Source organism: Pumilibacter muris (genome assembly GCF_943193045.1).
GTDB classification, from domain to species: Bacteria; Bacillota; Clostridia; order Christensenellales; family Pumilibacteraceae; genus Pumilibacter; species Pumilibacter muris.
On record NZ_CALPCN010000003.1, the window covers coordinates 56,861 to 172,203 of the forward strand.

General features: G+C 45.8%; 115 protein-coding genes and 1 tRNA gene (2 of these 116 running past the window's edge). 104 read left to right on the forward strand and 12 right to left on the reverse strand.

Features of this window, described 5'->3' with window-relative positions; translation table 11 throughout:
• The 10 genes from NFR62_RS04765 to NFR62_RS04810 all read left to right on the forward strand — a co-directional run.
• On the forward strand, positions 1-417 hold the final stretch of the coding sequence (locus NFR62_RS04765) for an AAA family ATPase (RefSeq protein ID WP_251615058.1). 1,548 nt of this gene lie to the left of the window's left edge; only the last 417 of its 1,965 coding nucleotides appear in the window; its start codon lies off the left edge, out of view; it ends in the stop codon at positions 415-417.
• A gap of 157 nt (positions 418-574) precedes the next feature.
• On the forward strand, positions 575-862 hold the full coding sequence (locus NFR62_RS04770) for a VRR-NUC domain-containing protein (protein WP_251615061.1): 288 nt from the start codon (positions 575-577) through the stop codon (positions 860-862).
• A gap of 3 nt (positions 863-865) precedes the next feature.
• Entirely contained in the window at positions 866-1,585 is a 720-nt protein-coding gene (locus NFR62_RS04775; protein ID WP_251615064.1) for a hypothetical protein, read from the forward strand.
• Between the two features lie 82 nt (positions 1,586-1,667).
• On the forward strand, positions 1,668-2,033 hold the full coding sequence (locus tag NFR62_RS04780; protein ID WP_251547622.1) for an HNH endonuclease: 366 nt from the start codon (positions 1,668-1,670) through the stop codon (positions 2,031-2,033).
• Between the two features lie 105 nt (positions 2,034-2,138).
• Positions 2,139-2,471: a hypothetical protein gene (locus NFR62_RS04785; protein ID WP_251615067.1), complete on the forward strand. Its 333-nt coding sequence runs from the start codon at positions 2,139-2,141 to the stop codon at positions 2,469-2,471.
• Positions 2,472-2,677: 206 nt separating this feature from the next.
• Positions 2,678-3,175 carry a P27 family phage terminase small subunit gene (locus NFR62_RS04790; RefSeq protein ID WP_251615070.1) on the forward strand — a complete coding sequence of 166 codons (498 nt, stop codon included), beginning with the start codon at positions 2,678-2,680 and terminating at the stop codon, positions 3,173-3,175.
• A complete protein-coding gene (gene dcm, locus NFR62_RS04795) occupies positions 3,175-5,139 on the forward strand; it encodes a DNA (cytosine-5-)-methyltransferase (RefSeq protein ID WP_251615073.1) in 1,965 nt (654 codons plus the stop codon). Before NFR62_RS04790 ends, dcm begins: the two co-directional genes overlap by 1 nt.
• Positions 5,136-6,581, forward strand: a complete 1,446-nt coding sequence (locus NFR62_RS04800) for a DNA methyltransferase (protein ID WP_251615076.1) — start codon at positions 5,136-5,138, stop codon at positions 6,579-6,581. The genes dcm and NFR62_RS04800 overlap by 4 nt, the downstream gene beginning before the upstream one ends.
• Complete coding sequence (gene metK / locus NFR62_RS04805; RefSeq protein ID WP_251615095.1) at positions 6,578-7,699, forward strand: methionine adenosyltransferase; 1,122 nt, start codon at positions 6,578-6,580, stop codon at positions 7,697-7,699. The genes NFR62_RS04800 and metK overlap by 4 nt, the downstream gene beginning before the upstream one ends.
• Entirely contained in the window at positions 7,677-8,201 is a 525-nt protein-coding gene (locus tag NFR62_RS04810; RefSeq protein ID WP_251615109.1) for a sigma-70 family RNA polymerase sigma factor, read from the forward strand. Before metK ends, NFR62_RS04810 begins: the two co-directional genes overlap by 23 nt.
• Here the strand turns inward: NFR62_RS04810 and NFR62_RS04815 are convergent.
• Positions 8,198-8,641, reverse strand: a complete 444-nt coding sequence (locus NFR62_RS04815; protein ID WP_251615132.1) for a helix-turn-helix domain-containing protein — start codon at positions 8,639-8,641, stop codon at positions 8,198-8,200. The two genes, NFR62_RS04810 and NFR62_RS04815, sit on opposite strands and share 4 nt — an antisense overlap.
• 133 nt (positions 8,642-8,774) lie before the next feature.
• On the opposite strand from NFR62_RS04815, the gene NFR62_RS04820 reads away from it, so the two are divergent.
• The 36 genes from NFR62_RS04820 to NFR62_RS04995 all read left to right on the forward strand — a co-directional run bounded on the left by NFR62_RS04820 (position 8,775) and on the right by NFR62_RS04995 (position 35,397).
• Positions 8,775-8,978 (forward strand): hypothetical protein, encoded by a 204-nt coding sequence (locus tag NFR62_RS04820; RefSeq protein ID WP_251615135.1) that lies wholly within the window; start codon positions 8,775-8,777, stop codon positions 8,976-8,978.
• 195 nt (positions 8,979-9,173) lie between these two features.
• On the forward strand, positions 9,174-9,608 hold the full coding sequence (locus NFR62_RS04825; protein WP_251615138.1) for a hypothetical protein: 435 nt from the start codon (positions 9,174-9,176) through the stop codon (positions 9,606-9,608).
• A gap of 121 nt (positions 9,609-9,729) precedes the next feature.
• Positions 9,730-9,924, forward strand: a complete 195-nt coding sequence (locus tag NFR62_RS04830; RefSeq protein WP_251615142.1) for a hypothetical protein — start codon at positions 9,730-9,732, stop codon at positions 9,922-9,924.
• On the forward strand, positions 9,924-10,142 hold the full coding sequence (locus NFR62_RS04835; protein WP_251615144.1) for a gamma-glutamylcyclotransferase: 219 nt from the start codon (positions 9,924-9,926) through the stop codon (positions 10,140-10,142). The genes NFR62_RS04830 and NFR62_RS04835 overlap by 1 nt, the downstream gene beginning before the upstream one ends.
• 133 nt (positions 10,143-10,275) lie before the next feature.
• The gene (locus tag NFR62_RS04840; RefSeq protein WP_251615146.1) at positions 10,276-11,175 is read left to right on the forward strand and encodes an amidoligase family protein; all 900 of its coding nucleotides are present in this window, start codon (positions 10,276-10,278) and stop codon (positions 11,173-11,175) included.
• A gap of 45 nt (positions 11,176-11,220) precedes the next feature.
• A complete protein-coding gene (locus NFR62_RS04845) occupies positions 11,221-11,655 on the forward strand; it encodes a gamma-glutamylcyclotransferase family protein (protein WP_251615148.1) in 435 nt (144 codons plus the stop codon).
• 69 nt (positions 11,656-11,724) lie between these two features.
• Positions 11,725-13,275, forward strand: coding sequence for a terminase large subunit (locus NFR62_RS04850; RefSeq protein ID WP_251615150.1), 1,551 nt, complete (start codon positions 11,725-11,727; stop codon positions 13,273-13,275).
• 119 nt (positions 13,276-13,394) lie between these two features.
• Positions 13,395-13,877, forward strand: coding sequence for a hypothetical protein (locus NFR62_RS04855; RefSeq protein ID WP_251615152.1), 483 nt, complete (start codon positions 13,395-13,397; stop codon positions 13,875-13,877).
• 58 nt (positions 13,878-13,935) lie between these two features.
• The gene (locus NFR62_RS04860; protein WP_251615153.1) at positions 13,936-15,273 is read left to right on the forward strand and encodes a site-specific DNA-methyltransferase; all 1,338 of its coding nucleotides are present in this window, start codon (positions 13,936-13,938) and stop codon (positions 15,271-15,273) included.
• A 143-nt stretch (positions 15,274-15,416) separates the two neighbouring features.
• Positions 15,417-15,623 carry a DUF6900 domain-containing protein gene (locus tag NFR62_RS04865; protein ID WP_251615155.1) on the forward strand — a complete coding sequence of 69 codons (207 nt, stop codon included), beginning with the start codon at positions 15,417-15,419 and terminating at the stop codon, positions 15,621-15,623.
• A gap of 1 nt (position 15,624) precedes the next feature.
• The gene (locus tag NFR62_RS04870; RefSeq protein ID WP_251615159.1) at positions 15,625-15,942 is read left to right on the forward strand and encodes a hypothetical protein; all 318 of its coding nucleotides are present in this window, start codon (positions 15,625-15,627) and stop codon (positions 15,940-15,942) included.
• A gap of 139 nt (positions 15,943-16,081) precedes the next feature.
• Positions 16,082-17,263, forward strand: a complete 1,182-nt coding sequence (locus NFR62_RS04875; protein ID WP_251547770.1) for a phage portal protein — start codon at positions 16,082-16,084, stop codon at positions 17,261-17,263.
• Positions 17,256-17,897: an HK97 family phage prohead protease gene (locus NFR62_RS04880; protein ID WP_251547682.1), complete on the forward strand. Its 642-nt coding sequence runs from the start codon at positions 17,256-17,258 to the stop codon at positions 17,895-17,897. The genes NFR62_RS04875 and NFR62_RS04880 overlap by 8 nt, the downstream gene beginning before the upstream one ends.
• A gap of 18 nt (positions 17,898-17,915) precedes the next feature.
• Entirely contained in the window at positions 17,916-19,205 is a 1,290-nt protein-coding gene (locus NFR62_RS04885; RefSeq protein WP_251615162.1) for a phage major capsid protein, read from the forward strand.
• 18 nt (positions 19,206-19,223) lie between these two features.
• A complete protein-coding gene (locus NFR62_RS04890; RefSeq protein ID WP_251547686.1) occupies positions 19,224-19,514 on the forward strand; it encodes a head-tail connector protein in 291 nt (96 codons plus the stop codon).
• The gene (locus tag NFR62_RS04895; RefSeq protein ID WP_251615167.1) at positions 19,514-19,963 is read left to right on the forward strand and encodes a phage head closure protein; all 450 of its coding nucleotides are present in this window, start codon (positions 19,514-19,516) and stop codon (positions 19,961-19,963) included. Before NFR62_RS04890 ends, NFR62_RS04895 begins: the two co-directional genes overlap by 1 nt.
• The gene (locus NFR62_RS04900; protein WP_251615170.1) at positions 19,911-20,234 is read left to right on the forward strand and encodes an HK97-gp10 family putative phage morphogenesis protein; all 324 of its coding nucleotides are present in this window, start codon (positions 19,911-19,913) and stop codon (positions 20,232-20,234) included. Before NFR62_RS04895 ends, NFR62_RS04900 begins: the two co-directional genes overlap by 53 nt.
• Positions 20,231-20,641, forward strand: coding sequence for a DUF3168 domain-containing protein (locus NFR62_RS04905; RefSeq protein ID WP_251547691.1), 411 nt, complete (start codon positions 20,231-20,233; stop codon positions 20,639-20,641). The genes NFR62_RS04900 and NFR62_RS04905 overlap by 4 nt, the downstream gene beginning before the upstream one ends.
• Positions 20,642-20,651: 10 nt before the next feature.
• Positions 20,652-21,053: a phage tail tube protein gene (locus tag NFR62_RS04910; RefSeq protein ID WP_251615173.1), complete on the forward strand. Its 402-nt coding sequence runs from the start codon at positions 20,652-20,654 to the stop codon at positions 21,051-21,053.
• Between the two features lie 8 nt (positions 21,054-21,061).
• On the forward strand, positions 21,062-21,376 hold the full coding sequence (locus NFR62_RS04915; protein WP_251615176.1) for a hypothetical protein: 315 nt from the start codon (positions 21,062-21,064) through the stop codon (positions 21,374-21,376).
• 26 nt (positions 21,377-21,402) lie between these two features.
• Positions 21,403-21,684, forward strand: a complete 282-nt coding sequence (locus NFR62_RS04920) for a hypothetical protein (RefSeq protein ID WP_251615179.1) — start codon at positions 21,403-21,405, stop codon at positions 21,682-21,684.
• 73 nt (positions 21,685-21,757) lie between these two features.
• Positions 21,758-22,804: a Fic family protein gene (locus NFR62_RS04925; RefSeq protein ID WP_251615198.1), complete on the forward strand. Its 1,047-nt coding sequence runs from the start codon at positions 21,758-21,760 to the stop codon at positions 22,802-22,804.
• An 85-nt stretch (positions 22,805-22,889) separates the two neighbouring features.
• Positions 22,890-25,583 carry a phage tail tape measure protein gene (locus NFR62_RS04930; protein WP_251547702.1) on the forward strand — a complete coding sequence of 898 codons (2,694 nt, stop codon included), beginning with the start codon at positions 22,890-22,892 and terminating at the stop codon, positions 25,581-25,583.
• A 1-nt stretch (position 25,584) separates the two neighbouring features.
• Positions 25,585-25,941 carry a hypothetical protein gene (locus NFR62_RS04935; protein WP_251547705.1) on the forward strand — a complete coding sequence of 119 codons (357 nt, stop codon included), beginning with the start codon at positions 25,585-25,587 and terminating at the stop codon, positions 25,939-25,941.
• Positions 25,942-25,944: 3 nt separating this feature from the next.
• Complete coding sequence (locus NFR62_RS04940; protein ID WP_251547707.1) at positions 25,945-27,720, forward strand: hypothetical protein; 1,776 nt, start codon at positions 25,945-25,947, stop codon at positions 27,718-27,720.
• A gap of 9 nt (positions 27,721-27,729) precedes the next feature.
• Positions 27,730-28,575, forward strand: coding sequence for a hypothetical protein (locus NFR62_RS04945; RefSeq protein ID WP_251615201.1), 846 nt, complete (start codon positions 27,730-27,732; stop codon positions 28,573-28,575).
• A 1-nt stretch (position 28,576) separates the two neighbouring features.
• The gene (locus NFR62_RS04950; protein ID WP_251615204.1) at positions 28,577-28,909 is read left to right on the forward strand and encodes a hypothetical protein; all 333 of its coding nucleotides are present in this window, start codon (positions 28,577-28,579) and stop codon (positions 28,907-28,909) included.
• On the forward strand, positions 28,906-29,226 hold the full coding sequence (locus tag NFR62_RS04955) for a hypothetical protein (protein WP_251615206.1): 321 nt from the start codon (positions 28,906-28,908) through the stop codon (positions 29,224-29,226). Before NFR62_RS04950 ends, NFR62_RS04955 begins: the two co-directional genes overlap by 4 nt.
• The gene (locus tag NFR62_RS04960; RefSeq protein ID WP_251615209.1) at positions 29,219-30,283 is read left to right on the forward strand and encodes a hyaluronate lyase N-terminal domain-containing protein; all 1,065 of its coding nucleotides are present in this window, start codon (positions 29,219-29,221) and stop codon (positions 30,281-30,283) included. The genes NFR62_RS04955 and NFR62_RS04960 overlap by 8 nt, the downstream gene beginning before the upstream one ends.
• 10 nt (positions 30,284-30,293) lie before the next feature.
• Positions 30,294-30,623 carry a hyaluronate lyase N-terminal domain-containing protein gene (locus NFR62_RS04965; protein WP_251547719.1) on the forward strand — a complete coding sequence of 110 codons (330 nt, stop codon included), beginning with the start codon at positions 30,294-30,296 and terminating at the stop codon, positions 30,621-30,623.
• An 8-nt stretch (positions 30,624-30,631) separates the two neighbouring features.
• Positions 30,632-30,928: a hypothetical protein gene (locus NFR62_RS04970; protein ID WP_251615212.1), complete on the forward strand. Its 297-nt coding sequence runs from the start codon at positions 30,632-30,634 to the stop codon at positions 30,926-30,928.
• Between the two features lie 12 nt (positions 30,929-30,940).
• Positions 30,941-31,249 carry a phage holin family protein gene (locus tag NFR62_RS04975; protein WP_251615215.1) on the forward strand — a complete coding sequence of 103 codons (309 nt, stop codon included), beginning with the start codon at positions 30,941-30,943 and terminating at the stop codon, positions 31,247-31,249.
• Positions 31,230-31,367: a hypothetical protein gene (locus NFR62_RS04980; protein WP_251615218.1), complete on the forward strand. Its 138-nt coding sequence runs from the start codon at positions 31,230-31,232 to the stop codon at positions 31,365-31,367. Before NFR62_RS04975 ends, NFR62_RS04980 begins: the two co-directional genes overlap by 20 nt.
• 119 nt (positions 31,368-31,486) lie before the next feature.
• Positions 31,487-32,971, forward strand: coding sequence for a recombinase family protein (locus tag NFR62_RS04985; RefSeq protein ID WP_251615221.1), 1,485 nt, complete (start codon positions 31,487-31,489; stop codon positions 32,969-32,971).
• Positions 32,972-32,973: 2 nt separating this feature from the next.
• Positions 32,974-34,560: a recombinase family protein gene (locus NFR62_RS04990; protein WP_251615224.1), complete on the forward strand. Its 1,587-nt coding sequence runs from the start codon at positions 32,974-32,976 to the stop codon at positions 34,558-34,560.
• 150 nt (positions 34,561-34,710) lie between these two features.
• Positions 34,711-35,397 (forward strand): hypothetical protein, encoded by a 687-nt coding sequence (locus NFR62_RS04995; protein WP_251615227.1) that lies wholly within the window; start codon positions 34,711-34,713, stop codon positions 35,395-35,397.
• Positions 35,398-35,700: 303 nt separating this feature from the next.
• On the opposite strand, the gene NFR62_RS05000 is transcribed toward NFR62_RS04995, so the two are convergent.
• A complete protein-coding gene (locus tag NFR62_RS05000) occupies positions 35,701-36,027 on the reverse strand; it encodes a hypothetical protein (protein WP_251615229.1) in 327 nt (108 codons plus the stop codon).
• A 225-nt stretch (positions 36,028-36,252) separates the two neighbouring features.
• Here NFR62_RS05000 and NFR62_RS05005 point away from each other — a divergent pair, with 225 nt between their 5' ends.
• The 33 genes from NFR62_RS05005 (at position 36,253) to NFR62_RS05165 (ending at position 70,368) form a co-directional block, all read left to right on the forward strand.
• The gene (locus NFR62_RS05005) at positions 36,253-37,263 is read left to right on the forward strand and encodes an AAA family ATPase (RefSeq protein WP_251615231.1); all 1,011 of its coding nucleotides are present in this window, start codon (positions 36,253-36,255) and stop codon (positions 37,261-37,263) included.
• A complete protein-coding gene (locus tag NFR62_RS05010) occupies positions 37,263-37,547 on the forward strand; it encodes a hypothetical protein (protein ID WP_251615233.1) in 285 nt (94 codons plus the stop codon). The genes NFR62_RS05005 and NFR62_RS05010 overlap by 1 nt, the downstream gene beginning before the upstream one ends.
• A 142-nt stretch (positions 37,548-37,689) precedes the next feature.
• Positions 37,690-37,983 (forward strand): type II toxin-antitoxin system RelB/DinJ family antitoxin, encoded by a 294-nt coding sequence (locus tag NFR62_RS05015; protein WP_251615235.1) that lies wholly within the window; start codon positions 37,690-37,692, stop codon positions 37,981-37,983.
• The gene (locus NFR62_RS05020) at positions 37,970-38,305 is read left to right on the forward strand and encodes a type II toxin-antitoxin system RelE/ParE family toxin (RefSeq protein ID WP_251546329.1); all 336 of its coding nucleotides are present in this window, start codon (positions 37,970-37,972) and stop codon (positions 38,303-38,305) included. Before NFR62_RS05015 ends, NFR62_RS05020 begins: the two co-directional genes overlap by 14 nt.
• A gap of 184 nt (positions 38,306-38,489) precedes the next feature.
• Positions 38,490-39,443 carry a tyrosine-type recombinase/integrase gene (locus tag NFR62_RS05025; protein ID WP_251546327.1) on the forward strand — a complete coding sequence of 318 codons (954 nt, stop codon included), beginning with the start codon at positions 38,490-38,492 and terminating at the stop codon, positions 39,441-39,443.
• Between the two features lie 193 nt (positions 39,444-39,636).
• A complete protein-coding gene (locus NFR62_RS05030) occupies positions 39,637-42,753 on the forward strand; it encodes a Helicase associated domain protein (RefSeq protein WP_251615237.1) in 3,117 nt (1,038 codons plus the stop codon).
• Entirely contained in the window at positions 42,750-43,025 is a 276-nt protein-coding gene (locus NFR62_RS05035; protein ID WP_251546323.1) for a hypothetical protein, read from the forward strand. Before NFR62_RS05030 ends, NFR62_RS05035 begins: the two co-directional genes overlap by 4 nt.
• Before the next feature lies 1 nt (position 43,026).
• Positions 43,027-44,238 carry a DegT/DnrJ/EryC1/StrS family aminotransferase gene (locus NFR62_RS05040; protein WP_251546320.1) on the forward strand — a complete coding sequence of 404 codons (1,212 nt, stop codon included), beginning with the start codon at positions 43,027-43,029 and terminating at the stop codon, positions 44,236-44,238.
• On the forward strand, positions 44,228-44,914 hold the full coding sequence (locus NFR62_RS05045) for a sugar transferase (RefSeq protein WP_476748510.1): 687 nt from the start codon (positions 44,228-44,230) through the stop codon (positions 44,912-44,914). Before NFR62_RS05040 ends, NFR62_RS05045 begins: the two co-directional genes overlap by 11 nt.
• Before the next feature lie 3 nt (positions 44,915-44,917).
• Positions 44,918-45,700, forward strand: coding sequence for a glycosyltransferase family 2 protein (locus tag NFR62_RS05050; RefSeq protein WP_251546318.1), 783 nt, complete (start codon positions 44,918-44,920; stop codon positions 45,698-45,700).
• Positions 45,700-46,902 (forward strand): nucleotide sugar dehydrogenase, encoded by a 1,203-nt coding sequence (locus NFR62_RS05055; protein ID WP_251546483.1) that lies wholly within the window; start codon positions 45,700-45,702, stop codon positions 46,900-46,902. The genes NFR62_RS05050 and NFR62_RS05055 overlap by 1 nt, the downstream gene beginning before the upstream one ends.
• Before the next feature lie 94 nt (positions 46,903-46,996).
• The gene (locus tag NFR62_RS05060; RefSeq protein WP_251546316.1) at positions 46,997-48,079 is read left to right on the forward strand and encodes a glycosyltransferase family 4 protein; all 1,083 of its coding nucleotides are present in this window, start codon (positions 46,997-46,999) and stop codon (positions 48,077-48,079) included.
• Positions 48,076-49,173, forward strand: coding sequence for a non-hydrolyzing UDP-N-acetylglucosamine 2-epimerase (wecB, locus tag NFR62_RS05065; RefSeq protein ID WP_251546314.1), 1,098 nt, complete (start codon positions 48,076-48,078; stop codon positions 49,171-49,173). Before NFR62_RS05060 ends, wecB begins: the two co-directional genes overlap by 4 nt.
• A 72-nt stretch (positions 49,174-49,245) precedes the next feature.
• Positions 49,246-50,331 carry an EpsG family protein gene (locus NFR62_RS05070; RefSeq protein WP_251615239.1) on the forward strand — a complete coding sequence of 362 codons (1,086 nt, stop codon included), beginning with the start codon at positions 49,246-49,248 and terminating at the stop codon, positions 50,329-50,331.
• Positions 50,328-51,311, forward strand: a complete 984-nt coding sequence (locus NFR62_RS05075) for a glycosyltransferase family 2 protein (RefSeq protein WP_251546310.1) — start codon at positions 50,328-50,330, stop codon at positions 51,309-51,311. Before NFR62_RS05070 ends, NFR62_RS05075 begins: the two co-directional genes overlap by 4 nt.
• Positions 51,292-53,109, forward strand: coding sequence for an HAD hydrolase-like protein (locus tag NFR62_RS05080; protein ID WP_251546308.1), 1,818 nt, complete (start codon positions 51,292-51,294; stop codon positions 53,107-53,109). Before NFR62_RS05075 ends, NFR62_RS05080 begins: the two co-directional genes overlap by 20 nt.
• A gap of 2 nt (positions 53,110-53,111) precedes the next feature.
• A complete protein-coding gene (locus NFR62_RS05085; RefSeq protein ID WP_251546306.1) occupies positions 53,112-54,299 on the forward strand; it encodes a glycosyltransferase in 1,188 nt (395 codons plus the stop codon).
• Positions 54,300-54,374: 75 nt separating this feature from the next.
• A complete protein-coding gene (locus NFR62_RS05090; protein WP_251615241.1) occupies positions 54,375-56,009 on the forward strand; it encodes a lipopolysaccharide biosynthesis protein in 1,635 nt (544 codons plus the stop codon).
• A gap of 130 nt (positions 56,010-56,139) precedes the next feature.
• Positions 56,140-58,692 (forward strand): hypothetical protein, encoded by a 2,553-nt coding sequence (locus NFR62_RS05095; protein WP_251546302.1) that lies wholly within the window; start codon positions 56,140-56,142, stop codon positions 58,690-58,692.
• A gap of 470 nt (positions 58,693-59,162) precedes the next feature.
• Entirely contained in the window at positions 59,163-59,477 is a 315-nt protein-coding gene (locus NFR62_RS05100) for a plasmid mobilization protein (RefSeq protein WP_275556883.1), read from the forward strand.
• Positions 59,477-60,625 (forward strand): relaxase/mobilization nuclease domain-containing protein, encoded by a 1,149-nt coding sequence (locus tag NFR62_RS05105; protein ID WP_251546301.1) that lies wholly within the window; start codon positions 59,477-59,479, stop codon positions 60,623-60,625. Before NFR62_RS05100 ends, NFR62_RS05105 begins: the two co-directional genes overlap by 1 nt.
• Positions 60,626-60,662: 37 nt before the next feature.
• Complete coding sequence (locus NFR62_RS05110) at positions 60,663-60,857, forward strand: hypothetical protein (RefSeq protein WP_251546299.1); 195 nt, start codon at positions 60,663-60,665, stop codon at positions 60,855-60,857.
• Between the two features lie 557 nt (positions 60,858-61,414).
• Complete coding sequence (locus tag NFR62_RS05115; protein WP_251546297.1) at positions 61,415-63,037, forward strand: recombinase family protein; 1,623 nt, start codon at positions 61,415-61,417, stop codon at positions 63,035-63,037.
• Positions 63,024-64,655, forward strand: a complete 1,632-nt coding sequence (locus tag NFR62_RS05120; RefSeq protein ID WP_275556884.1) for a recombinase family protein — start codon at positions 63,024-63,026, stop codon at positions 64,653-64,655. Before NFR62_RS05115 ends, NFR62_RS05120 begins: the two co-directional genes overlap by 14 nt.
• Positions 64,648-65,250, forward strand: a complete 603-nt coding sequence (locus NFR62_RS05125) for an integrase (protein ID WP_251615245.1) — start codon at positions 64,648-64,650, stop codon at positions 65,248-65,250. Before NFR62_RS05120 ends, NFR62_RS05125 begins: the two co-directional genes overlap by 8 nt.
• Entirely contained in the window at positions 65,243-65,668 is a 426-nt protein-coding gene (locus tag NFR62_RS05130; protein ID WP_251615248.1) for a hypothetical protein, read from the forward strand. The genes NFR62_RS05125 and NFR62_RS05130 overlap by 8 nt, the downstream gene beginning before the upstream one ends.
• A 1-nt stretch (position 65,669) precedes the next feature.
• Complete coding sequence (locus NFR62_RS05135) at positions 65,670-66,050, forward strand: hypothetical protein (protein WP_251615251.1); 381 nt, start codon at positions 65,670-65,672, stop codon at positions 66,048-66,050.
• A gap of 23 nt (positions 66,051-66,073) precedes the next feature.
• Positions 66,074-66,373: a hypothetical protein gene (locus NFR62_RS05140; RefSeq protein ID WP_251615254.1), complete on the forward strand. Its 300-nt coding sequence runs from the start codon at positions 66,074-66,076 to the stop codon at positions 66,371-66,373.
• A 180-nt stretch (positions 66,374-66,553) separates the two neighbouring features.
• Entirely contained in the window at positions 66,554-67,828 is a 1,275-nt protein-coding gene (locus NFR62_RS05145; protein WP_251615257.1) for a hypothetical protein, read from the forward strand.
• Between the two features lie 3 nt (positions 67,829-67,831).
• Entirely contained in the window at positions 67,832-68,125 is a 294-nt protein-coding gene (locus NFR62_RS05150) for a hypothetical protein (protein WP_251615259.1), read from the forward strand.
• A gap of 52 nt (positions 68,126-68,177) precedes the next feature.
• Positions 68,178-68,987 (forward strand): metallophosphoesterase, encoded by an 810-nt coding sequence (locus tag NFR62_RS05155; protein ID WP_251615263.1) that lies wholly within the window; start codon positions 68,178-68,180, stop codon positions 68,985-68,987.
• A gap of 437 nt (positions 68,988-69,424) precedes the next feature.
• A complete protein-coding gene (locus NFR62_RS05160; protein ID WP_251615267.1) occupies positions 69,425-69,628 on the forward strand; it encodes a helix-turn-helix domain-containing protein in 204 nt (67 codons plus the stop codon).
• 11 nt (positions 69,629-69,639) lie between these two features.
• Positions 69,640-70,368: a type II restriction endonuclease gene (locus NFR62_RS05165; RefSeq protein ID WP_251615270.1), complete on the forward strand. Its 729-nt coding sequence runs from the start codon at positions 69,640-69,642 to the stop codon at positions 70,366-70,368.
• Here the strand turns inward: NFR62_RS05165 and NFR62_RS05170 are convergent.
• Both NFR62_RS05170 and NFR62_RS05175 read right to left on the reverse strand, forming a co-directional pair.
• On the reverse strand, positions 70,355-71,200 hold the full coding sequence (locus NFR62_RS05170; protein WP_251615273.1) for a DNA adenine methylase: 846 nt from the start codon (positions 71,198-71,200) through the stop codon (positions 70,355-70,357). The genes NFR62_RS05165 and NFR62_RS05170 overlap by 14 nt on opposite strands.
• Positions 71,201-71,614: 414 nt before the next feature.
• A complete protein-coding gene (locus NFR62_RS05175) occupies positions 71,615-72,061 on the reverse strand; it encodes a hypothetical protein (protein WP_251615275.1) in 447 nt (148 codons plus the stop codon).
• 251 nt (positions 72,062-72,312) lie between these two features.
• Here NFR62_RS05175 and dnaX point away from each other — a divergent pair, with 251 nt between their 5' ends.
• The 3 genes from dnaX to recR are packed head-to-tail and all read left to right on the forward strand — an operon-like array spanning position 72,313 to position 74,805.
• The gene (gene dnaX, locus NFR62_RS05180) at positions 72,313-73,863 is read left to right on the forward strand and encodes a DNA polymerase III subunit gamma/tau (RefSeq protein WP_251615278.1); all 1,551 of its coding nucleotides are present in this window, start codon (positions 72,313-72,315) and stop codon (positions 73,861-73,863) included.
• 19 nt (positions 73,864-73,882) lie between these two features.
• A complete protein-coding gene (locus NFR62_RS05185; RefSeq protein WP_251615288.1) occupies positions 73,883-74,218 on the forward strand; it encodes a YbaB/EbfC family nucleoid-associated protein in 336 nt (111 codons plus the stop codon).
• A gap of 2 nt (positions 74,219-74,220) precedes the next feature.
• On the forward strand, positions 74,221-74,805 hold the full coding sequence (gene recR / locus NFR62_RS05190; RefSeq protein ID WP_251615291.1) for a recombination mediator RecR: 585 nt from the start codon (positions 74,221-74,223) through the stop codon (positions 74,803-74,805).
• 50 nt (positions 74,806-74,855) lie between these two features.
• On the opposite strand, the gene NFR62_RS05195 is transcribed toward recR, so the two are convergent.
• Entirely contained in the window at positions 74,856-75,275 is a 420-nt protein-coding gene (locus NFR62_RS05195) for a pyridoxamine 5'-phosphate oxidase family protein (protein ID WP_251615294.1), read from the reverse strand.
• 29 nt (positions 75,276-75,304) lie between these two features.
• Positions 75,305-75,997: a hypothetical protein gene (locus NFR62_RS05200; RefSeq protein ID WP_251615296.1), complete on the reverse strand. Its 693-nt coding sequence runs from the start codon at positions 75,995-75,997 to the stop codon at positions 75,305-75,307.
• 226 nt (positions 75,998-76,223) lie between these two features.
• Here NFR62_RS05200 and NFR62_RS05205 point away from each other — a divergent pair, with 226 nt between their 5' ends.
• Together NFR62_RS05205 and NFR62_RS05210 are read left to right on the forward strand one after the other, a co-directional pair.
• Complete coding sequence (locus tag NFR62_RS05205) at positions 76,224-77,798, forward strand: alpha-L-rhamnosidase-related protein (RefSeq protein ID WP_251615300.1); 1,575 nt, start codon at positions 76,224-76,226, stop codon at positions 77,796-77,798.
• A gap of 106 nt (positions 77,799-77,904) precedes the next feature.
• A tRNA-Gly gene (locus tag NFR62_RS05210) sits at positions 77,905-77,979 on the forward strand.
• Between the two features lie 246 nt (positions 77,980-78,225).
• On the opposite strand, the gene queF is transcribed toward NFR62_RS05210, so the two are convergent.
• The 5 genes from queF to queD are packed head-to-tail and all read right to left on the reverse strand — an operon-like array spanning position 78,226 to position 81,069.
• The gene (gene queF / locus NFR62_RS05215; protein ID WP_251615302.1) at positions 78,226-78,717 is read right to left on the reverse strand and encodes a preQ(1) synthase; all 492 of its coding nucleotides are present in this window, start codon (positions 78,715-78,717) and stop codon (positions 78,226-78,228) included.
• 1 nt (position 78,718) lies between these two features.
• Entirely contained in the window at positions 78,719-79,405 is a 687-nt protein-coding gene (gene queC / locus NFR62_RS05220) for a 7-cyano-7-deazaguanine synthase QueC (RefSeq protein WP_251615306.1), read from the reverse strand.
• The gene (folE, locus tag NFR62_RS05225; protein ID WP_251615308.1) at positions 79,402-79,974 is read right to left on the reverse strand and encodes a GTP cyclohydrolase I; all 573 of its coding nucleotides are present in this window, start codon (positions 79,972-79,974) and stop codon (positions 79,402-79,404) included. Before folE ends, queC begins: the two co-directional genes overlap by 4 nt.
• Positions 79,975-79,982: 8 nt before the next feature.
• Positions 79,983-80,648, reverse strand: a complete 666-nt coding sequence (queE, locus tag NFR62_RS05230) for a putative 7-carboxy-7-deazaguanine synthase QueE (protein WP_251615311.1) — start codon at positions 80,646-80,648, stop codon at positions 79,983-79,985.
• A 1-nt stretch (position 80,649) separates the two neighbouring features.
• On the reverse strand, positions 80,650-81,069 hold the full coding sequence (gene queD / locus NFR62_RS05235; RefSeq protein WP_251615314.1) for a 6-carboxytetrahydropterin synthase QueD: 420 nt from the start codon (positions 81,067-81,069) through the stop codon (positions 80,650-80,652).
• 663 nt (positions 81,070-81,732) lie between these two features.
• On the opposite strand from queD, the gene NFR62_RS05240 reads away from it, so the two are divergent.
• The 19 genes from NFR62_RS05240 (at position 81,733) to NFR62_RS05330 (ending at position 114,096) form a co-directional block, all read left to right on the forward strand.
• Positions 81,733-83,205, forward strand: coding sequence for a hypothetical protein (locus NFR62_RS05240; RefSeq protein WP_251615317.1), 1,473 nt, complete (start codon positions 81,733-81,735; stop codon positions 83,203-83,205).
• Between the two features lie 82 nt (positions 83,206-83,287).
• Complete coding sequence (locus NFR62_RS05245; RefSeq protein ID WP_251615320.1) at positions 83,288-84,733, forward strand: ABC transporter substrate-binding protein; 1,446 nt, start codon at positions 83,288-83,290, stop codon at positions 84,731-84,733.
• 304 nt (positions 84,734-85,037) lie between these two features.
• Entirely contained in the window at positions 85,038-85,985 is a 948-nt protein-coding gene (locus tag NFR62_RS05250; protein WP_251615323.1) for a carbohydrate ABC transporter permease, read from the forward strand.
• 317 nt (positions 85,986-86,302) lie between these two features.
• The gene (locus tag NFR62_RS05255; RefSeq protein ID WP_251615326.1) at positions 86,303-89,170 is read left to right on the forward strand and encodes a hypothetical protein; all 2,868 of its coding nucleotides are present in this window, start codon (positions 86,303-86,305) and stop codon (positions 89,168-89,170) included.
• A gap of 110 nt (positions 89,171-89,280) precedes the next feature.
• The gene (locus NFR62_RS05260; RefSeq protein WP_251615328.1) at positions 89,281-90,141 is read left to right on the forward strand and encodes a carbohydrate ABC transporter permease; all 861 of its coding nucleotides are present in this window, start codon (positions 89,281-89,283) and stop codon (positions 90,139-90,141) included.
• 288 nt (positions 90,142-90,429) lie between these two features.
• Complete coding sequence (locus NFR62_RS05265) at positions 90,430-91,881, forward strand: hypothetical protein (protein WP_251615330.1); 1,452 nt, start codon at positions 90,430-90,432, stop codon at positions 91,879-91,881.
• A gap of 97 nt (positions 91,882-91,978) precedes the next feature.
• Positions 91,979-93,214, forward strand: a complete 1,236-nt coding sequence (locus NFR62_RS05270; protein ID WP_251615333.1) for a hypothetical protein — start codon at positions 91,979-91,981, stop codon at positions 93,212-93,214.
• The gene (locus NFR62_RS05275) at positions 93,211-94,344 is read left to right on the forward strand and encodes a metallophosphoesterase (RefSeq protein WP_251615336.1); all 1,134 of its coding nucleotides are present in this window, start codon (positions 93,211-93,213) and stop codon (positions 94,342-94,344) included. The genes NFR62_RS05270 and NFR62_RS05275 overlap by 4 nt, the downstream gene beginning before the upstream one ends.
• A 220-nt stretch (positions 94,345-94,564) precedes the next feature.
• On the forward strand, positions 94,565-95,752 hold the full coding sequence (locus tag NFR62_RS05280) for an ROK family transcriptional regulator (RefSeq protein ID WP_251615338.1): 1,188 nt from the start codon (positions 94,565-94,567) through the stop codon (positions 95,750-95,752).
• A 28-nt stretch (positions 95,753-95,780) separates the two neighbouring features.
• Positions 95,781-97,580: a DUF4838 domain-containing protein gene (locus NFR62_RS05285; RefSeq protein ID WP_251615342.1), complete on the forward strand. Its 1,800-nt coding sequence runs from the start codon at positions 95,781-95,783 to the stop codon at positions 97,578-97,580.
• A gap of 35 nt (positions 97,581-97,615) precedes the next feature.
• Entirely contained in the window at positions 97,616-99,664 is a 2,049-nt protein-coding gene (locus tag NFR62_RS05290; protein ID WP_251615345.1) for an alpha-L-rhamnosidase-related protein, read from the forward strand.
• Positions 99,665-99,679: 15 nt separating this feature from the next.
• The gene (locus NFR62_RS05295; RefSeq protein ID WP_251615347.1) at positions 99,680-101,737 is read left to right on the forward strand and encodes a sialate O-acetylesterase; all 2,058 of its coding nucleotides are present in this window, start codon (positions 99,680-99,682) and stop codon (positions 101,735-101,737) included.
• Positions 101,738-101,979: 242 nt separating this feature from the next.
• Complete coding sequence (gene pulA, locus NFR62_RS05300; RefSeq protein WP_251615350.1) at positions 101,980-104,634, forward strand: type I pullulanase; 2,655 nt, start codon at positions 101,980-101,982, stop codon at positions 104,632-104,634.
• Positions 104,635-104,925: 291 nt separating this feature from the next.
• Complete coding sequence (locus NFR62_RS05305; protein ID WP_251615352.1) at positions 104,926-106,479, forward strand: InlB B-repeat-containing protein; 1,554 nt, start codon at positions 104,926-104,928, stop codon at positions 106,477-106,479.
• A gap of 79 nt (positions 106,480-106,558) precedes the next feature.
• Entirely contained in the window at positions 106,559-107,815 is a 1,257-nt protein-coding gene (locus NFR62_RS05310) for an extracellular solute-binding protein (RefSeq protein ID WP_251615355.1), read from the forward strand.
• 84 nt (positions 107,816-107,899) lie between these two features.
• Positions 107,900-109,303 (forward strand): carbohydrate ABC transporter permease, encoded by a 1,404-nt coding sequence (locus tag NFR62_RS05315; protein ID WP_251615358.1) that lies wholly within the window; start codon positions 107,900-107,902, stop codon positions 109,301-109,303.
• Positions 109,303-110,193: a sugar ABC transporter permease gene (locus NFR62_RS05320; RefSeq protein ID WP_251615361.1), complete on the forward strand. Its 891-nt coding sequence runs from the start codon at positions 109,303-109,305 to the stop codon at positions 110,191-110,193. The genes NFR62_RS05315 and NFR62_RS05320 overlap by 1 nt, the downstream gene beginning before the upstream one ends.
• A gap of 39 nt (positions 110,194-110,232) precedes the next feature.
• Positions 110,233-111,828, forward strand: a complete 1,596-nt coding sequence (locus NFR62_RS05325) for an alpha-amylase family glycosyl hydrolase (RefSeq protein WP_251615364.1) — start codon at positions 110,233-110,235, stop codon at positions 111,826-111,828.
• Positions 111,829-111,858: 30 nt separating this feature from the next.
• The gene (locus NFR62_RS05330) at positions 111,859-114,096 is read left to right on the forward strand and encodes a glycogen/starch/alpha-glucan phosphorylase (protein ID WP_251615367.1); all 2,238 of its coding nucleotides are present in this window, start codon (positions 111,859-111,861) and stop codon (positions 114,094-114,096) included.
• Positions 114,097-114,142: 46 nt separating this feature from the next.
• Here the strand turns inward: NFR62_RS05330 and NFR62_RS05335 are convergent, their stop codons facing one another.
• A complete protein-coding gene (locus NFR62_RS05335; RefSeq protein ID WP_251615383.1) occupies positions 114,143-114,991 on the reverse strand; it encodes a LacI family DNA-binding transcriptional regulator in 849 nt (282 codons plus the stop codon).
• 66 nt (positions 114,992-115,057) lie between these two features.
• Here NFR62_RS05335 and NFR62_RS05340 point away from each other — a divergent pair, with 66 nt between their 5' ends.
• Positions 115,058-115,343, forward strand: partial view of a glycoside hydrolase family 13 protein gene (locus tag NFR62_RS05340; RefSeq protein ID WP_251615385.1) — the beginning only. Its footprint extends 1,409 nt past the window's final position; only the first 286 of its 1,695 coding nucleotides appear in the window; the start codon lies at positions 115,058-115,060; its stop codon lies beyond the right edge, outside the window.

The window sequence follows — 115,343 nt, forward strand, 5'->3', positions numbered from 1 at the left end:
ATGACCGGGCGCGACATCGAGCAATCGTCTATCGTGGTGCAATTCAATAAGTACGACTACCTATGGGAAGTGCGCGGCACGGCGGAAGAAGTCGAAGCAAAGAAAGAACGCCAAGAGTACGAGAACAGTCCCATTGTCATCACGATAAAAGAACTCATCAAACGGAATCCTATGGGCGGATGGAAAGGATCGGCGGCGGAATTGATGAAAGCGGTGTACGATGTTACAGGCAAAAAACTTGCCGAGTCCGCGACGGGAGTAGGCAAACTCATCAGCAAGTACGAATACCGATTGCATTGCGACGATATAGAACACACCGTGACACGGAGCGCAACGCGAACGCACACGTTCAAGCGAATCGTAAGGAATATGCCGTATGGCTATCAACGGACGATATACGACGGAGAGAACGACTGAAAAAGCGTCGCTTATAAAGAAGTATGTGTCGTAAGCGTCGCAAGTGTCGAAGAAAAAACAGATAAATCCACAAGAGTGAGTTAGTGTCGGTGTGTTTAAGTGTCATATCTCGACACATACGACACTTGTGACACTTGGTTTAGTAAACGAGGTAAAAATGAAAGAAAGCGATTTGATACGCAAAATATCCGAATACTTAAAGACCGTGCCGAGCCTCTTTTTTTGGAAAGAGCACGGCGGTATGTACGGCACAGCGGGAATACCCGACATAGTGGTGTGCTATCGCGGACGGTTTATAGCATTCGAGTGTAAAGTCGGGAAGAACAAACCGACCGTACTGCAAGCGCAAACGATACGGCAAATAATAGCCGCAGGCGGATACGCGATGGTGGTGCGGTCTGTGGATGAAGTACGGCAAACGATAAAGGCATTCGAAAAGGAGTAAGCAATGGCGGCGGAAATAATAATCAATAAAGTAGTCGTAACGGACGAGGCGAAGTTCGATTACGAGTGTTTATTCAATCGCCCGATACCGAAAGCGGATATAAAGCGGGAAACCGAGGAATACATAGACGGTCGGCAGGGTCGGATAAACGGTTTTTATTTCCGCACGAAATACTTGGACGAAAACGCCGACGAAATGCTGATGCTGTTCTTTTACAAGGGCAAACGCTTCGGTAAAATGCAACTGTGGGAACTGTCGGGTGTGTGCCGAGCGGACGAATGGACGCGAGAGGCGGAAGACGACGGACAAATACGGAATTGGCTGAATACATCACTCGACAGTAAAGAAAGTACCGATTGGGTGTGGGATTTGCGTATAAGGGAAGCCGAGCAAAAGCGGCTGCTCGAAGAAGAATACGGCAAAGAAGGAGATGACATTATGGCGGCGATAAAAGAGCTGTTGAAAAACTATAAACTCAATAAAGCAAAGGCGGCGGTCGGCGGCACGGTGGAATCCAAGCGGCTTAAAGAGGATATGGACTTTTTGGACGTATGTATTGCCGCACTCGACGACGAAGCGAGAGAGATCATCAGCGGCTTATACATAAACGGTCAGTCGATGAGTAAACTCGGAAATCGCCTCGGCTATTGCAAAGCAGCCATTTACAAAAAGAGAAATCGAGCCGTGGAAATGCTCGAAATCCTATTTGCCGCTCGTGTTTGAAAAGAGTAGACGAAAGTAAACGAAAGTAAACGGAAAAGGCGGTAAACGCCCGTATAATGGAATTGACGGAGGGAAAAACCGAATGCCGAGAAAACCGAAACGACCGTGCAGCTATCCCGGTTGTCCGAGACTCGTGGAAGGGCAATACTGTGAAGAACACAAACGCCTGACGGATAAGCAGTACAACAGATACGGGCGAGATGACTTTACGAAGAATTTTTACAAAACGCCCGAATGGAGAGCGGCACGAAAACGGCAACTGAACAGCCAACCGTTTTGCGAGGAATGTCTGAAAGCGGGCAAGCGCACGAAAGCGACTATGGTCGACCACATTGTGCCGATAAAGCAAGGCGGAGATAAATTCGCGCCGAGCAACTTGCAAAGCCTGTGTTTTAGTTGCCACAGTCGAAAGTCGGTGGAAGAAGGCAGTCGCTTCGGGAAAAAATAAAGTTTGAAAAAGTTTGCGGTTTGGCAAGCGTTTCGCTGGGCTCTTTCGGAAAAAGACGGTATGATGTGTCTACAACTATAAAGGCATAAGCCGAAAGGAGTAGACATGAGCGAAGAAAAAAATAAAGCCGCCGAAAAATATACGTTCGAGTCGGTAACAAAAGAAACGACCGCCGCCGATGTAACCATATACGCGAACGGAATGGTGCGCTTCGGTAAGCGGGCGATTGAAAAGTATGACATACGCAACACCGACCTATTATGGGGAACGGATAACGAAAGCGGAATGCTTGCGCTCCGAAAGGTGCGGAGCGGTAGGTGTTTGCGCAGCAAGAATAAGGATACGACGAGTTGTCCGTTACGGCTTGCGCAAGAGCGCGTGGGCAAGTACGCGCTTGCGGTCGATGGCGAGGTGCTCGTGCTGATACCCATAGGCTGACACGCGCGAGGGGCAGGGGGAGTCAAATCTCTACGGAAACAACACCAAAGAGCGGGGCCGCAACTTCGCGCGAATTTTCGCAAAATCAAAAATCAAACGGGAAAATCAAAAAATCAAATGTTTAACTACGTTAAAGGACGGCAACAGCCGCCCTTTTGATTTTGCCCGAAAAATCAAAATAATCAAAAATCAAAAACGGAGGGAATATGGCAAGCGGTGGACGAAGACCGGGCGCAGGCAGACCTAAAAAAGCCGCCGCCCAAAAGATACTCGAAGGCAATCCCGGCAGGCGCGATATCGAAATCGTGTCGTTCAATGCCGAAGGCGTGGAGCTGCCGAGCGAGCCGCCTTCTTATTTGTCGGCGAAGGCAAAAGAGATATACCGAACGGTGTATGCGTGGCTCAAAGGCATTGGCTGTACGACGGGCATACTCCCGTATAACCTCGAAGAGTATGCATTTTGCAAAGCGCGGTGGTTAGAGTGCGAGGAGATGAACACCAAGCACGGCTTGCTTGTGAAAGATCCGTCAAACGGGAAAGCGATGCCGTCGCCGTTCGTGGCAATGGCACAGCAATACTTAAAACAAACAAACGACGTGTGGAGCAAGATATACCTTGTCGTGCGCGAATCGAAGCTGTCGAAGTGGGATGAGAAAAATCCGAACGACGATATAATGGAAAAATTATTGGGAGGCGGAAACTGATGGAATACACGGAGCAAAATCCGTTGCGGCTGATTGAACTGTTCGCAGGCATCGGCAGTCAAACGCAAGCTCTCAAAAACATAGGTGTGCCGCATAAGGTAGTAGCCATATCGGAAATCGACAAATACGCCATAAAGAGCTACGAGGCGATGCACGGGGCAACCAACAATCTCGGCGATATACGGCACATCAAGCACTTGCCCGATGCGGACCTATGGACGTACTCGTTCCCGTGTCAGGATATATCGGTCGCGGGACGCGGCGCGGGAATAAAAGAGGGAACGCGCAGCGGCTTGCTGTTCGAGGTCGAACGGCTACTGAATACCGCCGCCCAAGACGGCACACTCCCGAAATACTTGTTACTCGAAAACGTGAAAAACCTTGTGGGTAAACGCTTCAAAGCCGACTTTGACAGTTGGCTTTCTTTTTTGAGCGGACTCGGATACTCCAACTATTGGAAGGTGCTGAACGCCAAGGATTACGGCATTCCGCAAAACCGAGAGCGCGTGTTTTGCGTGTCCATTTGCGGCGAACACGCTCCCTTTTTCTTTCCGCAAAAGCGCGAACTCAAACTGCGCTTGCGAGATATGTTGGACGCTGTTGTAGACGAACGCTACTACTTAAAAGAAAGCACGATACGCAGCATACTGACATCGCATTTCAATTCAAGGCGAAACAGCGTCAAGCAAGAAGGGGATGTGGCAAATACAATCCTTGCGCGAGATTGGAAAGGTCCGCAGTGCGTAAAGGTCGGCGACGTTGTCGGAGATAAATGGGAACGTATGCACGAAACAAGTCGTCGCGTGTTCGATCCGAACGGACTGTCTCCGACCGTGCATTGCGCGGGCGGCGGCAATACCGAACTGAAAATCGTGGTCGAAGGGAACTACTCGCCGAGCGAACACAATGCGGCGCGAGTGGTCAATCCAGACGGACTAGCGCCGACTGTTATGGAAAACCACGGCACGGTAACGGCTATAACGGAAAAAGCGGCGGAGCGATTCTACAAGCAGGCTGTGGAAACGGTCTTGGAAAACGACTGCGAAGTGGGCGATACTGTTGATGCATTCAACCGCAAGATAAACAAAAGCGGACTATGCCCTACAATAACCACGCGACCCGAAGGTTTCAAAACCGCAATACTGCCGATAGTAAAGGGCGAGTCCGATACAGTCGTAGTGGCGGGGCAGTTCCAACCCGTGGATCGAGATTATAAGTGCAAAGGCAAACAGCGCGAAGAACACTTTGAGTGTCGCAACGACGAGATAAGCAACGCCGTACTCACGGGAGATAGAAAGAACTGTGTGTGCATTGCGGCGATGCGCGGGCGCAATCCAGACAATCCGTCCGACCGTTCGGCAGGACAGCATTTGGAGCAACGGCTCGAACTCGGCGAGGAAGACTTGAGCAATACGCTTACCTCCGTACAAAAAGACAACCTTGTGGTCGAGAGCGATTTTGTGGCGCGTAAGTACGACGAATTCATTGAACAGAACGGATATATTCCCGAAATGTTTCAGCCGTTCAATAAGCAGGAAGTTGGGGATGTTGCTCCGACGCTGACCGGGCGGTGTTCGGTATCGGGCGGAATGTCTGCCGTGCTCAAACTCGAAGAGCCGCTTAAAGTAAAAGTGGCAACCAAGCAAGGGTACGAAGAAGCCGAGCGCGGCGATTATGTGAACATTACATATCCCGGCAGCAAGACTAAGCGCGGCAGAGTGGGTAAGGGTATAGCGCACACGCTGACTTGCGGCGACGGGAACGCCGTCGTCACCGAAAACGTGCGTATCCGTAAGCTCACGCCGCGAGAGTGCTTGCGGCTGATGGGGTGGATAGACGCGCAGATAGACAAGATAGCCGCCGCCCGTGTCAGCTCGACACAGCAGTATAAGCAAGCGGGCAACGGAATAGTAGTGCAAGTCTTGGAGGCGATATTCAAGGCTTTATTTTTCGGCGAAGTATGAAGCTGTACAACGCCGACTGTTTCGATGTGCTGAACGAAGTGCCTGACGGCTCGGTAGATATGATACTTACCGACTTGCCATACGGTACGACGCGAAACAAATGGGATAATCCGTTACCGCTCGATAGGCTGTGGAAATGTTTTCTACGGATCATAAAAGCTAACGGCGCAATCGTGCTGTTCGCTCAAACGCCATTTGACAAGCTACTCGGCGCAAGCAATGAAAAACTCTTGCGTTACGAATGGATATGGGTAAAGCGGCAAGGGAGCGGACACCTTAACGCAAAGAAGATGCCGCTCAAACGCCACGAAAACATATTGGTGTTTTACAAGAAGCCGCCGAAGTACAATCCGCAAATGACAAAGGGCAAACCTTACTCGGCAAAGAGCGGCAGACCGAGCGCGAACTACGATAAGCAAAAAACGGTGTTCACGGTCAACGCAGGGGAGCGGTATCCGACAAGCGTGTTGGAGTTCAATTCGGAGAAAGGCTATCATCCGACGCAAAAACCCGTTGCGCTTTGCGAATACCTTATACGAACATACACGGACGAGGGCGAAACCGTCCTCGACTGCTGTATGGGTAGCGGTACGACAGGCGTGGCTTGCCGCCACACAAACCGAGAATTCATCGGTATAGAAAAAGACGCCGAAATATTCGAGATAGCCAAGAAACGAATCGAGGGGGGAACAATGCAATACATAGCAAGTATCAGTTACGGCAAAGACAGCCTCGCAATGCTCGAAGTCATCCGCCGCCACGGTCTTCCGCTCGACCGAATAGTACACGTCGAGATATTGGCAACAAAGGGAATTCCTGCGGATCTTCCGCCGATGATGGAATTCAAGCGTAAAGCGGACGAGAGCATCAAAGAGAAGTACGGAATAACGGTCGAACATATTTCAGCACCGCGCACATACGAAGATTACTTTTACAGTGTGTGCAAAGGCGAAAAGAGCCGCAATCGCGGCAAGATATACGGATTCCCACTGCAAAAAGGGAATTGGTGTAACGCTCGGCTGAAGGTCGGCGTTCTCGACAAGCTCCAACGCAATGCTATAACGTATATCGGAATTGCGGCCGACGAGCCGAAACGCTTTCATAACTTAACCGACACAAAGCGCAGTCCGCTCGTGGAGTACGGATGGACAGAGGCGATGTGCCGAAAGTGGTGTGAAGACAACGACTTGCTGAGTCCGATTTATACGACCGCCGCCCGTGGAGGCTGTTGGTTTTGTCACAATCAAAGCGTGGCGCAGCTCCGACTGTTGCGCAAGAACTATCCCGAATATTGGGCGATATTGCTCAAATGGGACGCGGATAGTCCCGTTACTTTCAAGGCGAACGGACACACAGTCCGCGATTTCGATAAACGCTTTTCTATGGAAGAACAAGGGATTATACCCGAAAACACAAAATTCAAATGGAGAATGATACAATGACGAAACGCATCTATACCGCCGAGTCCGTTACGAGCGGACATCCCGACAAACTTGCCGACCTTATAGCCGACAGCATTCTCGACGAGTGCTTGGAGCAGGACGAAAACAGCCGCGTCGCTTGTGAAGTTATGCTTGCGCACAACAAGTGTTTTATAAGCGGCGAGATAACGACCGCCGCCCAAGTGGACTACGAGTACATAGCGCGTTCGGTAATAGCGCAAATCGGCTATAACCCGAAAGACATCGAAGTGGAAGTGCGCATCCACGAACAAAGCGCAGACATAGCCGCCGCCGTGGACGGAACGGAATTGGGCGCAGGCGATCAGGGCATCGTGTACGGTTATGCAACAAACGAAACCAAAAACTATATGCCGCTGCCCATAGAACTCGCGCACCGACTGACCGAACGGTTGGAGCAGTGCAGGCGCGAAGGCATTATCAAAGGATTGCAGCCCGACGGCAAAAGCCAAGTGTCCGTGCAGTATGCCGGGGATAAGTTCGACAAGACAACGTCGGTCATCGTATCGGCACAGCACACCGAAGGGAAAGACCTCGGAGTGCTGACCGCCGAGATACGGCACAATGTCATCGGCTATGTGTTCGCGGATTATGACTTGTCAGATGCGGAGATACTCATCAATCCGTCGGGACGGTTTGTGGTCGGGGGATTCGAAGCCGACACGGGATTGACCGGGCGCAAACTTATGGTAGACACATACGGCGGTATGGCGCACCACGGCGGCGGCGCGATGTGCGGCAAGGACGCAAGTAAGGTGGACCGCAGCGGCGCATACCTTGCACGGTACATTGCGAAGAACATTGTCGCGGCACGGCTTGCCGAGAAATGCGAAGTCACGCTGTCCTACGCGATAGGTGTGCCGCATCCGACCGCAATAGACATCAACACTTTCTATACGGGCGCAGTGAACGAAAAGTTCATAGCCGAGGCGGTGGCGAAGGTGTTTGACCTGTCGGTCGCAGGCACGATAAACAAACTCGACCTCCGTCGCCCGGTCTTCGGACAAACTGCTGTCGGCGGGCATTTCGGCAAAGACTACTTTGCGTGGGAAATCACCGACAAAACGGAGGCGCTCGATGACGCGATCCGACCGAGATAAGCTCGTTACCGACAACCTGCGGCTTGTTTATTATCTTTATGAGAAACTGACCAAGAACAAACTGACAAGGCAATACAAGGATGACATTATATCCGAAGGTATGGTCGGACTCGTAAAGGCGGCAAAGACTTTCGATGACAAGCGGAAAATTAAGTTCGGCACATATGCATCACGATGCATAACCAACGAAATGCTTATGTTCATTCGGCGGATGAACAAACAGTTGCCACACGAAGTATCGTTGTACGATCCTATAGGCAGAGATGAGGACGGACACTTGATTTTTTATATGGACATTTTAAGCACCGATGAAGAGAGTGTGCGAGAACAAGATCGAATAATCGATGCCGTAAGAAATTTGCCGAAACGAGATCGAGAAATAATCGATGCCGTGATGTCGGGGTTTAAGCAAAAAGAAATCGCCGCAATGATGGGTGTTAAGCAGTCCACCATATCGCGGCGAATAAGTCGCATCAAGAAAGAGCTAAAAAGGAATATTTAATTTTTTACTCTACCGAGTATGTAATCAACGGTCACGTCGAATCCATCGGCAAGAGCGATAATTCCATTCAAAGTAGGCTCGCGGCTGCCACTCTTCCATTCATAAAAGCGCGATGCCGATATTTGCGCATGTTTATAGAAATGACACCACGGACAATTAAAGCGCTCTTTCAAACGAACAAGCTGCTCTGCAAACGGTGGACAGGGCAGGAAAGCGGAAGGATAGTTTTCGGGCTCTCTACCAAGTAGGTAATCGGTGGTGCAATTAAAGAAATCGGCAAGTTTCAACAAAGTGTTCACCGATGGCGTATATTGAGCGTGAAGCGCGCGGGAAATAGTGGCTAAATCCAAACCGATAGCGGCGGCAAGTTGTGTGGCCGTTATTTTTTGCTCGAACATAAGTGAGTCGAGCGTTTCGGCAAATTTTGACAAATTATCCATTTATAAGTCCTCTTTCTACAATATATTCTCTCCCATTCGTGCAATAAAGTGTTGCTACTTGCACCGATGGGAGAGTATAATATAGGTACACTCGACGCGCGAACGGTGAATAACAAATAGGGAGTTGACTTTTATGGAGAAGCAACACAAAAATCCCACAAAAGAAAAGAAAACCGAGAATAGAAACAGCTATAATAACTCCTACGATATAGCGGCAGAAATAATGCTGCTGCTCGACGATTACTTTTGCGGCAACTTTACCCACGATTGTGACTGCATACTTATGAAATTGGTCGATGGCAAAGTATTTCGGCTTTCTGTATCGGAGGTGGTGTAGAATCGTGTGGTACAATAAAAAAGCCGACACAAAAAAACGGTCGGCGGTGAGTAGAGAGGAGCATATTAATTATATCAAAACTGCGATAGCGCAAAAAGGAAAATGCTGTCCCTTACTGACATTAAATGGCGAATGCCGGGGTGGTGAGATATGCTCTTTATAAAGAAAAATAAATTGGTTTCCGCGAATGTATGTATGTCAATGCCCGATGGGTTTGGGATTGTTATGCAAGACAAGCTTTTGTATGAAAATTATCTTCGATTTGCTTCAAGGGCAGGGCTTGTTAAATTCGGATCGGTTATAATCGAGCTGTCAATGCGCAAAGCAAAAGAATCGGCAATCAAAGACTTACAATGTTTTAACGCATACGGCACACGGTTACGTAGCGAAATACAACCTATAACACGAGGGAAAGGCGAAGGCTACGGAGCTTTCTACAAAGGTATTCCCGGCTATATGGATTTATATGCCGAGAAATACGACTTTCCGTCCAATAAACAAGGCGAAAATCGCTTCGAGTTTTGTGTTTATCTTTGCGCAGGCAAGGGAAAAAAGATTGTGCAGACAGCCGAATTCGCCCTTACCGTACCGATAGTCAAGCAGTTTCTCGACAGCATAGAGTACAAATAAGACAGATAAGAAAGAGTCGACAAAAAAGGTCGGCTCTTTTGAATTTGTTACGCTTTTTCGCTGGACTATTTGCATCGAGCACGGTATTGTTTGTGGTACAACAAAAAGGAGGTGCGGTACAATGCCGACAGTTAGATTTCGCAGTAGAGGCGAAAGCGGAAATATCTTCTTCCTTATGTCGTTGGTCGCCGAAGCGTTAAACGACGAGGAGCGGACGGGACAACTTTGGAAAGAGATAAAGCAAGGCTCATATGACGAGGCGATAGAGAAAATTCGCCGACACGTAAACCTGATCGATTTGGACGGATTATATTGATGGATACCTTTTTCTCGCAAACAAAGTGCGACCGTTGCGGCAAGGAATTGACGGACGGTCGCACGATGTCTATGTTTAATACCGAGTGCATTTGCTTGGAATGCAAGCGCAAAGAAAAGCAAATGGACGAATATACCGCCGCCTGCGACGCCGAAAATGCCGCAGTAAAACGGGGCGAAAGGAACTTTCTCGGTATTGGTCTGCCTTACAAAAAATAAACCGAAAATAATCAAAAATTCTTTGAAAAAGTTTCGGTTTTGGACGCGTTTTCGCTGGGCTCTTTCGATTGTTTACGGTATTCTTTGGTTACAAAATTAAACCAAGGGCAACCGCCCGAAAGGAGAACACGCAATGAAAACACAAACCTTCGGAATCGAAATCGAACTCACAGGCATCACCAGATGCCAAGCCGCAAACATCATAGCAAGCTACTATGGTACAAGCAAGACGCACGTCGGCGGCTCATACGACACTTACGAAGCTACCGACCGACAAGGACGCAGATGGAAAGCGATGCGCGATGCGAGCATACACACGGAAAAGAAAGACGGCACATACGCAGGGGATGCCTACAGCTGCGAAATCGTAACGCCCGTATGCCGCTACGAAGACATCGCCGACATACAAGAGATAGTAAGGCAACTGCGGCACAAAGGCGCGATAGCCAACGACAGCTGCGGAATACACGTCCACGTCGGCGCGGAGCAACATACGGCAAAAAGCCTGCGCAACCTCGTCAATATAATGACGAGCAAAGAAGACCTACTCTTCAAGGCACTCGGCGTAACCGAATCGAGAGCATCGAGATGGTGTAAGAAGAACGAAGAGAGATTCGTACAAAGGATAAACGCAAGCAAGCCGCAAACGACCGCCGCCATCGAAAGATTATGGTACGACGGACCGAGCCGCAGCTACTCGCACTACGATGGGAGCCGCTACCGCGCACTCAACCTACACAGCCTATGGCAAGGCAAGGGCATCGAGTTCCGATGCTTCAACGGCACGACGCACGCAGGGCAAATTAAAACCTACATACAATTATGCCTCGCAATATGCCATCAAGCACTCACGCAAAACGGTGCAAGCGCAAGGCGGACGGCAAGCACAAACGAAAAGTACACCTTCCGCACATGGCTACTGCGACTCGGAATGATAGGCGACGAGTTCGAAACGGCGAGAATGTTCCTGCTCAAAAACTTCGAGGGCGATACGGGATACAGGAACGGCAGACCGATGACGGTGGCGGCATAAGCCGCCGCCACCATACCTAAAAAAATCGAAATAGGAGAAACGATTATGGCAAACAAATTATATATAGCATACGGCAGCAACTTAAACCTCGCGCAAATGGCGCACAGGTGTCCGAACGCCAAGGTGGTCGGCAAGGGAATACTGAAAGACTATCAACTGACGTTCCGACACGTCGCAACAATAGAGCCCGAAAAGGGTGCGGAAACACCTGTCGGCGTGTGGGAAATAACGCCCGCTTGTGAGAGAGCCTTGGACATCTACGAGGGATATCCGCGAATGTACCGCAAGGAAACCGTCGATGTCGAAATGATGGACGGTACGACAAAGCAAGCAATGGTGTACATTATGAACGACGGGGAGCCGTCGCTGCCGAACGAATACTACTACGGCACGATCCGAAGAGGGTATGCGGATGTCGGGCTCGACGAAAAGTACCTTTATACCGCACTCGCCGATACCGTTCAGCGAATGCAAAAATAAATCAAATCAATATGCGTGTTCGGGAAAGAGCGTTTCGGCGCTCTTTTTCATTTCTTAACGGAGGTGGCAATGGCATACAACAAACAACTCGCCGACCGTGCCGTTGCGTTTATAAACTCCTTAAAGCACACGAAAGGCACTTGGCACGGCGTACCGTTCAAACTGTTGCCGTGGCAGAATAAAATTATTTGCGACGTGTTCGGCACGGTAAAGGATAACGGATACAGACAATACAATACCGCTTATATCGAAATTCCGAAAAAGCAGGGCAAGAGCGAGATCGCGGCGGCGGTCGCTCTTTATCTTTTGGCGGGCGACGGAGAGTGGGGTGCGGAAGTGTACGGATGCGCCGCCGACCGACAGCAGGCAAGCATCGTGTTCGATGTGGCTTGCAATATGGTCGAGCAATGCCCGGCACTCAAAAAGCGCATCAAACCCGTTATGAGCCAAAAACGGCTCGTGTACCAACCGCTCAACGCATTCTATCAGGTGCTGTCGGCAGAGTCGTACACCAAGCACGGACTCAACGTCCACGGCGTGGTGTTCGACGAACTACACGCGCAGCCGAGTCGCGCACTCTACGATGTTATGACGCACGGATCGGGCGATGCGCGGAAACAGCCGCTGTTCTTCCTTATAACAACAGCGGGAACGGATCGCAACTCGATATGTTGGGAAATACACCAAAAAGCAAAGGACATACTCGAAGGGCGCAAGCACGACCGTTCGTTTTATCCCGTTATATTCGGGGCGGCGGATGATGACGATTGGGGCGATGAGAAGGTATGGTACAAAGCCAATCCGTCGCTCGGCATCACCGTGGACGTGGAAAAACTCCGCATCGCATATGAATCGGCGAAAGAAAATCCCGCCGAGGAAAACCTATTTCGACAACTGCGACTCAACCAATGGGTAAAGCAATCGGTGCGATGGATGCCGATGGACGCTTGGGATAAGTGTGCCGCCGCCGTGGATGCCGACGCACTTGCCGGGCGAGATTGTTACGGCGGACTCGACCTATCGAGCAGCACCGACGTGACGGCATTCGTGCTTGTGTTTCCGCCGCTCAATGACGAAGACAAATACGCCGTACTGCCGTTTTTTTGGATACCCGAAGACACGATAGAACTGCGTGTTCGGCGCGACCACGTTCCGTATGACGTGTGGAAAGCCAAAGGGCAAGTGATAACCACCGAAGGCAACGTGATTCACTACGGCTACATCGAAAACTTTATAGAGGAACTCGGCAAAAAGTACCACATAAAAGAGATAGCGTTCGATAGGTGGGGTGCAGTTCAAATGACGCAAAACCTCGAGGGCATGGGTTTTACGGTAGTGCCGTTCGGTCAGGGCTTTAAGGATATGAGTCCACCGACAAAAGAATTGATGAAATTCGTACTCGAACAGAAGATTGCGCACGGCGGAAACATACCGCTACGGTGGATGATGGACAACGTGTTCGTGCGAACCGATCCTGCCGGGAATATCAAGATGGATAAAGAAAAGTCTACTGAAAGGATAGATGGAGCGGTCGCGCTTGTCATGGCTTTGGACCGTGCAATAAGGCATCAGGGGGCGGTGGAAAGCGTATACGATGACCGAGGAATAATTGTTATTTAGCAAAAAATTCTTTGAAAAAGTTTCGTGTTTTGAGCGTTTTTCGCTGGGCTCTTTCGTTGTTTTACGGTATTGTTTGGTTACAAAATCAAGCAAGGGTAAGCCTGCCCGAAGGAGTAAAAATGGCTACGGAAAATAAAGTACAAGCAACCCTGAAAAGCGCAATCGGATTCTATATCGGCGATGTATGCTATGCAATGTCCGACGATGACTACGACGGCGAATGGCACAATGAAGACTATACCGACTTCGAAGGCGCACACGAACTGCGCGGACACAAATTCGCGATCGGCGGAACGGCATACGGAGACGGCGAGTACGAAGACCAATTCGGACATCGCTACGGTGCCGATTCGGGAACGATAGGCATCCTACCGTATGAGCTTTGCGAAAACAAAAATCCATACGAGCTCGACAAGCTCGGACGATTCGTAAGAGCGACAAGCGCAACATTCACCGCCGAAGACGGCGAGTTCGATATAGAAGTCGGCTCCGAATGCTACCACATAAGTACGAACGATGATGAGTGTGATGATGAGGAGGACTACTACGACGATGAGTATGATGGCGATGAAGACGAAGAGGACGATGAAGACTACGATTAAAGGGTAAAACCGCGACCGCTCCGAATGGGGCGGTTTAAATTTTGAAAAGGAGAGCGTAATGCAAATCGAAAAGAAAAAAGTTGACGACCTAAAAGCCGCCGCCTATAATCCGCGCAAAGACCTGCAACCGGGCGACGCAGAATACGAAAAACTCAAGCGGAGCATTTTGGAGTTCGGCTATGTCGAGCCCGTCATTTGGAATAAGCGCACAGGCATAGTGGTGGGTGGACACCAACGGCTCAAAGTGATGAAAGACCTCGGCTACACCGAAGTCGACTGTGTTATTGTAGACCTCGACGAGAGCAAAGAAAAGGCGCTCAATATCGCGCTCAATAAAATCAGCGGCGAATGGAACAATGACCTCCTTGCCGACCTTTTGCGCGACTTGGACGGGAGCGGCTATGACATAACGCTGACAGGTTTCGACCTTGCCGAAGCGCAAGAATTGTTCGGTAGCGGTAGTATGGAAAACGTCCACGAAGATGACTTTGATGCAGAGTCGGCTCTCGCGGAAACAAGCGATTGTAAGACCGTTTCGGGCGATTTGTGGCACTTGGGCGAACATAGGCTACTGTGCGGCGATTGTACGCAAATCGAGGACGTGCGGCGCGTTTTGGACGGCAAGGCGGCGGACGTGATGGTTACCGATCCGCCGTATAACGTCGATTACGGCTCGGCAATAGTAGGAAAAAATCAGTCGAAGTCGAGAGGAAACAGCAACATCGCCAACGACAATCTTTCGGATGACGAGTTTTATCAGTTCTTGTTGGCATTTTACAAGGCCGCGGAAAGCGGACTGAAAAAGGGTGCGCCCGTTTATGTGTTCCACAGCACAAAGGAAACGGTCAACTTTACGAAAGCGATGGTCGATGCGGGCTTCAAATATGCGCAAACGCTCGTGTGGTATAAAAACCACTTTACGCTCGGAAGGCAAGACTATCAGTGGATACATGAGCCTATACTCTACGGATGGAAGGAAGGCGCGGGGCATTACTTTCTGGACGACCGAACGCAACCGACCGTGTACGAAGACTTGCGGCTTGCCGTGAAAAAGATGGGCAAAGCCGAACTCGTCGAACTATTGGAGAAAATACTCGAAAAGCCGACGACCGTTGTTAAAGACAATAAGCCGAGCAAGTCCCCCGATCATCCGACGATGAAGCCGATAACGCTATGTGCGAAACTCATCTTCAACAGCAGCCACGAAGGGGATACTGTGTTCGAGCCGTTTTGCGGCAGTGGAAGTACACTCATTGCCGCCGCCCAGCTCGACCGCAAATGTTGCGCCATAGAATTGGAGCCGCGCTATTGCGACGTGGTCGTTCGGCGATACAAAGAACAGTATCCCGACGCCGAGATAAAACATATCCGCGACAGTGTGGAAATCTTCGATTAAACCCCTCGAATTCGAGTACATTAGACGTAAAATTCTTTGAAAAAGTTTCGTTTTTTAGGCGTGTTTCGCTGGGCTCTTTCGCGTGAGCACGGTATACTTTGGTTACAAAATTAAGCAAGGGCAACCGCCCGAAGGAGTCAAAAATGGAAACCAAAATAACCAAAGCAACGGAGAGAAAACTCGTCAAGATCGCGCAACAGGAAATCCCCGCACTCGAAAGCCGAGCCGGCCTCGAACAGCAAATGAGCGACAGCCTCGACTTTATCGATGGCATCGCGGTATGGGAAATCAAGGCGGCGCTCATAGCCGCATACAATCTGGGACGGGCGGCGGCCAAAGAGGGGAAATAAAATGGAAAAGCAAGAACGCACGGCAATCGAGAAAAGGCTGTTCCGCACTCTTAAGAATTATATGCACGGCTATCACAGCAATGCGACCGAGAAAGAAAAAGAAGCCTACGATGCAAAGGTTGAGCAACTCAAAGCAAGGATACTCGATGATGTGGAACACGCTCCCGAAATCATCGCCGAAGAGTTCGCGGCGCATCAAGCCAAGATGTATCGAGCGCAAATGAGCGGAGAGTACGCAACGCTCAAATGTAACGCCGAATGGAAAGCAATAGACAACGTGTATATGGCACTCATTGACAGCAAGCCATTCAAAGAATAAAAAGCATAGCAAAATATCGAAAAACCGAAACCGTCCGACCGGGCGGTTTTATCATTTCAAAAACGGAGGGAGTATGGGATTATTCGGTCGAAGTCGGGATGCGCCAAAAAAGGAAAAGCGCAACGCACCGAGCAAAGAAATGCAGGAATTTATTCGCGGCGTGGACGTGGATATGGGCGGCGGCTCGGCGAGCGGTGTGCGCGTGGACGAACTCCGCGCTATGCAAACAAGTGCGGTGTACGCTTGCGTAAAGATACTTGCAGAAACGGTGGCGAGTCTGCCGTTGCACTTATATAAAAAAGGAAAAAACGGCAAAAACGAAACGGCGGAGCAACATCCGCTTTTTTCGTGTTTGTACGAATCGCCGAATGAAGAGATGACGAGCTTCGAGTTCCGCGAAACGATGATGACATCGCTGTTATTGTGGGGCAACGCTTATGCGCGAAAGATACGCAAGAACGGACACGTCACCGAACTGTGGTACTTAAAGCCGAATCTAATGACGGTCGAGCGTGACAGCCAAACGGGAAGGATAAAGTACACATACTCCGACGATATAAAGAATCAAACATTCGTATATTCGCCCGATCAGGTGTTCCACGTCAAAGGTTTGTCTATCGACGGGGTACTCGGACTGAGCCCTATTGCGCAAGCACGTGAGGCTGTCGGACTGTCGCTCGCCACCGAGCAGTACGGCGCAAAGTTCTTTGGTAACGGAGCGCGACCGGGCGGTGTTCTCGAACATCCCGGCATTCTGAAAGACCCAGAGAAACTGCGAGAGTCGTGGAACAAGGTGTATCAGGGGACGCGGAACAGCCATAAGGTGGCGGTACTCGAAGAAGGGATGAAATACCACACGATAGGCATTGCGCCCGAAGACGCACAGTTTCTCGAAACGCGCAAGTACCAAGTCAACGAAATATGCCGCATCTTCCGTGTTCCGCCGCACCTTGTCGGCGATTTGGACAGAGCGACGTTCAGCAACATAGAACATCAATCCATAGAGTTCGTTCAGCACACGGTACGTCCGTGGCTTGTACGGTGGGAACAAAGCATAAGCCGCCAACTCCTCGACGAGAAAGAGCGGCTTTTGTATTTTGCAAAGTTCAATGTGGACGGACTGTTGCGCGGCGATTACAAGTCGAGAATGGAAGGTTATGCGGTAGGGCGGCAAAACGGATGGCTGTCCATAAACGACATACGACGCTTGGAAGATATGCCGCTCGTGCCTGCCGAAAAAGGCGGCGATGAGTACCTTGTCAACGGCAACATGATAACTGCCAATCAACCGAAACAAAAAGAAGGAGGTAACGATGAATAGCAAAAAGGAATTGCGAATGCTCCCGATGAAGGAATTGCGCATCGCGGATGTCGACGGCGGCGGTCTGGTCATAGAAGGACACGCCGCTGTGTTCGACTCGTGGTCGGAAACGCTCGGAGGGATATTCCCGTTTAAGGAAGTGGTGCGAAAAGGCGCGTTCAACGAAAGCATCGGCAAAGACGATATCCGCGCTCTTTTCAATCACGATCCGAACTATGTGCTTGGGCGTAACCGCGCGGGTACGCTCGAACTCGTGGAAGACGAAATCGGCTTGCGCGTTCGCATAACGCCGCCCGATACGAGCTGGGCAAAGGACGTTGTTACGAGCATTCGGCGCGGCGATATAACGCAAATGTCCATCGGCTTTGTCGTGTTAAACGATAAGTGGTCCACCGATGACGGAATGGATGTGCGCGAAATTCGCAAGGTGCAACTGTTCGATGTGAGTCCCGTCACGTTCCCGGCATACACGGAAACCGACGTCGGTGTTCGCGCTATGCAGGAATACGACGGGTACAAAGCCGAACAGCGCAGCAAAGCGGAAGAAACGGAAAAGGCGGCGGAACTCGCCGCCAAAAGAGCCAAAGAACAAGCAAAGCTCGAAAATCTGAAAACCAAATTCAAAAATATTTAATCGGAGGTTAATCAATAAATGAACATCAAGAAAATTCTTGAAATGAAGGCAAAGCGCGAGGATGCGCGGCTCAAAGCAATGGCGGTACTCAACAAAGCGGACGCCGAAGACCGCTTTTTGACCGACGACGAACAAAAGGAAATCGACAAATACGAATCGGAAATCCGCGCGTGGGACGAGAGCATCGCAAGAGTGGAAAAAATGCTTGCCATCGAGCCCGAAGACAGGGCGGCGGAAAAACCCGAAGTCAAGCCGACGCCGAATAAGAGCGGAGAAGAAAAACGGTTTGCCACGTTCGGCGAACAACTTCTTGCGGCGTACCGCGCGGCGATGCCGGGCGGTGTGACCGATGAGCGTCTTTCCACCAGAGCGGCAAGCGGACTCAACGAAACCACGCCCTCGGACGGCGGATTCCTCGTTCAGCAGGACTTTGTGACCGAACTGCTCAAGCGCACCTACGAGACGGGCATTCTCGCAAGCAAGGCGAAGAAAATCCCCATTTCGACCAATGCGAACGGACTCAAAATCAACGCCGTGGACGAAGACAGTCGCGGAAACGGCAGTCGTTGGGGCGGCGTTCAAGCGTTCTGGGAGTCCGAAGCGGACGAGCATACGGGCAGCAAGCCGAAGTTCCGTCAACTCGATTTGTCGCTGAAAAAGCTCACGGGGCTGTGTTACGCGACCGATGAACTGTTGCAGGATGCGGCGGCACTCGAATCGGTCATTCGCCAAGCATTTGCCGAAGAGTTCGGATTCAAGATCGACGACGCCATTCTGGACGGCAGCGGCGAAGGACAGCCGCTCGGCATTCTCAAAAGCGGTGCGCTTGTAAAAGTCGAAAAAGAGAAAGACCAGTCCGCCGTCGTGACGGTAGAAAATATCGTCAAGATGTGGAATCGGCTGTGGTCGAAATCGCGGTCGAGCGCGGTGTGGTATATCAACCAAGAGATCGAGCCGTACCTGTACACGCTCAAACTCGGAGATAAACCCGTGTACATCCCGGCAGGCGGCATTTCCGAAAAGCCTTACGCCACGATATTCGGCAGACCCGTCGTGCCGCTCGAACAGTGCAATGCGCCGGGCGAAGTCGGAGATATCGTGCTCGCGGACATCGGACAGTACCTTCTCATCGACAAGGGCGGCGTGAAAGCGGCAAGTTCCATACACGTCCGCTTCCTGTACGACGAGAACGTGTTCCGCTTTATTTATCGCGTGGACGGCAAGCCTATTTGGAACAAACCGCTTGCGCCATACAAAGGCAAAGCCACGGTTTCGCCGTTTGTTACGCTCGACAAACGCGGTGCATAGCGTAAAGGCGGTGGGCGCGTGATAAGTTTACAGGAAACAAAGGAATTCCTCCGTGTGGACGACGATACCGAAGACGCGCTCATTTCCTCGCTTATCGTAACGGCAAAGGTATTGGTCGAAGACGTATTGCGAAGACCGCTTGCGGACTTCGACCGAATACCAGAGCCGATACACCAAGCAATGCTCATCGTAACCGCGACGCTGTACGAAGAGCGGCAAGTATCGAAGGATAAATCGGGTGTGTCCGTTACGGACACGCTCGATATGATCCGACGAATGTTGTTTGCGTACCGCAAGGGAGCGTTCTGATGAGAATAGGAAAACTCAACCGCCGAGTGGAAATTCTCGAATTCATAACACGCCGCGACGAATACGGCGGCGAAGTTGGCGAGTGGAAGGACGTTAAAACGGTTTGGGCGAACATTGTGACCGTAAGCGGCACGGAGCAACTTGTTTCGCAACAAGTGACTGCGGAGGCGGTAGCGAAAATAACAATGCGGTTTTTGCCGTGGTTGACAGTATTGCACCGCATTCGTTACGGCAAAAAACTGTACGAAATAGTAGGTGCGATTGACGCGGATACGGCGCACACGGAAACTATAATCAACTGCAAGGAGAGGGTAAACGATGGGCTACAGTGCAAAACAGCGAAAAGTCAAGACGACGGTGGAGGGTGCGGATGCGCTTGTAAAAGATCTGAAAGCAATGGAGGAAGCGGCGGCGGATGCGCTGATGGCGGCGGCGAAAGCGGGCGGTAAAATCGCACTCGAAGATGCCAAGCGTAACTGTCCCGTGGATACGGGCGCACTCAAACAAAGCCTGCATTTGACCGAAGGCAAAGCGACGGCGGTAAAAGCGACCGTGCAAGTCGACTACGATAAATCGCTCAAATACGGTACGCACGTCGAACTTGGCAGCCGAAACCGTCCCGCCAATCCGTTTATGCGTAACGCCGTTGACGATAACCAAAACAAAATCAACGACGCTATCACGGCGGAACTGTCGAAAGCGGTAGGTCGCAAGATATGAAAGATATTTGCCAAGCGGTTTATGAGTATCTGTGTTCGAGAAAAGAAATTACGGCTCGCGTCAAGGACAGGATATATCCCATAATCTTGCCGCAGTCCGCTCCGCTCCCGGCAATCGTGTATGCGCCAGTGCTTGCCAACTACGACAGCGCATTGCAAGGCGATACAGGCTATGTGCGGCAAACGGTGCAGTTTGTCAGCCACGATACGACATACAAGAAAACGCGCGAACTCTCGCGGCTCATAAAGAAAGCATTGCAAGATTACAAAGGGGATATGTGCGGACTGAACATTCAAGCCGTGTTCATCAAATCCGACTACGAGTATAACGGAAACACGGCACTCAAATTCGATACCGAGGAATACATGTCGAGCATCGAATTCGAGATACATTTCAACGAAAAATAAGGAGGTAAATATGGCGGTAGCAGGCAAAAACGGCAAAGTCGTCATAGGCACGGAAAGCGACCAAAAGGTGGTCGGCATCAAGAATTGGTCGCTCGAACTTTCGCTCGACACGCTCGAAACGACCTCGCTCGGCGACGATTGGAAGAACTATATCACGGGTCTCAAAGAGTGGTCGGCATCGAGCGAAGGCGATTACGAAGTGCCTTTGGACGGGCAAGGGCAAGCGGCTTTGCAATACGCATATCTGCACGGCACGACGGTCACTTTGAAACTGTTCGTGGACGAAAAGAACTACTACATGGGCGAGGCGTACATCAACAGTCTTTCCATAGAAGACCCGGTCGATGACGTTGTGTCCATCAGCATCGAATGCACGGGGACGGGCGCACTGTCGTTCGAACTCGGCGAATAGGAGGCGATATGAAAAAGGGAATCACCATAACACTGGATAAACCGCGCACGTTGCGGTACGGAATGAATGCGCTCGCCAAGATCGAAGACATCACGGGCAAAACGCTGATGTCGCTCGACCTCGGCAACGTCGGCATCAAAGATCTGCTCGCCATCGTATACGCAGGACTTTGTCACGAAGACAAGTCGCTGACTATCGAAAAAGTCGGCGATTTAATCGACGAGTACACCGACCTCAATACGATAGCCGAAAAGATAGGCGATGCGCTGACCGAGGCATTCGGTACGACAAAGGCGGAGGGCGGCGGCACGGGGGAAACCTAACCGCCGCTTTTGACCTATCGGCAATATTGGACCGTGCAGTCGTGCAATTCGGGCTCGATCCGCTTTTCGTAGGCGAGTATACGCCGTATGAACTGACGCTGCTTGTCAAGCAGAAACAAAAGCGCGACCAAGACGAATATGAGAATATGCTGTGTCTGTCTTGGCACGTCGAGGCGTTCGCGCGACAAAAGCGATTGCCGACGCTTGCCAAGGTTTTGCGCGATGCACGGAAAAAGCCGAAAAAGAAAGTCAGCAAAAGCGACGCCATACTCAAGGCAATGGCGGCGGAAAAAGGTATTATAATTTAAATAATGCGCCTAAACACTTGACTATTCGCCTAAAATACGCTATAATTAGGCGAATAAATAAGGAGATAGGCAAATGCGTACATTCGATTATACTAAACTTGCCGAAATGCAATGGGATAGCGAAACACTCGGACTTATTGCCCAAGTACATGAGTATAAGGGGCGGCAGGAGTTATACCTAAAACGTAAGCCTGTTGAACTCGACCGACTCGTGGAGATTGCAAAGATTCAAAGCACGGAGTCGTCAAATAAAATCGAGGGCATTGTGACAACCAATGCTCGGATAAAACAACTGTGCTTGGAAAAAACTACGCCGCGAACACGCGACGAAAAAGAGATACTCGGATACCGTGATGTGCTGAATACCATTCACGAAAATTTTGAGTATATTCCGATTCGCGCTTCGTACATTTTACAACTGCATAGAGATTTATACAGTTATTCCGAAAAGGCGATAGGCGGACGGTTTAAGAATACGCAGAACTATATATCCGAACAAAGAGAGGATGGTAGTTCGTTTGTACGGTTTACGCCGCTCGCTCCATTCGAAACTCCCGAAGCCGTGGATAGCATTTGCGAGAGCTATAATCGCGCAATCGACAGCTCTGCAATAGATCCGCTATTGCTTATTCCCGTGTTCATAACCGATTTCTTATGCATCCATCCGTTTAACGACGGAAACGGACGCATGAGTCGGTTGCTCACCACATTGTTGCTGTATAAAAGCGGTTATGTTGTGGGCAAATATATAAGCATCGAGAGCAAGATAGAAAAGAACAAATCTTTGTATTACGATGCATTACAAGACAGCAGTACAGGTTGGCACGAAAACAATAACAATCCAATACCGTTCATAAAGTATCTGCTTGGGATTGTGTTGTCGGCTTACAGAGAATTCGAGAAGCGCATAGATATTGTAAGCGAAAAGAAGAGCAATACCGAAATCGTGAAAATAGCCATAGGACAAATTATCGGCAAATTTACCAAGAGAGATTTAATGGAATTGTGTCCGACCTTAAGCAAAGCGACGATAGAAAACATACTGAAACAACTGACTGAAAGCGGTGAAATAGAACGCCATGAGAAAGGCAGAAATACCTTTTATACCATTAAAAATTAAATAGTAACGAAAATCATTCGTAAAAAGCAAGTATCGAAAGGTGCTTGCTTTTTTCGTGCGCGAAAACTAATAAGGAGGTGGGGAATTGGCAGTTATAAGAAACCTTGTGGTCAAGATAGCGGCGGACATTTCCTCGCTTTCCAAAGGTTTGCAGTCGGCGCAAAAATCAATTCAAAAAGTGTCGGTGGGATTCACGAAAGCAGGCACGAAACTGACCGCGAGCATAACCGCTCCGCTCGTGGCACTCGGCACGGCGGCGGTTAACGTCTCGCAAAAGTTCGAGCAATCTATGGCGAATGCCGCATCGGTAGCAGGCGCGACGGGCGAAGAACTTGCGCGTATGACCGCACTTGCGAGAGAGATGGGCAGTAAAACCGTATTCTCGGCAAGCGATGCGGCGGACGCACTCTATTATATGGCATCCGCAGGATACAAAGTCGACCAAATGGCGGACTCCATACAAGCGACGCTAAACCTTGCCTCGGCAACGCAGAGCGATCTCGCATTTACGACCGATACGGTTATAGCCACACTCAATCAGTTCGGACTTGAAGCCAATCAAGCCGAGCGCGTGACCAACGTGTTCGCGTCGGCAATCGGCAACTCGATGGCGAATATGGAAAAACTCTCGAACTCAATGGGGTACGTCGGGCCTGTGGCAAACAGCCTCGGTTATTCCATAGAGGAAACGACGGGCGCATTATCGGTATTGTACAACGCAGGCTATGACGGCTCGACGGCAGGCACGGCACTGCGGCAATCGCTTGTCTCGCTTATGAATCCGTCAACTGCCGCACTCGGCGTGTTCGAGGAATTGGGGTTGTCGTTTGAAGATGTCAATCCCGCGACAAACGATCTTGCGACGATTATTGACCGCTTGGGTAAAGCGGGGATGAATACATCGCAGGCAATGAAGGTGTTCGGGGCGAGAGCAGGTCCCGGTATGCTTGCGCTCTTGTCGGCGGGCGGCGATGCCGTTCGAGATATGACTGCGTCCATCACGGGAACGAACAAAGCGACCGAAATGGCGGATGTTCAGCTCAATACGTTGCAAGGGCAAATGAAAATCCTAAAATCGGAAGTAGAGGAAATAGCCATTTCGTTCGGCGATGTGCTTATACCCATTATTCGAAACTTCATACAAAAGTATATCTCGCCGCTGACCGCAAAAATGATGGGATTGTCGATGGGAACGAAAAAGAACATCGTGACTATCGCATTATTGGCGGCGGCAATCGGTCCGCTCCTTCTCGTGGTCGGCAAACTCATCGGCAGCGTGGGGACGATTATAAAAGTCGGATCGATGCTGTTCAGCAAGGTCGGGCTCGTCATAGGCATAATCGCGGCGGTTGTCGGCGTTATAACATACTTATGGAAAACCAACGAAGGATTCCGTAACGCCGTGACAAAGATTTGGGAGCGGATAAAGTCGGTTATTCTTTCGGCGGTCGAGAGCATAAAGGCGTGGTGGGAAAAGAACGGCGAAAAGGTTATATCCGCCGTTGTGAAAGCCTTACAAGCGATTTGGACGGTCGTGAGTACGGTGTTCAAGAAAGTATGGAGTATCGCCAAAAAGGTATGGGGCGTCGTTAAAGACATAGTCATAGATGCGGTCAAATCCATACAAAGATTTTGGGAGAAAAACGGCGAAAAGATTTGGGCGACGGTCAAGAAAATATTCACGGCGATTTGGACGTGCATAAAGGCGGCGTATACGAACATAGGGAACGCGCTTGCGAAATTCTTCGGGTACGTTAAACCTATATGGGAAAAACTCAAAACGCTTTTTGCCTCGCTTTGGGATACCATCGTCCAATTATACGAAACCTTAAAGCCCGTGTTTGAACTCATCGGCGGAATCGTGATGACGTTGTATGGCGTGGTGTCGAGCGTTCTCGCAGGCATTATCGACGCACTCGGACCGTTTCTCGAAGCGGTTATCGACGTTGTCAACGCCATTCTCGACATTATAAAGATCGTATGCGCGGTACTGCGCGGCGATTGGTCATCGGCGTGGGAATATATGCAAAGTTTTGCAAGCAATATTTGGTCGGGAATAAAGAACATCTTCCTCGGTATTTGGGAGTTTATCAAGGGATTCGGGGAAGGATTGGTCAGTTTCTTCGGCAGTTGCGGCGATACAATCGGCAGCATTTTCAAGAAAGTATGGGAAGGCATAAGCGGCTTTTTCACGAACATTTGGGACGGCATTTGCTCGGTTTGCGGATGGATATGGGATAAGATTACGGGGCTGTTTTCAAGCATCGGCGATTTTTTCAAAAACCTATTCAAGGACGCATTCAATTGGGGGAAGAACTTAATAAGCAATATTGCCGACGGCATAGAGAGTGCGTGGAATTGGGTGGTGGACGGCGTCAAAGATGTAGGTCACGCAATCGCGGACTTCCTCGGATTCGGCTCGCCGACAAAGAAAGGACCGGGCCATACCGCCGACGAGTGGATACCCAACCTAATGGATATGATGGCGCAAGGCATGTATGCGGATCTTCCGATGATACAACGTGCGGCAATGCAGGTAGCGCAGACGCTCAATCTCGCAACATCGCCCAATCAAGCGGCAGTCGGAACGGGGAGCAGTCCTAACGGCGATCTGTTGAACGGCTTACTGCAAGGAATGGCGGCAATGAACGGAATGACGGGCGGCGGCGAAAGCGGCGATGTCGTGTTGCAAATCGACGGTCAAACTTTTGCTCGGCTCATAATGCCGAAGCTCACAAAGGAATATAAGCGCAACGGTGTAACATTACAGGAGGGATAACTTGGATTTTCTTTTAATCAACGGCAAGGCGATAAAGCCACCGAAAGAAATAACCGTATCGCCCGAAGTGTTGGATAAATCGGAGCGCACGGCGGACGGAACACTCGTCGTGGACATAATCGGCACAAAAAGAAAAGTGGACGCGAATTGGGAGTATCTGTCCGCCGAGGATATGATGACATTGCAAAAGGAAACAGGCGGCGGCGCATTCACCGAATTAACCTTTCACGATAACGCCACAGGCGAACTTGTCACAATAGCGGCTCGCTCGGACGGCATAACGTATATGCCGCATTACGATTGGGCGCGCGGCAGGATAATGTGGAAAAGCGTGTCGGTGTCTTTCCAAGAGAGGTAGCCTATGGGGTACTCGGATAATCCGCGCAAGGTGTTCGGTAAGGTGGAAATTATCTATGCCGACGAAGAACTGAGCCGCGATATAACGACCGAGGAGAGCGGCAATTCGGAAATAAGCCATCCGAAAGAAGTGTACCACTTACCGAGTGAGCCGACCGTCAAGGCTTGCACTATGGATGGAAACGCGACAATGGACGGTACGTTCCAAATGATGGACGACTCGGTGCTGTGCGGTTGGTGGAGCGGAAAACTCTCTGATGCGGACGGTGTGTTCGCCGACAAGCCGTTCATCGAACTAAAATTTACTAACCGACCTATCATCTATTGGAAAGTCATAGGGGATAGCAAACTAAACCAATATCCCGTGGACTTTGCTGTGGAGTACAAGCGAAACGGCAAAGTCGTAAGAACGGAAACGATAGAAGGCAATACGGAAATGGAGCGCGTATTAGAGCCGAGAATCGACGACATAACGTCGGTGCGGCTCACAATAGCCAAGTGGAGCGTTCCGAACGCCTGTGCCAAAATCTTGCGCTTTTACGAGCGATTGTACGAGATATACGAGGGCAATGCTTTGCAGTCGTTTGAGGTCGGCGAAGAACTGTGCTCGACCGAAGGAAACTACAATATCAACTCGGACACAATGACGGTCAGCGTGTACAACGAAGGCCGTAAGTTCGATAAAGGCTATCTTCGGACGCTGATGTTGCTCGACCGAAAACTGTTGCCGAGCATAGGGGTGGAGAATAACGGCAAAGTGGAATACACGCCGCTCGGCACTTTCTATTCCGATGAGTGGCAAATAGACCAAGACAGCCAGTGGGTAAAGTGTAGCGCGACGGATAGACTGATGCGCTTGCAAACCAAGATGTACGTCGGCTTTCCTTTGACCGACAACGCCTCGCTTTACGAGATCGCGGAAGACATACTGCAAAAGACGGGGCATACCGCTGACGAGTATTACATCTCGCTGACGCTCAAAGATATAGTGGTAGACCTTGCGTTCTTGCCGAAAATAGAGGCGTGGGATGCGCTGCAAGACATAGCCAACGCAGGGCTGTGCAAGGTGTTCGTGGATCGACAAAACCGTATTTGCATTACAGCCGAAATCGATGCGGCGGCGGTTAGCGCAATACCGATATATCCCGGCAATATGTTCTCGCTTGTGTCTAATGCAACGCTGACCGACTTTGCCAACTGCATTCACGTCGAGTACAGCACGGTGTCCGTAACCGAAGACATCATAGACGTGACCGACACGGAAATATGCTTGGACGCAGGACAGTCGGTTGACTTGGCGATAGACTACACGTCGGAGATTGCTTATCCGACGGTATCGACCGAAAACGCCGCCGTGCGCATAACGAACTTTGACAGCGGCACAAACTCTTGTACTTGCACGGTAACGAATACGAGTGCTACAACGCAAACGGCAGTCATTACCGTGTCGGGAAACGCAATAGAGATAAAGACAAACAAGATAACGAAACGCGACGAGAAAAGCATCGAGCTGTACGGAGCCGTCGAGTATTCGCACACGGGCAACGAACTTGTGCAATCGCTCGAACAAGCGGAGTACATTGCGACGGTGCTACTGAACAAAATGCGAGCGGGTCAAGGCAGTATAACGACCGTGTGGCGCGGAAATCCCGAACTCGAAATAGGACTCGAATACGACTGCACCGACCGTTTCGGCGAAACGTCGCGGCTTGTTTGCGAGTACAATAAATTCAGCTATGACGGCGGGCTCAAACAGGAAACTCGCGGTCGCAAAAAATAAGGAGGCACTATGGCGGAATGGCAAGAGCCGAAAACCGACTACACGGCAGAGGCGCAAGTAACGCCGAGCATCTTCAATACGCTCGGCGAAAACGAACGGTATTTGCAGGAAAAGAAAATAACGACCGAGCAAGTACAAGACGCATCTATTACGAGTACCCAATACGGTACGCGGACGAACATAAGCGGCACGGAGGTGTTAAAGGTGTGCATAGGTAAGATACGGAAATGGTTTGCGGACTTAAAGGCTTTGGCTTTCAAGTCTACGGTGGGAACGTCGGATATCGACAACTACGCAGTAACATCTTCGAAACTTGGCACGAACTCCGTGACCACGGCAAAGATAAACGCAAACGCTGTGACCGATGCCAAGATAAACTCGGTATCGGCAAGTAAGGTAACGGGGTTACACAAAGTGGCTACGAGCGGAGATTATAACGACCTCAAAAACAAACCGAATATCGGCGGCGGATCGGGAACGGTCGTGTTCAACGGAAGCGTTAATTATTGGGATTCGGACCTTGGTTTTAAGATAAAGGCGGGATATAGGTATGTAGTAGAAACAAGTGATGGGGTCGGAGAGGGAATTGCATACGGCGATAGTAGTTATGCGCAAATAAGAGCTATAATACCGAGCGAGTCATATGGGGCGGATGGCACATTCGGCATTACCGTTGTGTGTCTTGCGACGGGGCATAACGGAACGGCAAAATATCACGGAGCAGGCGGAGTCCATGTTGAAGGAGGGGTAGACTTTGAAGATAACTCGATAAATGTTGACGGATGTTATGGGTATATAAGCGGATCGCTTGCTCCCACCATAAAGAAAGTAATCGAAATCGGCAAGGCATATTGATATGACAAGACAAATCCTAACGCAAGGCGAGGCATTCAGCATCGCCTTTTTTCATATCAAAATACCCGTCGAGGGGGAAAGCGATTGGCGAATCCGCGATACGGATAAACTGACATTTTCGATAGCGCGGAGAAACCGTTCGCCCGACATAGAAAAAACATTTCCCGATGGCATCGAGCGGTCGGGCGATTCGCTCTTTGTGTTTTTAACCGCCGAAGAAACCGCGCGGCTTCCATGTCTGTTATATCGGATGCTACTCACGATAGACTTCGGCGGCAAGGGCAAAGACGTGTACACGCTTGCGGATAAAGAATTGGAGGTGGTGGCAAGATGAGCGAACAAAATTGCAACTGCGAGAATTGCGTACACATCGAGCAGTTCAAAACAATAACGCGATCCTACGAAGGGACGGAAAACGATGTTGCGGAAACGGTGGTAGACAACGACCTGCGAACGGTCGAGGTTAAACTCAAACCGCAGCAATACGCAAGCAAGTACGCTTTCCCCAACCGTGGGGATAAAGCCGTTGTGTACATGGATACGACGGAAAACAGGGCATACCGATGGGATGAGATTACGGGAACGTACATTTGCATCGGTGCGGATTACAGTCAAATCAAAATTATAAACGGAGGTAATGCAAATGGCTAACGAAGCAACGGAAAGGGTATTGGAGAGCAGAATACAACTGCGCAACGATACGGCGGAGAATTGGGCGGCGGCGAATCCCATTCTCTTAAAAGGCGAGCTCGGCATCGAACTCGATACGCGCAAGATAAAGGTGGGCGACGGCACGACGAATTGGCAATCGCTCAAATACCTTACGGACGATATCGTGCTGTCCGAAACCGATCCGACCGACACCGACTCGCAATACGACTTGGGCGAACTGTGGCTCAACCAAGCGGAAGGCAAGGTGTATATTCTTCTCGCCAAAACCGAAACGGCGGCGGTGTGGACGCGTATAGCCACGGCGGACGAACTCGCGGTGGTGGCGGAGGCGCAAGTCGCGCAAAAACTCAAAACGCCGCACAAAATCGAGATAACCGGGGATGCCGACGGCTCGGCGAATTTCGACGGTAGCGAGGATGCACTCATAGAACTCGTGCTGAAGAACAGCGGCGCGACCGAAGGCACGTTTACCAAGTTCACGGTCAACGAAAAAGGCTTGGTGGTAAAGAGCGAACTGCTCACGGCGGACGATATTCCGCAACTTACGCTTGCCAAGATAGCCGACGCGGGGACGGCGGCGGCAAGGGATGTTGGCACGAAGGCGGGCAATCTCATCGAGTTGAACGCAAAGGGCAAGATAGATAAGAAATACCTGCCCGCGATTGCCATAACGGAGCCGTTCGCGGTGTCGAGCGAAGAAGAAATGCTCGCGCTCACCGCGCAAAAAGGCGACGTTGCGATTCGCTCGGACGAGAGCAGAACGTATATCCTTAAAGAAGCGCCGCCCTCGGTCAAAGAGAATTGGCTCGAACTGCAAACGCCCGATTGCAAGATACTTTCGGTCAACGGTCAAATCGGCGCAGTCGTGTTGACAACGGCGGACATCGAAGAGTCGGGCAATCTTTATTATACCGAGGACCGCGCAAAGAGTTCGTTTGCGGAAAACTTCGGGCAGACGAGTTCGGCGGATCTTACCGACGGCGAAACCATACTCCACGCGACCGACACCGTCATACTCAACGGCGGCAACGCATAGGGCGGCGGCTATGGCGGAAAAAGAAGTACAAGTCAAACTCCGCCTCCGCTCGGACAGCGCAGCGAATTGGCTTAAAGCCAATCCCGTGCTGCTTGCCGGGGAGATTGGAATCGAAACAGACACAGGCAAGATGAAGGTCGGGAACGGTCAAGCAAAATGGCGTGTTTTGCCGTACCTTATAACGGGTATGACGCAGGCGGAAATCCTCGATTGCTTTTGTCCCGTCGGCTCGGTAAAAGTCACCGCAACGAATGCCAATCCCGAAGGCTATGTGGGCGGCGTGTGGGAAAGAATACAAACGGACGGCTCTGCGCTCTATTATTGGGAACGCAAGGCATAGGAGGTAAAATGGCAGCGATAATCATAAGCATCGCGTCGAGCATCATCAGCGGAATGGTGCTTTTTTTCTTACAGCGGTTTTTCAAAAGGAAAGCCAAAAAGGACGAGGAGCGCGACGCGGCAAAGGCGAAAGAGAATATCCTTATTCTCAAAAGCATCGATGCGGTCGGTAAGCTGACTTACGCTAACGCGATAGCGATACGCGACGGCAAGACCAACGGCGAAATGCACGAAGCGATGGAAAGCTATAACGAATCCAAGGAAGAAATGTACGAATATCTCTTGGAGCAAAATTCTCATAAATAACGGAGGGAAACAATGGAGCAATATCTCGAACTCATCAGCGTACCCGTAATAGCGGCAATCGTCTATTGGGTAATAAACCTTATAAAATACGCGACAAAGCAGAACGAAAAGTTCATGCGGTTTATTCCGCTCGTGGCTGCGGCTCTCGGCGCGGTACTCGGCATAGTGGCATACTTTGCCGTACCGAATATCGTCCCGGCGGAAAACGTGTTTGTGGCGATACTCATCGGCATAGCAAGCGGACTAACCGCAACGGGTACTAACCAGATAATCAAGCAGCTCGGCAAGAAGGATGATGGCGATGGCAGAGATGGAAAGTAGGGCAATACGGATAGCTTATGCCGATGCGCTTGTGAATAAGTTGTGGGTGCAAGGGTTAATCACAGACATCGAAAAGAAAAGAATAAGCGAAATCATTTTATTTAAAATTCTTCCGTAAAATAGCCTATTTTCGCTGGGCTCTTTCGATTTTTTACGGTACTATTTGTCCTACCCTGCGACAATGGGTAGGGCAAATTTTTTTAGGCTACATTCAAGTCCGAAAATAAGCAGAGTGTAGTGAGGAGGTATGTATTGAAACGTGCGGTAGCTTATTGCAGAGTATCCACAAAGAGTAAAGCGCAAATCCACAGCTTGGAGTATCAGACGTCATATTGGCAAGATAAAATATTGTCGGACAGCGGATATGAATATGTCGGGATATACTCAGACAACGGTATAAGCGGACGGTCAATGAACAAACGACCGCAGCTACTGCGAATGCTCGATGACGCGAAAGCGAATAAATTCGATGTCATCTTTACCAAGTCTATAGCGCGGTTTGCACGAAATGTAGAAGAGTTATTGACAGTAGTAAGACAGCTTCGGGATGCGGGGATACAAGTTTTTTTCGAAAAAGAACAAATAGACACGTTCGATCCAAACAGCGAATTGTTCTTAACCGTAGGCGCTTCTATTGCCGAAAACGATATTAAAATTTATGCCGAAAATCAAACGTGGGCAAACCGCGAAAAATTCAGCAACGGGTTTATAACCGTAGGTCCGCAAATTTATGGTTATAGAATGCGAAACGAAGACAATACGCTTGTAATTGTTCCCGAAGAAGCGGCTGTGGTTAAACAAATATATCAATGGTATTTAGACGGCGACGGAATGCAAACAATAGCGAACAAACTGAATGCACTCGGCATCGGGAACAAGGAGTGGCATCGTGCCGCTATAAGCTATATCCTCAAAAACGAAAAGTACAAGGGTTGTGCGTTAATGCAAAAAACATTTAAGGTCAATGGGGCGCAGAAAAAGAATGCAGGTCAAGTGAAACAATATTATATGGAGCAAACGCACGAGCCGATTATATCTCCCGAAGATTTTGATCGAGTGCAACAGCTACGGATAGAACGAGCGGTAGAAAGCGAATTCAATCAGGAAATGCCGAGATATCCATTCACCAAAAAAATACGATGCGGCGTGTGCGGAAGCGGATTCGTGCATAAAATACAAAACTGCAACAAGCCGTACCATACGGAAATATGGGCATGTACGAAAAAGGAGGCGCACGGGATGGATGCGTGTTGCAGTACTCGGATTAAGGATTCGGTGCTCAAAGAAAAGTTTATAGAGTGCTATAACGAGTTCGTAGAAAAGTTTCCAGACAGTGCGGAAACCGTACAATTTAAGCAACAGCTTGCCGAGCTGTTAGAGCAAGAGCGCGAACTGTATGCGATGAAAATCAATCGCATGATAGAAGTCTCCGACTATAATCGGGAATGGGGTGAGCTCAAAACCAAAATCGATAAAATCTATAGTGAGATATCCAATCGAGAAGTGCGGGGTGTGTCGCGTACCGACCTTGTGTATATAAGCGAATTCGATGCCGAAAAAGTAGACAAATTTTTGGACTATGTAACGATGTATCCCAAAAAAGTAGAGTTCACTTTTATGAACGGAGCGAAAATAAGTAGGTATTACTCAAATGGTGCATCCGGTAATAAAAAAGGGTGGTTGGAAAGGAAAAAAGAACGGATGAAACAGGAGGGTAAGTAATAATGGCAATCAACAATAGAATCGTGCAAGAACGTCCCGTGCTGTTCCGCCCGAATATGACGGCGGTCACAGCCAAGGAGAATGTTACATATTATGCGCGTGTCAGCACGGAGAGCGAAGAACAAGAGGACTCCTATGAACGTCAAAAGGCACACTTTGAAGAGATAATATTATCCAATCCCAAGTGGAACTATGTCCAAGGATATGCCGATTGGGGTGTGTCGGGAACGAAAGCCGAGACGCGGAGAGAATTCATGCGAATGATAGCCGATTGCCGCGAAAAAAAGATAAACCGCATACTCGTAAAATCCATATCGCGGTTTGGCAGAAATACCGTAGACACGTTAAAATATATTCGAGAGTTGCGAGAATTGGGCGTCAGCGTATATTTCGAAGTGCAAAACATAGACACGATGACAGCAGGCGGTGACGTGCTTATAACAATTCTTGCGGCAATGGCAGAGCAGGAAAGTCGCACAATGTCGACAAATATAAAATGGGCGTATCAAAAACGATTCAAGGATGGGAAGGTACTCATCAATCCGCTATCTTTAGGTTATCGTAAAGAAGGTGATGGGTACGTTATAGTCGAAGAAGAGGCTGAAATAATTAGGCGAATATTCCGTAATTACCTTTCGGGCGATTCCGTAAGACAAATCGCCGACGAACTAAATGCTGCCGGGATAAGGACAAAGCGCGGCAACGAATTCAAAGCAAACGCTATAATCAACATTCTCTCGAATGAAAAATATACGGGGAATGCTATTCTCGGAAAGACATTTAAGCCCGATGTTCTCTCCAAGCGTAGATTGAAGAACGAGGGGCAAGCACCGAGCTATGAAGTAAAAAACAGCCATCCGTCCATTATTTCCCAAGAGATGTTCGACTTGGTGCAGGCTGAAAAATTGCGACGCAACACACTGCGCTCCTCCGTGAAGACGGGTAAGGGAAAATACAGCAGAAAGTACGTATTAAGCGGGCTGCTTGTGTGCGGTCAATGCGGTGCAAAACTGCGGCGATTTGGTCGAGCATTGGCAAGCGGGGAATATGTGCCGACATGGGTTTGCGTAACGCACCAAAAAAATCGGGCGGCGTGTGATATGAAACCGTTAAAAGAAACCGACATATTGGATGCGTATAAACGCGCCGTCGGGCGGTTGTTAGGCGACGCAGGAGAGATATTGGAAATCGTAAAAGCCGCAACAAAAGAAGGCCTCGACTTACCCGATACGCAAAGCTTGGACAACATAGAGGAAAAACTGATAAGAACACGTAAAAAGGTGCTGGAGCTTTTCAAAGACAAGCGCGACGGGAATATACCGTTAGCCGAATACGAAACAAGATACGCCGATCTTAGCAATCAAATAGTGGAACTCGAACGGCAAGAGTCCGAGGTCAAGGTGCGGAACATCGAGAGCCAGTTGGCACAAAAACGATTAGATGATGCGCTTGCGCTGTTGTCAAATCCGCGAGTGGATTATATGGATGATGCGGTTATTCGACATATCGTCGATGTAATCAAAGTCAACGGCAAACACGAATTGGAGTTTCAGTTTAAGTGCGGCGTCGATATTAAAGAGGATATGTAGCGATAACTAAAATATACAAAAAGGCGTTTTTCGTAAAAATTCGCACAAATTTCGTTTAAGGTGTTGACAAATTCAAAAAAAAAGTGGTATTATATTATGATTTGGTGATTTAACGCTGAATGGAGGCATGGGCAAAGAGGAGTATTTATTATGTACGAATATGTAACAAAAGCCGAGTACAAACCAGTCAAAATCGAGCTTGAAAAGATTATAGTTAAAGTACAATCTATAATGCGAAAAGAATACGATACGACTTTTCAGTACCACCTTATTGGGAGCGGCCAACGCCACCTTGTGACGCGTATTGTCGGCGGGAACGGCGGATATGACTTTGATTACAACCTAATCATCCCGGCACCGCAACAAGGTTATTACTATAAAGCCGATGTGGTAAAGCAACAGTTTATGAATGCTTTTCGCAAGGCATTGAAGGGAACACAATATAGCGATCCGCAAGACTCAACATCGGCTATAACGATAAAGGTAGTGGATAAGCAAAAGAGCCGAATCGTGCATAGCTGTGATTTTGCCATTATTTATTACGATAGGGGTAGAGTTGAAAACGGGTATTACTACTTAAAACACAACAAAGGGCAAGGGCAATATGTATTCGAAATTCGTGGATTAAGTAAGAATATCGAAGATAAAATAGCCGCCATTAGAGAGTACCGAAACGGGTGGAACGCCGTGCGCGATGAATATTTGAATCTCAAAAACAAAAATCGGGATAATAATAAGCACTCGTTCTCGCTGTATAATGAAGCAGTTAATAATGTATATAACAATCTCCCCGATGATGACGAGTATGACGATGATGACGATTATTACTATGATTAATGCCGAATCGCCATAACTTATCGAGGTAGAATATGAAAATACTTTCAACAAAACTGCCGACAAAAATCAATATCGAGCAATCAAAGATCCGCCATCACAAAGAAATTGTCTGTTTACAAATGAAAATATAGCCATTGTCTCCATTCGAGCGATGGCTATTTTCTTTTGACTACATTGCAAAAATTTGGAATTTACTGCAACCTAAAACTGTCGCTATATCCATCGAATAGCGGTAAAAATGCCTAAAATCGGCTTGTATGGTACAGTAAGGATGCAAGAATGCAAGAGTGCAGTATGAGTGAATCAGGGCAAAAGCATAGCCAATTGCGCCAAAATGTTTTGGCTTTCTTTTTTCAATTTCGGCATTTGCGACATTACAATGTCCATCTCCAAAGAATGTTCTTCTTTAACATCGAAGAACTCCCAAATGTCGATTTCAAGTGCATCGCACATACAGCAGATAGAAGTGAAAGTAGGGAGAGATTTGCGCCGTCGCGCTTGATAAAGTGAAAACAAGCTTGTCTCCGCAGTTTGACTCAGTTGGTTGAGTGTGATGTTTTTCTTTTCAAGAAAGAATTCAAGTCTTGAGAAGAATCTGTCCGAAGTCCAATACTCCAAATTGTTGTCCATAGTGTGTCACCTTTAATATTACTTGCACAAATGGGAGATTGTGCTGTAATATAATTTGTAAAACAAAAGCGCGGCAAAACAAAGCGTATTGAGTATTGAGAATAAAAAAGTTTTTTACATATGTAAAATTATTGATGGTTTTTTCGGGATGCATTTTGACAAATGTATTAGCGGTTTTTTATGATGACATGGTAAAATTATTGTAGGCTGCGAGAAGGAGGTATTATGGATATAAAACAACCGTATTCGGTAAAATCATATAAGCAAGTAATTGCCAAGAAAATAGAGTGGCTTTGGTATCCGTACATAGCTTTCGGAAAAATTACCATAATACAGGGCGATCCCGGCGAGGGAAAGTCAACCGTGGCTATTAACTTGGCGGCGGTAATTTCATCGGGACGAACAATGCCACTTGATAAAGCTCCGAGCGCACCGATAACGGTAATATATCAAAACAATGAGGATGGGATAGACGATACCATAGTTCCGCGTTTAGCGGCGTGTGGGGCGAATCTCGAACGTGTAAAGTATATTGATGAAGATGATAATGCGGTTGAGCTCGGCGATGAGCGACTCGATAAAGTAATAGAAGAAACGGGAGCGAGGGTTGTAATCCTTGATCCCGTACAAGCCTATTGGGGTAGTAATACCGATATGAATAGGGCGGGGGCGACTCGGCCTATAATGAATAAACTTGCTACACTTGCCAAGAGGCGGAATTGCGCCATTATAATGATAGGACATATGACAAAGTCAAATTGCAAAGGACTTTATCGAGGGTTGGGCTCAATAGATATCGCTGCCGCCGCACGGAGCGTTTTATTGGTATCGCGTCTAAAGAATCAGTCGGAAATTCGTGTTCTTGCGCACGTTAAAAATAATCTCGCGCCGATAGGCGAATCGATCCTTTTTACTATTAAGGAGCACTCGGAGATTACTTGGATTCGAAAAAGCAAAATGACAGCCGAGCAAGTCCTCGATGAAACATACGAAGAGGGTAGTTCCAAGCTCGACAGAGCTATAACTATTATTAAGGAAAAGATAGGCGGCGGCAGTTGTGCGGCAAATGAACTCATAAGCTATTGCGAACAGCAAGGAATATCCAAGCGAACATTAAATATGGCGAAATCAAAACTAAATATTGATTCGGTTAAAAGAAAAGACGGTTGGTATTGGGTAATTAATACCGACGATGAAGACGATGATGACGATGACGATTTAACGGAGGCATACTAATGGCTGACAGCGAAAATAGAGAACAATTACGCCAAGCATATAAAATCGATGATGCACAAGTTGAAAAGCGGTTTATTCCCGCAAAAGAAAAGGTAAGTCTGACGGAAGACGGCCGTCCTATGCGCGTATGCGCCTACTGCCGGGTTTCGACGGATAATGACGAGCAGGTGTCGTCGATAGTTTTGCAGCAAGAGCATTATAGCTATTTGGCGAGTACATACAAGAATTGGGATCTTAAGAGAATATATGCGGACGAGTACATTCATTATGGGGAACAAAAATAACATATAAGAAACCAAAGCAATTTTTCACTTAAAATTACAATTTAGTATCCATGAAAATATTAAAAACAAATTTGCGTCTAATGTATTGACATTGGGCGCATATTTTGCTATAATGACAATATACTATAAATGGAGGGCTATTATGAAGGCAAATATGAATATAAAAGTTGATACGGACGTAAGAGATGCGGCAAAGAGTATATTCGGGCAAATGGGTTTGGATATGACGACTGCGGTCAATATGTTTTTGCTTGCGGCAATAAGAGAAAAGGGTATACCATTTGAACTTACCACGGTTTCGAAAGCAAGCGATGACGAAATAATCGAATTACTTGCAAGGAAACTCCGTAATGCCGAGGCGCAGGAGAAAGCGGGACAAATGAGAAATTTCGATGATTTTGCTGCGGAGATGAAATCCAAGTATGGAAGAGTGTAAATACAAAAGAGTCATCTTGCCGCAAGCGGAGCAAGACATTGAAGAGGCATTAAACTATATATCTAACGAATTATGCAATCCCGATGCGGCAAACAAATTGATTGATAATATGGTAGAAATAATGGAAAACGTTTCAATGTTTCCTTATTCGCTCCCGACGCTTAAGGATAAAAGATTGGCGCAGGGTAACGAATATCGTCGTGCCGATGTGAATAATTTTGTGCTAATTTATAAAGTTGCGGAAGATGTGCGGGAAGTGCGTGTAATGGCAGCGTTATATGCGCCGTCCGACGTTGTAGCGCGATTGCTGAAAAGGCTCTAAATCGATTGAGTACAAAAGATTCGGTGATTGTTGCAACATTACCGATTTGTAATTAAAATTGAATATTAAAATATGGGAAGCCGTAAGTCATTAAATGACCTGCGGCTTTTTTTGCATTTCCGAGATTAAAGAAAATCCGAATTTATATTAAAATTATTATAGTCTACGATAGGAGATAAACTTTATGCAATACAAAGAATGGTTAAACGAATGGCTTGAATGTTATGTTAAGCCGACAACGAAAAGCAAGACGTATATAAGATATTCGGAAATTGTACGCGGACATATTATTCCGAAAATCGGCAGTTATGAAATAGGCGAATTGACGCCACTCGTTTTGCAAAGATTCGTTACCGAATTATTAAGCGGCGGGAATTTGAAAACCGGAACGGGACTTTCGTCCAATTCGGTAAACGGAATTATTACCGTTATTCAAAATTCGCTAAAATCGGCATTTGCGATCGGGATTGTTCCCGAGTATAATGCGGATAAAATCAAACGTCCAAAAGTAAAAGAAAAGCAAGTCGTTTGCTTTACGAAGCAAGAACAGCGGCAGATTGAACAAGCGATATTAGACGGGTACAAAAGCAAATTATACGGTGTTATATTATGTCTTTATACGGGACTTCGAATAGGAGAATTGCTTGCGCTCGAATGGTCGGACGTGGATTTACAAAAAGGGATCATATCGGTAAATAAGACGCGACACGACGGAAAGGGGAATAGCGTGAATTCGCCCAAAACGGAGACTTCGCGCAGAATGATTCCCATACCCAAACAGTTGTTGCCGTTTATGAAGGAATGGAAAAAGAATAGCCTGTCGCGGTTTGTTGTATCGAATGGCGAAAAGTATATATCCGTGCGTGGGTATCAGAGAATGTTTGAAAGGCTTTTGAATCGGATTGGCATAGAGCATAAAGGTTTTCACGCTTTGCGCCATACATTTGCTACGCGGGCACTTGAGTGCGGAATGGACGTGAAAACGCTGTCGGAAATTCTCGGACATAAGAACGCGACGGTTACGTTAAACCGTTATGTACATAGTCTTGTTGAGCATAAACAAGAGATGATGAATGTGTTGGGTAAATTGATTTATGCAACGCAAAGTAAATCGAGAGTAACGATTGGCGAAATATAAAATGTGCGCCTAATAAAATAATAGGCGGTCGTTTTCTTGCCGTAACGACCGCCTAAAAGAACGTATTTGAACTTTATTGCAAAAATTTTTCCGTGAATGCCTATTATCTATTGATTTTTGAGTCATAATAAGGTATAATAATACCGTGAATGTGCGCCTATTATTTTATTAGGTGGATGTTTGCGAGTGTGTTTTGTACACCTATTATGAACCCGTGCGGAGCGTTCGTAGGCAAGGACTCGACGCAAAACGCGGCGGATATATCGGATATGCTTTCGTCCAAGACCTTGTGCGAAACGGCGAAGCATACCATTTTTATTTGATTATGATAGATTTATTCCCACACAACTTAACAGCCTACGAATCGGCGGTCGAAATGTTAGCCGAAACGGGCAAAGCGGCGATTATCCATCCCACGGGGTCGGGTAAGTCTTTTATTGCCTTTAAGTTGTGCGAGGATAACGAAGATAAGCGCGTACTGTGGCTTTCTCCGTCCGAATACATTTTCAAAACGCAAGTCGAAAATCTGAAAGCTGTGTCGAATGGCTATTGTCCGAATAATATTATATTCTATACCTATGCGAAACTCATGTATATGGGAGCAGACGAGATTGCCGAGATAAAACCCGATTATATCGTTCTCGACGAGTTTCATCGTTGCGGCGCAGAAGTGTGGGGAAAAGGCGTTCAGAATGTATTAAGCGCATATCCGAATATTCCCGTGCTCGGACTTTCGGCGACCAATATCCGCTATCTCGACAACCAACGCGATATGGCAGACGAGCTGTTTGACGGCAATATGGCGAGCGAAATGACGCTCGGCGAAGCAATCGTGCGCGGTATACTCAATCCACCTAAGTATGTGCTTTCGGTGTTCCAATATCAAAAGGATTTGGATAAGTACGCCTATCGTGTTCGCCACGCAAAAAACAAGGCGGTGCGCGACAGCGGCGAGAAATATCTCGAAGCGTTACGCAGAGCTTTGGATAAAGCGGACGGACTTCCCGAGATATTCAACAAGCATATCCCGAATCAAAACGGCAAGTATATCGTGTTTTGCGCGAACGTCGAGCATATGGACGAAATGGTGTCGCACGTGCAGGAGTGGTTCGGCGGCATAGACAGCGAGCTGCACGTTTACAAGGCGTATGCCGACGATCCCGAAACGAGCAAAGCGTTTGCCAATTTCAAGAAAGACGACAGCACTCACCTCAAATTGCTTTTCTGTATAGATATGCTCAATGAGGGCGTTCACGTCGAGGACGTAAGCGGCGTTATTTTGCTTCGTCCGACCGTATCGCCCATTATTTATAAGCAACAAATCGGACGCGCTCTGTCGGCAAGCAAAACGACGAATGCCGTTATTTTCGATGTTGTGATGAATATAGACAATTTGTATTCTATCGGCACAATTCAAGACGAAATGCAAGTTGTTATGACGTACTACCGCGAGCGCGGACTTGAAAGCGAGATAGTCAACAGCTCGTTTAAAGTTGTGGACGAGGTGCGCGACTGCATTGAACTGTTTGAAAAGCTCAACGATACGCTTGTCGCGTCGTGGGACTATATGTTCGCCGAGGCGAAAAAGTATTATGAACAACACGGCAATCTCGAAGCGCCGACAAAGTACAAGACCGAGCAAGGGTATTCGCTCGGGCATTGGCTTGCCACGCAGAGAAAAGTGCGGCGCGGCGAGCAGTTCGGAATACTCGGCGAGGATAGGATAGCAAAGCTCGATAGTATCGGCATGGTTTGGGATGGCTATAAAGACTTGTCTTGGAAGAAGAACTATGCTGCAGCGAAAGCGTATTATGCCGAATACGGCGATTTAAGAATTCCTGCCACATATACGACAGAAGCGGGTATCAAACTCGGCGCTTGGATAACGAATTTGCGCAATTATAGGAAAAACGGCGCACAAACCAATTATTTGACCGAAGAACGCATTGCCGCGCTTGACGAGATAGGCATGGTGTGGGATGTCCCGGATATGTTATGGGAGCGCAACTACGCCGCCGCGAGAGATTATTATGCAGAGCATGGCAATCTCGACGTGCCTATAAGTTATGTTACGAGCGATGGAATTAAGCTCGGAATCATACTTTGCAATCTTCGCAATGCCTATCGCGGAACCAATAAATCATATAAGCTCACGCAGGCGCAAATCGACGCATTAAACGAAATCGGCATAATATGGACGCCACGTTTCGACAGAGCGTGGGAGAAAGGATACGCTTATTTGCAAGCGTATTATGAGGAAAACGGTAATGCCGACGTACCGACGACGTATGTTACGAATGACGGATATAGGCTTGGCGCATGGGTATGCGACCAAAGAGAACGTGTTGACAAGATAACAGATGAGCGTAAAGCGCGGCTTGACAGTTTGGGGTTTGTTTGGAATAAAGAAAAGTCGTGGGATAAAGCGTTTGCCGTTGCGTTGGATTTTTATACAGAATACGGGCATTTGAATGTACCGTATTCGTATAGAGTAAACGGTATATGGCTCAACAAATGGCTCAATGAACAGAAACAGATTTATAACGGAAATCGCGGGACAAGAATGCTTGACCACGAACAGATTGTAAAACTCGAATCGATAGGAATATGTTGGGAACTCGGCAGTAAAAGAAGAATCGACGCGGCATGGGAAGAAATGTATGCGGAAGCCGAGAGGTTTTATGCCGAAAATAAGCATTTGAATATTCCGGGCGAGTATAGAACGGTAAGCGGGAAGAAATTGCAAATATGGATTACCCGTCAGCGAAAAGCATATAAAAGCGGCGAACTCACGCAAGTGCAGATACAAAAACTCGAAACGATCGGCATGGTTTGGCAGTTCGACGATCCGTGGGAAATCGGTTTTTCTCATGCGAAGGAGTATGCCGTTAAATATGGCGATTTGCTTTTGCCTATAAGTTATGTTTGCGACGATGGTTATAAACTCGGCAATTGGATTGCCAATCAACGAAACAATAAAGACAGCGATGATAAGTATAGACGGTTGAGTGTGGAACAGATTGAGCACCTTGATTCTATCGGTATGGTGTGGGATGTCGCTGAGTATGCTTGGACGAGAGGATATGAACAGGTATTGCGTTATTGGCAAGAAAACGGGCATATCCGTGTTCCGCGCGGAACGAGAATAAACGGTGTCGATTTGCAGTCTTGGGTTTGCGAGCAACGAAAGAGTTTTAAGAAAGGAAAACTTTCGCAAGAGAAGATTTTGAAGTTGGTTGCTATCGGCGTGATCGTTTTACCCGATGTGCGTATAGAAAACAGAAGCAGAAAGGCGGTGGCGAGCGTATGAATGAAAAACTATTGATTATCGGCGAGTGTACTGCCGAAATAAAAAAGTTACTATTGCAACTGTTTACGGCAGAAACAGAGAGTATTCAATGTTTTCCTACTGACAACGATTCGTTTATTTGTGTTGCGGAGGGACAAGCAGAAACACAAGAGCAATTAAAATCACTTGGCTACAAAACTGTTACGATAGCCTATACCAATGATCTTATAAATAAGATAATCGGCAACAGTGATTTAGAAAAGCACGGGTATAAATTTGAGGACGGTGTGTGATATGAATATTAAATTTTCGCCACCCGATATATCCGAAAAAGAAATAAAAGAGGTTGCCGAGGCCTTGAGTTCGGGTTGGATAACAACCGGACCGAGAGTAAAGAAACTCGAAAAAAAGATTGCGGAATATGTAGGAACGCCTAAGTGCGTTTGTCTTAATTCGCAAACGGCTTGTGCCGAAATGGCTTTGCGCGTCCTCGGGATCGGCGAAGGCGATGAGGTGATTACATCGGCATATACATACACCGCGTCGGCATCGGTTGTATGTCATGTCGGGGCAAAGCTCATCCTTGTGGATACACAAAAAGACAGTCTTGAACCGGATTATAAGGCATTGGAAAACGCGATTACCGATCGTACAAAAGCCATTATTCCTATTGATTTGGGTGGAGTGCCTTGCGACTACGACAAGATATTCGAGATTGTAAACCGCAAGAATAATCTGTTTGTGCCGAATAACGATATACAAAAAGCAATCGGCAGAGTTGCGGTTTTAGCAGACACCGCCCATGCTTTCGGCGCGGAATGGCACGGTAAAAAAGTGGGGAGTATTGCCGATTTCTCGTCTTTTAGTTTTCATGCTGTGAAAAATTTTACAACAGGCGAGGGCGGTGCGCTTACTTGGAAGCATATCGACGGCATTGACGACGAGGCTATTTATAAGCAACTGCAACTGCTGTCGCTTCACGGGCAGAATAAGGACGCGCTTGCAAAGACACAGCTCGGCGCGTGGGAGTACGACATTATCGGTACTTGGTATAAGTGCAATATGACCGACGTTGCGGCGGCAATGGGATTGGCGCAGTTCGAGCGTTATCCGCAAATGTTAAAGCGGCGGCGCGAAATTATCGAAAAATACGATAAAGCGTTTAAGCCGCTCGGCATAAAGGCTTTGCCGCATTATACGGACGAGCATACTTCGTCGGGGCATTTGTATATAACGCGAGTACCGAATATAACAGCCGAACAGCGCAGTGAAATCATCACTCTTATGGCGCAAAAGGGAATCGCTTGTAACGTGCATTATAAGCCATTGCCTATGCACACGGCATATAAGCAAATGGGGTTCGATATACGAAATTATCCGAATGCTTATGCGCAGTTTGCAAATGAAATCACTTTACCGCTACACACTTGTCTTACCGATGTGGAAGTGGATTATATCATCGAAAACTATTGCGAAATCGTTACCGAGTATTTGTATGCTGATTAAGAAATGGAAAAAAATTCCCGAAGAAATGAAGAATGACGCAGTATATCAATATTGGTTAATGCTTCGCAAAAAGAATTTTTCGTTGTTTTGGAAGCGCGTGTTTGACATTGTAGTGTCGTTATTGATGCTGATACTTTTGTCGCCGTTGTATTTGATTCTCGCGATAGCGATTAAGTGCGATTCGAAAGGACCCGTGTTTTATAGGCAAGAGAGAGTAACGCAGTACGGGTGCAGATTCCGTATTCATAAGTTCAGAACGATGTATGTGCATGATGAAACGGGCAATGACGTTACTGTAGCGAACGACGATAGAATAACAAGGCTTGGACGCAAAATCAGACACCTAAGATTGGATGAAACCGCACAAATTTTTGATGTATTCTTGGGTTCTATGACATTCGTAGGCACACGCCCGGAAGTGCCGAAATATGTGGAGCAGTATACCGACGAAATGAAAGCAACTTTACTGCTTCCCGCAGGGGTTACGAGTCTTGCAAGCATTAAGTATAAGGACGAAGATAAGTTGCTCGAAAATGCCGAAAACACCGATGAAACGTATGTAAACGAGGTGCTTCCCGGCAAGATGGAATATAACTTACGGGCTTTACGCAAATACGGCTTTTGGCGAGATATAGGCACAATGTTTCAAACCGTAGGTGCGGTGCTAAAGAGGTAGAGAATGTACGGAAAAGTTTCAATCATAATGCCCAATTATAATTGCGAAAAGTTTATCGAAGAAACGATAAGCTCTGTTTTGGCGCAAACTTATGAGAATTGGGAATTGTTGATAGTTGACGATTGTTCAACGGACAGTTCGGTGGAAATAATAAAGAATTACTGCAAAAATGACGATAGAATTAAGTTGTTTATCAATGAAAGAAACAGCGGTGCGGCGTCTTCCCGAAATTGGGCGTTGCGGGAAGCAACAGGTAAATGGATAGCATTTCTTGACAGTGATGATATATGGTTTCCCGAAAAACTTGAAAAACAACTCGCTTTTATGGTTGAAAATGGGTACAAATTTACGTTTACAAAATATAAGCAGATCGATGAACAATCTCAACCGTTAGGAAAGGTAGTTATAGGACCGCCAAAAATCTCAAAAAGGAAGATGAAGTATTGTTGTTGTTATTTGGGCTGTTTGACGGTTATGTATGATGCTGAAACGGTGGGGGTTATTCAAATCGATGAGTCTATTAGAAAACGCAATGACGATGCTATGTGGTTAAAAGTTCGTAAGTTTGCCGATGCATATTATCTTGACGAGTTGTTAGCGGCATATAGAGTTAGAAAAGGCTCTATCTCACATCAAGGCAAATGGAGTCTTGTGAAATATCATTATAAATTATATCGCATCGGGGATAACAGAAATCCGATAAGTGCGTTTTTTTGTATGATAAAAAATATCGCAAAAGTGTTCAAGAAAAAGAAGAAGTACGTAATAAACGAGGGAGTAAAATGATAAAAATAGCTGTCGCTGGAACGGGCTACGTGGGATTGGCAAATGCAATATTACTATCGCAACATAATGAAGTAGTAGCAGTTGATATTGTTCCCGAAAAAGTAGAAAAAATAAACAATAAGATTTCCCCAATTGCTGATAAAGAAATTGAGGAATATTTGACCGCAAAAAATTTGCATTTAACGGCAACTACCGATGCCGAGTCGGCTTATCGCGATGCCGAATTCGTCATTATAAGTACGCCTACAAATTATGATGACGAGAAAAACTATTTTGATACAAGTTCCGTAGAAAATGCTATAGAAACTGTGCTTGCCGTCAATCGCAATGCAACAATTGTAATTAAATCTACGATTCCCGTCGGCTATACGGAAAGTATAATCGCAAAATATAAATACAATAAAATCTTGTTTTCGCCCGAGTTTTTGAGAGAGGGAAAAGCTCTTTATGACAATTTGTATCCGTCGAGAATTATTGTGGGCAGTCCACAAGGCGTAGATGACATGAAAACACAAGCAGAGAAATTTTCACGACTATTACAGAAGGGTGCGATTAAACAAGAAATTCCCACATTGATTATGCAAGCGACCGAAGCCGAAGCTGTGAAGTTATTTGCTAATACCTATTTAGCGTTGCGCGTGTCTTACTTTAATGAATTGGACACCTATGCCGAAATTAAGGGGTTGGACACAAAATCAATTATTGAGGGCATAGGTTATGATCCACGAATAGGCAATTATTATAATAATCCATCTTTTGGTTATGGCGGTTATTGCTTGCCTAAAGATACCAAACAGCTTAGGGCGAATTATAAAGATGTGCCGGAGAATTTGATTAGTGCAATCGTTCAAGCAAACGAAACACGAAAAGATTTTATAGCAAGCGATATAATAAGATTTCTGGAAAGTAAAAAATCCGATAAACCCGTTGTTGGAATTTATAGACTTACAATGAAATCTGGTTCTGATAATTTTAGGCAGAGTGCCATACAAGGAATAATAGAAAGGTTGTTAAAGTGTAGCATAACGGTTTGTATTTATGAGCCAACGCTTTCATCGAGCGTTTATATGAATTGCAGTGTTATAAAAAATATTGATATTTTTAAGTCGGAGTCCACGATAATCGTTACCAATCGGTTTGAGAATCAGTTAAAAAATGTGGTAGGTAAGATTTATACTAGGGATATTTATAGTAGGGATTAAATATTGAAAACTCAATTATTATTTCCATCTAGAATAATTCTGTTATTCAAAAATAAAGTATTAAGTATAACTAAAAATGGAGTGAAGATTATAAGTGAAGGTATTGGTGTTGGCAACCGATTATCCGGATAATAACGGTAAAGTTTCTCTGATGTATATTCATACAAGAAATTTAGCTTATATTAAAAACGGGTATGAAGTGGTTGTTTTGAATTTTTCGGCAGAAGTCGGATATTTGAAAGACGGTATACGCGTAATAACTTTTCAAGAGTACAAGCAGAATATAGAGCCTGCCGATATTTTGTTGTGTCATGCTGCAAATTTGAGAAATCATTACAAGTTTTTAAAAAAATATCAAAAGTTATATGAGTCAATTGTGTTTTTCTATCATGGACACGAGGTTTTGAAAATCAATAAAGTATATTCCAAACCTTATTTCTATAAAAAGGAAAACGGATTTAAAGTTGTATTGAGAAATTGGTACGATTCTTTTAAGTTGCATGTTTGGCGAAAGTATTTGCCAAAAATTATGCATAAAAGTAAGTTGATATTCGTTTCGAACTGGATGAAAAATGAGTTTGAAAAATGGGTTTTTCCTTTGAAAGATTATTCAAACAGAGTATTTATTACGTATAATTGCGTTGGTAAAGAATTTGAGACATTACAGTTCGATTCGAAGAAAGATAAAGAATACGATTTTATAACTGTACGTTCGTTCTTAGACGGTTCGAAATATGCGGTAGACTTAGTAATTAAGATAGCTTCTAAATATCCACAGTACAAATTTTGCGTAATCGGTCGCGGAGAAATATTTAAGTATTTCGGTAAACCGGATAATATTACTTGGATTGATCGATATATGAGCCATGATGATATTTTGGCACAGTTGAATAATGCAAAGTTTGCTTTAATGCCGACCAGAACAGATGCGCAAGGTTTAATGGCTTGTGAAATGGCTACATTTGGAATGCCGCTAATAACCTCTACGATTCCGGTGTGTTATGAGATTTTTGATTCTTTCAAAAATGTTGCTTATATAGATAATGACAGTGAATTCGAGAATTTTGATCAACTGATTAATAATTTGTCTGCGGTAAAAGAAAAAAACACTAAATACTTTGAATGTAATACAATAGCAAACGAATTGCAAATTTTCGAGCGGGAGATACAGGAATGAAGAAAGTAATGTTAGTATTCGGGACTCGTCCGGAGGCAATAAAAATGTGTCCGCTTGTCAACGAATTAAAAAAAAGGGAAAATATAGAAACGGTAGTTTGTGTTACGGGACAACATAGACAAATGCTTGATCAAGTATTGCAGGCGTTTAATGTTATTCCCGATTATGACCTTAGTATAATGAAGGATAAGCAAACTTTGTTTGACATTACTACTAACATTATGAACTCAATAAAAACAGTTTTGGAAGAAGCCCAACCGGATGTTGTATTGGTGCATGGGGATACGTCCACAACTTTTGTAACTGCATTGGCGTGTTATTATTTACGGATTCCGGTCGGACATGTTGAAGCAGGATTGCGCACATATAACATATACAGCCCTTATCCAGAAGAATTTAATAGACAAGCGGTATCTATAATAAGCAGCTATAATTTTGCGCCTACGGAACTGTCCCGACAAAATCTTATTAGAGAGGGACATAAAGAAGAGAGTATATATGTGACCGGAAATACTGCTATTGATGCACTCAAAACTACAGTGCGAAAAGATTATGTTCATTCTGAATTGGAGTGGGCATCGGATAGTAGGCTTATTATGATTACGGCGCATAGACGTGAAAACTTGGGACAACCCATGCACAATATGTTTCGTGCGATTCGTAAAGTTATGGAAGAATATAGCGACACAAAAGCTATATACCCTATACACATGAATCCTGTTGTGCGCAAGGCTGCCGAAGAAGAATTGGGTGATTTTGACAGAATTCATATAATAGAACCATTGGATGTGTTGGATTTCCATAATTTCTTGGCTAAGTCATATTTGATTCTTACAGATAGCGGCGGCATACAAGAAGAAGCCCCGTCATTGGGCAAGCCGGTTTTGGTAATGCGAGATACTACCGAGCGTCCCGAGGGTATAGAAGCGGGTACATTAAAGTTAGTGGGGACAATGGAAGATGTTATTTATAATAATTTCAGCCGTCTTTTATCGGATGAACATGAATATCAAAAGATGGCGCATGCAAGTAATCCTTATGGAGATGGTTTAGCTTCTAAACGTATTGCTGATATTTTATCTCAAAAAGTGTGATAAGTTTACGATAAATTAAATTTATACTAATTTATTTGTTAATGTGAAAAGTAAGGTAACTATTACTAATAAATGATGATTTATTTTTGTTTGGTAATATGGCTTCTTATAATTGGAAAGATTTGTTTTCCTAATTATAGAAAATGTTATTCTAAAGCAACGCGTAAGAGTTTTATAGTGTTGTTCTTTTTTGCTTGTGCAATTTTAAGCGGTTTTAGGTGTTTGCATGTTGGAGTAGATACAATAAATTATAAACATCAATTTGACTTGGTTGCCGCCTCATCTTGGAGCGATATATTTAGTTCATTCTATTTTAATAGCATGGAAATCGGTTACGTGCTATTCATGAAATTATGTTCAACAATATTTAATAATTATATTATTTTTCAAGTAATAGAATCAGTTATTTTTTTGTGCCTATTTGGAAGATTTATTATAGATAGTACGAATCATGTGTTTTTAGCGTGTTGCGTGTTTTTGGGTATAGGTATTTTTTTGGATTTTATGAACGTAACTCGACAAGTGTTTGCTGTTGCTGTAGTAATCAATGGACTATGTGATTTAAGGAAAAAACACGCTATAAGAGCATTTATAGTGTTGATTATTGCAGTTACTATTCAAATTAGTTCAGCAGTATTTTTAATATCATACATCTTGTATTTTTTGAGAAATAAGAATTTAATAATGAAATTACTTCCATTGTGTAGCATATTTGTGCTCGTTTTTTCCGAATTATTTGTAAATATAGTAATCGCATTTTTTCCTAAATATGAGAATTATCTTATGAGAAATTCAATCAACCAGTCAGCGCATTTTATTATTTTGGTATGGTTGATTATTGTTTTTATGGCACTGTTGACCATTTATGGACGAAAGAAAGCGAATCCTTTTAGTAATGTAATTGCTTTATTTTGTATTTTTTACGTGATATGTAATTGTTTGGGATTTAAATATAATTATTTTGAGAGAGTTGGTTTGTATTTTGTTCCGTTTGTTTTATTGCTCTTGCCAGAATTTGTAGCAAGAATAAAAAATAAACGATTAAAGGACGCTATAAACTTTTGTATGGTCTTTGGATTTACTATGCTTTTTTTAATTAGTTCAACTGGTTCAAAGCAATATCAGAATTACCATTTATTAGGTGGAGATGATTTATGAGTTTAGTATCTATAATAGTTCCTATATACAATGTTGAAAGGTATATTAATGATTGTGTTAAAAGCCTACTAAAGCAAACTTACAATAATATTGAGATTATATTGGTAGATGATGGATCTACTGATATGTCGGGTATGATATGTGACAACTTAAAATCGAACGATAATAGGATTAAAGTAATTCACAAACGGAATGGGGGCTTATCTGATGCGCGGAATGAAGGGATAAACATTGCATCTGGCAAGTATTTAACATTTATTGATAGTGATGATGTGGTTGAAATTGACTTTGTGGAATATTTATATAATCTTTTAATCGAAAATGATGCTGAAATGTCGGTGTGTCATTATAGAAAAATAGATGAGCAAGGAAACATTATAAGCGAGACTATAAAAGATAATGATGAGCTTGTAATAGGAAATAATTCTTGCATGGAGAAGTTTTTTAAAGGCAATGATATAGGTACCGTAGCGTGGGGCAAGCTCTATAAAACAGAATTGTTTAGAAAAATAAGATATCCCGTGGGTAAATATCATGAGGATGTATTTACGACTTATAAAGTTGTTGCTCTATGCGACAAAATAGCAATCGGGGCAAAGGCGAAATATTTATATCGACTAAGGCATAACAGTATTGTGAATCAAGAATTTTCTCTTAAACACTTGGATGCAGTGGAGGCTAATATTGAACGATCGCAATTTATACTTGCGACATATCCAAAATTGTATGATTACGCTTGTGCTGGAATAATATATGCCGCAAATCAATGTGTGATGAAATTGATACAAACCAAAAAAAATTATCCAATACAAGTGTCATATTTAAAATGTCAATATAAAAATTATAGTAAATATTATCTCAAAATAACCCACAGTAAATTAAAAAAATTATTTGTAAGATTTGCTAAACTAAATCTTTCACTATTCATAAAGATATGTAAACCATTTAGAGGCTTTTTAAATGAATATAAAGGTAGATAATATATTTGTAGACTATTTTGATACAATAGCTTTCCGAAACATTCATCCGGATAAAACAAAAGAACTGTGGGCGCAAAGAATGGCGCGTGCAGTTGACTATTCTGTATTGCCCGACCAACTTTTGAAATATCGTTTATCGTCCGAAAAAATGCTGGCGATGTGGGTAGAAAACGGGCAGTATTCATATAATGAGTTAATGCAGTCTATATATAACAAGATAGAAAGACATACGCACGGCTACGCAATCACTAAAGATGAATTTATAAATATTGCAAAAAATATTGAGGAAGAAATTGAATGTGAAAGTCAGTATCCGAATATAAAAATCATTGATTTTTTGCGACAAGCAAAATTATCCGGTAAGCGCGTATATCTTGTGTCGGATTTTTATTTGGGTAAGGATTCATATAGTAAATTTTTTGAAAAACTTGGTATTAATGATTTATTCGATAAAATCTATATTTCGTGTGATTGCAAAGCAAGCAAAGCAAACGGTTCATTATATCGGTTTATTATGGAGCAAGAAACAATTGCTGCATATGACATAATTATGATAGGCGACACAAAAAGCTCCGATTATCTTGTCCCCAAACAAATGGGCATATCAGTAAAATACATTCCGAATAAACAACAAAAGAAAATGTATAAAAATCAAGTTAAGCAGAGCAATAAAAAAAGAGCAATACGAATTTCCAATAAGAGATCTTCGTGGAGCAACTACTCTTACTCGTTATATTTGTTCTGCGATAGATTATATGTAGAGTGTAAGCAAAAGAATGTAAATAAACTCTTTTTTTTGGCGAGGGAAGGCAAATTTTTAAAATTACTTTTTGACCGATATTTACAAACTAAGAAGGATGGTATTTCGACCGCATATTTATATGTTTCGCGTAATTCTACATTTATAGCTTCTATGCAAGATTTGAGTGCAGAAACTTTTGATGTGCTCTTTCGACAATATAATAAGTTTTCCATTAGATCATTTTTGAAAGCGTTATGCTTTACCGATAGCGAAATTGAGACTATATCTTGCGATAATAAAGATGAAATAATAATAGATTTTCAAAAGAGTTCGACTTTTGAAAAATTGAAATCCGATGATACATTCTGTGATATATATGACAGGAAACGAATGGAGCAGAAAAACAATTTTATTAAGCATTTGAAAAATGTCGGGTATAGTGAAGGAGATAATATAAATATAGTTGATGTTGGTTGGAAAGGCTCAATGCAAGACAACATACACAGAATAATGGGACATGGTATATCAATAAACGGTTATTATTTGGGGCTTGTCGGACAAGGAAATTTATCATCCGATAACGATAAAATAGGGTTACTGTTCGATTGGGCAACAAACCGTTCGATTGCTCATTCAGACGTTTATTTATATGAATATATTTTGTATGAGATGATTTTATCGGCGGATCACGGAAAGACAATAGGGTATGACGATAACGGACAACCTATCATTAAAGACGATGAAGATGTGCAGGCTTATAAGCGGTATGTGGGTAAAATTCAAAATGGCATATTAAAGAAATTTAGCGAAATATGCAAGCTATATGACGGCGATATTTTGATAAATAACGATATTAACATATTTGAAAAAATTCATTTGAGGCTTTTCAAACACATGTCGTTTAATGAAATAAACACATGGTATAATTTGTTGGTGTTACACCGTGATAGCTTTTTGGGCTTGAATTGTAATGAGTATTCACGAATTTCTTTTTTAATAAAGAAGAAAGTTAAACCTTATATAAGATTGAAACAATACGTGTTGCGGAGTATATGATAATGAAAAAACGAATGTTGATTTGCCATTGGAATATGGTAATAGGCGGAATAGAGACTGCGCTTATTAATATGTTAAAGCGCATCGATCCCAATCAATTTGAAGTTGATTTGTTATTGGAAGAAAAGCGAGGAGATTTTCTTGAATTTATTCCTGCTTATGTAAATGTGTTTGATAGTGCTTCTATAGGCTTATTGCACGGTAGCACCAAAAAAGCGTTATTACATGAGCTTAAACGCTTTAGATTTATTTCTGCCGCAAAGGTATTGTACTATTGGGAAAAAAGAGATTTGCGTCGATTTGATTGTTTTTATCGAAAGGCTAAACATATGCAATATGATATTGCAATTAGTTATAGTATGCATTCTCTCGGATTGTTGAGATTTGTCAACGATTACGTCGAAGCTCCGATAAAATTGGTCTTTTTGCATGGAGAACCGACTCGTGATAAAACTGATTCTTGTAAATTCTTGATGTTGGACAGGGAAAAATGCTTATATAATTATGATGGTATTTTTGGAGTTTCAAACGGAATTACAGAGAAATTTACATCATTATATCCTCAGTATGCGGATAAATGCCAAACGATATACAATTTTATGGATGTTGAGCGATATTATGAAAGAGCAGACGAGTTCCATTGTGTAGAAATGACACCCGAAAATGTAAATATCCTTTCGGTTGGAAGATTTGCTCAAGAAAAGAATTTTTTAATTATACCATATGTGTGTGAAGAATTAAATCGTAAAGGAATAAATTACAAGTGGTTTATTATCGGTGACGGTAGCGAACGTGAACAAGCGCAAGCAGAAATAGCTAAGAGAGGATTACAGAATAGATTATATTTGTTGGGAGCTAAAAAAAATCCATATCCATACTATAAAGCTTGTGATTTATATTGTCAGACCTCTAAGTCGGAGGCTTATTGTACGACTGTAAATGAAGCGCGCATCTTTAATAAACCGATTGTATCGACCATGTTTCCTGGGATAACCGAGCAACTTGCTGATGGACAAGGGGGAATTATAGTAGAAATCACCCCTCGGGCTATTGCCGAAGGCATTATTAAAATCATTGAGATGAGTGAGCTTGATAAGCAAAATATGCTAAAAAAATCGGCTTACCCTAACGCGCTTGAAGAAAACGCGGGAAATAAATTTTTTGAAATTATAGGGCAGAAAACTAATTAAATGGATAAAAAACGCGGCATACTTAACGTATCGATTTCAATAATATTCAAACTTGTCATTCTAGTAGTGAGTATTGTGACAAGAAGATTTTTGATACGTTATGTCGGTAACGAGGCAAACGGATTAGACTCACTATACACAAGCATAGTGGGGGTTTTATCGATTGCCGAATTGGGTATAGGTACGGCAATCGTTTTTTGTATGTACAAGCCCATAGTAGAAGGCGATTCGGACAAGGTGTCGGCGCTTTACGGATTATTCAAAAGAGTATATCTCATCATCGGCGGAATTATTGCTGTCTGCGGTTGCCTTGTTATGCCGTTGCTTCCGTACCTTGCAAAAGATTATCAAGCTATGGACGTCAATTTGTATTTGACGTTCGGACTAATGCTGATATCGGTTGTGCTTACTTATGCGTTCAGTGCAAAAATATCGCTAATCAATGCTTATAAAAACAACTATATCACTACAACAATCAATTCCGGCGGGCAACTGTTGCAATATGGATTGCAAATCATTGTTCTATTGTGCACGCAGTCGTTTGTATGGTATCTTGTCTGCCGCATCATTGCGGTTGCCGTACAGTGGGGTGTGACGGAAGTAGTTGCACACATCAAATATAAAACCGTTATCAAGAATAAGCGCGCCATAGACTCCGACACGAAAAAGGAAGTCACCAAAAACGTCAAAGCTATGTTTATGCATAAAATCGGCGGTGTGCTCGTCAATACCGCCGACAGTATCATCATATCTGCGTTTATCGGTGTCGTAATACTCGGAAAATACACTAATTATACCGTGATAATGACGGCGATGACGGGAACGATCACTTTATTTTTTACGCCGCTGACCTCGGTTATCGGACACATGTGTGTGGAAGAAAATAAGGAGCAAATACAAAAATATTATAATTTCTTTTATACATTTAATTATATTCTCGGTTTGATTTTCTTTTTGGGATATTATTCGGTAATAGACAATCTTGTCACGATATGTTTTGGTGGAAATTTGGAAATGGCAAAATCGATATCCCTTGTCATTACCGTAAATTATTTTATACAGTTCATGCGGCAATCAACACTGCTTTTCAAAGACGCAACCGGTATGTTCTATTATGATAGGTGGAAACCGTTAATAGAAGGAGTGTTAAATATAGGGCTGTCAATAGGTTTTGTATATTTGTTTGAATATCTTTGGGGTGCGGAGTTCGCTGTTGTCGGTGTAATTGCCGCTACAGTAGTTACAAATTTGACGATTTGTCATATAGTGGAGCCGTATGTATTATATAAACATGCATTACAAACGAGCGTCAAGCCATATTATATTCGCAATTATCTGTATATCGCAGTGTTTATTGGATTATTGTTTGCATTGCATTTTTCAATGATACAAGATGATAATCAATGGTTGGAGTTGTTTTCCAACGGGGGCATTTCGCTCGCGTATTCTTTGACGGTATCGGCAGTAGTTGTCCTTATAAATAAAGATTTTCGTCATTATGCCAAGAATTTCTTACTACGACTTAAACGGCATAAAGATAAGAAACTGCAGACCGTTGTTGACACGAGTGGAGTGGGTGCAGAGCAGACATTTGAAGATGTGAATATATCGAATGAGAATAGTATTATCAATGAAGATGCAAACAGTGATGTGGTTGTCGAAAAAGATAGTCTTGTCGTTAAAAATTCAGATGATAACAACAAAACTTAATGGGTAAGTTATAAGTTCAATAAGTTACATTTGCTCTTGAGATAATCAGGAGCAAATTTTTTATCCGAAACTAAATTAGGTGAGAGCGTCATTGCTTGATTAAGCGACAGGTTTATGGTATAATTTCCTTATGCAAAAGGGCTATAGAATAATCTCCGTTGAGGCGGCGGATATATACAAACACGAACAAGAAAACGGCGTTGCTGTCGGGTACAAGTTGCCTGATATAAAAAGCGACGCCTATTTTTGGTTATTCAAAAACAAATTGGATTATTCGTTGGATAGCATTGAGCTCGAAAAGGTGTATACTCGAATTTGCCGTAAGAAGTTTGCCTTTGTGGACGAACATAATAATAGCTATACCCTCGCCGTTGTCAATGTGAAGTTTAATTATACATATAAGCCGGAGAACGGCAAACCTATAAAAGTCAAACAACTGCGAAAATACTTTTATACCAACGGTTTTAACGTGAACGGTATTCACTATGTCAGATATAAGCGTAGTGCGGGAAGTTCGCGCGAAGGCACTTGCTTATTCATAGACGAGCGGTTATATAAACACATGACGAAATGGAGCGAGTGCGGGCTGAAACCGAAAAGCGATCTGGCTTCGTGGGAATCGTATAGAGCTTTGTCGCTTTCTTCCATTAAAGGCATAATAAACATTCCTCTCAACGGTATCCTTTTCGTTCCTGACTATAAAAGCATATTTACAGATGAAGTTGTTTCCGTAGAAATGCAGGACGGTAAATTGACCGCTCAAACGAAACAAACGCAAATCTGTAACGACATTTGGGACGGAGAAAGCCTTTTAGATGAGAGCTTGTTCGTAGGTAATTACGCGGATAAGCATATGCTACTTTTGCGAAATAAGTTTTTCAAATCGTGCGCCTTTAAGACAAAACTTCAAAAATGGATGCGCGTCAAAAACATTACTCTCGCCGATCTAAAAGCGCGTGGCTTTATCACGCTTGCAATGGACATAAGTCAAATTGTAATGGTAACAACGCCTAACAGCCTAAAATATCTTAAATTTGTTGGCGCGCTTAACGAAAAGAATTTTCGCCAATGGGCAGAGAGCGTAAACAGCACATTCGGCGTAGTCAAATGGGATAAACGTACAAGATATTTCGGCGGAAGATTAGTACAGAGCAGTTATCAACTGTTGAATACTCTTGGATTAAACGAACAACAAGCCGAACAGCTACTGCAACCGAGCATAAACTATATTTCTCTTATTCGTAAAGATATAGATTTTATGCGCTATCATTTCACCGATGCTTTTGCAAGGGAAAAGGATGAGGAATCGGAGAATCTCAACGGACTTGCCGAACGTGCCGACGTTATTTTTACTTTGATGCATAAGTGCCCGCATTTTGACGAAACCGAGCTGTATGCCAACTTCCGTGACGACGTGGTCGGGAGCTTAAAAGAAAGATTAAGGCGCGGACATATTCTTTTGAATGGCACGAACGCTACTCTGTTTGGTAACGGCGCGGAGCTGTTAAAATATATTGCGGGCGAAGAAATTACAAGCGAATTAAAGCACGGACAGATTCGCTGTGAAAGATTCGAGAACGGCACAAAGCTATTGTGCGCTCGTTCGCCGCATATAACTATGGGAAACATCTATCTCGTTGAAAACAATCTCGACGGAGATATTTGGAATTACTTTGATTTGGGAGAGAACATTGTCTGCGTAAACGCTATAAACGAAAACATACAGCAACGGCTAAACGGTTGTGACTACGATTCAGATACAATGCTCATTACGGACGATAAGTTGTTAGTTGAAGCGGCGGAGAAGTATAATGACTTTTTCAAAGTTCCCGTTTGTAGTATAGCGTCTGTAGGCGAAGCGAGTAACGCGCTTTCGGAACTCGACCACAAGACAAGCGAAAATAAAATCGGCGAAATCGTTAATTTATCGCAAAAGCTCAACAGCCTTATTTGGGATAAACTCAATAATGGTGCAAGTGTGCCAGATATACTTCCTATCTATGAGGACGTTTGTAAGCTTGCCGTTCTTTCGGGATTGGAAATAGACAAAGCCAAACGCGCCTACGACAATGTGAATGTCGGTACGGAGCTTAATGCCCTACGTAAAAAGTACAACGATCCCGCGCCTATATTCTTTCGGGAGATAGACGAAAATGCGAAAGACAAGCAATATGCTTTTTACAATACCGCGATGGATTACATATACAAGCTCGTAAATAAAGTGCAGTTTCGCAAAGGAAGAGAGCAATTCAATTTAACGATTCCTATTTCTATGAGCTTGTCATATAATATTGCTTCTGGTAACGCAACGGAATATAGACACAAGGATAGGATTGTCGAGATAATCGATGAGTATAAAGCAAGCATAAATCAGCTGTATATGGCGCTTCGCTCTGCGGACGAGCACGAACGTGAAGTTATATACGAAAGGATTTTCAATGAGAAAACGGAGCGAGATAAACAAGTTTCCAAATGGTTGACAAATGAGAACGTGTTTATTCTTGTGCTGCGGCATTACGAAAAGAACAGCGCTTCCGATTGGCATATATATGCAGCGCTTATAAATCACCCTATGTTTTCGGATCTTCTTACCGAACTATACGATAGATTTATTATCAAGGTAGTGGAAGATCCCAATGGCGAGTATTCTCTATACGGTCAAAAATTTGCAAAAAAGTTCTGAAAAATGAGAATGAGCTGATACGAAAGTGGTACTATTTGTGCCACAACCTGCGGCAATAACTACGTTAAATTACCTAAAACGGCTCAATTTAGGTTGAATTAAGGCTATTTTACAGAAAAAACTGTGGCAATTTGGTACACATAAATAATTCTCTAATCGGCGTAATAGGACGCGAACGAACAGAACGCGAATACGGCTCGACTGTGAACAACGGTCGGGCTTTTATATTGCTTGAACAAAGCATATAGCAAATAGATTTTCAAGGAGGAACAAGCAAACAAAAAACAAGGCGTAGCCGTAAGCCTTAAAATAACGGTAAACGACAATTAAATATTAGAAGTGAAAACTGTGTCTGTCGGTAATAGCGAGGAACGTATTTGGCTTGCCAAATACCCGCCGACAAGTCGTTGCCTCGTTAGGGGCAAGCCCCTAATACCCCAGATAAACGGAACGAACAAGGAGGGAAAATTATAGGTAACAGAACAAGACCGTTTGCTTATACATTCAGGGCAACGGACAAAGAAAGACAAATCATTGATGAGAAGATAAAACAAAGCGGACTTACTATGACCGAGTTTATAATAAGGGCGATTAAGGACAAGCCTATCACCGTAATCGAGAACGCCGGCGAAATTTTGACTGAACTGAAACGGCAAGGAAACAATCTCAATCAAGCGGTAAGGAATAATTATTACGGCATAGAAACGGAACGAGAGTTAAATGACTGCATTGGAGAACTCAAAAATTTATACCGTAAAAATTCTATTGCTATGGGCGGTGCGTAATGCCGCTTCTTAAATGCAGTGCCGGAAAAGCAAAACCGCAATCTGCTATCGGGTACATAACAAACCCGAATAAAGCGGAAATAGTATCTGTAAGGAATCTATTCGAGGATGAGGACTACGCCAAGCAGTTCGAAGAAACAGCGGCTATGTACGGAAAAGGCAAAGGATATAACGAGCGCAAGTATTATCATTTCAAGCTGTCGTGTGCGCGGCAAGATAACCTTACTCCACAAGAAGCACATAAGTTTGCGGAAGAAGTTGCGGAAAAGCTGTTTGGAGATTACGAATGCGTATTAGCCACGCATACGGATACCAATACGGTTCACAGTCATATAATCGTAAACGCCGTGGATCCGCTTACGGGCAAGAAGTTACAGTTCGGCCCCAAAGATTACGTTTCAATGAAAGATGAAGTGAATCGTTTGGGTAAAGAACACGGCTATACCGAAACAGACTTTCGTAAACGCGGCAAGAACAGTCGTACCGCCGCAGAAAGAAAGATTATACTCAACGGCGGCGTGTCTTGGAAAGAGGAATTGCGAGAAGTCATTGTTGAAGCTATCGGGAAATCTCATAACGAGCAAGAGTTCAAAGACTATCTCAAAGCGTGCTACGGCGTCGAGATAACACGAAGCGGTAAAGATTATTCCTATCTACATCCGCAAAAACAAAAGCCTATCCGAGGGGCAAAGCTCGGAACAAATTATACAAAAAGCGAGGTATTAGGAAAACTTGGAGAACAAAATAACGGGATTAAGTCCACGGAAAATAACGGACGAGAACGAAGCGGTGGATTTGTCGGACAATCTTCCGGCACAGGCATTGTGCGAGCAAATAGATCTACTCACCGCGGAAGCGCGGGAAGGGCTATTGTACAAAGCCTTGACTGTATCGAACGCGAAATGCAACAAATTAGTTTCGGAGCAGAATGCGCGAATCGAGGAACTGACGCGGCAAGTGAAGAACGTAAGATTGAGCGTGAACGAGCTCGAATGGAATCAGAAAGAAGAAAACGAGAGCTTGCTCGGCAGAATGCGGCAGCAGTCCGAGAATATGCAGACGAGCATAAAGGAGAATGTTCGAGAGCTGAAGAATCTGACGGAGCAGATACAAACCGAAGTAAGAACAGCTACAGCAAAGGCGACTGACGAGGCGGCAAAGGTTTTAACAAAACGGATTAACGACATGACAAATGACACAATAGAAAAAGTAAACGCACGTGCTGCCGCGATTACCGAGAAAGTAAAAGCCGCCGAACAAGAGATAGTCCATGTAAAAGATGACATACATTACGAGCGCGGCTTTCGTAAATTCTTCTTTTGGGCAACGCCGATAATGTTGCTCATACAAACCGTTGCCATAATCATCTTGGCAATTTAATTAAAGTAATATAAGAAATCGACCGTGAAGAATATGTCCATAGGAATATGAAAGAGCAAAGGATTGAAAGAGTATTCACGGCATTTTAATATGGAAAACCATAGTAATTCCGAGTGTAAGGCGTTTTGCATAATTTTATGCGAAGCGTCTTATAGAACGGATAACACAGAAAAATATGTCTCATTTCTGTGTTAAGATACGTGCATAGAACACGGAGGAAATCGAATATGAAAAACAGAAATTATTTGTAAAGAAATTTTGGAGGGAAAGTGGCGAGAAATCATAAACAGGGAGATAGTACGGATTATTTGTCCGCACCGAAAACGAGTGCGACTATGAATCTAAACGGGACGAGCTATTTGGTAGAAAGCTATTATACCGGGAATAAAAACATCCACGATACTATAATAAGGATAGCGGAAAATGCGGCGTATGCGGAAATGTACGATGATAGAAAAATTAAAGGAGCGCACATCGCATGATCCGCTTGAATTTAAGAGGTAAATATGATAGAATATAAGCAAGTGAAAAAATTGCTTTGGTTCGGGAGGTAAAACATGGGACCTAAGCAAAACAAAAACTACATAGTAGGAATTTATGTAAGACTCAGCAGAGACGACGAACGCGCGGGCGAATCGCTGTCTATCGAAAACCAAAAGATATTGGTTACCAAGTACGTTAAAGAGAAAGGTTGGCAAATCAAAGACGTCTATGTCGACGACGGCTACAGCGGCACGAATTTCGAGCGACCGGGAATCAAATGGTTGCTCGACGACGCGAAAGCGGGAGAGATCAATACGATTGTCGTAAAAGACTTATCCCGTTTCGGCAGAAATTATATTCTTGTCGGGCAATATATCGATTATGTGTTTCCATCGTTCGGAATACGGTTTATAGCCATAGAAGATAGAGTCGATACGGAAAGTAAAGATACTTCCGCAATGGATATGCTTCCGATCATGAATGTGTTCAATGAATGGCATTCCGCAAATACGAGCAAAAAGATTCGCGCCGTCAGAGCGTCGTGTGCGCAAGCCGGGAAGTATTTGGCGTCGAAAGCTCCGTACGGTTACACAAGGGCAGAAGATAAGTGCCATACGCCGATTATAGACGAAGAAGCGGCGCAAGTTGTGCGACATATTTTCGAACGACGTGCTCAAGGCGAAAGTCCGTATAAGATAGCGCTTGATTTGCAAGCGGCGGGAGTTCCGTCTCCCGCCGTGTATGCGGAAAGAAAGTTCGGCAAGCAATATACTCGTTCGAAATGGAATCTATGGTCCGCCGCGTCGGTGAAAATCATTTTGGCACAACCGCTTTATGTGGGAGATTTGGTACAGCAGAAAGTCAAGCACATTTCCTATAAGAACAAGAAAGTCGTAAAAGTTCCGCAGGAAGAACAAGTCGTAATTCCGAATAATCACGAGCCGATTATAAGCCGTGAGCTTTGGGATAAGGTAAAGGAAGTAGAAACGGCGGCAAGTAAAGGCAAGATGACGAAAGAGCGGGTTACGCCGCCGCTTTCGGGAATCATGCGGTGTTCGACGTGCGGTTGCGCTATGGAGTATCATAGGACGGCAAGCGGCAAAAGGCGTAAAGTTATCGTGACGTATGAATGCGGTAGAAGAAATCGATTCGGCGTGGACAAATGCACGAGCCATTATATCAACGGGGAAGTGATAGATAAAATCATTCTCGAAGATATACGCTCGAAAGCAAAGATCGTAGCCGAGGACGAGGATAGAATTCGCCAAAGGTTTATCGAACGCAACGCTCTGCTTGCGAAACAATCGGATAAAGAGGCGGTTAAGTCGATACAAGCGAAAAAGGCGAGAATCGCTACCTTGGACGGCTTGATGAGCAAGGCATACGAAGATAAACTATTGGGTAAAATGCCCGAAGAACTTTGTGTGAAGTTTATCGATCGATATACTGCCGAGCAAGCGACGTTGCAAAAGGTAGTCGCGGATTTGGAAGCCGGCTTGAAACAGGCAAAGGACATGCGCGAGAATATCGACGACTTTATGAGCCGAATCAAAAAGTATTTGGACGTTACCGTTATAACGCGCGAAATGGTACTCGAACTATTCGATCGGATTATCATAGGCGAGAAATTTACGCCTAACGGCGAGCCGCGTGTAATTCAACTGGTTTATAAGGTAGATATAAATTCTATTTTGTAGACCGAAACGGCGTAGAAACTGTTCCCCATACGGTAATTACGCAGACGAGGGGATATCGGGAACGTCGTTGAAACGTAGGGATAAATTTAACGCTATGATTGAAGCGTGTCGGCGTGGCGAATATGACCTCATAGTAACAAAGAGTGTTTCGCGGTTTGCGCGAAATATTGTCGATTGTCTTTCGCTTGTGCGAGAATTAAAGAATCAAGTTCCGCCGGTCGGTGTACTGTTCGAAACGGATTCTATATACACATTATCCGAAGAATCGGAGCTAAAGCTGTCCATTTTTGCAAGTATGGCTCAGGCGGAATCGGAGAAAAAAAGCGAAAGTATGGTGTGGTCACTGAAAGAGCGATTTAAGCACAATAAATTACTCACTCCCGAATTATATGGATATACGCGACCGAGAGACGGCGGCGGTCATTATATTAAGTACGGTATATTGGAAATAGTCGAATCCGAGGCCATGGTGGTAAGGTTTATATTCGACGCGTTCCTTGCGGGGTTTTCGATAGAACGTATAGCCGAAATATTAAATGAGATGGAGATAAAAACTCGTTCCGAGAAAGAGTGGACGGCAGGCTCTATAAATTACATAATTCGAAATGAGCGGTACTGCGGCAGTGTGCTGACATGGAAGACTTTTACCGCCGATATTTTCGAACATAAAAAGAAAAAGAATAGAAATGACCGTGACCAGTTCTTATATTCAAATCACCATCCTGCTATTATCAGTGTCGAGCAGTTCGAAGCGGCACAGAATCTATTATATAATAGACGGCACGGAATGCGTGGGGGATTGCCTATTATGCAAGTCATAGACGACGGGATTTTCTCCGGCTATGTTCCAATCAACCATCATTGGGCGAACGACGATCCCGCCGAATATTATAAAGCGTCTGACAGCGTGGAAACTACAAGAATTGATCGTAAGATACGGCGTTCGGCATTCAGTATGTTTGACTTGACGGGGTATCAAGTGGTGCGCGGGTTGTTTATGTCATCAAGGTCGGAATTGCCTTGTATGACAATATCTGCGGACAAGATAGTATTTAATTCTGCTTGCGGACGAAAATTATCGGATTATTCGTATATTCAATTATTATTGCATCCCACTGAAAGAAAAATGGCTATAAGACCGTGTAATGCCGATGATACATTCAGCATATCTTGGCGTAAATCAAGAACGGGCGAGCCTGTTTTGATAAAGACCATTTCGTGTCCTTATTTCGGAAAAGCCTTAATGCAAATAATGGATTGGAATCCCGAATTTAATTATAGAATTATCGGAACGTGGATAGAGTGCGGTCCCGATTGCTTAATGGTATTTAATTTGACCAAGGCGTTACCGATAGCACAAATCTTCGATGATGAGGATTCCGAATCAATGCGTAGGCGTAGAGTTCCGATGTGTCCCGAAGAGTGGGAAGAAACATTCGGCGATGAGTTTTATCAGTTCAGTTTGGACAATGAATTGTATTATATAAAACCGCGTCAAGCATTACAAAGCGGCGTCAAATGCCGGGATGCAGCCGAGCAGACGATTCCGATTTTGTCGTACAATGAAATTATGCAAAACGCTATGAATCTTAAAACGGGAGTAGTAGACCATGAGTGAAAATGAATATATAGTCGAGTTGGCTGAAGGCGAGGAGCAGGAGGTAATAAATCTTGCGGGGTATCAAGTCGCCAAGGCTGAACTTTTTGCGCATACTCGTGAGCCCGCCATAACAGTTTGGGATAACAAAATTAAATTCAATATGGCTTGTTTGCGTAAATTCCCCGGCGTTACGCATATTCAGCTTCTTATTCATCCCGACGAGAAAAGGCTAATTGTTCGACCGTGTGAGCCCGATGCGCCCGATTCTTTGCGGTGGGCGAGCGGCGGCGGCGAGAAAGAGATAAAGGCACGGGATATGTTATGCCAAATTTTTGCAGCGAAACTGTTTGAGTTGATGCAGTGGGATAAGCAGTACAAATACAAAATGCTCGGCAAGCCTGCAATCTATAATAATGAAGGACTGTATTTATTCAAACTAACCGATTTTGAATTATTCGTTAATAACGGTACAAAGAAGCGGCGCTCTTATTTCCCCGCAGATTGGAGAGAGTGTTTCGGTGTCCCAGTAGAAGAACACGAAGAGGCGTACAAAATCGATTTAGCGGAAGGTTATGTATCGACAAATGAAGTAGGAGGAGAAAAACATGATTGATACATTAATGTCTGAGCTGAACTTGGATGGGTTTCAGCTTGTCAGCGGTAATCTTTTCAGTACACTGTCTGCACCGACGATGACGATATGGCCCGATTCGATTTCATTTAGTCAAACAGCTTATTCAACATTAAATAATTGTGATGCTATTACGCTTATGTTGAATAAAAATAAAAAATCCATAGCGGTTTCGTCTGTGCAAACATCTCATCCTAATGCAATTATTTGGAAAAAAGGAAGAGATACTGTTAAATACAGCAAAATAAGCTGTACTACTTTTGCTCGTAAACTTTATGACGAGTGGGGGTATGATCCGAAATATCGGTACAAGGCACTTGGGCGGCTCGTAACTGCCGAAAAAAGAGTCATGCTTCTTTTTGAATTCAGTTCCGCAGTAGCAGAAAGAATAGGAAAGTAAAATGGCTGAATTGACAAATATTTCGTTTTATGGGAAAACGGGGTGCATACGGATTTTCAAGCAGTCAATTAGAGCGATAGGGATGCCGAGTTTTATTCAGTTTCGCATTAGCTCGGACGCATCGTCGCTGGTGTTAGAGCCGTTCGATAGAATATCTTTAACATCGTTTCGCGTGCCGCAACCGATTAATAATGAGGAATCGAGGATGGAAGTATACAGTAAAGGCTTTATTTATGGCTTAGCAAAGAGAATGGATTGGAATAAAGACTGTTCATATCGAGTACCGGGAAAGGTTTTGCGAAAGCAAGGAATAGTCTTATATGATTTGAGCAAAGCTGAAATAATTCCAAGCGATGATCGAGTTCAACCGATTATAAGATAGTATTAATTTAAGCAGGTGCTAAATTGGAAAATATTACATTAGAAGACATCTTGCAAAAACACTTTGGGTTACGCAGTCGGCTGTATCTAAAAAACCCGGAGATAGTTGGTAGAGTAGGCGGAAACAAGCAAAAGCATGACTACGATCCGCCATCACCGGAGTTTAGGTATTGGACAAAAGCAGGGATTAAAGCTTACGAACGCTTTACCGATGCATTGTTCTCGCTTTCTCAACACGTTAGATTACATATAAATACCCAAAAGGGTGATGATATAGCTAAACTGATTGACATATTCGACGAATACGAGTATGGTAATGAGTAGGGACTGACTAAACGCTATATTCGCCTTGCGCGGCGCATATAAATCCCTTTCCTTAGGCCCGGCGTTTATGGTAAGTGCAAATATCCATAACCAAGAAACCACAGGGAACATTACCGCCCTATATGTGCCAGCATACAACTGTACGGTTGGTGGACGGAAAGGTCTTTATGAGGATTATACATGGCATTTTCAGCACAAAGATTATACGCTCTTGAGCAAGATAAGAGCCTGGGACTTGGATGTATGTGTTCAATTACCGAGGAAACCGCTAAACCGTTAGCGGACTTTTTAGATACGGTAAAGAGAATAAAACCGACCGAGGATGATGAGGTATGGTCCTTCTGGGTGGATGCACCGAGAGGAAATATAACCGATTTCGGTGATTTTAACGAATTATATGAGAATGGTGAGTATGATACTTATGAAGAATTCGAGCGCGATTGGTTAGAATGGTTTCCTAAAGATACTTATTGGTATGAGATTACTGTTGCTTCCCGAAACGGATATGTAGCAATAAATATAAATAATACAACGGTTTTGAATTACGATCCGCAATGCACCTCGTTTGATAAACGCGATTTGGTGGATTTATTGCTGTTCCTAACCAGTAAATTGAAAGAAATAATATCGGAATTGGAGACAGGACGATACGCTGAAACTATTGATGAAAAAATCCCTGCCGAATATAAAACGGGATATATCGACCAACAACGGTTGTGGGAAATATCACCGAAAATAAAAGAGTATATGCAGGCAGGGTTGACATTGGATGAAATCTCTCAATTCGCGGATTATATTCATTCGTCAGAGCGGAAAAGAGTGTTAGAAGAAACCGATAGAATCAAAACTATGACGGCTACGAATTATTTTGAAATATGCGCTTTGTGTTATAAGGCGGCTCATTATGAGAATTGCGATAACCGCACTGCGAAAGAATTGTATACGCGATTCGCCGATGAGCGCGACGGCGGATTGTCCGCGATTGATGCCGATTCGTCCGAAGCGTTCGATGCTTGGTATGCGCTGGATAATCAAGCCAAGTGGGATATACATAACGCAAGTCATTTATGGGAAATCAGCGCAGGTAGCACTCATACACGCATAAAACTCTATGTGTCGAAAGATGAAAAAGGTTACTTTTTATCTTTATATGGCGGAGTATACTCATGCACAGAAGACGTAATCCGAATGTACAATGTGCTAAAAGAAAAAGGTTTGCCGGTGGTACTATACGATTGTGTCACGATACGAAATAAAATATTAGGGTTGGGTGAGGTCGGGATAGTGCCGATACAATGCAGTATATCGAAATATTGGTACAGCCAATTTCCGCGTGACGGCATCGTTTCATTTATAAAACTCGATGATGAGGATTTATCACAAAAGGAAGTGGGCGAAATAATCAAGTCGGCGTCGTGGTTTAGTGTGGCGAATTTATCTTTAGCGGAGCAATGAGGTTTGGTTAAATTGAAAACGAATAGAGATATAGAAAAGCTACTATCCGAGAGAGCAAACTTCGCCAAGATGGTGTTGGCAACGTATAAGCCCGAAATTGCGGCCGTGTGCCTTCGTTTGAAGCGGCTCGAGCAAATAGGCGAAAAAGAGCTGGAAAGCCTTTTTGACGCCATAATTGACTATTGTTTCGATTTTGAGATTGCGGGGCTATTCGATGAGCTTTGCGAGGCGGCGGAACAACAATACCCTGAACTTGTTCAAGATTATAGACGATATTATAGTGAACAATGGGAATAATGCAATATTGCATCAAGATAAAACGATTGCAATCTTGCAATAGGAAAGTGATATGAAATATTATGTTGTAGCCGATGTCCACGGTTATTATGATTATATGGTTGAAGCTCTTCAAGAGAAAGGATTCTTTGAGGATAAAGAGCCGCACAAATTAGTTGTGTGCGGGGACATTTATGACAGAGGACCGCAGAATAAAGAAGTGGAGAACTTTGTCGCGCAGTTATTAGATAAAGATGAAATCATATTAATCAGGGGCAATCACGAAGACTTGCTGATGTCATTTATAGATACATTGCCATCGTTGAGTGAATATGATTTGAGATTTTCGCATTCCTATACCAATGGCACAGTGGATACCGTGCGAGAGATCGTGGGGGCATCAATGAAGAAAATGATACTCGCACCGCAAATCGTTTCCGAGCAGTTTAAGAAGTCTTTAACCTATACCAAAATCATCCCGGCAATGCTGAATTACTATGAAACGGAAAGATATATTTTTGTTCACGGCTGGATACCCGCCACGGCAAACGGCTTTGGTGGAATGGGTTTATTCTTTGAGTATGATCCAAAGTGGCGCGAAGCAAACAATGCGGATTGGACTTATGCGAGATGGTATAACGGAATGCTTGCAGCGCACCAAGGCGTAGTGGAGGCGGGAAAGATAATCGTTTGCGGACATTGGCATTGCTCGTTCGGTCATGCGCATTATGAGGAGAACGGGAGTGAGTTCGGCAAGGATGCCGATTTTTCACCATACTATGGGGACGGAATAATCGCCCTCGATGCCTGCACAATTCAAAGCAAAAAAGTGAATTGTATCGTAATAAATGATAAAGAATTAAAGGACGATTGCAACGGTTAAATCATAGCAAGCATACTATGTCCAACAATGCAATTTGCAAAAAGTTTGCTTCCTTCTGAAATTATTAACGGCTAAGAAGCGCATTATTCGTTATCATTGCAAGGTTGCAAACGCGCATAAAGTTTGCAATCCTACATGATGTGATAGCCGAATTTGTTTCAATGTTTACAAAAGCGAGATTTTGGTCAAACGCCTATCGAAATAGGTGAGCCAAAACGAGATTTTAGTCAACACACGCAAAAAAAACAGCGATAGAACTTTTTAAGTTTAATCGCTGTTTTTTTATTTGGTGTGCTGTTTGACGGCAAACGTAGCGAGCCGCTTGTTTTATCAAGCACCCGCCACAGTGCCATTATACAAAATTGTTACTCATCGAGTGTTGAGAAATAAGTAACAATAAAGTATAATTACTATAGTTTTATCAAGGAGTAACACAAGTGATAGAAGCAAAAGTCGGTAATCGCATTAAAGATTTGCGAAATAAACTCGGCATAAGTCAAGAAGAGTTGGGTTTTCGTTCAGGAGTACATAGAACGTATATTGCAAGTTTGGAAGTTGGTAAACGCAATATTTCAATAGCAACGTTAGAAAAAATTGTGATTGCTCTTGAAGTTACTTTAAGCGAATTTTTTGATTTTTAAGGAGTTGCATTATGGACTTGATTAAAAGTTTTTACGATAAGGCTAAAAATATAAATTTCAATGTTACAGGTTTATTACTTGAAAATAATGATGTTTTAACATTAGGTAGTGATTCAAAGTTAATCGGACGTATTTTTGAATTAGTATCTTTTGGCGTTCTAAACGCTATATGTAAGGAGAATAATTGGAAATTAGAAGAAACCGAATCACAAACTGTATACCCTGATTTTACCATAATTATGGAAAACAATAAAAAAATTGCTATTGATATTAAAACCACTTATCGAAGGTATAATGCAAAAGGACACGTTTGTAAGTTTGGCTTTACATTAGGGGCTTTTGCATCATTCCTAAGAAATAATACAAAAAATATAGCCTATCCTTATGACCAATACATTAAACATTATGTAATCGGTTTCGTATATGACCGAGTGTCTGGAAGCAAGGCTGGACAAGTTTTACATATCGGGGATACGATACACCCGCCATATAAAGGGGTTGAATATTTCATGCAAGAAAAATACAAAATTGCTGGCGATAAACCTGGTAGTGGAAACACTGAAAATATTGGCAGTATTTTAACAAACAATATTGACGATTTCATACAAGGTAATGGTTTATTCGCAAAACTTGGCAATGATGTTTTTGAAAATTATTGGCGAGGTTATCCTCGTTATAGAGCGGCAACCAAACAATATACTACACTAACACAATATCTTGATTTGATTAAAAATTCGTAATTAGACACTCTAAAATTGCGTTGCGATTGAGTTCCTTGCCTCCAACATGATAGAAGTGTTCTATTGGCAGAATATTGAATTTATCATCTCTAAAATATGTGTCAATATGAGTATTTGTTCGATAATTGTTAGATAGCCAATTTGACAAAATAAATTTTTCTTTCAGCGAAATTATATGCTCAAATAACATCTTATTTTTATCTTCTGTCCAAGCATCAAAATATGTTGAATGACGTTCTACATAGGGTGGGTCAAAATAGTACAATGATTTCTTACAATCAAAATCATTGTACTTTTCAATTTGTGTCCAATCACAGCATACAAATTTCCATTTGTCCCCGTGTTGTAATATTATATCTTGTATTAAACTTACTTGATTTACTATTTTAGTTATTAGTGCTTTGGCAAACCGATTATCTTTATTGCAAAATGGGACATTAAATTCTCCCTTATTATTGAATCGCATAACACCATTGAAACAACTTCTATTCAAAAACAAGAAGTATAGCGGACTCTGCGTTTCATTAAATTTTTTGCGCATTTCGTAATAAAAATTACAACCTTGCTCTTGCAATTTTGCACCATTTATTTCTAAAAACTCTCTTACTATTTGAGGCGTAATTGTTTTATTTTGGAGAGATTTATAAAAATTAATAATATGGATATTATTGTCACTGACTAATGCGAATTGCGGATTGATATTGAAAAGGACTTCGCCTGACCCCAAGAAAGGTTCAATATATAATATATCTTTCAATTCAGGTACTATCTCTATTATGTTGGGTATAATTTTTGTCTTTTTACCTTGTGTTTTAATCGGCGAAACAACCATAAATATTTTCCTGTGCAATATGATGTTATTTATAGTATACAAAAAAAACTATTAAAAATCAAGCATATTTACAATTGAGAATTCGTTTTAGGTTACCGTCGCTCCGCCAAAAAAACGGGTTGAATCGTAAGATTAACCCGTTTTTTTGTTTCTTGCTAATATTGTGCAGTTTATGCGCAATTAAAAAGCTTGTCTTAATGCGGCTTCAAAGTTATTTATCGAAAACCGCGTTTAAACATAAAGCCCTGAGCAATAACATGCTCGGGGCTTTACTGATATAGTTTATATGTTTTGTTAAAACGGGTAAGCGCAATATGCTTTACACCGCTCGTTTATTATGCGTTCATTTGAGCGTAAGTCGTAAATTCATGCCCGATACAAATAGGCGTTCGCTGTTTAGCGGGTAATTTGCCGCTAAGCCGTAATGTTTTCAGTTTCTTTATAAGTTATCGATACAATATTTTCGAGCGCGTACACAAGCGTTAAAGGCTTTTCGTGCGGCTCGTCTTTTATTGCGCCCATATCGACGAGTTGTTGTGCGGTGACGGGCGTGCCGTCGGCTAAGCTGTATGATATTCGGAAATTGTCCGGGTTCATAATTTGTAAATACAGCTTTGTCGGGTCGCTCTTACTTCGCACAATGCTGTCGTGCTCGGTGTGTTCAAACCAAGCGGGATGTGAACTGTCTCGTTCGCCCATAGCCTTGACCGCCGCAAGATTTGCGTAATTACACCCGAATTGCGCCGTTAAATGGCTGTGCTTGCGGTAAACAATGTCGCCGCATTTCTTTTCCGTTACCGCTTCGATAGCAAAAAAGCGCCCGTTGGTTATGTTCTTGCTTAAGATTTCTTGTAAAGTCATATTATTCCTCCGAAAATAATTCAATAATTTGCCCATATATTATTTATGAGGGCAACGGTTGGAGGTTCCGCATTTTTCGGTTGGGTTTAAATAAACGTCTGTTCGGCGGCTTGCGGCGGTTGAAAAAAAGTAAAAAAATATTGTTTTGTTTCTCGTTTTTTTAAATATTAGTGGTTTCGGGCAAAATCGCTTTTCTCGTCGGCATGATTTGTTTGCTTGACGCAAAGGCGGTTAAATGTTATACTAATTACATGAGTTATACCGCACTTTACCGCAAATACCGCCCGACGTGCTTCGAAGACGTGATAGGGCAAAATCATATAACGGAAACGCTTATCAACCAGCTTAAAGCGGGGCGGGTGGGGCACGCCTATTTGTTTACGGGAAGCAGGGGCACGGGAAAAACGACGTGCGCCAAGATTTTTGCGCGTGCCGTGAATTGCTTAAATCCCGAAAACGGGTCGCCGTGCGGAAAGTGCAAGGTTTGCAAAGCGCTTGCCGACGCCTCGAATATAGATATTATGGAGATAGACGCGGCGAGCAACAACCGCGTGGACGAAGTGCGCGAAATCCGCGAGCGGGTAAAATATCCGCCTGTGAACGGAAAGTATAAAGTTTATATTATAGACGAAGTGCACATGCTCACCGACAGCGCTTTTAACGCGCTTTTGAAAACGCTCGAAGAGCCGCCCGAATTTGTTATTTTCATACTTGCAACAACCGAAGCGCACAAACTTCCCGCCACCATTTTGTCGCGGTGCATGAGGTTCGATTTTAGGTTGGTTTCGCAACAACAACTTTCGGATAATATAAAAAAAATATTCGACGCCGAAGGCAAAGCCTACGAAGACGAAGCCGTGCGCTACATAGCGGGTGCGGGCGAAGGCAGCGTGCGCGATTCGCTTTCTATTGCCGACATGTGCCTTAGTAGGTCGAACGGCAAACTTACTCTTTCCGACGTGCTCGACGTTTTGGGCGCCGCCGACAGAGGAAAAATCCGTGCTTTAACCGAAAACGTTTTAAAAGGAAACGCGCGAGAAATATTGCTCGCAATTAACGAGCTTACTTCTTACGGGAAGTCGGTGGGGCGCATCGCCAAAGACGTGCTCGGTTGCGCGCGCGACCTTTTGGCTATAAAGACGGGCGCGGAAACTCTTGTTATAGACACCGAAGAGAACCTGGCGAATTTGCGCTCTCTTGCCGCCGAAGCGGACGCAGACGGGCTTACCGCGATTATTCGGTTGCTCGGTTCGGTGGATTCGGAGCTACGGTATAGCGTAAGTCCCAAAATTGTGTTGGAAACGGCTTGCTTGCGGGCGGGGAAGCTTGCGGATTCTTCCGCCGACGCCTTGCAGGCGCGAATAGCTCGGCTTGAAAAGCAAATAGAACAGCTCACGGCGAACGGATTGCTCGTAGCTTCGCCCGCGCCGAGCGCACCGAAAGAACAGCTTTCGCCGCAGTCGGCACCCGTTTCGGATACCGACGAAAAGAGCGTGTGGGGAAAGCTTATAACGTATTTCCGAAAGAACGGACCTATGAGCGTTTATTCGCTGTTGTGCAACACTCACGACGTTAAAACCGAAAACGGGAAGCTATGCGTGTGTCCCGAATCGGATGCCGAATTTTTGCAATTTTCCGACCCCGAAACGCAATCGGCAATCGAGCGGGCGCTTTCCGCTTGCGGAATTAACCTCACGCTTAGCGTGGATAAGCGCGCGAGCCGTCCCGATATGGACAGCGAAATCGAGAGAATAAAAAAAATGCTTTCGGGCGGGAAAGCAAAACTGAATATAACGAGATAATAAAGGAGCGATATTTAAAATGGCAAAAGGATTTAACGGATTCGGCGGCGGTGGCGGTTTTAACATGCAGCAGATGATGCGCCAAGCGCAGAAAATGCAGGAACAAATGGCTAAGGCGCAGGAAGAGCTTGCCGAGCTTTCGGTTACGGGAACTGCGGGCGGCGGCATGGTGGAAATTACGCTGTCGGGTAAGCGCGAGGTGGAGGGCGTTACCGTTAAGCCCGAAGCCGTAGACCCCGACGACGTTGAAATGCTCGAAGACCTTATAGCGGCGGCGCTCGGCGACGCGCTTGCTAAGGTGGCGGAGAAAGAAAAAGAAATGTTGCCTTACGGCGCGGCGGGTATGCTCGGCTGATTATGAAACAGCTTGATTGTATTTTGCGCTTGTCGAATAAGTTTGCGCGGCTTCCCGGCGTGGGCGCCAAAACCGCGCAACGTTACGCGTACAGCGTTATAGATATGACGCCCGAAGAGGTGGAGGAGTTTTGCGCCGCGCTCCGCGACGTGAAAACGCAAGTGCGCTATTGCGACGAATGCGGCAATTTTACCGATAAAGAAACTTGCGAAATTTGCGCTCGCCGCGAGAAAAACGTTATATGCGTTGTGGCTTATCCCAAAGACGTGCTCGCGTTGGAGCGCGTTTCTGGCTATAAAGGAGTTTACCACGTTTTGCACGGAACTCTTTCGCCGCTCGAAGGCAGAGGCCCCGACTCGTTGAGAATAAAAGAATTGCTCGCCCGTCTTAACGGCGTGGAAGAGGTGATTCTCGCCACAAGCACCGACGTTGAGGGCGAGGCAACCGCTATGTATTTGGCTCGGCTTTTAAAACCTATGGGAGTTAAAGTCAGCCGAATAGCGCAAGGAATAAGCATGGGTAGCGAGCTTGAATACGCCGACGAAATTACTCTTTTGAAAGCGCTCGAAGCCCGCACGGAATTATAACTTTAAATATAAACCGAAAACGCGCAACCTAAGGTTGCGCGTTCTATTTTTTATACGTTTAGTTGTATTGTTTCGATTTTAAAGTCGCAGTAATATTCGGCTTGAATTCCCGTGAATTTAATAACGCAATAATCGGGGTCGGTTACTCCTTGCTTATAAAACAACCTGTCGCCGAAGTGCCAAACTTTATTTTTAGTGGGTTGGTCGGTGCAAATTTCCACGTTTCCTATAATAGTCGCGCCCCTATACTTAAACCGTCCGCGCTCGTAAAAATATAAACACGCTTTCGAATTGTTTAAATATTGCTCCACTTTTTTGGAAGAAGTGTTTGTTGAAAAGTAAATGTCGTTTCCGTCTATTATTCTCGGAGCGAGCATAGCTCTTGTTACGGGAAAACCTTGCGTGTTCACGGAAGACAGAAAAGCGGTTTTTTGCTTCGCTATAAAATTATATAGTTCTTCTTTTGTCATAAAACTTTTTCTCACTTATTGCGCAAAAACTACTTTTTCTTGCATTCGGCTATTTTGGTGCGGAGTTTGGCAATCGTCGCCGTCATAATGGATTTTGCGTTGCCGACGTTTACGGTGTACGTCTTTCCCGGCACTGTGAAAATAACTTTGTTAGAGGTTGCGGGAACCCAAACTTGAATTTCTTTGTTCTTTTTAAGGCATCCGCTTTGCTCTATCACGTCGCGCCGCGTTTCGGTGGTTACGGTGTTCAGCGCAATAGAGGTAATGTCTTTATACATTATGCTTGCCGCGAGTTCGTTGTTGTAGCGGTCGGTAAGCGAGAACGTGCGGGAATAAAAATACATAGTGTCGGCGCCGTATAAAAGCACCGTTGTGGTTATGCGCGAAGTCCTTGCCGTTTCGTCGGCGCCCATTTTAACGTATTCGGCGTTTTCGAATTCGGGCGTATGCACTTTAAGCGACTCGTTGAACCAACTTTGGTTGCCGTCAAGTCCGAGAGCGGCAAAAACGGCTTGTTCGGTAAGTTCGCCCGCGCGCTTTGCCACAAGCTCGTCGTATTGCGCGTCCGACACCAAAAGTACCTGTTTCTTTTTGAAACAGCCTTTCTTTTTAGCCGCATTGAAAAAATAATTTAGCGCCACAACCTCTTCGTCGGTTTTTCCCTTTATCGCTTCGTCGTAAGCAAGTTGTTTGCGAGACTGCTCTTCGTTGTGTTCTTTCATCCGCTCTCCCGTCCTTTTTTCTTTTAGTATAACACACTTTTGGGCGTCAGTCAATACGCTTGCGTAAAAAAACTTTAAACGCGCGGCTTTTATGCGCGCTATTTTTCGGCGAAAGGGTCTCGGCTCTTGACTTTTCCGTTTCGGTGCGGTATACTAAAAGGAAAGCATGGTATTATATGATTATTATGCTTTGAATAAATATAAAAAAGCAGGTTCAGGAGTTTAAATGAACGCTATAACCGAAATTGTCAGACCTGAGAGAATAGTTCTCGAACACAAAACCGAAAACGCGGAAGCTCTTACAAGAGAGAAACCGCTTCAAATATCGCTTACCGAACCAGACCTTACCGTTATTCGCGCGGGCGGCTATGTTGTGCTTGATTACGGTGCCGAACTTGCGGGCGGAGTGCGGTTGCTTTCGTTCAAGGGCAGTAAAAAAGTGCGGTTGCGTCTCGGCGAAAGCGTGTCGGAAGCGTGCAGCGAAATTACGGGCGGCACTGCAACCAACGACCACGCTGTGCGCGACGGTGTTTTTTGTTTGCCCGATTTCAGCGACCAAAGTTACTTTAACAGCGGATTTCGGTTTTTGCGTATAGACTGCCTCGAAGGAGAGCTCGGATTAAAGTGCGCCGTTGCCGAATATACGCATTTTGCGGGGGAGCAGCTCGGCTCGTTCGAGTGCGACCGCCCGCTTTTAAACGAAATTTTTGCTACTGCGGCTCGTACCGTTATGCTCAATTTGCAAAACGGGTATATTTGGGACGGCATAAAACGCGACCGACTTGTTTGGATTGGCGACATTCACCCCGAAATGCTTGCGGCGACTCATGTGTTCGGCAGACTTGAAAATATCGAGCGCGCGCTCGATTTTGTGCGCGAGGGTACGCCGCTTCCCAAATGGATGAACGATTTTCCCACATATTCCATGTGGTGGCTTTTAATACTTAAAGACTATTATATGCTCACGGGCGCGCGGGAGTTCGTTCTCGAAAGCGTTAATTACGTTATAGAACTCAGCGAACAAATAAACAAGCTTATCACGCACGACGGGGAATTAAAGCTCGATTTCATTTTCCTTGATTGGCCCACTCACGATAAGCCCGATGAAGCTCCCGGCGTTCATGCGTTGGCGCTTTTGGCTATGCAAGCCGCGATTTCGCTTTGCGCCGATTTCGGAGTGGAAAACGTTGCGGCGGCGCAAGCCGAAGAAAAATTGAAGCGTTACGCCGTTCGCGCCGAAAAAAGCAAACAGGCTATAGCTATGCAGCTTCTTGCCGGCTATAATTCCGCTGTGGACAAACTTTTAGAGGGCGGAAGCGCCGGCATGAGCACGTTTATGAGCTATTATATTTTGCGCGCCGTGCACAACAGCGGCTACGGCAAACAAGCTCTTTCAATGCTCGAAGAATATTACGGCGGCATGTTGTCGTTGGGCGCAACTTCGTTTTGGGAAGATTTCGATATATGCTGGTTGAATAACGCGGCGCCCATAACCCGTTTGCCCGAAGACGGCGAGGTTGACGTTCACGCGTCTTTCGGCGCTTATTGTTACGTCGGTTTCCGCCATTCGCTGTGTCACGGTTGGTCGAGCGGTCCCGTTCCTTATTTGTTCCGCCTTATTCTCGGATTCGAGCCTTTGGAAGCGGGGTGCAAGACCGTTAGAATAAAACCCGATTTGTGCGGGCTTAAATATGTGAATGCCAAAATTCCCGTTCCCGGAGGCTTGATAGAAGTTAAGGCGTGCGAGGGCAAAAAGACCGAAATAAAAGCTCCTGCGGGCATAAAAGTTATTACCGATTAAACGCGGATTAGAAGAATTTAGTCGGCGCTAAGCAAAAAACGGAAAATGTCGTTTCCTTGCTTGACGCGTCGGCGTGAAATGCGGTATACTATGGTTGCCGCTTTTTGCGGAAGTGGCTCAATGGTAGAGCGTCAGCTTCCCAAGCTGAACGTTGCGGGTTCGAGTCCCGTCTTCCGCTCCAAAAAGACACACACGAAAAGAGCGTATAAAACTCCGTTGTGTGTTTTTTTCTATGCAAAAACGCTCTTTTAGGCTGTTTTCGGGTAGTCGCCCATTTAGTGCAATATACGCTTATCCAGACGGAATTTATTTTCTTTTTCTTTTCGTTTTCCTGTTTTTGAGTTGGATACAACGAAAATGGTTTTGTCCCTCATTGAACGAAGAGGATGGCGCTTTAAATAAAAGCGGACGTCCGTCCGCTTTTGTATTATCTGTTGTCTATTTTTTCGGGGTACATATCATGGTGCGAAAGTCTGTCCCAGGCTACCTGTTCCCACTTGGTCCCCTTTTTTCCGTAGTTGCAATAAGGGTCTATGGAAATCCCGCCGCGTGGCAAAAACTTGCCCCATACTTCGATATATGCGGGGTCCATCAAATCAATAAGGTCGTTCATAATTATGTTCACGCAGTCTTCGTGGAAATCGCCGCGGTTTCTGAACCCGAAAAGATACAGTTTTAAAGACTTGCTTTCAACCATCTTTTCGCGTGGTACGTATGAGATGTAGATTGCGGCAAAATCGGGCTGACCCGTAATTGGGCAAAGGCTTGTGAATTCGGGGCAGTTAAACTTTACGAAATAGTCCCTTCCGGGATGTTTGTTTGCAAACGTTTCCAAAACGGATGGGGTGTAAGTCTGCGGATATTTAGTGTCGTTGTTACCGAGCAGGGTAATACCTTCGTTTGGTTTTTCTCTTAGCATATTATTCTCCTTTTATTGCGGGGTCTTCTATTCCGTTGGCTCTAAATGACTCGGCACGGTCTCGACAGGTAGCGCATACGCCGCAAGGTTTTCCGCCGCCCGAATAACAGCTCCAGGTATATTTGTACGGAACGCCGAGTTCAAGCCCCATTTTTACAACCTGAGATTTGTTTAAGTTTACAAATGGCGCAAGAATTCTAAGCTGTTTGCCGCTGCCCGTATAAATAGCTTCGCTCATAGCGGAATTGAACTTTTCGCTGCAATCGGGATAGGCGTTGCCGGCCGCGTCGTCGCTGTGCGCGCCGTAATATATCGCCTCGCACCCGTGCGACAGCGCCACGCTTGCCGCCGCCGAAAGAAACAGTCCGTTCCTGAAAGGGACATAGGTTGAAACCGGTTTGCCACCCGTTATGGAAAGCTGTTCGGCATAACTTTGCAGGGGTATATCTTTGGGTGAATCCGCCAACAGCGAACAGTCCGAACCTTCGAATATGACAGAAAGGTCAAGCCGCTTTAAACTAACGCCGTAAAAGTCGGCAACTTTTTGCGCTGCGTCGAGTTCTTTACTGTGGGTCTGACCGTAGTAAACGGAAAGGGCTGAAACTTCCGTTGCACCGTATTTTTGAACCGCCAGTCCGAGACAGGTTGCGCTGTCTACGCCGCCGCTTAATAAAACGAGTGCTTTCATGCCTTGTCACCCAAAAGATTTTGCAGGGAAATGTCGTCTTTGAACGCACCGAAGTAAGTTTTGGTAACCGTTTTTGACGATACGTTTTTTATACCGCGCGAAGTCATACAGCTGTGGTAGCCTTCTATCCTAACGCCGACGTCGGGCGATAAAGCCGCAAGTGAAATTATCTCGGCAATGTCCCGTCCCAGACGTTCTTGCAATTGCAACCGCTTTGCCGCCATATCGCAAATGCGCGCGATTTTGCTAAGCCCCAGTACTCTTCCGCGCGGGATGTACGCCACATTGACTTTCATATCGTACATAAGCGCCATATGATGCTCGCAATAGCTGAACGCGCTTATGTCTTTTATTACCACTGCGTCGCCTGAATTTTGGTTGGACGGAACTTCGAAAGTTTTTCCGAACATTTCCGCAATTTCGCGGTTGGTATATTTAATTCCTTCAAACGCTTCTTCGTACATTCGAGCCACGCGGGCGGGCGTTTCGCTCAGACCTTCGCGGTCGGGGTCTTCACCTATGGCGACCAATAAGCCGCGTATATGTTTTTCTATTTTTTTAATATCCATACTTTCTCCTATACACCGCGCATATCGGGTTCCCAGATGATTTTATGCAACTGTAATTGCAAGCGTACACTGTTAAGCTTACGCTCTTTCATAAACTCCACTATTTCCGCAGGTTCTATTTTTCCGAACACGGGGCTGAAATAAACATGGCACCTGTCTGTAAGTCCGTAGCTGTTTATAATCTCTTCCGCACGCAACAAATCGCGCTTATCCCCAACTACAAACTTGACCGCGTCTTGCAATGTAAGGTAAGGAAAGTTTTCTGTCAGCATATATTTTTCCATCCCGCTTGAAGGAAGCTTATAATCGGCGGTAACGGCGGGGCGGGGCGATAGGGAAGCGATATATTTTAACGACACGCTTCCGTTGGTTTCTATTTCAACTTCTGCGCCCGCCGCGCCCAACAATTCTATAAGATGCGCAATATCCGCCTGCAATAGCGGTTCGCCGCCCGTCAGGGTAACATTTTTTATGCCCGTCGATTTCACGTATGCAACAAGCTCTTCCGCAGCAACAAGCTCGTATTTTACGTCGGCGGTATTTGCCCAATGCGTGTCGCAGTAGCCGCAATTAAGATTACAGCCGCAAAAGCGCAAAAATACGGCAAGCTCGCCCGCGCGCGGACCTTCGCCGTTTATGCTTACAAACTTTTCAACTAATTTAAAACATGGCATATCACTCACCGTACACCGCGCAGTTTTCGGGCGATTCGTACACTTTCACGCTGAAAACGGGCATGCCCTTTTTGTTAAGTTCAGCGTATATGTGCGCGGCAAAGTTTTCGGCAGTGGGTCTGAAATTCGTTTCAACCAATGAAAACCCTTCTTCTTTGAGCGCGGCAAGGGTCGCCGGTTTAAGGGTGTTTTTTTCGTAAATAAGCGTGTGGTCAAAACTTTCCGCAAGCTCTTTTACCGCCTTCTTAAAATCGCCGAAGTCCAAGAGCATACCGCGCTTTTCGCCGCTTCCTTGCAATTTGCCGCCGCTTATCTTTACTTCCACAATCCAGTGGTGACCATGAATATTTGCACACTTGCCGTTGTATCCGTGAAGAAAGTGCGCGCTGTCAAAACAAGACGAAGTTTTTAAATAATACATAGCTCTCCCTTTGCGCAAAAAAGTACAGCCGCAACAAAACGACTGCACCTAAAAATAATATTCCCATTCAGATGTCATGGTTTTGTTTAACGACGGAATTAGGCAAACGAACTGTTCGTTTAATTTATTATATAATACCACGCTGTAACTCGTTTGTCAACTCAACCGAAATGCTTACGAACTACTTATTTTCAAAATAGCGGTAAAATATGATTAGGGTTAAAACCGTATGCTACCGTTTTCAGATTTTAGGTGCGCTGCTTATTATTTATTACTGAAAAAAAGCGTGGTTTTGAATACATATTTTTTTAATATAGGGTTAATTTAAACCTTAAAGAGCGATTTAACTGCTATAAGGGGTAAATTTTAACTTTTTTTGTATTTTTTAACAACAAAAATAAACTAAGTTTAGTTTTTAAGGCTATAAAATGCCTATAAATATAAAAATTTTAAAAAAAATTGCAAAAAAAGTTAAACTTTTTTTAAAATGGGTATTGACAATCTGTAATTTGTATGTTATGATATGTATATAAAGGAATTTTGGGGGACGGAAGCGGCGAAAGCCCGCTCCTCACAATCCTTATTCGTTCAAATTATGCGGAATGATGAGGTGCCGAAGTTCGGTATGCCGGCGCAAAAGGCGTCGAAAGGAAGGAAACGAACATGCGAAAAAGATTTACTACTATTTTGTTGGCGTGCTCTATGCTTTTGTTGAGTGCGACGGGAGGATTTATGGCAGGGTGCGACAAAAAAGGCTCCGATATAGAGCCGGGAGAATTGCCCGTTTATAATTCGGATAAAAAGTTCGAAGTGGGCATGTGGGTAGGCATATCCGATAAGATTGTGGAATACGACGATTCGGGCAAGAAAACGGGCGAAAGACCTTTAACCGATGCCGAGTTTCTCGCGCATTACCAAGAGATAGCGGACGCGGGCTTTACAATCGCGTTTCCCGGCTACGATGTGATGCTCGACGGCGGCGCTTACAATCTTAAAGCGCTTGAAGCGGCTCACAAGGTGGGCATTCGCCAAATGCTCGGCGACGACCAACTTCGTCAGCTTTTGTTTAACGCGAAAACGCGCGTTGAAGCGGGAGTTGTAACGCGCAAAGAATGCGTAGACGAAGTGAAAGACGTGCTTAAAAAGTATACCGAAAGCGAATACGCAAGCGCATTGTGCGGCTTTATGATTAAAGACGAACCCGGCGCCGACATGTTCGATATGCTTTCGTTTGCCGAAGGTATTTTCCACGAGGCGGCTCCCGAACTCATGTTCTATGTGAACATGTTTCCCGTTATAGCCGACCCGTACCAACTTTCGGGCGTCGCGGGCTCTACGGTGCGTTACAGAGACTATCTGCAACGTTGGTTCAACAAAATGCAGGATAGCTATGTGTCTTACGACCATTATCCGCTTTACGGCAGCGGTATAGACGGTACTTCGTTTGAAAAATCGTTCCTTTACAACATGGACATTATGCAGCAGCTCATTGCCGACGAAGGGAAAGACCGCGAGCTTTGGACTTTCTTGCAAAGCATATCGTTCGGCGCGAAAAATCGCGAGCTTCGCAGCAAAGCCGACGCGAGTATGCAGGCGCTCAGCGCTGTTGCTTACGGCGTTGATTGCATACAGTGGTTTTGCTACACCTGCCCGCCTCCTAACGACGGCGCCACTCAGTTCGGAAACGACGCGCTTTTAAACCGCAATTACGAAAAGACGGCGGCTTACGACTACGTTCAGGCTGCCAACCGCGAGGTGCAAGCGCTAATGCCGTATCTCGGCAACTTCGATTGGAAGGGCGTAATGCTCAGCAAAGTATACGACGACGTTGAGAATTTCGGATTTTTGGAAGATTCGCCAAACGTTATAACGTCGGACAAAACGCTTACTTCGTTTAAGAGCAAAGAAGACGCGTTCGCGGGAGTGTTCGAAGATAAAGACGGAAAACGCGGCTATTTGGCGGTGAACTTTACCGACCCCGGAAAGAACATAAGCAACACCGTTACAATGACATTGAGCGGCTTTGGCGGCGCGATAGTTGTTAAGAACGGCGAAACAAGCACCGTAAGGCTTAAATCCGGCACGCTTACTCTCGATTTGAAAGCGGGCGAGGGCGCGTTGGTGATTCCGTACTAAAAACACTTTCCCTAAAATTTAGGGGATAAAAAATAGTTTTTGCCGAGCTTTTTCACAAAAAGCGGGAAAGGAGAAAAGAGTTATGAGAAAGTTTTTAACAGTGATACTCTCGTTGATTCTGTGCGTTTCGGTGTTCGCGCTTACGGGGTGCAAAGACGTTACGCCGTCCGACGAAGATAACGGCGGCTCGCTCGACGGCGTTACATTCGACGCGAGAAGCGGCGAAATGTACAAAGACACCAAAGACGGAAAGAAAGCTATTAAAGTTACTTATGCAACAGGTTTTAAAGACGCGTGGATTCGCCAAGCGGCTCGCTCATTTCTTTTGGACGCAAGCGGCTCGGAATATTATTTTGTACTTAAAAGCGACTCCGAAATAACGAGCAGCCTTAGCGGAAAACTTGAATCGGAATCGGGGCTTTCGGATATTTACGCGCCTTTGGCTTCGAATTGGCAAAGTTATGCGTCGCAGGGCTATCTTGAAAACCTCGATTCGCTCTACGAAACCCTAATTCCCGGCGAGGAAGGCACCATTCTCGATAAGGTAAAGGGAACTTGGAAAACTTACGGAAAATCGGTTCGCCAAAACGAAGAACATTATTTCGTTTTCCCTTGGAACGAAAACGTTACCGGTATTGTTTACAATAAAACGCTTTTCGACCAGTACGGTTGGCAAGTGCCCCAAACCACCGACGACCTCGCCGCTCTTTGCGCCAAAATAGTGGCGGATACCAAAGGGAAAATCGCTCCGTTCGTTTATCCCGGCACCGTCGGCGGTTATTGGGACTTTATAGGCACAAACTGGTGGGTTCAGCTTTCGGGAATTGAAAAGATGAACGAGTTCATGCGTTTCGAATCCGCCGAAGTGTTTAACCCCAACAAGTCGGGAAGCCCGAGCGAGGGCAAGCTTGAAATGCTCGAAATATTCAACGACATTATAGCTAAAAACCGCGAGAGCTACACCCTTAGAGGCTCTCAATCCAAAGACCATTTGCGCGCTCAGGTTTCGTTTGCTTCGCGCGAGGCGGCTATGATTCCCAACGGTTGTTGGATAGAAAAAGAATCGGGCGAGTTTATTAAAGACGAAATCCGCATGATGCGTGTGCCTGCGGCGCCCGGCGCCAAAAACTCCAAAGTGAATTACAGCGGTCAGCCCGACTTTATGCTTGTTCCCGCAAAGGCGAGCAATAAAGAAGGCGCCAAGAAATTTATGGCGTTTATGTGTAAAGACGAAATGCTTGTTCAATATACCGAACTTACGGGAACAGCCCGTCCGTTCACCTACGATTTGAGCGAGTGCAAAGTTTCGGATTTTGTAAAGTCTTGCCTCGATATTTACTCCGATTCGGAAACTTGGTTCGAAGCTTCCACCAACAAGCTTTGGACGGCTAACAAGATTAAAAAGTTTAACGGCGGTATGCCTTACACAACGCTCTTAACGACCGACACCGTTACCCCTCTCGGGTGGTGCTCGCAAGAATACGCGTCGGTTTCGGCGTCGTGGGATTCGTTATTATCGCAAGTGTAAAAGTAACGTTGCTTTGTCGTTGCGAGCGATAGCGAAGCAATCCCAAGCATAGAGCGGAGATTGCCGCGTCACTCACTGCGTTCGTTCCTCGCAATGACAAGATTCATATTGCGGTGTCCTTAGCCGAGCACACGCAGTGTGCGAACGCCACGAGCCGTAGGCGAGTATTGCGAGCGATAGCGAAGCAATCCCAAGCATAGAGCGGAGATTGCCGCGTCGCCTTGCGGCTTTTCGCAATGACATGAGGGAGCGAACGCGTGAAGCGAGCGCGCAATTTAAAATATTATAACCAAAGGAGAGGGGCATGACGCTACTCAAAAAAGCTAAAAAGAGGCGAAACAGCAAGAGCGACATAGTTTTTATTTGCGTTATGCTGTCGGTGCCCGTGTTGCACTTTGCGCTTTTTTGGCTGTATATAAACATAGACACGATTTTTCTGTCGTTTCAGAAATTCGAACTCAACACCGGCGAATGGGTTTGGTTCGGGTTCGGGAACTATAAACTTTTGTGGCAGGAATTCACAAAAGCAAATTCGGTATTGCCGCGCGCTATGCTAAATTCGTTTTCAATCTTTTTATGGAACGATTTTGTTATAGTGCCCGTATCGCTGTTTTTTGCTTATGTGCTCTACAAAAAGGTGCCGCTCGGCGGCGTGTTCAAAATTATCTTCTTTTTGCCGAGTATAATTTCGGTTGTCGTGCTAACGCTCACGTTCTCGTTTATGTTCGACGCGTCGTTCGGATTTTTGCCCAACGTGTTCGATAAACTCGGGCTTTCCGAGCTTGTGCCGTTCGACGGATATTTCGGCGATAAAAAATACGCTTGGTGGATGATTTTGTTATACGGTTTGTGGTCGGGCATAGGCTACAATATTGTTCTCGTGACGGGCGCAATGACGCGTATTCCGCAAGACGTTATCGAGGCGGGCAAGCTCGACGGACTGACTATGTGGCGCGAGTTGTTCTCGGTGACTATCCCTATGATAGGCTCCACGCTCGGCACGTTGTTGCTACTCGGCACCACCACAATATTCACATACTTTTTGCAACCTAAGCTGTTGCTCGGCACCAACGCCGAAAATGTGGGCGGCTACACTATTGCGCTTTACATTGTGAATAACGTGCGCGACGCTGGCACTCCGCAAATGGCGCTCGGCGCCACAATGGGCATACTGTGCGCGGCTGTGGGCACTCCCATAGTGTTCGGAAGCCGCAAGCTAATCGACAGATTCTTGCCCGCCTACGAATATTAAGCGGCACGGTTGCGAGAAAGCAAACCCGAGTATAAAAACTAACGGAGATTGCCGCGTCGCGCTTTGCGCTCCTCGCAATGACATATCTGCGAAATTGTCATTGCGAGCGTAAGCGAAGCAATCTTATGCACCAAGCGATTAACGCTTCGGCTTTATGGATTGCCGCGTCGCGCTTTGTGTTCCTCGCAATGACACAACTGCGAAACTGTCATTGCGAGCGTAAGCGAAGCAATCTCTTGCATCCCACATTCCAACGTTATTTTTGGCGGGCAACCACCCGCAAGAAATAAAATAAAAAAACACAAGGAGAATGGAAAATGAAGAAAAAACTGTTAGTGTTCCTCGTTGCGCTGTGCTTGGCGCTCGGCGCAGGAACCACGCTTACGGCGTTTGCCGGAGTAAACCACAACTCCCCTACGGGCGACGGACTAATGTCGGGGGGGGGACTTAATAATACGAATTATACTATTCGTGACGACGGCGAGCCTTCGGCATACGGCTTTCAGCAAGGAACTACGATTTACGATTTGTCTGGTGTGGCGGGCGCGCACAACGTTTCGGCTTATCAGGTAGTGGGTATCGACGATTTTGCCGACGTAGCCAAATTCGTTATGAAAGTTGATATTTACGACTTCGGCGCAAACGCTTCTTCCGCAAATTTTGCGATAGGTCCGTTTGCAACCTGTCAGCGTATTGACTGGGTTAATCATGGCATGATGGCAATAGTCATGCGTGCGACAAACGGTCAAACCGAAGTGCATAGTGTGAACGGTGTTGACTTAACGCCTACTACGGTTAAAACGCATGAATATATTATTAACGATGAACAGGTAACTCCCACCGTGAAAGAAACCGGCGTTGAGGTTGTGGACGGCTTCGGATTGCAAACCGATTTGCTTAAAGCCGAGAAAGATAAGGGAAGAGGGTATATAACTTATTGGTTCGAATTTGATATCGCCGATAAGAGCATGACTATTTTCGCGGGCTACGACGACGGGGCGGGCAACGTTGAAAAGACGGAATACGGCACAATTAAAAATGCTTTTAAACTTTCTTTAAACGAAAACAATCAAGCTGCCGCAAGAACAAGTTGGTTGTGGCAACCCGCAAGCGACATAAAATTCGATAACTATAAGCTTTACAGCGTTAAAGCCGACGGAGCGGAAAAGAAAGTATTTATAGATTGCGATTTCGAAACGGAAGATTCTATAACGTACGACCCTATGTACCCGAACGGCACAAAGCTTTCCATAACTACTGACGGAACGGCGCGCATAGGAAAATTCAATACGTTGGATTCCGTAATCACCGTTACTAATCCCGAACAGGATGCGCGCATAGTTTCGAACAATGCGCTTGCGGTAGATAACCGCCTTGATAAAACGTTCGAAATGACTTCCACTTTTAAGCTTAAAAGCTTTGGCGACGGTTCCACCCGCAAAGTGGGCGTTGCTCTCGGACTTGAAAACTACCGTCAAAAACTTTCGGCTCCGCAAAAGGGAGCGAGCCTTATTTATCTCACGAAGAACGGCGAGGGTCAAATAGTGCTCGGAGCCGACAATATTGCCGAAGACGGCACCGCTACCGCAACCGGCGAAGTTACCGTTCTCAACGGCGCCGCTTTGGGCGAATATATAACGCTCGACGTTGTTGGCAATAAAGACGGTTCGGTAGACGTTACGGTAGGCGAACAGACGGTGAACTTCCCTAACATTAAAGCGAACGGGCACGTTGCCATTTCGCAAACGGGCGAAGGCGAAGTTTCCTACGAAGTGTTCGCAAACGATTTTGCGGTTACCGGCTATCAACTCACCGAGAACGAGGGCGAAAAAGTTACGAGTTCGTTTAACGGCGGATGGATTTCTCCCGCTAAGTTCTACGTTAGAAATAACATTGCGCCGTCTGCGCACGTTACAGCCGTTGAGGGCGGGCATGCGGTTACGGGAATCACTCCCGAAAACCAAAAAGTTGGGTTCTACGGTTCGTCTACGCACGCCGCGCTCACGTTCTTAAAGCCGTATGCGGATTTCGTTATGCAGTTCGATTATATTTCCGTTCCGTATAAGCAAAGAGGCAAACTCGGCGGAATAGAATCGAACACTCCCGGAAACAGATTCTCTCCTTTCTACGCGGTTTTCGGAGGTCAGTCGGGAGAGTCTCAGGTTGAGGAATATTATGCTGTGGGCATTGCGGAAGGAAACGCGACTCAATACTTCTGGGGAGCCGAATCGCTTATAGTGCCCGAAGGCAAGTTAAAAGGCGAGGGCGCAACACTTAAAGTTATAAGCGAAGCTACCGATACCGAAGACAGCGATACCGCTATTCCCAAATACGGCGCTAATCCCGAAGCGGGCGGTAAACCCGCATATACCGTAAACGGATATATTAAACCTTCGGACGAGGAGAAAAGCTTCTATAACAAAACCACGCGTTTTAAACTTGTTGTAATCAACAATAACGTTGCGTTGTGGGCCGCGAACGTTGACGAAAATGGCGCTACTGTTGGCGAATACCGCAAAGTATACGAATACACGGTGAGCAATTCGTTCGGCTATGTTGGCTTTATAACCGATTCGCCCGCTTGGTGCGAACTCGATAACGTTGCCATTACTCCCATATCCACCGAAGTGGCGCTTGAAAAAGGCTTGAATGCCGAGCCCGCAGTGAATTTGGTTGCCGACGTTCCCGTGTCGGAAATGGCTACCGACCCCGTGCCCGAAATGCTCGCAAAACCTGTTCTTAAAGCCGACACTGCGGCCAAAAAAGTTACTTGGGACGCGATTGCGGGAGCGGGAGAATATGAAGTTACCGTGCGTTTTGACGGCGAAATAGTAGACGAAAAAACTGTTGCGGCAACCGAATTTAATATGAGCGAATACACCGACGAAGGCGATTACACCGTTACCGTTGTTGCGTTGCCCGCCGACCTCGAAGCATACCAAAAGTCGCTCAGCTCAAACATAACTTACACCGTTAAAGCGGGAGGAAACGAGCCGGGAGGAAATGAGCCGGGCGGTAACGAACCCGGAGATAAAGAACCCGACGGCGACAAACCCGGAACAACCGAAACGCCCAAAGACGAAGGGTGCGGTTGCGGCGGCTCTGTGAGCGGCGCGTTCGGCGCGGCGGCGATAGTTCTCGTTTTGGGTAGCGCTGCGTTTGTAATCCGCAGAAGAAAGGCGTGATAAACGGTTATTTTCACAACTTGTAATTAGGGGAACCGTGCGGCGCTTCGCTATTGTAAGCGCGGCGCCGCAATGGTGTTTCCTTAAATCCTTTCATATAAAGGAGTAATATGAAGGTAAGGCAAAAAGTTAAACGCGGCAAAGCCGATTTAATACTAATGGGCATAGTGTTCGTTATATTTCTTCTTTATGCGATTTCGTTGCTGTTTCCGTTTTTGTGGTGCATCATGAATTCGTTTAAAGAGCAGTTCGATTTTTTAACGAACGTTAACGGTTTTCCCAAAGTTTGGACTTTGCAGAACTGGAAAGAAAGTTTTACCGTTACGGTAGACAACGGCATAGGCATTCCCATGATGTATTTGAACAGCGTTATTTTAACTGTGGGATGCACTGTGCTCAGTTTGCTGTCGTGCTCGGCAACTGCGTATGTGCTGAGTAAATACGATTTTCCCGGCAGACGGGTTTTATATTCGGCGGCAATCGTTATAATGATGATACCCACAATGGGCTCTATGGCGTCTATGTATAAGCTTTATAATAACGTGGGGCTTATTAACACTTACACAGGTATTTTAATTACGTCGCTCGGCGGCTTCGGCACGGGATTTTTGCTGTTGCACGGTTTTTACAGCAATCTTAGTTGGGGCTATGCCGAAGCGGCTCAGCTCGACGGCGCGGGTCCGTTCAGAATATATTTTCGCATTATGCTGCCTATGGCTGTGCCCGCTCTCACTTCGGTGGGTATTTTGCAGGGAATAGGTTATTGGAACGACTATTTCACGATTTATATGTACGCGCCCGAAAAGGCTACGATAGCTTACGGAATTCAACGCATATATTCGGAGTCGGGCGTAAATCTTCCAAAAGTGCTTGCCGCAATGATGCTTTCTATCGTTCCTGTGCTCATTGTGTTCGCGTGCTTCCAAAAAGTGATTATGAACAACACTTCGGTGGGCGGATTAAAGGGGTAACCCGACGCTTTGGCACTTTTGGAGACGTGCCAAAAGTGCGGCAAAAGCACGTCGGGGACATTTTCGACTGTGTCCCCGAACCCCCGCAACGACAAAGGTGTCATTGCGAGGATGGCGAAGCCCGACGCGGCAATCCCGAGCATGGAGCGAGAGCCGCCGCGTTCAACGCATAGTGTAGTAGATTGCTTCGCTTGCGCTCGCAATGACGGTAAAAAAACTTTGCGGGGCATGGAACTTGCGGTTACCGCTCGCAAAAGAGCGCATTTTAAGTTATAAAAGGAGAAAATTATGAAAAAACTGCTTAGTTTGTTTTTCGCCGCTATTTTGAGCGTATGCACGCTTGCGGCTTGCCGTAGCGACAATCCGAAAGACGACGTTCCTCCCGATTACACGGGAAATAATCCGAACACCCCGCCCGACGGCGACAATAACGATAAAGAGCCCGACGACGGCGATATTGAAGTGAACGTAGACTATTCCACATACGGTTCTTTTTGGCTTCGGAGCCACGACTATAAAACTATGCCCATAACGGCGTTTAACGCGTGCCCGCCTAAAATAGGGGAGTATACGCATAACTATCTTGAAAGCGAGCAAACTTTTAAGGATTACGCCGAAGCTCACGTTAACACCATGATGGGAATGAGCGAAAACACCGCTTCCGCGCAGGTTGAGCAAGCGCTCGATTGGTGCGCGCAAAACGGGATTTCTTACCTTGTGGCATGCGGCGGCGCCGACAATATAGTGAACGATTCCATTGTTAAAAGCACGCTCATGCGCGTTAAATATCACGACGCTTTCGGCGGCGTTATGCAGTTTGACGAACCGGGAAGAACAATGTTCGAAAATTTGGCTATGAGCAAAACCAAGCTCGAAGCTATTATGCCCGCCGAAACTAAGGGCGCGCTTTGGCATTGCAATCTTTTCCCGCTCGGCGCAACAGAGCGACAGTATTATCACCGTGTAGACACGTTGCCGTTGCCCGATTCCGTTCCGAGCTACACATTCGAACAGTATGTTTCCGACTATGTGGAAATTTGCAAGCCGCAAGTTTTGAGTTACGACAACTATCCGCTCAGAGGCGCGTTCCCGAAAGTAGGAAACACATATTTCGAGAACATGTCGGTTATGCGCAAACATGCAAAGCAGATAAACGTGCCTTTTTGGGTATACGTTCAGGCGTGCAGTTTCAGCGCAAACACGCGCATTCCCCAAGAATCGGAAGTTAAATGGTTGGTAAACACTTCGCTCTCCTACGGCGCGAAAGGTATTCAATACTTTACGGGAGTTATACCGAACAGTAATTCTATTGAGCATTTCAACGGCGGACTTTTCGACCTTAACGGAAACAAAACGCAAGTTTTCGAACATGCGAAAAAAGCCAACGCGCAAGTTGCGGCGGTAGACGAAGTTTTAATGTGCTCGCACTCGAAAGGAGTTATGCAAATAGGCGCTATGCCGAATAAAGAAACGCTTGCCGCCGAAGACTTGCTTGCTTCTTACGGCGTGCTTTCGTCGGCGCAGGGCGCGCACTCGCTAATCGGCTGCTTCGACTACAACAAAAAAGACGCCTACTACGTTACCAACAATTCGCTGAATGAAGCCGAAAAACTCACTTTGAATTTTACCGAAGAGGTGAGCGGCTATATTGTGCAGAACACTTCTAAAACCGCTTTTTCGGGCGATTCGCTTAAACTCGATATGGCGGCGGGCGACGGCGTTTTGATTGTGATAGGCTGAAATTAAAGCTATACGGTCGCGTCGGATTCGGCGCGGCCGTATTCTTATAAAAAAAACAATTCGCGCTTTATAAGCGTTTTAAAAAGAGGTTTAAACTATGAAAAGAAACATTTTTCTGTCGGTTGCGGCGGCGATTATGCTTTGTGTGGCGGTGTGCGCGGGGGCTTTTGGGGGAATATCGGCAAACGCCCAAACGCGAGAGGAAAACAAGCTTTCCGACTTTGCGGAAAATTTCGAAAGCTACCAAACCGACGCTTTTATAGAAAACGTTCCGAGTTTTACCGAGAAGTGGGAAAACAACGTTTTGCGCGGCGGCGAGGCTCAGGGAATGGACTCACACTTAAAAGAAGCGGCTAAGGTCGTGTACGAAAACGGCACCGACGGAAACAAGGTTCTCGAGGTGAAAAACATGACGGGCGCCGACACGTTTTTCTATATAGGACCGGGCAACGATTTTCGCGTTAAAAATTTCGACGCGTCGTTAAAAGTGAAATTCCGCACCGAAGGGGTTGCCGAGCGCAGTTGGGTAGGCTTTTCGTTTCGTAAAAAGACGCAAACCCACTATACGGGCACAAACAATTTGCTGTTTTTCGTGCAACGTTACAAAGTTAATTCCGAAGTTAGCGGTCATGCAATGGCGATTATAGGAAGCGGCTCTCCGTCCGATTTGAAAGACATGGGGCTTTTATACGGCGACAAGCTTTCGCTCAATACTAAAAATTACAAAGTGCCCGGCCTTGCGGCGGAACAGGATTCCGACTTTATAGAAATAAAACTCGAAGCGCGAGGCAACAACTACAAGCTGTATGCGAACGACTCGGTTTTAATAGATTGCACTTTCGACGTTTCTCTTTTCGACTACTTCGGAAAGCTCAGCGTTAACTGTTGCTCCGCCAACGTGCTTATAGACGACGTTAAAGTTGCGGTGCTCGACGAAACGTTGCCGCCCGAAATTTTGCCGTTGCCGTCGCCCGAAGTTACCCTCGACGAAGCGGGCAAAAAGATAAGCTGGGAGCGCGTTGAGGGCTCTGAGGGCTATGTTGTGAAAATAGGCGACAGAGAAGAAACGGTGTTCGGAACGTCGTTCGACCTTTCTAAATTGCAAGCGGGCACTCATGAAATAACGGTTACCGCAATCAGCGGCGACACGTTTGAAAACTTGAACAGCGCGCCGAGCAATAAAGTGACGTTTACGGTAAACGGCGAAAAAACCGAAAAAGCGAGCGGCTGCGGCGGCTCGGCTACCGCCGCGAGCGTAACGGGAGCTTGCGTGTTTCTTGCGCTCGCGTCAGGCGTTCTTGCGTTAAAACGCAAAAAGGAGAAAACAAAATGAAAAGAAGTTTGGTTTCGCTTATGCTCTGCGGCGCTCTTCTTGCGGTTGCGGGGTGCGGCGGCAAGCCGCCGAAAGAGGAGCGTGAAAAACTTGAAAACGTTGTGGATTTCGTTTTGGAAATTCCCGAAGGGCGTGACGCGGTTGTTTTGCAACTCACCGACATTCAAATTATAGATTCCGACCAACAACGCTATCCGGGCAGATTGCCGAATTTGGTTGAGGAATGGAAGCCCGAGAATATGGAGAAGCTGGCGTTTTCGCACATGCGCGAAATAGTTGAGCGTGTAAAGCCGGATTTGATTGTGCTTTCGGGCGACAACGTTTACGGAGAGTTCGACGACAACGGAACTTCGCTCGCCGCGCTTATAAAGGAGATGGAAAGCTACCAAACCGCGTGGACTCTTACTTTCGGCAATCACGACAACGAGACGAGAAAAGGAGTTTTGTGGACTTGCGAGCAATACGAAAAAGCGGAGCATTGCCTTTTTAAACGCGGACCTGTAGAATCGGTTCACGGCAACGGGAATTTTAACATAGGCATATCGCAAGGCGGCAAGCTTACCGAAGTGGTTTGGCTTATGGACTCCAACGGGCATACCGATTCCGATTCCGACCAAAACATGTATTCGACGCAGGGGCTTTTTCCCGACCAAATAGAGTGGTTCATAGAGCAAAACGAGAAGTTGCGCAAATTTAACGGCGGCGTTTCGCCGAAAAGCATAGGCTTTTTTCACCACCCTTTGCGCGCGTTCGGAAACGGGCTTCAAAAATACGGCTACACGTCGGGCAGACACGATTTTTACGGAGAGGACGGTTCCGCCGACTTTAAGAAAATCGCGGTGCCCGAAAATTCGGCGGGCGACTGCGGCTATATGAATAAAGACGCGGGTTCGTATATAGACCAAGAATACGAGTTTCACGAACTACTTAAAAAGTACGGTTGCGAGGGTTGGTTCTTCGGGCACGACCACGAAAACAACGCGAGCGTAACATACGACGGCGTGCGCTACACTTACGGTTTAAAGGCGAGCGAATACGATTCTTACATAAGTTCGGTGCTCGGCGGCACCCGCATAACGGTGGGCGAAAACGGGTTGAAAGTTATGCACGAATATTTGGGCAAAAAGTGACGCTAAAATATAAATTTAAACTTTCCTGTTTGATTTTGCGCCCGTAACTGTGGAAACTTGCCAAAAATCGGGTGGGTTCGCCTAATAAATTTTATCCGAGTTTAAATTTTGTTGCGCTATGTGTGAAAATGGTGTATAATGTATTTGCAAGCGTTCGTCTTTTTTCGGCTTATTCGCCGCTTTCGGGCTTGCGCGAAATCGTTTTCGGGAGTGCGCATTTATGCAAGAAAGAAATCAAACTTATTTAAGGCGAAAGAACAAAGAGGACATAATAAATTTGTTGCGCGAGCGTTCGCAGTCGTATTCCGAAATCGCTCGCGCTCTAAAACTTTCGAATACCGCCGTAGGCAAAATCGCGGACGCTCTCATTGCCGACAATCTTATTTTGCGCGACGGCGACACTAAGGGAAGAACGGGCATAAACCTGCAAATAAACGCCGATTTCGGCTACGTTGTGGCAATCGACTTATCGGGACGCAAGCTTACGGTGTGCGCGGCGGATTTTAGGAGCAACGTTTTGGTGAGGCGCGAAATCGCCGAAGTGGTGAGCTTTTCCAAAAGCGACCTTAACGCGCTTATAGACGCGGTTCGCGGCATAGTGAACGGCGAGGAATGCAAAGGGCGCAGGCTGTGCTGCATAAGCATAGCGTCGCCCGGAATAATAGACCGCGCGAGCGGCGAGTTTTTGCTCAATCCGCGCTTTAAAGGTTTTAAAGGCGTTTCGCTCGAACAGGTTTTTTCCGAAGAATTCAAATGCCGCACCGTTGTGCGCAACGACATAAATTTGGCTTTCGAGGGCGAAAAAGTTTACGGCACGTTCTTAAAAGACGTTATGAACGCGCTAATGTTCCATATAGACGTAGGAACCGGCGCGGCGATAATAATAGACGGCAAAGTGTACGAGGGCACTCACGGCTTTGCGGGCGAAATAGGTTATTTTAAACTGAACATGTTCGCCACCGACCCCAACGGCTTGGAAAACTTGAACTACGCTAATTATTACGACAGTTTGTCGCTTTATTCCTCGCTTGCAATGGTTATGCGCGAAGTGTTGGCAGACCCGGCGTGTCCGCTCGCGGTGCAACTGAAAAGCGAGGGCGTAGACCCGCACGACGTAACCATTCGACACATGGTTGACTCTTACGCGTCGGGCGACGTTATGGTGCGCCGAATTATAGACGCGTCGGGGCGGGTTATAGGAACTGTTGCCAACAATTTGGCGGAGTTTCTCGATATAGACACCATTGTGCTCAGCGGCACGGCGGTGGAACTCGGCGAAAGCTTTTTGGCGGTTGTGGCGTCTTGCCTTAACGGAAAAACCGTGCGCTTTTCGTCTCTTATGGAAAACGCGCCGCTTATGGGTGCGGTAAACACCGGACTAACTCAGGCTTTTGCCGACAATATTTAACACTTAATTTACCAACTTCGGAGCTTACATGACGACACGCGAATTTTGCAAAAGCGAACTGAATAAATACGTTAAAAAAATTACGGGCGAGACGGGCGCTATCGAGCTATATTGCGCCGACGGCGCCGACCTTTTCGAAGAACGTTACGTTATAAACGTGACGGGCGGGAAAGGAAGCATAACCGCTTCGCGCCCGCGCGCGTTGTTGCTTGGGGTATACGATTTTTTGCGCAGAGTGGGTTGCGGATTTTTGCGTCCCGGCGATAAGGGCGAGCGTATTCCGCGTAAGCCGCTCGGCAAGCTTACCGCTCATGCCGAAGTAGTTCCGTCGGCGCGCCACAGAGGAATAACAATAGAAGGCTCGGTGTCGCTCGAAAACGTGCTCGCAATAGTAGACTGGGCGCCGAAAGTAGGATTTAACAGCTATTTCATTCAGTTTAGAACGGCGTTCGAATTTTTCGACCGTTGGTACGGTAAGCGCGGCGAAAAGTTTACCGAAGAGAAAAGCGCCGAGTTTGTGCGGCGCATAATATCCGAAATTAAACTGCGCGACATGGTGTATCACGCGGTGGGGCACGGCTGGACCACCGCTTGCATAGGAGTGCAAGCAAACGGTTGGAAAGGCGCGGAACTCGCTTTGCCCGACGATAAAAAAGGGTTGCTTGCCGAAACGGGCGGAAGCAGAAAGTTTTTTAACGGCATACCTCTTAACACGCATTTGTGCTATTCTAACCCCGAAGCCCGCAAGCTTATGGCTGAGGAAGTTGCAAACTATGCGCAAGCTCACCCCGAAATAGACGTTTTGCATTTTTGGCTTGCCGACGACTCGAACAATGTTTGCGAGTGCGCCGAGTGTCGAAAAAAGCGGATTTCCGACTGGTACGTTATGATGCTTAACGAAATCGACTCGCTTTTATCGGAGCGCAACCTGTCGGTTAAAATATGTTTTTTGGTATACCTCGATTTGTACTGGGTTCCTAAGAGCGAAAGCATTAAAAATCCCGACAGATTTATAATGATGTTCGCGCCCATATTCCGCACTTACACCACGCCTTATAGCGACGTTTGCAACGGAAAACCGCTCGAATACGAATATAACAAAGTTAAGTATCCGAACGACGCGTCTACATATTTGCGATTTTTGCGCGATTGGAAAAATATTTTCGCGGGAGAATGTTTCGACTTCGATTATCACCTTATGTGGGATATAAACCGCGATTTCGGGGGCGAAAGACTTGCGCAGGTGTTGTTCGAAGACATTCGGGCGCTCGAAAAGCTTGGCATGCAAGGCTATATGAGTTGTCAGCTTCAACGCGCGTTTTATCCCAACGGGCTGGCGTTTTATCTTATGGGCAGAGCGCTTGCCGATTCCGAACTTTCGTTCGACGCAATTCGCAACGAATACTACGAGGGCGCTTTCGGCGGCGCGGCGGAATATGCGTCCGACTTTTATAAAATGCTCGAACGCACGGTAAGCTTTAAGTTTATGAAAGAGGAAGAGAGCGGAGACGCCGCGTTGCCGGGATTTTACGAGGCGCAAAAACAGATAGAAAAAGAGCTTGCGCGTATGCCCGAGCCCGACGACGAAATTTGTGCCGAAAGTCTTGCAATACTGCGTTTTGCGGCGGAAAACACCTTAAACATTGTGAACGTGCTCGTGTTGCAGCTTACGGGCGCGGACGAAAACAGCGTTAAAAAAGCGGATGAAAAACGCAAAAAGTTTTTTAACGACGGCGAACTGAGATTTCAGCCGTATGTTGACGACTTTTATCAAAACATGATTGTCGATGGAATAATAGCGGCTAAAAAGGTGGGAATATACGCCTGACAAAATAGGCGCATATTCTGTTCGGAGGAAAAAGTATGGAATGGATTTGGGCGGACGGCGACTGCGCGCCCGCGTATGTGGAGTTTTGCAGTAAGTTTACGGTTAAGGGAAACGGCGCCGTAACTTTGCGCGTCGGCGCCGATTGGGAATACGCCGCTTACATAAACGGCAAACTTGCGTGTTTCGGGCAGTACGTCGATTCGTTCGGCGTGAAAACGGTTGATACTGCGGATATAACCGAATTTACTGTTAAAGGCGAAAACGAGTTTAAACTCGTAGCCCACCATATAGAACGCGATTATTCGGTGTGTAGGGTTATATCTCCTTGCGCGGCTTTCGAAATCTTTGAAGGCAAGCACTCGGTTGCGGCAAGCGGAACGCATACCGACTGCCGCCGTTACGCTTTTATTGTTGACGAAGCGGACGCGGTTACTCCACAAGTAGGTCCGTGTTGGCGTTACGATTTTACTTCGCCCGAATTGCCGTTTAGAAAAGCGGTTGCAGCGAAAACCGAGTTTAAAGAGCGTCCGCGCCCTATAAAAAGATTCGAACTTACTCCGCCGATTAAATCGGTTGTTTGCGCGCAGGGAATTTATAAATGCGAACGCGAAGGAACTGCGGCGGAACGCATGCAACACGCGTGGCTTTCGGCGCGTCGGTTTTCTGACATGACGGGTTTAAAGAGGGTGGAAAGCGCTTCTCTCGATAAGTCCGTAACGTTTAAAGCCGACGGCGACGGCGGAATATACGTTGTGCTCGACTTGGGCGCCGAAACTGCGGGATATTTGTTGTGCGACGTGAGCGTGCCCGAAAATTGTTCCGCAATGCTCGGGTGGGGCGAACACCTTGCCGATTTGCGCCTAAGAACGGCTATGGGAGAAAGAAACTTCGGTATAGCGTTGTCGCTTAAAGCGGGGCGCAATTCTATTTGCGACTATTTGCACCGTTTGGGTTGCAGATACGTTGCGTTGTTTGCGGATTCGAGCGAACTCACGCTAAACGGATTGACTTTGCGCGAGGCCCTATATCCTTTCGCCGAACTTAAAAAGGATTGGGGCGACAGACTTTTGAACGAACTTTACGACGCGGGCAAGCGTACCCTTAAACTGTGCGCTCACGCTCACTACGAAGATTGCCCTTGGCGCGAACAGGCGTTGTACAGCATGGATTCTCGCAATCAAATGCTTTTCGGCTACGGCGTTTTCGGCGAACTCGATTTGCCGCGAGCGGCGTTGCGCGATATTGCGGCGAGCATAACCGCCGACGGGCTGCCCGAACTGTGCCCGCCCGCTCGAAACACAATAACCATTCCGTCGTTCGCGCTTTATTGGTTGCTCGCGTTATATGAAAATGCGCAACAAAGCTATTGCGGCGAATTTGTGCGGGAGTTGCTTCCCGCCGCCGAACGCATGTGGCGCGCGTTTGCCGAACGTCTCGGCGAAAACGGTGTGGCTTGCTTCACGGCTAAACGGTATTGGAATTTTTACGAATGGGTTGACGGGCTGGACGGCGGCGCGTTTTTCCGCGACGACGACATACCTCAAACTTACGACGCAATTTTAACGGCGCTGTTTGCTCTCGCGTCGCGCTCGCTCGGCAGTTTATATAAAACTGAGGGCTATGCCGAAAAGTCGGCGGAATGTTTGCGCACGGCACAAATGGCGGAGGCGTCGTTTGAAAAGTTTTACGATAGTAAAAGCGGACTGTATGCGTCGTTTATAAGCGCCGACGGCGAAAAGTTCGGCTTGCACGGCTACACGCAAGCGGTTTTGGCGGCGGCGGGAATTGCGCGCGAACGCGCCGAAAAGGCGGTTGCCGCGCTCATGAATCCGCCCAAAGGAATGGGCGAGTGCACGTTCGCCACTCTTCAATGGAAATACGACGCAATAATGAAATACACTGCCGACAAGGATTTTTGCATAAACGAAATTTGTCGCGTTTTCGGCGGCATGCTTAAAAGCGGCGCAACGTCGTACTGGGAAACCGCGCTCGGAGAAGCCGATTTCGACGACGCGGGTAGCTTGTGCCACGCTTGGTCGGCGGTGCCGTGCTACTTTATGGATAAATATTTGAGCCGCAAATAAACGGAGAAAAAAGTTATGTTGAGTTTGGCTAAAATTTTTACCGACGGAATTATTTTGCAACGCGGAACTCCGTTTCGCGTTTGGGGTTGGGCGGACGGAGACGTGCGCCTTTCTCTTTTTTCGGAGAAAGGCGGCGAGCCCGTTTTTCGAACAGTTTGTAAAACAGCTTCGGAGAATAAAGAGTTTAACGGGGAATTTCCCGCCGTAACCGACACAAACTCTTTCTATTATATAGAAGCGGAGTGCGGCGAAGAAAAAATTCGTTTTAAAGCGCGTTTCGGCAACGTTTATTTGGCGGCGGGGCAAAGCAATATGTCGTATTCTTTGGGCTCGGTGGAAAAGTGCGACGAAATTGCGGCGCGGGCGGCGAAAGCCGAAGTCGCGTTTCTCGCTCTGTCCGAAAAACCGTTTACCGACGTATCCGAAGTTACTCGCCCCGTGTTTCCGTTGCGTGACCTTGCCGACGATTACCGTTGGCTTAGCGGGTCGAGCAAAGAAATATACGGAGTTTCGGCAATCGCCGTAGCTACCGCCACTGTTCTGTATGAAAAAACGGGAGTGCCCACCGCGTTTATAGTGGCGTCTATGGGCGGCTTGTGCATAGAATCGTTTTTGCCGCGCGAAGTGGCGGAAGCGGATTGCGAAGTGCTCGAATTTACCCGCGAGGTTGGGCGGTATCAACCGATAGAATCGTATAATACTGCGGGCGTGCGAAATTACACTCAGCTTTCGGGCGTTTTCAACGAAAAAATAGCGCCGCTTTCGGGATTGTCGTTTGAGGGAATCGTTTGGTATTTGGGCGAAAGCTCCGCGTGGGATTACAGGTTTGCTCGAATGTTTAAAAAAGAGCTTAGCTTGCTTGTTAAAACGTATCGCGCGATGTTCGGCGGAACGTTCGCGGCGGTGGGAATCGCGTGCGAATATTACCCTTACGGCGATGCTCACGGCTACGAATATATAAACGAAGCGCTTGCTTCGCTCGAAGAAGAGTTTGCGCATTACCGATTTGTGCCCATTCACGATATTGAACCGCGTTGGCTGAAAGAGGACGGCGACTTATATTACCATCCCATTCATCCCGTGAATAAGTTGCCGCTCGCCGAAAGGGTGGCGGATACTCTCGTTAGCGGGCGTAAGTATCCGCGAATTACCCAAGTGTTTTACGAAAAGGGAAAGGCTGTTTGCAGTGCGGAAAACGTTTGCGGCGGTTTTAAACAAGAGAGCGTATACGGTTTTACGCTTGCGGGTGCCGACGGGAAATATTATCCCGCAACGGCTGAGGCTGACGGCTCGCGCATAGTTGTGAGTTGCGCCGACGTTAGCGAGCCGTGCTCTTTAACTTACGCTTTCAAACTTTACCAAAACGGCTGCGTTCTGCACGACGCGAGCGGCGCTCCGCTTTTACCTTACCGCACAAAGAGCGAAGCCGTGCGCGACGGATACTGTTTTACTCCCGCATATCTCGAATTGAACGGAAACCAAACTTACGAAAACTGTTTCGGTTCCGACGTGGGAACTTGCCGAAAGGTTGCCGTTTGGCAAAGCGGCGAAATTTACCGTAGCGCCGATGTGAAAATCGAAGTTGCGAACGGAACTCTATGCGCCGAAGCGCAGCCCGATAACGCGGACTATTTCATGTTCGGAATATCGCCCGCAGTGTGCCTTTCGGGGCATAAGTCGCATCTTGCCGACTACCGCTATCTTAATTTCGAGCTGTGCGCGGAAAAAGGAGAGGTGACTTTTTTGGGCGCGGTGGCGCGTTCGTCGAGCGGCGACGTTTACCGTTTCGAGCTTTGCAACGGCGCGAACTCAGCGCAGTCGTTGCCCGTAGGCAAAAAATTTAACCGCTTTGCCGTGAATTTAAGCAAAGGATTACGCTGCGACGGCGCGCCGCTCGAATTTGCGAAAGAGTTAAGGAAAAACTTTGTTCAAGTTGAATTTTTGTTCAGAAGCAAAGTTCGCGCCATAATAAAATTGCGCAAAATATCGCTTTCCGACACTAACGATTCGCGTAAGCTTGCGGAAACTGCGGCTCAAATTCCTTCCCGCGCCGACACGAAATTGCCGGACTGAAAATTGTTGTTTTGGCGGTAAAGCCGCGAAGTCGGTTTAATATTAGTTTTTAAAAACGGGTAAAAATCATTACCCGTTTTTTGTTGCGCAAAATAAAAAAAATTGCAAAATAATAGAAATTTTTTTAAAAAAAGTATTGACAAATGCCATTTCATGGTATATAATAAAACTAACTTAACAGGTTCAGTAACTTTTCAAAATCATAGAAATCGGGTAAGATAAGAAAAGAGAGGGTTTAGAAGATGAAGAGATTTTTAGCGGCCGTTTCCTTACTGCTTACAATGATGTTTATGTTGTGTTCGTGCGGCACTAATCCGCGCGCCGATTCTACGCAACAAGAGTATACGCTTCCTATCGGCGAAGGCGAACGTCAGCTCACTATTTACTATAACCGTTCGCTCGGCTACGACGATTGCGACGTTTGGCTTTGGTACGGTTCGGTTGCGGGCAGGGGATATGCTTTCCACGAATGCGGCTACGGCGCGAAAGTGGTTGTGAACGTGCCCGAGAGCATAGACGAAGTGGGATTTATAATCAGAACGGGTTGCTCCGAACCCGGCGGCACGAGTTGGGGAACTTGCAACAAAGACGGCACCGACAGCGACCGTTCGGTTAAGCTTACGGGGCGCGAAACCGTTATATATACCAAAGCGGGCGACGGAAAGTCGTATACAAGCTCCGACGGAGGAGTTACGCTCGAAGAAATGAAAAGCATAATGCTTGCCGACTTGCAAACTCAAACGCGTATTAAATACGTTTTGAGCGCGGGAATGAAACTCGAACTTTCGGATATAAAACTTAAAGATTCCGAAGGCGTGGAAGTGGAAATTAAAAAGGTGGAAACAAATTATTCGAACGGCGTTATAGAAACCGCGTCGCCGCTCGATATAACCAAACAATATTTTCTTTCTATTGCCACGTTAGAGCCGGTGAACGTTGTTCCGCGCAGTTATTTCGACAGCGAAGAATTTAAGTCGCAATACGTTTACGACGGAAAGCTCGGAGTGGAGCTCACAGAGAATCAAACGGTGTTCCGTTTGTGGGCGCCCACCGCGTCGGAAGTTAAACTCAATCTTTTTGCGGCGGGTAACGGCGGAACTGCGGAAAAAACGGTGTCGCTCGTAAAAGGAGAAAAGGGCGTTTGGAGCCATACCGAAAATTCCGTTTTAAACGGAAAGTATTACACTTATACCGTAACTACTTCGGCGGGCAAGCAAGAGGCGGTAGACCCCTACGCGGTGTCGGCGGGGCTAAACGGCAATCGCGGAATGATTCTCGATTTGTCGGAAGTAAGCCCGAACGGTTGGACGAACGTTCCTTTTAAGCCCGAAGGTGTGGAAAACTATACCGACGCTCAAATTTGGGAAGTTCACATACGCGACTTTTCCAACAAAATCGCGTCTTCCGAATATAAAGGGAAATATCTTGCGTTTACCGAAACCGGTCTTAAAAACGAAGCGGGGCTGTCGGTTGGCGTAGACTATATTAAAGAACTCGGAATAACTCACGTACATTTGCTTCCCGCGTTCGACTACGCGTCGGTAGACGAGAGCAAAAACACGCAGTTTAATTGGGGCTACGACCCTAAAAACTACAACGTTCCCGAAGGAAGCTATTCCACAAATCCTTCCGACGGCAAAACGAGAGTGCTCGAATTTAAGCAAATGGTGCAGGCTTTGCACAAGGCGGGCATAGGCGTTGTTATGGACGTTGTTTACAACCACACATACGAAGGCAATTCTAACTTTAATAAAATAGTTCCTTATTATTACTACCGTTTCACGAGTAACGGAAGCTTTTCGAACGGTTCGGGTTGCGGCAACGAAACCGCGTCCGATAGGGAAATGTTCCGCAAATTTATGTTGGATTCTATACGCCACTGGCAAACCGAATATAACGTGGACGGTTTCAGGTTCGACTTAATGGCGTTGCATGACGTTACCACAATGCAGCAAATTGAAAAGTCCGTTCATGCGGTTAATCCGAAAGCTCTTTTATACGGCGAGGGTTGGACGGGCGGAACGAGCGAACTCGACGTAGGCTCGCAAAGCAAGCTCGCAAATCTTAAAAACGTGAACGCCGAGTCGAAAACTAACGGAATAGCTATGTTCAACGACGTTATACGCGACGCGGTTAAAGGCTCGGTGTTCGACGCGAAAGACGTCGGCTTTGCTACGGGAGCCAAAGCGGAAGCGTCGGCGGGAGTTAGGTTCGGCGTGAACGGGGGCGTGGCTAACGCCGCGTTCGGAGCTACGGCAACGGGCGGTTGGGAAGCGTATAATCCCACAAACATAATAAACTACGTTTCGGCGCACGACAACAACACTCTTTGGGACAGAATATGCTATGTGTACGGGGAAAAGCAAGAAACGCTATCCGAACGCATGCGCAGAAACGCGCTGAGCGCGGCGATAGTTCAAACTTCGCTCGGAGTTCCGTTTATGCAGGCGGGCGAGGAAATGCTGAGGTCCAAAAAGAACGCCGACGGCACATACAACGAAAACAGCTACAATGCGCCCGATTCGGTGAACAACCTCGACTGGGGCAAACTCACTCATGATTCGCCGCAAAATATTATGTCGAACTACTACAAGGGGCTTATAGCTTTCCGCAAATCTTGCGAAACGTTAAGGCTTGCGTCGAGCGACGGCGTTTGCTCGCTCGTTTCGGCAAAAGGCGCTTTCCTTTCGTTCACAATGACGCACCCGTCGAGCGGAGAACAACTCTTTGTGATTTACAACGCCGAAGAGGAGAGCAAACAGGTTTCGCTCCCCGCAGGCAGTTGGGATTTATACGTTAACGCGTCGCGCGCGGGCAACACGGCGATAGAAAGCGGACTATCCGGTTCGCAGACGGTTGAAAAGCTTGCGTGCTATGTGTTTAAAAAAGCGCAATAACGCGAAAGATAACGTTACGGCGCAAAAAAAGGTCGAAAAAACAAGATAAAATTTTTTAAAGGGTATTGACAAAATAAGGAAACGTGTTATAATAAAAATATAAGACAAGCGAATAAACATTTTTTGCCTGAAAATAGGGTACCCTATTTTATATTTGTGTAGGTATACACAAATATAATAAAAAAGCTTAGCTAAAAGGCGGCTGCGCCGCCAAAGACAAAAAGTTTTTGTTTCGGTTTGCTCGCGTAAGATGCGCGTGTAAATAAAAAAATCATATTTGGGAGGAGTAAAATGAAAGTAAGAAAGTGGTTGTGTGTTGTGACGGCTCTCGTCATGCTATTAGGCGTGGCTACGCTCGCAACGGCGTGTTCCGACAAAAAAGGGGACACAGTGGAAGTTACATGGTACAGCGGCAGAACGGCGCTCAGAACGGACGACGTTAAGCCCGGCACAAAGCTCACAAGCTGGACGCCCGACAGAGAAGGATTTGTATTTATAGGTTGGTATGCCGACCAAACGTGCGATACCGAATTTGATTTCGACAAAGAAATTAAGTCGGCAACAGCTGTTTACGCGGGTTGGCGCCCCGAAGTGCTTCCGCAAGACACCCGTTTATGGTATGCAATCGGCGGCGGCGCGGGAACGATGAAAGCGAGCAACTGGCAGTTTGCCACCGAAGCCGAAAAAGTGGGCGAAGAATATAAGCTCGACGAAAACGGCTACGCCACGTTCACCGTTAAAGACGGATTCGAAGAGCTCATTCTTCAAAAAACGGACAAGACGAACGTGTTCACTCTCGAACTCACGCTTCGTCCGAGCGATAAGTTCCGTATTATAACGGGCGCTTACAATTCCGACTGGTCGGGCGACAAAAGCAAAGCCGAAATCGGCTTAGGCGACTTCGAAGGTTTCGAATATGCTGCCGGCACGAACCCCAACGGAGGAACCGAAGTTACCAAAGAGGACAAAGCTTACGGCGAAGTTAAAAACGACAAAGGCGAAGTTGTGTTCTACGGCGGAATGGAAAACGGCAATTACAGCACCCACATGTGGAACGCTTGGCTTGCCGACGGCAAAGACGGAAAATACAAATTTACCGTAACCGTATATCCCGGTTACGACCGTTTCAACACAATCGAATGGGAACTCGTTGAAGCGCTCGAACCTCTTAAAGAGACGCACAAGATGTATTTTGTCGGCTCGATAGGAGAAGACCCCAACAGTTGGTATGACCCCGTTGCGAGCGAGGGAACGCCCAACTATCTTACAAAAGGCGAAGACGGCGTGACCTGGACGGGATTCTTAACTATTACCGAAGACAATTTCGTTTCCACTTGGGGCGAGGAACAAAACGGTAAGGCTTGGATAAAAGTTAAAAACGAAATAAGCGGAAACGATTACGGCGTAGACGGCGGAATGAACAACATTCCTCTTACTGCGGGAACTTGGTGCGTAACCTACAATTCCGAAACCAACAAGACGGCATACGAAAAATGCGATTATTATGTTGTGGGCACGTTCTACGACAATACCGCAAAAGCTCCCGTGAACTTTGCGGTTAAAGCGGACGTAACTCCCGCTCTTACGGGTAGCGGAAATACCTATACGGCTCAGATTACCGTTACCGATGTTTCGGCTATTGAAGGATTTACTTGGCTCAAAGATAAGAACGCCGTTTTTGCGATTAAAGTCGTGTTCGGTTCGAGTCTTGGCAATAAAGACTGGTACGGTGCGCCTGATAACAACAGCGAAAACGTGTATCTTACGGCTGCAGGAACTTACACCGTAACGCTTACGCTTAACGGAACAAGCGGTTCTGTTACCGCAGTTGCGGTAGCGGCATAACGCAAAAACAACAAACGCGCGTTTCCCGCCGCATTAAAAACGGCGGGAGAGACGTGCGCAAATTTGCAAGGAGGAAAACATGAAAAAATTCGGAAAATTACTTTGTTTGACGCTCGGCATTCTCTTTATGCTGTGCTTCGGCGTCGCATGCGGCGACGTTAATAAAAAAGCGGATAAAACTACTCTCGTTGTGTGGGCGCCGTCCGAAGACATGGCGTTCGCGCGGCAAGTGGCTGACGACTTTAAAGCGGCGCACCCCGAAAAAAACTATGAATTTCAGTGGGCGGAACAGAGCGAACGCGATTCGGCAACGAAAGTTCTTACCGACGTAGAGAACGCAGCCGACGTGTTTTCGTTCGCAAACGACCAACTTAACAGACTTATCGTGGGCGACGCGCTTTCGCAAATAGGCGGTTCCCGTCTTGATAAGATGAAAGCCGAAAACACCGAAGATGCTGTTGCGGCTGCAACTGTGAACATAGGCGGAACGGATAAAACGTACGCGTTCCCGTATACCGACAACACGTTCTTTTTATATTATAATAAATCGAAATTTACCGAAGACGACATAAAGTCGCTTGATAAGATACTTGCAAAATGCTCCAAAACCGAACAGTTTGCGTATCCTATGAACGACGGTTGGTACAGCACCGCTTTCTATTTCGGCAAAGGGCTCGGCTACGAAGTTACTTACAGCGATAAGCTTGCCGAAACGAAAGTAACCATAGACTTTAACAACGATGTGGGACTTAACGTTACGAACTCTATGTGGCGTTACGTTAAAATGGAAGGCTTTAAAGCCGATTCCGACGACTCTAAGCTTACTGCCGGATTCCAAGACGGCTCTATTATAGCAGGCGTTTCGGGTATATGGAACAGAGGCAAAATAGAGCAATATCTCGGCGATAACTTCGGAGTGGCGAAGCTTCCGGCTTACACTTATGTTAACGGTCAAACCGAAGAACAGGTGCAACTTGTGGCATTTGCGGGCTACAAACTTATAGGCGTGAACAAACACTCGCCCTGCCTTGCCGACGCTGTGGCGTTTGCCGAGTTCTACACCAACCGCGAAAATCAAATAAAGCATTTCGACGCTCGCGGATTTGTGCCCACCAACAAACAGGCTCAAAGCGACCCTAAGGTTACCAACGACGTATGCGCTAAGGCGATTCAGGCTCAGCTTGAATACAGCAAAACGCAAAAGGGAGTTCCCACCGCAATTTATGCGGCGCTCGAAGGTTTGGGCAACAATATGATAACTGCCAAAACCAACAATAAAGAATTCGAAGCCAAAAAGCAAATCGACGCGGTTGTCGAAGCGGTAGCAAAAGGCTGAGCGGAATAACTCGAAAAGGGAATCGGGGCAAAAAATATTTTGCCCCGTTATTCCCATACTCACTTTTAAAATTCGGAGGGAAATATGAATAAAATCGCTAACGCCTTCCGCCGTTTCGGACACGGGGTTAAACAAGCTGTGTACGACGTTGTTCACGGCTCTGTTGCCGTAAAGCTCTCTTGCGTTATAATGGGTCTCGGGCAAATGATGCGCAAGCAGATAATAAAGGGACTTATTTATCTGTTAATCGAGGCGGGCTTTATAGCTTTTATGGTTCTATTCGGCGGAAAATATTTGGGATATTTTTTCACCGGTAATTTGGGAACGCAGCTCGGCGGCGAAATTTGGAACGAAGCCGCCGGTATATACGAATATACGAGCGGCGAAAACAGCTTTTTGATATTGCTGTACGGAGTTGTTTCGTTTATATTGCTTATTGTGTTCGTTACGATTTGGGCAATGAACGTTAAAGGCAACGTGAATAACGACAAAGCTATTGCCGAAGGAAAACCCGTAAGCACTTTCAAGCAAGACTGTTCAATGCTTATAAACAGAAAGTTTTATCTGTTGTTGCTTGTTCCGCCTTTCGCGGGGCTGCTCGTTTTCACGGTGATGCCGCTGATATTCATGATTCTCATCGCGTTCACCAACTACGATTACGAGCACACTCCTCCCGGTCAGTTGTTTAATTGGGTAGGCTTTTCCACTTTCGGAAAGCTGTTCTCTATAGGGGGAGGAAGCGGATTTTTACTCGTGTTTTTGCGAGTGCTCGCCTGGACGTTTATTTGGGCGTTTTTCGCAACGTTCACCAACTATTTCTTGGGAATGATTCTTGCGCTCATGATAAACAAAAAGGGAATACGCTTAAAAATGTTGTGGCGCACTCTTTTTGTGGTGGCAATCGCCGTGCCGCAATTCGTTACGCTGCTTTTAATGCAGAAAATTCTCGACGGCGACGGAATTTTAAACGTTATTTTGGGCACTAACACGCGTTGGCTTGCCGATACCCGTTATGCGTCGCTTATTCCGCGCGTTATGATTATACTCGTTAATATGTGGATAGGTATTCCGTACACTATTTTAATGTGCTCGGGCATACTTATGAACATTCCTTCCGAAATGTACGAGGCGGGCAGACTTGACGGGGCAAATCCCGTGCAGCTTTTTCGGAAAATAGTTTTGCCGTATATGCTTCATGCAACGGGACCTTATCTTATAACGCAGTTTGTGGGAAATATAAACAACTTTAACGTTATTTGGCTACTCACGGGCGGCGGCCCCGTAGACAACATTCTTTACGGCGCGGGCTCTAAGGCGCAGTCTACCGACCTTTTGGTTACCTGGCTGTACCGCCTTACAACCGACGTAAACCCGCAGTATAACGTTGCGTCGGTAATAGGTATAGTAATATTCGTAATAAGCGCGGCTCTTTCTCTTATAACTTACAACCGTTCGAGTTCGGCGAAAAACGAGGAGGACTATCAATAATGAGTAACGGAGTATACGAAATTCGCCGCGCAAAGAAACGCATGGGGCAAAAGAGCAAGAACGCCGTTGTGAACGGGCTAATATATTTTGTGCTCGCGCTGCTCGGCATTTTGTGGATTTTGCCTATAATTTATCTTTTATACACGGCGCTCAGAGTTACGCCCGACACGGGCATAATAAACAAGCTTATTCCCGCCGACTTAAAACTCGGCTTCGGAAACTTTTACAAGCTTTTTAAAGAAACTATGTTTAAGCGTTGGCTCGGCAACACATTTTTTGTTGCGGTTTGCTCGTGCGCAATAACAACGCTGTTCATTTTAATGGTTAGCTACGCGCTTTCCCGCATGAGGTTTAAGGCGCGCAAGCCCATAATGAACATTATGCTTATTCTCGGCATGTTTCCGGGCTTTATGAGCATGATAGCGGTATACTTCATTCTTAAAGCGGTAAACCTTAACAATTCGCTTGTAGCGCTTATTTTGGTTTACTCTGCGGGCGCCGCGCTGTCGTATTATATCTGCAAAGGTTTTTTCGACACAATTCCGCGCTCGCTCGAAGAAGCGGCTATTCTCGACGGAGCGAGTCAGTTCACCATACTGTTTCGCGTTACGTTGCCGCTTGCCAAACCCGTTATAGTGTATACCGTGCTAACCTCGTTTATAGCGCCGTGGTGCGACTTTATATTCGTGAACACCATTATAAACGACGCCAACAAATACACTGTTGCGCTCGGTCTTTACAGGCTGATAAATTCGCAGAACAGCTCGTTTAACGAAAATTTCACGGTGTTCTGCGCGGGCGCGGTTATAGTGGGCGTAATAGTGGGCGCGCTCTTTATGGGCATGCAGCGCTACTATGTTGAAGGCGTAACGAGCGGTTCTGTTAAATAATTTTCGGTGCGGCAAGTTCCGCGTTCGGAGGACAATAATATGAAATTAAAACGGTTTGCTTTCGCGCTTTGCGCGTTGCTGCTTGCGTTCGGTTTGCCGTTTTTCGGCTGTGCGAAAATAACCGACACAAAGTTCCGCGACGACGGCGTGCTGAACATTATAGACGATAACAACCGTAATTGGTACGAGGTTTTCGTGCGCTCCTACTACGATTCCGACGAAGACGGAGTGGGGGATTTGAACGGCGTAACTCAAAAGCTCGACTACATTAAAGACATGGGTTTTAACGGAATATGGCTTATGCCGATTTGTCAGTCGAACACATATCACGGCTACGACGTTGCCGACTATAAAACCGTTGAAAGCGATTACGGCACTAACGACGATTTCAAAAACCTTATGAACGAGGCTCACAAGCGCGGCATAAACGTGATTGTGGACATGGTTTTTAACCACACGTCGGTAAGCCATTCGTGGTTTCAAAAGGCTAAGGGCGCTTTAACGTCGAGCAATCCCGACGTTGCCAAATACGCCGAATATTATAACTTTGCCGATTCGCCTAACGTCGGATATGCCGAAGTTCCGGGAGTTCCGGGCAAATATTACGAATGCAGGTTCGACACCGCAATGCCCGACTTAAACCTCGATTCCGCTCTTGTGCGCGCCGAGCTTACCGAAATTATGCGGTTTTGGCTAAAAGACATGAACGCCGACGGTTTCCGTTTGGACGCCTGCACAAGCTATTATACGGGCGACGTTGATAAAAACGTGGAGTTCTTGTCGTTTGTGAACACCACCGCTAAGAGTTTTAAAAAGAACGCATATATAGTGGGCGAAGTGTGGGAAGGCACCGACGCGCAAATAAGGGCTTATTACGAGAGCGGAATAGACAGTTGCTTTTTGTTTTCGGTGAGCGCGGGCGCCGCATACGGCAGCACTCTTAAAAACGTGTTTTCATCGCTCGAAGACGCGCCCGGCGAATACTACGCCAACCTTTTGGTGGAATATCAAAACAAATACGACAAAGGCTCGCAAGCTCCGTTTTTGTGCAACCACGACACCGCGCGCGCCGCGAATATGTTTTTGGGCGAGCGTCAGGTTAAAATGGGCGCGGGGCTGTTGTCGCTAATGAACGGGAATGTTTTCGTGTATTACGGCGACGAAATAGGAATGGTTTGCAAGGATTCGAGCTCCGACCCCACTAAACGCATAGCTATGCTTTGGGACGACGCCGCCGTATACGAGGGGCAGGTTTTCGTTCCGCCCGCAAGCGGCGTAGACATGAGCGCCAACGCCTATAAATATCCGTCGGTTAAAGCGCAGTCGGAGAACGAAACTTCTATTTTAAACTACTACAAGGCGGCTATGCGGATTCGCAACCGTCACCCCGAAATCGCTCGCGGTATCGTTGAAAAGGTGCAGTCGCAAAGCCCGTATTTAAGCGCTTTCAAAAAAACTTACAACGGCAAATCGGTTACGGTGCTTGTAAATCTTTCGGAGTCGGAAGATTTTACCGTTAGCATTTCGAGCTACGGCGACGTGAAACTTACCGACTTACTCGACGCCGTAGGCGAATCTTCGGTTAAGGGAGACAGCCTTGTAATGAAGCCGTTTTCAATAGCCGTTTTGGCGTAAACGATAATAGGAAAACTATAAAAGGTGTTTATGAAAAAATTCGAGGAAGAACTGCAAAAACTTAACGTCGACAATAAAGACGCAATAACGCTATACCGCGAAATTTCCGAGTTGGCAATGGATTCGTTGCGCGAGAGAATTTCGCCGCCCGCCGAGAGAAACGCCTATTACCTTTCAATAGAATATTTGCTCGGGCGCAGTTTTTATAACAATCTTATGGAACTCGGCGTTTTGGATTCGACTAAACGTATACTTGCAGAAAAAGGGATAGATATAAACGTGTTCGAAGAAATCGAGGACGCGGCGCTCGGCAACGGCGGACTCGGCAGACTTGCCGCTTGTTTTCTCGATTCTGCGGCGGCGCTCGGGCTTCCGCTATACGGATACGGCATTCGTTACAAATACGGTCTTTTTAAACAAAAGCTCGAAGACGGGCGCCAAATAGAGTTGCCAGACGACTGGCAACGCTACGGCGACCCGTGGAGCGTGCGGCGCGAGAACGAAAAACGCGTTGTGGAATTTGCGGATTTTTCGGTTACTGCGGTGCCATACGATATTCCCGTTATAGGCAAGAGGGTGAACACCTTGCGTCTTTTTCAGGCGGAGGGGAGCGACGAAGCTAAAAAAATCAGCGAATGGTTGTATCCGCCCGACGATACCGAAGAGGGAAAACTCTTGCGGTTGCGGCAAGAATACTTTTTCTCGGCGGCGGCAATAGGAGAACTCGCCGAAAGGCATGCGGCGCGCTACGGCAAAAATTTCGACGCGTTCCCGCAGCACAACGCGTTGCAACTTAACGACACTCATCCCGTTATAGCGGTTGCCGAGCTTATACGTTTGCTAACCGAAAAATACGGTGTGCCGTTTAAAAATGCGGTGAACATAGCGAAAGCTTCGTTTAATTATACCAATCATACCGTTTTGCCCGAAGCTCTCGAATGTTGGAACGAGTCGCTCGTTAAAAAGATTTTGCCTAAAATTGCCGACATTATAGAGCGGCTTAACAAAATTCAGGAAAAAGAACTGAAAGCTCTCGGTTGCACAAAAGAGGAAATCGCGGATATGGCGATTTATCGTAACGGAACTTTCGCAATGGCTAATCTTGCCGTGTACATGAGCTCGGCGGTGAACGGCGTTGCCGCGCTCCACACCGAAATTTTGAAAAACGGTTTGTTCCGCAACGCTTACCGAGTGTTTCCCGATAAGTTCCGAAATAAAACCAACGGAGTTACAAAACGCAGATGGCTTATGCTTTGCAACCCCGAATTAGCCGATTTAATAGATAAAACGGCGGGCAAAGAGTGGCGCGACGCCGACTCCGATTATTCCGCGCTTATCGGCAAAACCGACGGCATAACAAAAGAATTTACCGAAGTTAAATCCGAAAAGAAGAGGCAGCTTTTCAATCACATAGCGAAACACGAGGGAATTACTATTCCTAACGGCTTTTTGGTTTATGCTCAGGTTAAAAGGCTGCACGAATACAAGCGCCAGTTTATGACGGCGTTTGCGATTTACGAGCTTTACGTTATGCTTAAAAATAAGAGCATTACAAATTTTTATCCGTCGGTATTCATATTCGGCGCAAAAAGCGCTCCGTCGTATCGCCGAGCGAAAGCCATAATAAAATTCATAAACGAAATAGCGAGCCTTGTTAATAACGACCCCGAAGTGTCGGATAAACTGAAAGTTGTTTTCGTTCAAAATTACAACGTGTCTTACGCCGAAAAGATAGTGCCCGGCACCGATGTGTCGTTGCAGGTGTCTACGGCGGGATTAGAGGCGTCGGGCACGGGCAACATGAAATTTATGATGAACGGAGCCGTAACGTGCGGCACTATGGACGGCGCTAACGTTGAAATTGTGGAGCATGCGGGGCGCGAAAACAACTACATTTTCGGCGCCACAGTGCAAGAAATAGAAGCGCTCAAAAACGGCGGCTATAATCCAAACGCAGTTCTTGCCGAAAACGAATTGCACCGCAAAGCTGTGGAATCGCTTGTGGACGGCTCTTTTTCGGACGGCGGCACGGGAGAGTTCAAAGAGCTTTACAACTCTTTAACGGTGGGCGCAAGCTGGCATAAGCCCGACCAATACTATATTTTGAACGACCTCGAAAGCTACGTTAACGCATTGCTCGCAATCAACCGCGATTATGCCGAAGGTAAAGTTTTCGCCCGCAAACAGCTCGAAAACGTAGCCCGTTCGTCGTATTTTTCGTCGGATAGAACAATTAAAGAATATGCGCAAGATATTTGGCACATATAGAAAAAACAAAAAAGCCCTCGCCGTTTTTTTGGCGGCGGGAGCTTTTTTATAAAGCTATAAAATGTTCCGAATCTGAAACTTTCTGTCTGTTTTTCGCTTTTTGAATACAGTCGAAAACAGTTTGCGCGCGTTCGGCGACGTAGCCGTCGTATTTGAAAATCCGTTCCGCTTTAATATTGCCGAAAACGCTGAATAACAAAGGTTGGCTCAAAGCGATATTGTAGGCGGATTCCTCTATTTTGCGAACGTCGGCATGGCTTGAAATAAATTCTGCGGCGGGGAAAACCGAAAGTATTTCGTTTTTTATGTTTTCGTTTTGCGGCTTTACGCAAACGTAACGGAATTCGTTGCCGAAGCGTTTGCTTGCCGCGTCGCGGAGTTTTTTATAATCGAGCGTAACCTGATAGAATATGGGGTCGTTAATCAAACTGTCGATTGCTATCATGGGAATGTAATTTTCGTTGCCCAAAGTGTGGAATTCGTCGTTCGGCATATCGAAGCAAACGCACGCCGTAGCCGCCATTTGGGTGGGGCGCTTTTCCATAGAGTAGCTGAGTTGGTAGCCGTATTTTTCGCAAAGCGGATTAAAAGACTGCATAAAATACAGAATTTCTATTTCCGTGAAGTGATTAACGTTTTTCGACGAGCGTATAACTATGCTTTCGGGTTGTTGCGTGTTGAGTCCCACAGCGTAAAGGTTGGGGGAATAGTTCAAAAAGTTCATCGCTTGATAAACTTTTTTAATAGTAGCTTCGGATATGTGTTGGTCTTTTCTACCGTTTATCACATAAGAAACGGTTGCAACGGAAACGCCCGCGAGTTTTGCTACGTCGCGATTGGTCGCTCTCTTTTCCTTAGGAGCACGAACTCCCGAAAATTCTCCTACATTACTCATAGTGAAAAAGTCCTATAAGAATAGTCTATCAAAATACTGTTTTATTGTCAATAATTTGGAGGCGAAATGAACGAACAAGCGCTTTTGCACTTGCAAAACAGTCAGTACAGCTATGCGTCGGATTGCAACACCGTTGAGCTTACGTTCCGCGCAAGCGCGCAAGATAAATTCGACGCCATAACTTTAATTTACGGTTGCAAATACGAATACTACAAAAAGCAGTCGCGCACAGCAATGAAAAAGCGTTTCACCGACGGCAAATTCGATTATTACGCCGTAAGTCTCGCACTCGACGACGTGCGCTTATTGTATATCTTCGAGCTGAGTTACGGAGGCAAAATATACTATTTTT

Excerpts from the sequence above, each read along its gene's own strand:
- NFR62_RS04770 (WP_251615061.1), top strand. The coding sequence starts at position 575 with ATGAAAGAAAGCGATTTGATACGCAAAATATCCGAATACTTAAAGACC.
- NFR62_RS04775 (WP_251615064.1), top strand. The coding sequence starts at position 866 with ATGGCGGCGGAAATAATAATCAATAAAGTAGTCGTAACGGACGAGGCG.
- NFR62_RS04780 (WP_251547622.1), top strand. The coding sequence starts at position 1,668 with ATGCCGAGAAAACCGAAACGACCGTGCAGCTATCCCGGTTGTCCGAGA.
- NFR62_RS04785 (WP_251615067.1), top strand. The coding sequence starts at position 2,139 with ATGAGCGAAGAAAAAAATAAAGCCGCCGAAAAATATACGTTCGAGTCG.
- NFR62_RS04790 (WP_251615070.1), top strand. The coding sequence starts at position 2,678 with ATGGCAAGCGGTGGACGAAGACCGGGCGCAGGCAGACCTAAAAAAGCC.
- dcm (WP_251615073.1), top strand. The coding sequence starts at position 3,175 with ATGGAATACACGGAGCAAAATCCGTTGCGGCTGATTGAACTGTTCGCA.
- NFR62_RS04800 (WP_251615076.1), top strand. The coding sequence starts at position 5,136 with ATGAAGCTGTACAACGCCGACTGTTTCGATGTGCTGAACGAAGTGCCT.
- metK (WP_251615095.1), top strand. The coding sequence starts at position 6,578 with ATGACGAAACGCATCTATACCGCCGAGTCCGTTACGAGCGGACATCCC.
- NFR62_RS04810 (WP_251615109.1), top strand. The coding sequence starts at position 7,677 with ATGACGCGATCCGACCGAGATAAGCTCGTTACCGACAACCTGCGGCTT.
- NFR62_RS04815 (WP_251615132.1), bottom strand. The coding sequence starts at position 8,641 with ATGGATAATTTGTCAAAATTTGCCGAAACGCTCGACTCACTTATGTTC.
- NFR62_RS04820 (WP_251615135.1), top strand. The coding sequence starts at position 8,775 with ATGGAGAAGCAACACAAAAATCCCACAAAAGAAAAGAAAACCGAGAAT.
- NFR62_RS04825 (WP_251615138.1), top strand. The coding sequence starts at position 9,174 with ATGTCAATGCCCGATGGGTTTGGGATTGTTATGCAAGACAAGCTTTTG.
- NFR62_RS04830 (WP_251615142.1), top strand. The coding sequence starts at position 9,730 with ATGCCGACAGTTAGATTTCGCAGTAGAGGCGAAAGCGGAAATATCTTC.
- NFR62_RS04835 (WP_251615144.1), top strand. The coding sequence starts at position 9,924 with ATGGATACCTTTTTCTCGCAAACAAAGTGCGACCGTTGCGGCAAGGAA.
- NFR62_RS04840 (WP_251615146.1), top strand. The coding sequence starts at position 10,276 with ATGAAAACACAAACCTTCGGAATCGAAATCGAACTCACAGGCATCACC.
- NFR62_RS04845 (WP_251615148.1), top strand. The coding sequence starts at position 11,221 with ATGGCAAACAAATTATATATAGCATACGGCAGCAACTTAAACCTCGCG.
- NFR62_RS04850 (WP_251615150.1), top strand. The coding sequence starts at position 11,725 with ATGGCATACAACAAACAACTCGCCGACCGTGCCGTTGCGTTTATAAAC.
- NFR62_RS04855 (WP_251615152.1), top strand. The coding sequence starts at position 13,395 with ATGGCTACGGAAAATAAAGTACAAGCAACCCTGAAAAGCGCAATCGGA.
- NFR62_RS04860 (WP_251615153.1), top strand. The coding sequence starts at position 13,936 with ATGCAAATCGAAAAGAAAAAAGTTGACGACCTAAAAGCCGCCGCCTAT.
- NFR62_RS04865 (WP_251615155.1), top strand. The coding sequence starts at position 15,417 with ATGGAAACCAAAATAACCAAAGCAACGGAGAGAAAACTCGTCAAGATC.
- NFR62_RS04870 (WP_251615159.1), top strand. The coding sequence starts at position 15,625 with ATGGAAAAGCAAGAACGCACGGCAATCGAGAAAAGGCTGTTCCGCACT.
- NFR62_RS04875 (WP_251547770.1), top strand. The coding sequence starts at position 16,082 with ATGCAGGAATTTATTCGCGGCGTGGACGTGGATATGGGCGGCGGCTCG.
- NFR62_RS04880 (WP_251547682.1), top strand. The coding sequence starts at position 17,256 with ATGAATAGCAAAAAGGAATTGCGAATGCTCCCGATGAAGGAATTGCGC.
- NFR62_RS04885 (WP_251615162.1), top strand. The coding sequence starts at position 17,916 with ATGAACATCAAGAAAATTCTTGAAATGAAGGCAAAGCGCGAGGATGCG.
- NFR62_RS04895 (WP_251615167.1), top strand. The coding sequence starts at position 19,514 with ATGAGAATAGGAAAACTCAACCGCCGAGTGGAAATTCTCGAATTCATA.
- NFR62_RS04900 (WP_251615170.1), top strand. The coding sequence starts at position 19,911 with ATGGAGGAAGCGGCGGCGGATGCGCTGATGGCGGCGGCGAAAGCGGGC.
- NFR62_RS04905 (WP_251547691.1), top strand. The coding sequence starts at position 20,231 with ATGAAAGATATTTGCCAAGCGGTTTATGAGTATCTGTGTTCGAGAAAA.
- NFR62_RS04910 (WP_251615173.1), top strand. The coding sequence starts at position 20,652 with ATGGCGGTAGCAGGCAAAAACGGCAAAGTCGTCATAGGCACGGAAAGC.
- NFR62_RS04915 (WP_251615176.1), top strand. The coding sequence starts at position 21,062 with ATGAAAAAGGGAATCACCATAACACTGGATAAACCGCGCACGTTGCGG.
- NFR62_RS04925 (WP_251615198.1), top strand. The coding sequence starts at position 21,758 with ATGCGTACATTCGATTATACTAAACTTGCCGAAATGCAATGGGATAGC.
- NFR62_RS04940 (WP_251547707.1), top strand. The coding sequence starts at position 25,945 with ATGGGGTACTCGGATAATCCGCGCAAGGTGTTCGGTAAGGTGGAAATT.
- NFR62_RS04945 (WP_251615201.1), top strand. The coding sequence starts at position 27,730 with ATGGCGGAATGGCAAGAGCCGAAAACCGACTACACGGCAGAGGCGCAA.
- NFR62_RS04950 (WP_251615204.1), top strand. The coding sequence starts at position 28,577 with ATGACAAGACAAATCCTAACGCAAGGCGAGGCATTCAGCATCGCCTTT.
- NFR62_RS04955 (WP_251615206.1), top strand. The coding sequence starts at position 28,906 with ATGAGCGAACAAAATTGCAACTGCGAGAATTGCGTACACATCGAGCAG.
- NFR62_RS04960 (WP_251615209.1), top strand. The coding sequence starts at position 29,219 with ATGGCTAACGAAGCAACGGAAAGGGTATTGGAGAGCAGAATACAACTG.
- NFR62_RS04965 (WP_251547719.1), top strand. The coding sequence starts at position 30,294 with ATGGCGGAAAAAGAAGTACAAGTCAAACTCCGCCTCCGCTCGGACAGC.
- NFR62_RS04970 (WP_251615212.1), top strand. The coding sequence starts at position 30,632 with ATGGCAGCGATAATCATAAGCATCGCGTCGAGCATCATCAGCGGAATG.
- NFR62_RS04975 (WP_251615215.1), top strand. The coding sequence starts at position 30,941 with ATGGAGCAATATCTCGAACTCATCAGCGTACCCGTAATAGCGGCAATC.
- NFR62_RS04980 (WP_251615218.1), top strand. The coding sequence starts at position 31,230 with ATGGCAGAGATGGAAAGTAGGGCAATACGGATAGCTTATGCCGATGCG.
- NFR62_RS04990 (WP_251615224.1), top strand. The coding sequence starts at position 32,974 with ATGGCAATCAACAATAGAATCGTGCAAGAACGTCCCGTGCTGTTCCGC.
- NFR62_RS04995 (WP_251615227.1), top strand. The coding sequence starts at position 34,711 with ATGTACGAATATGTAACAAAAGCCGAGTACAAACCAGTCAAAATCGAG.
- NFR62_RS05000 (WP_251615229.1), bottom strand. The coding sequence starts at position 36,027 with ATGGACAACAATTTGGAGTATTGGACTTCGGACAGATTCTTCTCAAGA.
- NFR62_RS05005 (WP_251615231.1), top strand. The coding sequence starts at position 36,253 with ATGGATATAAAACAACCGTATTCGGTAAAATCATATAAGCAAGTAATT.
- NFR62_RS05010 (WP_251615233.1), top strand. The coding sequence starts at position 37,263 with ATGGCTGACAGCGAAAATAGAGAACAATTACGCCAAGCATATAAAATC.
- NFR62_RS05015 (WP_251615235.1), top strand. The coding sequence starts at position 37,690 with ATGAAGGCAAATATGAATATAAAAGTTGATACGGACGTAAGAGATGCG.
- NFR62_RS05020 (WP_251546329.1), top strand. The coding sequence starts at position 37,970 with ATGGAAGAGTGTAAATACAAAAGAGTCATCTTGCCGCAAGCGGAGCAA.
- NFR62_RS05025 (WP_251546327.1), top strand. The coding sequence starts at position 38,490 with ATGCAATACAAAGAATGGTTAAACGAATGGCTTGAATGTTATGTTAAG.
- NFR62_RS05035 (WP_251546323.1), top strand. The coding sequence starts at position 42,750 with ATGAATGAAAAACTATTGATTATCGGCGAGTGTACTGCCGAAATAAAA.
- NFR62_RS05040 (WP_251546320.1), top strand. The coding sequence starts at position 43,027 with ATGAATATTAAATTTTCGCCACCCGATATATCCGAAAAAGAAATAAAA.
- NFR62_RS05045 (WP_476748510.1), top strand. The coding sequence starts at position 44,228 with ATGCTGATTAAGAAATGGAAAAAAATTCCCGAAGAAATGAAGAATGAC.
- NFR62_RS05050 (WP_251546318.1), top strand. The coding sequence starts at position 44,918 with ATGTACGGAAAAGTTTCAATCATAATGCCCAATTATAATTGCGAAAAG.
- wecB (WP_251546314.1), top strand. The coding sequence starts at position 48,076 with ATGAAGAAAGTAATGTTAGTATTCGGGACTCGTCCGGAGGCAATAAAA.
- NFR62_RS05070 (WP_251615239.1), top strand. The coding sequence starts at position 49,246 with ATGATGATTTATTTTTGTTTGGTAATATGGCTTCTTATAATTGGAAAG.
- NFR62_RS05075 (WP_251546310.1), top strand. The coding sequence starts at position 50,328 with ATGAGTTTAGTATCTATAATAGTTCCTATATACAATGTTGAAAGGTAT.
- NFR62_RS05080 (WP_251546308.1), top strand. The coding sequence starts at position 51,292 with ATGAATATAAAGGTAGATAATATATTTGTAGACTATTTTGATACAATA.
- NFR62_RS05085 (WP_251546306.1), top strand. The coding sequence starts at position 53,112 with ATGAAAAAACGAATGTTGATTTGCCATTGGAATATGGTAATAGGCGGA.
- NFR62_RS05095 (WP_251546302.1), top strand. The coding sequence starts at position 56,140 with ATGCAAAAGGGCTATAGAATAATCTCCGTTGAGGCGGCGGATATATAC.
- NFR62_RS05105 (WP_251546301.1), top strand. The coding sequence starts at position 59,477 with ATGCCGCTTCTTAAATGCAGTGCCGGAAAAGCAAAACCGCAATCTGCT.
- NFR62_RS05110 (WP_251546299.1), top strand. The coding sequence starts at position 60,663 with ATGACAAATGACACAATAGAAAAAGTAAACGCACGTGCTGCCGCGATT.
- NFR62_RS05115 (WP_251546297.1), top strand. The coding sequence starts at position 61,415 with ATGGGACCTAAGCAAAACAAAAACTACATAGTAGGAATTTATGTAAGA.
- NFR62_RS05125 (WP_251615245.1), top strand. The coding sequence starts at position 64,648 with ATGAGTGAAAATGAATATATAGTCGAGTTGGCTGAAGGCGAGGAGCAG.
- NFR62_RS05130 (WP_251615248.1), top strand. The coding sequence starts at position 65,243 with ATGATTGATACATTAATGTCTGAGCTGAACTTGGATGGGTTTCAGCTT.
- NFR62_RS05135 (WP_251615251.1), top strand. The coding sequence starts at position 65,670 with ATGGCTGAATTGACAAATATTTCGTTTTATGGGAAAACGGGGTGCATA.
- NFR62_RS05145 (WP_251615257.1), top strand. The coding sequence starts at position 66,554 with ATGGCATTTTCAGCACAAAGATTATACGCTCTTGAGCAAGATAAGAGC.
- NFR62_RS05155 (WP_251615263.1), top strand. The coding sequence starts at position 68,178 with ATGAAATATTATGTTGTAGCCGATGTCCACGGTTATTATGATTATATG.
- NFR62_RS05165 (WP_251615270.1), top strand. The coding sequence starts at position 69,640 with ATGGACTTGATTAAAAGTTTTTACGATAAGGCTAAAAATATAAATTTC.
- NFR62_RS05170 (WP_251615273.1), bottom strand. The coding sequence starts at position 71,200 with ATGGTTGTTTCGCCGATTAAAACACAAGGTAAAAAGACAAAAATTATA.
- NFR62_RS05175 (WP_251615275.1), bottom strand. The coding sequence starts at position 72,061 with ATGACTTTACAAGAAATCTTAAGCAAGAACATAACCAACGGGCGCTTT.
- dnaX (WP_251615278.1), top strand. The coding sequence starts at position 72,313 with ATGAGTTATACCGCACTTTACCGCAAATACCGCCCGACGTGCTTCGAA.
- NFR62_RS05185 (WP_251615288.1), top strand. The coding sequence starts at position 73,883 with ATGGCAAAAGGATTTAACGGATTCGGCGGCGGTGGCGGTTTTAACATG.
- recR (WP_251615291.1), top strand. The coding sequence starts at position 74,221 with ATGAAACAGCTTGATTGTATTTTGCGCTTGTCGAATAAGTTTGCGCGG.
- NFR62_RS05195 (WP_251615294.1), bottom strand. The coding sequence starts at position 75,275 with ATGACAAAAGAAGAACTATATAATTTTATAGCGAAGCAAAAAACCGCT.
- NFR62_RS05200 (WP_251615296.1), bottom strand. The coding sequence starts at position 75,997 with ATGAAAGAACACAACGAAGAGCAGTCTCGCAAACAACTTGCTTACGAC.
- NFR62_RS05205 (WP_251615300.1), top strand. The coding sequence starts at position 76,224 with ATGAACGCTATAACCGAAATTGTCAGACCTGAGAGAATAGTTCTCGAA.
- queF (WP_251615302.1), bottom strand. The coding sequence starts at position 78,717 with ATGCTAAGAGAAAAACCAAACGAAGGTATTACCCTGCTCGGTAACAAC.
- queC (WP_251615306.1), bottom strand. The coding sequence starts at position 79,405 with ATGAAAGCACTCGTTTTATTAAGCGGCGGCGTAGACAGCGCAACCTGT.
- folE (WP_251615308.1), bottom strand. The coding sequence starts at position 79,974 with ATGGATATTAAAAAAATAGAAAAACATATACGCGGCTTATTGGTCGCC.
- queE (WP_251615311.1), bottom strand. The coding sequence starts at position 80,648 with ATGCCATGTTTTAAATTAGTTGAAAAGTTTGTAAGCATAAACGGCGAA.
- queD (WP_251615314.1), bottom strand. The coding sequence starts at position 81,069 with ATGTATTATTTAAAAACTTCGTCTTGTTTTGACAGCGCGCACTTTCTT.
- NFR62_RS05240 (WP_251615317.1), top strand. The coding sequence starts at position 81,733 with ATGCGAAAAAGATTTACTACTATTTTGTTGGCGTGCTCTATGCTTTTG.
- NFR62_RS05245 (WP_251615320.1), top strand. The coding sequence starts at position 83,288 with ATGAGAAAGTTTTTAACAGTGATACTCTCGTTGATTCTGTGCGTTTCG.
- NFR62_RS05250 (WP_251615323.1), top strand. The coding sequence starts at position 85,038 with ATGACGCTACTCAAAAAAGCTAAAAAGAGGCGAAACAGCAAGAGCGAC.
- NFR62_RS05255 (WP_251615326.1), top strand. The coding sequence starts at position 86,303 with ATGAAGAAAAAACTGTTAGTGTTCCTCGTTGCGCTGTGCTTGGCGCTC.
- NFR62_RS05260 (WP_251615328.1), top strand. The coding sequence starts at position 89,281 with ATGAAGGTAAGGCAAAAAGTTAAACGCGGCAAAGCCGATTTAATACTA.
- NFR62_RS05265 (WP_251615330.1), top strand. The coding sequence starts at position 90,430 with ATGAAAAAACTGCTTAGTTTGTTTTTCGCCGCTATTTTGAGCGTATGC.
- NFR62_RS05270 (WP_251615333.1), top strand. The coding sequence starts at position 91,979 with ATGAAAAGAAACATTTTTCTGTCGGTTGCGGCGGCGATTATGCTTTGT.
- NFR62_RS05275 (WP_251615336.1), top strand. The coding sequence starts at position 93,211 with ATGAAAAGAAGTTTGGTTTCGCTTATGCTCTGCGGCGCTCTTCTTGCG.
- NFR62_RS05280 (WP_251615338.1), top strand. The coding sequence starts at position 94,565 with ATGCAAGAAAGAAATCAAACTTATTTAAGGCGAAAGAACAAAGAGGAC.
- NFR62_RS05285 (WP_251615342.1), top strand. The coding sequence starts at position 95,781 with ATGACGACACGCGAATTTTGCAAAAGCGAACTGAATAAATACGTTAAA.
- NFR62_RS05290 (WP_251615345.1), top strand. The coding sequence starts at position 97,616 with ATGGAATGGATTTGGGCGGACGGCGACTGCGCGCCCGCGTATGTGGAG.
- NFR62_RS05295 (WP_251615347.1), top strand. The coding sequence starts at position 99,680 with ATGTTGAGTTTGGCTAAAATTTTTACCGACGGAATTATTTTGCAACGC.
- pulA (WP_251615350.1), top strand. The coding sequence starts at position 101,980 with ATGAAGAGATTTTTAGCGGCCGTTTCCTTACTGCTTACAATGATGTTT.
- NFR62_RS05305 (WP_251615352.1), top strand. The coding sequence starts at position 104,926 with ATGAAAGTAAGAAAGTGGTTGTGTGTTGTGACGGCTCTCGTCATGCTA.
- NFR62_RS05310 (WP_251615355.1), top strand. The coding sequence starts at position 106,559 with ATGAAAAAATTCGGAAAATTACTTTGTTTGACGCTCGGCATTCTCTTT.
- NFR62_RS05315 (WP_251615358.1), top strand. The coding sequence starts at position 107,900 with ATGAATAAAATCGCTAACGCCTTCCGCCGTTTCGGACACGGGGTTAAA.
- NFR62_RS05320 (WP_251615361.1), top strand. The coding sequence starts at position 109,303 with ATGAGTAACGGAGTATACGAAATTCGCCGCGCAAAGAAACGCATGGGG.
- NFR62_RS05325 (WP_251615364.1), top strand. The coding sequence starts at position 110,233 with ATGAAATTAAAACGGTTTGCTTTCGCGCTTTGCGCGTTGCTGCTTGCG.
- NFR62_RS05330 (WP_251615367.1), top strand. The coding sequence starts at position 111,859 with ATGAAAAAATTCGAGGAAGAACTGCAAAAACTTAACGTCGACAATAAA.
- NFR62_RS05335 (WP_251615383.1), bottom strand. The coding sequence starts at position 114,991 with ATGAGTAATGTAGGAGAATTTTCGGGAGTTCGTGCTCCTAAGGAAAAG.